The sequence below is a fragment of the uncultured Thiothrix sp. genome (genome assembly GCF_937873765.1).
In the GTDB taxonomy this organism is placed as follows: Bacteria; Pseudomonadota; Gammaproteobacteria; order Thiotrichales; family Thiotrichaceae; genus Thiolinea.
Map to the genome: position 1 here is coordinate 1 of NZ_CALMZC010000052.1, position 92,730 is coordinate 92,730.

A 92,730-nucleotide genomic window follows, 5' to 3' on the forward strand; every position below is an offset into this window, starting at 1 on the left:
TTGATTTTAATGGGTTATGAGGTCATTAGCTTTGTGCAGGTGCTACATAATACCGTGAATTCACGTTCATTAGATAGAATGGTTCCGTAGAAAGAGTTTCGTCCGTTCTTTACAAGGAATGGCGTCGACTTTAAGGCATTGATTTCCGGGTCCGTGAACGGCACATCTTTGACGTTCAATAGGCTTGTGCTTCTTGATCCATCGCGAATCGCCTTGCACGCGAGGATCACGTATCTACAAGGCACTATCCAGTGCGCAGTGTCCACATGCAGAGGAAAGGCTCCCGTCGAATACCTTGCGGTCAACGAATTTGGAAATCCATGACCGGCCGCGACGGGTGTTATTTCATGGACCATAGCCTGCGATTTCCGATGCTTCACTGGATGACCTATCGATTCCGCAAGCTCTAGAACGTGCGCATCAAACCTATCATCTACCTCAATATGCGTTTTCACCCATCCATGTGCGGAAAGCGCCCTATTCATACGCGATCCCTCAATGCACTCTCCTCGGCGTATAACGAAAATAGCTGAGCAGAACTGGCATAGCCAGTTTCTGACTCAGCGACTTGTTGGTTGCTTGCGAGATAGTTATAAGAACTCCGTTTATTGAATTCTACACCGACAAATCGGAATTAAAGGAGTCTGCTGCAAAAGCATCATGAATTCAGTTAAGACTAGAAATTTCTGTCAATAACTACGTTTTGAAGAATTTCTAGTCTTAACTGAATAGCATGTTTTTTTGCTTTTTTCAGCTTCTTCTTATAATCTGAGATTTGTCTTTCAAATCAATAAATTGGTCTTGCTATCGCAACCAACAGTTTATTAGGCGGCGTTCTGGAATATCAGAATAGCCAGCCTTCGCTTGAATTCTGCGCACAGGCTGGCTAATAGAATAGGCGGAAATTATGAAGCTACCATAAGCCCTTGTTGCCATAGCATATTTCACCAATTGCGGTTTAATGAATCAGAATTATACAGCCAGTGAATGAAAACTTGCCAGTGATTCACAGGAAAGACTCAGTGGCTCAAGAAAGAGCTTCCGCTTAGCCCATGCGCGCTCATAGCAAACGCAAACGTGCTCATTGGGTTAGTTGATTTTAAGCCATGAAACATGGGTGCACAGTAAATCGACGGTTCAGGCTAGTCAGGTTATCTTTGTCAATAATAAAAAAATAAGGGGGCTTTACTTATGTGGGACATGGTCATTAATTTTATTATAGGGCTAATTGTTATTGGTATTCCCTGCTATGTCTTTTATCGCGTAGGAATTGATGCAGGCATTGAACGCGGCGTGCGGCGTCAACTGCTACGTGAATTGACCTTAAGTGGTATTGTTGAAATGGCTGAATCTAAACCACGTCACCGCCAACCACATTCTCCAGCCTAAACTATTCAGGCTGACAATAGGGGCAATACCAAGTCGAACGTTGCCCCTGACGAATCTGCTCAATCAAACTGCCACAAGCATGACAAGCCTGCTTAGTCCGGCCGTACACTTGCAGCTCAATTTGAAAATACCCCATTTGCCCGTCTTCACGTACAAAGTCTCTGAGAGTCGTACCGCCTTGTTCAATAGCACACTTCAAAACTGCTTTAATCGCCAGCACTAATTTCTGCAATTCTACTAGGCTTACCCGTCCTGCCACACGCCGTGGATTAACCCCAGCCAAAAATAAAGCTTCATTCGCATAGATATTGCCAACCCCAACCACGATATGAGAGTTCATAATGAACTCTTTAATACTCACTTGCCGCCCCTTAGCACGTCCTAATAAGTATTCTGCTGTCAATTCATCGGTGAGTGGCTCAACGCCTAAGTTCGCTAATAAGGGATGCAGTTCCCCGCAACTTGCCCATAGGACTGCACCAAATCGACGGGGATCGCGTAAACGCAAGGCTTTTCCATTGTCGAACACTAAATCCACGTGGTCGTGCTTTTCAACGCCTACATCTGCAACACAAATACGCAAGCTGCCCGACATGCCTAAATGCATCAAGATCGTGCCCTGCACCGTTTCTATCAATAAATACTTACCACGACGCTGTACAGCATCAATCTTTGCACCACTTAATTGCGCTAACTCTGGAGAAACAGGCCAGCGCAATTTAGGCTGGCGTACAATAAAGCGCTTAATCCGTTGACCTAGCAGATGTGGCTCTATGCCACGCCGCGTCGTTTCAACCTCGGGTAATTCTGGCATCTATGACTGAACTTTAAGCTTTAAAATCAATTCTAGTTTCGCTGACACCGACTGCCTCTTGTGCAAGCTGTTTCAAGCGCTTTTCACAGGGTTTCTTACAGCCACATTGTTTATCCTCTTCACCGAGTAAATTAGCCAAGCCACCACAGCTCCCCTTAATGGTTTCCCGGTTAAAAAACCAAGTAATAGAAAGCGCCGCAAAAGCAAACAGAAACACGGCAAAGGCAATCACGAATACCAGCATGGTTAGCCTCCGAAATCGTCAAACATAATATTCTCTGGTTCAACGCCTAGATCAAGCAGCATCTTAGTCACCGATGAATTCATCATAGGTGGCCCGCAGAGGTAATACTCACAATCTTCGGGCGCGGGATGGTCTTTCAAGTAATTTTCGTATAAAACATTGTGAATAAAACCGGTATACCCCGTCCAGTTATCCTCTGGCAAAGGATCAGACAAGCCCATAAACCAAGTGAAATTAGGATTTTCAGCCGCTAACTGATCGAACTCGTCCACATAGAAAGCCTCACGTAAACTCCGTGCTCCATACCAGAAGGTCATTTTGCGCTTGCTTTTCAGACGGCGTAATTGATCATAGATATGTGAACGCATCGGCGCCATGCCTGCACCACCACCGATAAAGACCATTTCTTTATTCGTTTCACGTGCAAAAAACTCACCGAAAGGGCCGGAGACAGTCACTGGGTCACCGGGCTTCAAATTGAAGATATACGAAGACATTTTCCCTGCTGGCACATTCTTGCCCGGCGGTGGTGAAGCAATCCGCACATTCAGCATAATAATTTCGTCTTCTTCAGGATAATTAGCCATCGAATAAGCACGCATTACTGGTTCAGTCACTTGGGCGGTGATGTCCCACATTTTGAACTTATCCCAGTCACCGCGATATTCTTCAGGAATATCAAATTCTGAATACTTCAAGCTATAAGGTGGGCACTCAATTTGGATATAGCCCCCTGCTCTAAAATTAATTTTCTCACCTAGCGGTAATTCTAAAACCAGCTCTTTAATGAAAGTGGCACAGTTTTCGTTAGAACGCACTGTACAAATCCATTTTTTTACGCCAAATACATCATCGGGGACTTCAATCTTCATGTTTTGCTTGACCGCGACTTGGCAAGCCAAGCGCTCACAAGCTGCAGCTTCACGCCGATTGATATGGCCTTCTTCAGTCGGCAATAAAGTACCGCCACCCTCTAATACTTTTACGCGGCATTGCCCACAAGTACCACCACCACCACAAGCAGAGGAGACAAATAAACCTTTATCCGCTAAGGCTCCCAACAATTTACCCCCCGGATTAACGACTAAATCCTTTTCACCATTAACCAGAATGTGCACATCACCTTGGGGCACTAAGCGTTGGCGCGCCATTAAAATCGCGTATACCAAGCCGATGATCATGATGATAAACAGAGCTACGCCTAATAAAATGGTTGTCATGCTCAGCTCCTATAACTGAATGCCAGAGAAGGACATAAAGCCAAGTGACATCAGGCCAACGGTGATAAAAATAATCCCTAAACCCTGCAAGCCTCCCGGTACATCACTATATTTCAAGCGTTCGCGCACCCCTGCAAGGATAACAATAGCTAGCATCCAACTGAAGCCACTGCCAAAGCCATAGACTAGGCTCTCTGCAAAAGAGTAATCACGTTCAGCCATGAACAAAGTACCACCCAAAATCGCACAATTCACAGTAATCAGGGGTAGGAAAATCCCTAACGCTTGATGTAGGGCGGGTGCAAATTTATCCATCGCCATCTCAAGCACTTGCACAATCGCCGCAATCACCGCAATGTAAGTGATTAGCCCTAAAAAACGCAAATCAACTCCTTGAATTAGCGCATTTTCCTTCAGAAAGACATTCAGAATAATATTGTTCACCGGCAAGGTAATCGCTTGCACAATCACCACGGCAATGCCTAAACCAATCGCTGTTTCAATCTTTTTCGAGATCGCAATAAAGGTACACATCCCTAAGAAGAAGGTCAGTGCCATGTTCTCAATGAAAACTGATTTAACAAATAAACTCAGTAAGCCTTCCATGATTAGTGATACTCCCCTTTAGCGGGTTCGTGAATCCTAAACTCGGGTACTTCCCGCTGCTCTGGTTTTTTAGTACGCAAAATCCAAATCAAGATCCCAATCAGGAAAAACGCACTCGGTGGCAAAAGCAGTAAACCATTAGGTACATACCAGCCACCATCTTTTAGCAGAGGAATCAGTTGGAAGCCAAATAAAGACCCCGCTCCAAACAACTCCCGCACAAAAGCGACTGACATCAAAATCAAGCTATAACCTAAACCATTACCGATTCCATCAAGAAAGCTAATCCCCGGTGGATTTTGCATAGCAAAAGCTTCAGCGCGCCCCATAACGATACAATTAGTGATAATCAAACCGACGAAAACAGATAAGCGTTTAGACGTATCAAAGGCGTAGGCTCGCAAAATTTGATCCACCACAATAACCAAGGATGCAATAATCGTCATCTGCACGATAATCCGAATGCTACTTGGCGTATGATTGCGCACCGTACTGATAAACATATTCGAGAAAGCTGTCACCAAAGTCAGACTAAGTGACATGAGGAGTGCAGTATTCATCGAGCTAGTCACTGCTAGCGCCGAACAAATACCCAAAATCTGTAAAGTAATCGGATTATTGTCAAATAAAGGCCCTAGCAGAACCTTACGCGTTTCGGTAGTCATGCTCCACCTCCTTGACGTATTTTTTGTATATAAGAGCCGAAACCGTCTGGGCCTAACCAGAAATGCACTAGATTATTTACACCATTACTGGTTAAGGTCGCACCTGACAAAGCATCAATATCATAGACGGCACGGGGATCACTATCGGCAACAGGCGCTTTAGTCACCCTAAGCGCAATCTTGCCTTGCTCATCAAAGACTTTTTTACCAATCCATTGCGCTTTCCAATTAGGATTATCGACTTCACCACCTAAACCTGGAGTCTCAGCATGCTCATAAAACCCCAAACCTACGATAGTATTTGCGTCACCTTGTAGAGCTAAGAAGCCATGCAAAGTCGACCATAAGCCATAGCCAGAAATCGGCAGAATGATTTTCTGGAGTTTGCCTTGCTCATCTTTCACTAAATACACTGTAGCGTATTTAGCACGGCGTTTGATCGAGGCAATATCTTGCTCTTTACTCAACACTACATTTTGTTTAGGGTCGACTGCTGCCGCACGGGCATCAAAAATTTTAGGGTCAAGATCCACATATTCACCGGTTTGTAGATCAACCACTTTTGCTTCAACTTGCTTAAAAGCTTCACTGACGGAAACGCCATCTTGAGCCAGACCGGCAATAGCGACTATATTGCGCTGCTTATCAAACTGCTTATTTTTATCCTGTACCGGCTTCAGCAAAACTGCGGCACTCGACACTGCAATTGAGCAGATTAAGCACAGCACGAAAGCCACAATATAAGTCTTTTTCCGACTATCATTGGGTAAAGCTAAAACATCACTAATGACACTCATGCTTTCACCTCTCCTGTCGCTGCTTTTTGCCGCTTCAGGCGACGTTGGATATTCACTTTCATCACCACATAATCCATCAGTGGCGCGATCATATTGGCAAAGAGAATGGCTAACATCATACCTTCAGGGAAAGCTGGATTAACTACCCGAATTAAAATCACCATAAAGCCAATCAAAACACCAAACCACCAACGCCCAGCATTCGTATGAGCCGCCGTCACAGGATCGGTGGCCATAAACATCATACCGAAGGCAAAGCCACCTAAGACTAAATGCCACCACCAAGGCATGGCGAACATCGGATTAGTCTCGCTACCAATGGTGTTTAGTAAAATAGTAGTCATGATCATGCCAAACAGCACACCGGACACAATCCGCCAATTGGCAATACCGGTATATAAGAGGAAAGCACCCCCGATAAAAATCGCTAAAGCGGAAGTTTCCCCTAAAGAACCCGGCTCTAGACCAATGAAAGCATCCCACCATGTCAGGCCACTCGCATAAATCCCATCCATCCCACTAGCAGCACCAGTGGATAAAGCTGTAGCTCCCGAATAACCATCAACAGCCACCCAAACGGTATCGCCAGACATATACGAAGGATAAGCAAAGAATAGGAACGCACGCCCCGCTAGGGCTGGATTGATAAAGTTTTTCCCAGTCCCACCGAAGACCTCTTTACCAATCACGACCCCGAATAAAATCCCTAACGCCACCATCCACAGCGGTGTTCCAGGTGGTAAGGTTAGCGTGTACAAAATCGAGGTCACAAAAAAGCCTTCATTCACTTCATGTCCACGCACCATTGCAAAAATCACTTCAGCAATCCCACCTACAATAAAGGTGGTCATGTAAATGGGTACAAAGTACAACAGGCCATGAAAGAAATTATCGAAAAAGCTGTTCGGATCAAAGCCAAAAAGACTTTGAATTGAGCCACGCCAACCTGTAGCTTGTTCTAAGCCCAAGGATTGAAGGGCTAAGTTCGCCTGTAAACCAGTGTTATAGCAGGCCATAAACATGACAGGAAAAGTCGCTAACCAAACGTAGCCCATGACACGCTTTAAATCTAAGGCATCACGCACATGCGGAGAACTCGTAGTACGATTGGGTGGGCTGTATAAAAGCGTGTCCACCATTTCATACAGACTAAAATATTTTTCGTATTTACCGCCCGGCAGAAAATCCGGTTCGCGTTGATCCAACCACTTACGCAAAATTTTCAGCATCGTTTATTCCCCTCTTTCCAACATGCGCAAGCAATCGCGTAACGCGGAACCGTATTCGTACTTACTATGGCAAACGAAAGTACACAGCGCTAAATCCTCTTCATCTAACTCTAAAGCGCCAAGCTGTTGCGCCATCACCGTATCGCGGATCAATAACGAGCGCAGCAATTGGGTGGCTAAAATGTCGAGTGGCATCACTTGCTCGTAGTTACCTAAAGGCACCATCGCCCGATGACTACCGTTTTGAGTGCTGGTCATCGCAAACTTGAGTTTATCTAAACCCGGTTTCAGGAAGACCCGCATCATGGAGTATTGTGATAGCCACGGGTTCAACCAGTGCAAAAAGACTCGTTCTTGCTCTTCAGAAATAGCAGACACTTGTAAGTCGTAACGCCCTAAATAAGCACCAGTATCCTTTGCGGTATATCCACCTAGCACTGAACCAGAAATGACACGATAGCGACCAGGTGTTAATTCGTCACTAACAAGGCTATCAGTATTCGCGCCCAATCGAGTACGAATCAGCCGTGGTTGCTTGACCGCAGGTCCTGCTAATGCAATGACACGATCCACAAATAACTTACCCGTCGTAAACAACTTACCAATGGCAATCACGTCTTGATAATTTAGATGCCAAACAAAACGATGTTCACTAGCAGGTTCAAGGAAATGAATATGTGTACCGGGCAAACCGGCTGGATGCACACCTGAAAATGCTTTATACAAGACATTTGAGCTAGCTACTTTCGGTGGCTCATAGCCCGTTTCGTGACAGACATAAACAATCGGCGCTAAACGACCTAATACCGTCAAACCGTGTTGAAAAGCCTCAGTATATTCAGCTATCACAAGTTTAGGATCAGCCGCTAACGGACGTGTATCCATCGCTGTGACAAAAATGGCAGTCGCTTTAGCATTAGCTTCAGGAATATGACTATACGGGCGGGTGCGGAAACTCACCCACTGCCCTGAGTCTTGCAATTTTTGGCGAATAAGTGCCTCATCTAACTGAACCAGTTCTTCGGGGCAATGTGCGCCAAAATCAATGAACTCTTCCTCGGCGGCTGCCTGCAGAACTACAGAGATCAGCACGCGCTTTTCGCCCCGATTAATAGCTTTTACCGTACCTGCACAAGGTGCGGTAAAATGTACACCTTCATGTTTGCGATGCGAGAATAGAATTTGCCCAGCTTTAACCGTATCCCCTTCTTTTACTTGCAAAGCTGGCTTCAACTCATGGAAATCACGTCCTAAGACAGCAAGCATAGTCGGTTTAGGATGATCATAGATTTTTTGCTCTGGTTTACCAGCAATAGGTATATCTAGACCTTTGGTGATTTTCATTTGGACTACCTTATTATTGCAGCTGTGGTAGTTTAGGCTAGTACAACCGCGTAGGGTTTACCAACTCAAAGCGGTTCGGACAAAGTGCAAGCGTCTTTTTTTCTGAAAATCCAATCACTAGCTAAACTTACCCATCACTATCGTTAAACTGGGTATGGTGCAGACTCACTCCGAATCTTACGGATTATTAATCACACTTACAATCCAAGCCTTATGCCTGTATAGCTATTTAGGCGTAAGTTCTAGGCTGGTTTTCGCAGGAAACAATTGTGCTGCTTGTGAGATGGGCAGTACATAAGCCAACTGTTTAGCGGGGTCAGCTAGAACTATTTCATCTTTTAAACTCACAATTACCAGCTCTCGAGTTTCAGCAGGACTTTGTAAAACTAGTTTCTGCATTTCAGGCGTCAGCTTTTGCGGATCAAACGTCTCCACACGAATCGCCTCCGCATTTTTCCAGTGACTGACTAATTGCGGTAACTCAGCAAAACTCTCAGGCAGTTGCACTGCAGTTAAATTGAAGGGGGCAGGTATTACTGTAAGCGATACAAAGTTGACCCAAGCTTCTTGCAACAAACTATAAACTGCCTCATTGACTAACTGAATCTGCCCTGCATTGAGAATATAGCGATTGTTTGAAACGGGATTCGTATTGCCCAACACCAGCTTATACCCATTAATACTCAGACTAAGCTCAGCCGGGTCTAGGCCATAAGCACTTAAATCTTTACCGGCGCTGGGATAACTGGACTCAACTTTTTCATCAAGCAGGGTCAATAATTGCCGTACCTTAACAGGGTTGGCCGCAATCTGCTGTGGCTGCACTAATCGCCATTGATCACCCTCGCGCTTGAACTCTAGTTTAGCCTCAAGTCCATCCTGCTTGCGCTCCACTACGACCGAATTCACTTCTGCCAAGCTCAGCGGCAATAGACGCGAGTTTTGTGTTACCTGCTCTTTTTGCTGCAATTGCCACCCAACTAGGCTCGCTAAACCCACTACCAAAATCAGTAGCAGAAAATTCACTCCTAAACGACGCATTGATATACGATTCATCCTTAACGTCTCCGCCGTTTAAACCAAATCAATGTCCCTAAAGCAATGAGACTCAAAGGCAGAAAAATCAGGAAGAAACTAGCCAACACAAAACTGGCTGTCTCGCCCAGCGCAAAATGGGTATCTGGGGCATTATTTACTTGAATATTCAGCAAATTATCGTCAGCACTCAACCAATTGAAAAGATTGGTCGCCAGATCCAAATTCACACCCTGCCCAATAAAGCTATTGATCAAGAAATCACTATCGCCAATCACGACCACGCGTTGTTGACGCTCTTGTTGCGGATTCGCAGCAACCGTGGTCGCCGAATTAGTTTCTGGTTGCTCCAATAAGCGCGTCAAGGTAAAGCCAATTGAAATCGGCCCTAAGACATCACCTTTATCCTCTTCATAAGTGACTGCACCATCCACCGCGCCCGTTTCCAGCCAACTATTCGGCAAAGTCGTTAATAGCTCTTGGGCATCCCAAAGCAAAGCATTTTTATCTTCAACTGGACTCCGTTCGACCATGGTTGCAAAGGGAAATAGGCTTTGAGACCCAGTGAATTTTTCTGCTATAGGCGAACGCCCATAATCAACCACTGGCACGATGGCAGGGTGAGTCACTCCAAGAACTGCATGCAACTGTTCATTCGCATCTAAAACCGTGCCTTCGCTAATTTTTAAGCCTAATAAATCAGCTAGCGGTTTTAAACCATACAAACCACCTGGATCTTGTAACCAGAGTAAATTCCCCCCTTGCTCCACATATTTTTGAACTACCTCCACTTCACCCGGTAGCAAATCCTTTTGTGGTGAGGCAATCACTAAAAAGCGAGCATTTTGTGGAATCGATTGGGTACGGACGAGATTATGCGGCTGCACTTTAAAACCACTACGCTCTAAAGTGCTTAAGAATTGCGTCAGACCATTAGAATTAGCCGATAGTGGATCACGCTCCTCATGCCCCTCTAAAAATACCACTAAGCGCTCAGCCCCTCGACTCATCCGCTGAATAGCATTCGCAATCACTGGCTCAGTAGTTTGCTCAACCACTTCACTACGTTCAGCTAAATGAATTGCCATTTGCCCCGCATATTGGATTCCATCCTGCTTAGCGCGCACAGGATCTAGATCAGGGTTTACAAATTCTAATTTGATGTCAGGCTTGATGCGCTGATACTTAGCCACCAGTTTACGTAGTTGCTCTTGCAAAGCCGCATCTTCTGGTACATAAGCAATAAACTTTAAAGGCTGATCCGTTTTTTCTAACAAAGCCCGCGTTGCTACAGTCAAGCTATTGCGATTCCCATACGTCCAATCCGCTTGGAAATGAAATTCACGGCTCAAAAAAGCTAATAAACCCATCACTGCAAACAACAGTAAATAAAAAATCGCGTTTTGCACCCCGATAGAGCGATGCATCCCTTTCGTCATTTTCATGTCAATTATCTCTGCAAGCGCTCATTATCTAATTTGCGAATCGTCAGCAGTAGGAAACTGATGATAAACAACAGGTAATACACTAAGTCGCTGCTATCAAACAACCCTTCTAAAAAAGAGAGAAAGTGCCCAAAATGCGAGAGATAGATAAATAGTTGGCTGCCTGAACCTTGTGAATTCCCAGAGATATACAAGACCAGCAAAAACAGTAGCAAGCCGAACGTGCTAACAGCAGCAATAATCGGCTGGCGCGTGAGGGAAGACAGAAATAAGCCTGCCGCTGCAAAAGACGCTAAAAGCAAGAACAAACCTAATATCGCTGCTGCTAACTTACCCCAATCTAAATCAGTGCCTAAGGAAAGCGAGGCAGGCATCAAACTAAGCATACCAATCATGGTAATAATCAGCAGCAATAAGCCTAAATACTTGCCTACAACAATCTGGCTAATCGAAATCGGTGCGGTCGTCAGTAAGGATAAGGTTTGGTTCATGCGCTCCTCCGCAAATAAGCGCATGGTCAAGATCGGCATAACAGCCAGCATAATCACACCTGCCCACAGATATAGTGCGGATACCACTAAATCACTTAAACCAGGTACATTCTCGCGCCCAGCCATCGCTGGTTGAATCTGCGTAACATATTCATTTAACCCGAGCAAAAACACCCAAGCTAAAATAAACTGTACGACTGCTAAAATGCTCCAAGCTAAGGGTGAGTTGAACATACGCCGGAACTCAGTAGTCGCTATAGTCCAAATCATCTTCATGTAAGGCGCTCCGGTGCAGTATCTGCTAATGCGGGGTCTTCTTGGTAGACTAATTCAAAGAATATCTTCTCCAAAGATTCACCCCCTGCTAGTGAGTCATTAAAGACCGTTCGTCCGCGATTCAGAATCTGCACCCGATCACAAACTGCTTGTACCTCAGGCAAAATGTGCGTTGATAGAATCACACTATGTTCCTGACCCAACTCACGGATGAGCTTGCGAATCTCACGAATTTGTAAAGGATCTAAACCCACTGTAGGTTCATCTAAAATAACAACCGCCGGATTATGCAAAATCGCTTGGGCAATACCAACGCGCTGCTTATAACCTTTTGAGAGATTGGCAATCAGGCGATTTTTTACTTCATTTAAGCTGCAGCGTTCACATGCCAAGTTAATAGCTTGAGTACGCGCAGTACCACGTAAACCATGTAATTTTGCACAATAGTCCAAATATTCATTCACCATGAGATCTCGATAAACCGGTGGCTGCTCAGGCAAATAGCCAATATGCCGCTTTGCACGGCGCGGTTCTTCTAGAAGATCGAGGCCATTAATTTGAATGGAACCCGTAGTAGGCGCGAGATTACCCGTCAGCATCTGCATGGTAGTCGATTTGCCAGCACCATTCGGTCCAAGTAGCCCTAGCACTTCGCCTTTTTGAAGTTGTATATTCAAATTTTCCACAGCGCAGTACTCGCCATAATAGCGCGATAGCCCTTCCGCTGCGAGCAAGATGCTTGATTCCATTAAGCTTATTACTCCTGATTTAAGCACTGATCCTAGACAGTGCTTACTAAAGTTATGGGTATAACACTTGCTATTTAGCTAGTGCGCACTTTGTAACCTAATTACAAAAAAAGCAATTGACTACACAGCTTTATCAACCTACCCTAAAAAAACGTTAATCTTCCGGTAAGCTTTGAATATGCCTCTTACTAGCGTCCCTGAACGTCAATGGTATCTATTGACAAGTAAACCCTTTAAAGATGAGCTAGCTGAACTTGAACTAGGCAAGCAAGGTTATGAAGTCTATCGTCCCCTCGCTCAACGTTTGCGGAAGCAACGTGGCAAAATGGTCAAGAAAACTGAATCTCTATTCCCACGTTATCTGTTCATCGCATTAAATCAATTTACTGACAACTGGGCACCTATCCGCTCCACTAAAGGGGTAAACCAATTTGTGCGTTTTGGCACACAGCCAGCGTTAGTGCCTAGCGAATTGATTATAAATCTGAAAAGCCAAGAATTGGCTTTGGGGGAACGTGCAATTGACTTAGATCGTTTCCATCAAGGCGATTTAGTTACTTTGACAGAAGGCCCCTTTCGCGGGCTAAATGGCGTTTTCATGAGTTATGATGGTGAAGAAAGGGCTATCATTTTGTTGGAAATTCTCCACAAACAGACTAAATTGACCATTTCTCCAGCCAAGCTACTCGCTGCTTAACAGTTAGCATGTTGCAGAATAGCTACTAAAGTTGATCTTTAATAGACCCATAACCTATACTCCTATCACCTAAAACAAATATTGATGCCCTAACTACACAATGACATCCCGAAAATTTCTTTTCTTACAGGGTGTCGCTACTCCTTTTTTTCGTAAATTAGGAGAAGCGATTCAAGAAAATGGATACGAAGTATTTCGGGTCAACTTTTGTGGTGGTGATAGTTGGTTTAGTCACACTAAAAATAGCTGGCGCTTTACTGCTAACCTAGATCAGCTGCCCTCTTGGCTGGAAAAAAAATATCAAGAACACCACTTTACTGATGTTATCCTCTTTGGCGATACCCGTCCTGTCCATCTGCATGCCCTACCGTTACTGAAACGCTTAGGTTTAAAAATTCATGTGTACGAGGAAGGCTACTTCCGTCCTGATTGGATTACCTTAGAACAAAATGGTGTCAATGGTCACTCGCGGTTACTCAATAAAGATCCCGATTTTTGGCTCAATCAGGGAGACGAAGATTTAAAAATAGCGAGTAAGCTTGGTAAAAATTTTCTGCCACGCGCTTGGCATGATGTTTGTTATCGCCTTGCCACTGCTACTTTTACCCCTGTTTATCCCCATTATAAAACGCATCGCCCCTTCCAAGCTTATCGAGAATACCTTGGCTGGGCACAGCGCTTACCCAATAATAAATTGTGGCGTGAGCGCTGGGAACAGAAGAAGATTCAACAACTTGTTAACTCAGGACAAGATTACTATCTGCTGCCCCTACAATTAGATTCTGATGCCCAGATTCGTGTGCATTCTTCTTTCACCAGCATACAGCAAGTGATTGTTAAGGTGATGGCCTCCTTTGCTAAACATGCACCTGCTGAAAGCCTGTTAGTGATCAAGAATCATCCTTTAGATACTGGCCTACTCAAGCATGCTGAAAAGGTTAAACAAGTTGCTCAAACTTTAGGAATGAGTGAACGTGTTTTGTTTTTGGAGACAGGGCATTTACCTACTCTACTCCACCATACCAAAGGCACAGTCCTAGTAAATAGCACAACCGGTACTTCAGCTTTACATCACGGCTCGCCCACTATTGCTTTAGGTACGGCTCTATTTGATATTCCTGGTTTAACTTTCCAAGATGGGCTGGATCGTTTCTGGACTGAGGGACAGGCGGCTGATCCTCATCTCTTCAGTCAGTTTCGCCAACGCGTCATTCAAGAAACACAAATTAATGGTGACTTTTATTCCCGTAAGGGCATTAGGCTCGCCATTGCAGGCAGCTTAGCGGCTATGCAAATTACACCAGTGACCAAACCAACTCCTAACCTTACGCCTGTACCCAATTTGTCGCCTGCACCTGTCAAACTTATCTATGGCGGTAAACTCCCTGAAGCTAGTTATCTGTACAAAGAGCGTTAAGCAACTATGGCGCGTACAATTCTCATTACAGGTGCAAGTAATGGCTTAGGAGCGGCTCTTGCCAGATATTATGCAACTCCTGAAGTACACTTGGCTTTAATTGGTAGAGATTTAGGACGCCTAGAGCAGATTTGTGAAACCTGTAAAAACCTAGGTGCTCAGGTGACGACGGCCAGTATTGACATCACAGATCAAGCAACACTCAAACAATGGTTGGATGATTTCGATCAGCGTTATCCGATTGATTTAGCGATTGCCAATGCCGGGGTTACGAGTATGCTGAGTAAGCAAGGTTCTGGTGAGGAGCTAGCCGCGATTGAGCAAGTCTTAGATATAAATTTATATGGGGTTATTTACACTTTACACCCTTTGATTGAGCGTATGCGCAGTCGTAAAACTGGGCAACTTGCAATGATTAGTTCGTTAGCCGCATGGCGTGGCATGCCTATCACCCCTGCCTATTGTGCCAGTAAAGCTGCGATTAAAGCTTGGGGTGAAGCACTACGTGGCTGGTTGGCTCCAGAAGGTATTAAGGTTAATGTGGTCTGCCCGGGCTTTGTGAAAACCGATCTGAGCGATCAATTCCCCGGCACTCGACCAACGATGATTTCTGCTGAACAAGCAGCGCGGGTGATTGCTAAAGGTTTAGCACACAACCAAGCTGTGATTGCTTTCCCTTTTCCTCTCACTTGGGGTATGTGGTTGGTTTCGGTGCTACCTTTCCCCCTAGCTTCTTATTTTTTAGGGTTGTTTGGGTATAATCGCCCACGTTCACCTCGAAAAACCCATTAATTGCTATGCTCAGTCTTTTGGTAGCCTATGTACTCACTGGGGTGTTAGTACAACAAACGCAGGTCTATTTTGTCGCAAAAGACTTACGCCCCAACCATAGATCACCCAAACTGCTCTTCTTGCAAACGAGCCTAGTCAGTGTGGTTTTTATTCTTGCCTTAGTGCTTAGCCACCGACCTTTTTTATCTTGCATCATTACCTTGGCTGTTTTTGCAGTTTTTTTAGTCGTGAATCAAGCTAAATTCAAAGCTTTAAAAGAACCACTAGTATTCTCAGACATTTATCTTTATTTACAGGTCTTTACACATCCTAGACTATTTCTACCTTTTTTAAATATTCCGCTCACTTTAATAGCAATCGCTCTTGGCTTATCACTCTTTTACCTAGCTGCAATTTTAGAGTCCTCTTTAAAAGCTTATAATATAATAATTAATCTGATAGCACTTGGAATACTGTTAGCGCTACTTGATTTCATGATAAAAACAGCCTTGAAGGTAAAGCTAAATTTTCAACCAGTTAAGGATATTAAAGAACTTGGCTTTTTCAATAGCTTAGCTATTTATTTGATCCAAGCTCTGCAAAAGCCCAATCTAGATAATTTTAAAGCTTATCTGGATAAGCAGTCGCCCTATAAGCTAGCCATTCAATCGCCTGCTGAACGTCCGAACATTGTGGTGATTCAAAGTGAATCCTTTTTTGACCCACGCCCACTCAGTGCAAGCATTACACCTGAAGTGCTTCAGTTTTTTGATCAGATCAAAACGATCTCTATGCAACATGGTAAATTAAACGTACCCGCTTGGGGTGCTAATACTTTGCGCTCTGAATACGCTTTTTTGAGTGGCATTAATAATCAAGAACTGAGTTACTACCAATTCAACCCTTATCAATTTTTACAAAAAACCCCCTCTATAAGTATAGTAAGTTATCTCAAGAGCTTAGGGTATCGCTGTATTTGTATTCATCCTAATCATGCGGCATTTTTTAAACGTGACAAAGTATTTCCCCTGATTGGCTTTGATGAGTTTATTGATATTCATGGATTTGACTCTAGCCAAACTGCTGGTCCTTATATTAGTGACCAAGCTGTTTCTGAAAAAATCCAAACCCTACTTAAGCAAAAAACTGAGCAGCAACCCTTATTCATTTTTGCTATTACCATGGAAAATCATGGGCCTTTACATCTAGAAAACTATACGGCAACTGATGTGGAAAAACTCTATTGCAATAAGCCACCGAAGCAGCATCATGATTTAACTATTTATTTAAAGCATTTAAGCAATGCAGATCGTATGGTATTAAATCTAACTGCTAGCCTTAAAAATCAAGCAGAAAAGACTTGGTTGTGTTGGTATGGTGATCATCTTCCGAGTATGCCTGCAGTTTATCAAGCACTTAATTGGCAAGATGGGCGTAGTGATTATTTAATTTGGCATAATCAAGTAAATCATAATCCTACTATACAAAAAAACTTATCTATTGAGCAATTAGGGCTTGATTTACTGATTGGAGCTGGTCTGGCTGTAGCGAATAAAAGCTAAATATTCGCGCCAGCGAAAATATCGACGCTGCTGACGAAACTGCTTAGTATCTAAAGGATTTGGCCAAGAATCATAGCGCCCGACAGATGCTTGTGGTATAGCGACTGTATCCGCAGTCAAATGAGCAATCTGCCTAACCGCTGCTAAAGCCCCTAGTTTAAATAGCTTTAAATTCAGGCTAAACAAGGTATCGGCTGGGCGAACCCTTAACTTACTTTGCTCTAAAATAGCCCCCTGATCAAACTGCTCATTTTGTAAATGTACGGTCGCACCCGTTTCACGGGCTTGCCTAAGTAAAGCATAAAAGGACGGATCTACGCCTTTAAATGCTGGCAGTAAGGAGGGGTGAATATTCAGACAGGCTAAACTTGGTAAGTTTAAAACTTCAGGCTTAATTAGTTGATTAAAATGCGCTGATAACAAAACATCCGGCTGCAGATTATTCAGGAACGCAATGCTCTCAGTTGAGTTAATATCAGCCGTTTCTAAACAAATAATATGTCTTGCTGCCAACTGCTGCTTGAAGCTTGGTTTATGGAATAACCAACGCAAGCCTGTATATAAACTGGTGATAGCAAACAAATAAGCAGCATAGCGAATACCAGAGAGTTTTATCTGTCGAATACTAGCACGCAGCCTTGAATCGGATTTATTCAGCACTCGCGTAGAACTCAGTACAGCCACTAGCTCAATGTCAGGCGCTTTTAAGAGCTCATGCAACACGACTTCTGAGTAAACGCTTGGATAAGTACACAAAACCACTCGGCGGCGTAGGCTCACTATTTTTTAGCCATTACTTCAGCCAAGGTTTCGACTGTGTATTGAATTTGTTCTGCTGTATGACTGGAACTAATGAAGAAACGTAGCCGAGCCATACCTTCCTCCACGGCTGGATAGAAAATCGGCTGCACATTAATACCACGATCAAACATCCGATTCGCGACTAAACCAGCACGGGCAGAGCTACCTAAAATTGCAGGGACTACCGCTAAACCTGCACTATAACCCGTATCGATTTGATGTTTTTTACACAGCTCTAAAAAAAAGCGTCCATTGTTTTGAAGCTGCTGCACACGCTCTGGCTCAGCCAACATAACTTTAAGTGAAGCGCTTGAAGCCGCGGCTAAAGGGGGCGACATGCCAACACTATATAAAAAACCGGGTGCAGAAATTCTTAAATGATGCACGAGTGCTTTTTCACCTGCAATATAACCTCCACAACCGGATAAGGTTTTACTGAGCGTCCCCATCCAGATATCAACCTCTTTACCCACCACGCCAAAATGTTCACGAATACCACGTCCGGTTGCGCCCATGATGCCTAAAGAATGCGCCTCATCCACCATTAAGAAGGCTTTGTGGCGGCGTTTGATCTCAATAAAGCGTGGCAAATCAGGGAAGTCACCATCCATACTGTAGATGCCCTCGACCACAATCAACACCCGCTCAAAATCTTTGCGCTGCTGGCTAAGAATATCATCAACGGCTTGCCAATCATTATGTGGGAAAGGAATACGCTTAGCCCCCGACAGTTGTGCACCCTGCAAGGCGCTATTATGAATCAGTGAATCATGCAGAATGAGATCGCGCGGCCCAAATAAATAGCCAATAGTCGTGACATTCGTCGCATGACCGCTGACAAAAACCATACAATCATCGACTTCGTATAGCTTGGCTAAACCCTGTTCTAATTCTTGTTGCACCGCACGCTCGCCCGATACCATGCGACTCGCAGAAGCCGAGGTACCATAACGCTGAATCGCCTCCATCGCTGCTTGATTCACACTAGGATGACCACAGAGATCCAAATAATTGTAACTGGCAAAGTTGATATATTCCTTGCCTTCGATAAATGTTGTGGAACGTGCAACTTGATCATGGGTTTTAAAGAAAGGACTATCAATACCAAGCTGCTTACCACCTTGCTCAATGACGCGAATCTGTTGGTAACCGGGCATTTGATCAAACCGATAAAAGGCTTCAGGAATTTCGTCGCGGCGGAATAATTTCTTTTTGTTCGGATAGCCGTCTTGAGCGATTTTGTCGAGTTTCTTCCGATGTCGCTCTAGCATTTCATTGGCTAGCCGTTCTTTAATCTGATCGCTCAGACCAAATAAATTCCGACCTGTCATGGCTTAATTCCTCGCCTCTTCTGCCGATAAATGGGCAGCTAATTGTGCTAGCTCAGCATCTGTCATATCCGAGCCATGTTTTTTTACAACGGCTGCAATCGATTGTTTTTGCAGTTCTTGCTCAGTCGGTGCAGCTACCGACTCCTGTGGATGTAAGTGGGCGACGATTTTCTCCGCAATCCGACTAACAGTTGCACCCTCAGTCAACGCCATTACCGGTAAGCGTACTTTAAAACGCTCCTCAATCGCGAGCACTAATTCCATGCCCATCAAAGAATCCATACCTAAATCAAAAACTGACTTATCGGCTGAGAGCTTATCAGCCGGTAGGCGTAGAATATGCCCAACCTCTGCCAGTAGCATCTCCGTCACTAATTGCTGGGTTGCCTCAGGGCTTAAACCAGTAATCAGCTCATGGATGTCCTTGGCTTGCTCACCCTCATCATGGGTCGCTACTGAACGTTGTAACTCAGTAAACTTAGCCGCGCGAGCATTCGACATAACACGCTGTAAGGCACTCCAATCCCAATTTACGACTGCCACGCCTGCTTGCTCACTTTGCAGTAGTTGCTCTAAAACACTTAAGGCTTGAGCAGTGGTAATCGCAGCGCCCCCTAAACGACTTTGCAAAGCATCTTTCACCGCTTCATTGCGGGTCAGATAACCCGCATCCGCAATCGGCCCCCAAGCAGCGAAACTAGCTGCTAATCCCTGTTTACGTCGGTATTCAGCTAAAGACTCTAAGAAGAGATTGGCTGCTACATAATTGGCTTGCCCTGGATTACCCAAATAAGTGGTAATCGATGAATATAAAACAAAGAAATCTAAGGCTAAGTCTTGAGTGAGTTCATGCAAATTCCAAGCACCCAACATCTTCGGCGCAATCACTTGACGGAAACTATCTGCACTCATATGACGCACGATCCCATCATCCAAGACCATCGCTGCGTGAACAATCCCACGCAGCGGCGGTAGCTTCGCTTGAATATCAGTGAATACCTCTGCTAAAGCAGACTTATCGGTCACATTACAGGCATAAGTCACCAGTTCAATCCCTGCAGCCTCTAACTGTTTTAGAGTCTCTTGATCTTCTACAGCAGCTTGACCACTACGGCTCAAGAGAATCAGCGTCTTTGCACCCTTGTCAGCTAGCCAAGCCGCTGTTTTGAGACCAAAACCACTTAAACCACCGGTAACTAGATAACTAGCCTCTGCTGCTAATTCTAAGCTGCCCTCTGCTTTAGCTGGGAAGCTTGGCTGCAATTGCTCGCCTTCAAAGGACACAATCACTTTGCCAATTTGCCGTGACTGCTGCATATACCGGAAAGCTTCTTGGATGCGTTGTGCAGGAAAGACGCGATGCGGCAAAGGTCGCAGTACACCCGCTTGGAATAAACCCATCATTTCTTGGAATAAGCCTCCTGCTAATTGCGGCCGCTCTATTAATAATTGATCCGCATCAATCCCAAAATAAGCAATATTATTGCGGAAAGGACGTAAACCAATCTTGCTGTTTTCATAGAAATCGCGTTTACCCAACTCCAAGAAACGACCGAAGGGACGCAAGATACTCAAGTTACGGTTGATAGCCTCACCCGAAATCGAGTTCAGCACAACATCCACGCCCTGCCCTTGGCTCAAACACATGACATCTTCAGCGAATTTAAGGCTACGCGAATCCAAGACATGATCTGCACCCATTAGGCGCACAAAATCACGTTTTTCATCCGTACCTGCTGTTGCAAATACCTCAGCACCCTTGTAGCGTGCATATTGAATCGCCGCTAAGCCAACCCCACCTGACGCACCATGAATCAGAATACGCTCGCCCGGCTCTAACTGTGCCAAATGTTGCAAAGCGTAGTAAACGGTGAAGAAGGTGGTCGGAACAGTAGCGGCCTCTTCATCAGTCCAAGTAACGGGTTTATGTGCCACTGCTGTCGTGCGCGTAATCACACGGGTACTAAAACAGGCAGGTGCAAAACCAATCACTGCGTCGCCCACTTTGAAATCGGTGACACTAGCACCTACACGCTGTACGATCCCAGACAACTCCATGCCTAAAGATGCACCTGCAAAGCCATTCTCTACGGCTTCATCCGAGAGTAAACCCATCGCGTACATGACATCACGGAAGTTCAAACCCGTGGCTTTAGGTAGAATCTCGATTTCATCCGCTTGCAACACTTGTTCTGGCAAAGCTCGCCAATACAAATGCTTTAATAAGCCGGGGGAAGTGAAATCCAAAGCCACTGCTGGCGTTGTTTGCTTATCGAGCAGTAAGTTGGTTGGATGTAACCGTAAGGCTTGACGCTGTGTCGTTGAGACTAAAATCTCATCTTCTGCATCAGGGAAGAGATACTCTTGAACTAGTAACTTAGCAGCTTCAAGCGGGCTTGGACTCTTTTGTAAATCAATGAGTTTGACTTTGAGATCAGGATGTTCATTCATCAACACTCGACCCAAGCCCCACAGCGGTGCTTGTGCAGGCTGGGTAGCTTCCATCGCGCCCGCCGTCACTAACCATAGTTGCGGCGCACTCGCTACTTTATCCAAAGCTTGAACCAAACCCAAACTGCTAATACAGCGCTGTTCTTGCAAAGCCAATAAATCGGCAGGCTCGTTGAAACATAAGCCTTGTAAATGAATGATATGGTCAAAATGGTTGGTTAGAGTGAACTCCGTCTGCACCGTCACCTGCTGCGCATAACTCAAAAGGGTATCTTGTAGTGCGCTGGCTAAATCGGCTGAATAACCTAATTCATCCGCTAAAATTAACCAAGACTGGCTAACCATAGTAGGCTTATGCGCAGCAAGCTCTGCATTGAGTTGAGCAGCCACGATAAAAGCGCCAGACTCATCATCTTGGTCACTCGGCTCGAAACTAATCCGAGTTTGATCAAAACGATGCTTGGCTAGCAAAGCTTGCCATTCTTGAGCGGTATGTAAACGGGCTACAAAATGCTGTCCCGTTTCATCTGCGCTGGGCAACCACCAACTAGGCTCTAAGCCTTGAGTCAAATCGAGGAAACGGCTGGATTGTGCTTGGGCAAACAAGACTAAGGCGTTAGGCTTAGCTAGCTGCGCTAACCGTGGTAAGAATTGATCAAGATCCCCCCAATTTTCCAAGGCTTGGGCACATACTACGACATCGAACTTCCCATGCTGAACTAAATTGGCTGCTTGCTCACTGTTAAACTCAGGGCTTAGTAGGCTCGCCGTGAAACCTGAAAACCGCCTAAACTCTTCACTCGCTTGAGCCACTTTACTCACATCAGCATCCGTAAAGAAATAGTCGACCTGTGCTCTCGGTAATATCGGCAAGACCATCTGTGTTAAAGCAGCACGATCACCGGATAGCTCTAGTATTCTTAAACGCTGTGCGGTTGGCCAATCATGAGCCAATTGCTTTAGCATAGACGCTAAGATTAAATTGCTAGCCCGGAAACTGGGCGAGCTATCCAGCCAATGCTCATAGCTACTGCTTTTTGCGGGCTGTAATAAACTCGCAGGCTCAACTTTACCTTGCAGAACCTCCAATAAATGTTCACCACAACGCCCTAACAGAACTAACTCAGGAACATGTGCGGGTGAATCACCTAAAATGGCTAGCCAAATATCTTGTGCGGCGGGTAGCTCAGCTTCATCCACCAACTGCCAAGTATCTGTGATGTGCTCCGCTAAACCATCTTCCTCTAATAAACTTAATAACCTTTGCAACAAAGGCAGTTGCTCAGCAACAATAGCATGATCAACTTGCAGAGCTTGTATCGAAACTGGTTCAGCATAAGCCGCAAACAAGGGCTGTAAAGCCTCCCAAACAAAAGCGGTTGCTAAAACCTCAAATAGCGGTGCGATCTGTGCGAAATGCTTATGCCGCTGCAAATTAGTTTCTTGAGCCTCTAAAGCTTGTTCAGCCGCTTGAACTAGTGGCTTAATGTTAATAGCAGGCGCTAGATCACTACGAGTAACTAAGGGCTTAGGAATTTTAATAAACTCATAGAGTTCAGGCTCAGTTTGACGTGACCGCGCAAACTGTACAGCACGAAAGCGACAGTTAATTAACTCAGCAACGACTTTGCCTTGCTCATCCCAGAGCACAAAATCAGCAAGTACTGAGCGGGGGCTTTGCTTTTTAAGCTTAATTTGCAGCGCGTTTACACGAGCCGAAGCCTGAAACAAATTGAGCTTAGCAATTTGAATCGGAATGAGTGCCACAAACTGGCCTTGCTGAATCGCTTGGCGAAAAATATCCACCAAGACTTGGAAGCCCGCATCCAATAACGCAGGATGCAATAAATGTTTAGCAAAAGTCGCTTCAATACGCTCAGGAATCTGTAGTTCCGCTAACGCAGTATGATCTTTAACCCAAACTTGCTTGACACCTTGGAAAGCCTCCCGATAGCTTAAACCAACCGCTTCGGTTAATTGATAATGCTCTTGCGCTGTAATCGCAGTCTGCGCCTTTAAACTCCAATCTAAAGGAGTGAGTTCACTAGCCTCTTTTAACACAGGCCCCGTTAAACGCCCAACTACATTCACCGTCCACGGGTTATCACTGAGGCGATCACGACTCGTAATCGTGAAACTGCCGTCAGCCGTCTGTAGCGTCAAACGCAAATGCTTCATCATGCCTTCTTCCAGCATAATGGGTGCGTGGATTTCAAAATTCTCTAGCGTGTGGCTCAGATGTTGTTGCCATTGTGCGGAAGCAGCTAAAGCCATTTCTACATAAGCGGCGGCAGGAACAATCACCGCACCATCCACTATATGATCCGCCAAATAAGGTAATTTAGCGGTATCGAGTTGATTCTCCCACGTAGCCTCCGCATCTTTTAAGCGATACCCCAAAAGCGGATGAATACGTTGTCGATTTACTAAGTTCGGCCCTTCGTTCGTTAGTGGATACCAATAACGCTCGCGTTGCCACGGATAATTAGGCAATTGAATAAAGCGCCCAGCCTCAGGGAAGATTTTAGCTAAATCTAACTCAGCACCTGCTAACCAAGCACTATAAGCAGCTTTTTTAGCGGTGGAAGCTTGTTCAGCATGGCGCTGATCACTGCCTAAACTCACCCCTTCGACTGATTTAGCAGACATACATTCTTTAATGTAAGAACGTAAGATCGGATGAGGACCTACTTCAAGGAAAGCTTTGACACCACTGTCAAGCAGGACATTCATACCCGCTTCAAACACCACAGGCTGGCGAATATTATGCCACCAATAATTTGCTGTCAGTTCCGAACCGGCCATCACACGCCCGTAAACCGTCGAGATAAACTGAACACCAGTCTCAGCATTGAGTGGCTGCAAACCCTCTAAAGCAGCCAATAAATCCGCTTGCGTACTATCCATCCAATGACTATGGAAGGCATAATCTAGATCAAGAATGCGGAAGAAAACCTTATCCTGCTCAAATACAGCTTTGAGTGTCTCAAGATCCGCTAAGCGCGCGGATAAAGTCACTGCATGTGGGCTATTCACGCCCGCAATTTCCACTTTATCTTGCAACCCTAAAACTTTAAGTTTGGCCTGCATCGCTGTTAAGCCTAAACTCGCCGCTGCCATCCGGCCTTGACCACGTGTTTTGCCTTGAGCAAGACTACGCTCATAAATCACGCGTACCGCCTGCTCTAAAGATAAAGCACCAGCTGCCCAAGCAGCGGCTACTTCACCTACACTATGGCCTAGAGTTGCATCAATCTTAACGCCTGCAGCTTGGATTACACGCACTAAACCCACTTGTAGGGCGAAAAGTAAAGGCTGAGCAATTTCAGTCAGATGTAAACGTGAGTGTTCTGGACTCGCCTTAAATTCCGCAATCAGTGAATAATCCACATAAGGCGCTAATAGCTGCTCAACCTCTTCAATCGCTGCACGAAACACAACATCCTGCTCAAATAAGACAGCCCCCATACCTTGCCATTGTGAGCCATTACCGGAAAAAACTAAGGCTAAAGGGGTATCTTTGGCTAATAAGCGTCCTTCAATGAGATGCTCTAAGTTTTTCTTACCCTCGGCATACTGCTGCAATGTCTGAATCGCATCAGCACGAGTAGGGGGAGCAAGGACTAAACCCTGTGGCAGATGCGCCCGATGTTTGGCCAAACTCCAAGCTAGATCCTGATAAGAGATCGACGCATCGGCTAACAACTCTGCATACTGTGTCGCCATCGCTCTTAAAGCTGGATCACCCCGAGCAGATAAGAATAAAGGTGAAAGCTGAGGAGCAAGAGTCTGTGTGTTAGTAAGGCTTGAGTCCAACTTAGGTTTATACGACTCGATCAAAACATGCGCATTAGCTCCACCAAAACCAAACGAGTTAATACCCACTAATTGACGGCGCTCAGTGGCTTTTAAAGGCGTAAGCTCAGTCACCACCTTTAGATTTAAGCGCTCAAAATCGATTTTGGGATTAAAGGTTTCAACATGAATCGACGGCGGCAAAGCCTGCTTTTCTAAGGTCAGCACGGCTTTAAGTAAACCAGCCATTCCGGAAGCTGTTTCTAAATGACCCAGATTACTTTTTGCAGAACCAATTAATAAAGGATTATTCGGATGACGCGCCTGCCCAAGCACCTCACCAATCGCCCGCGTCTCAATCGGATCACCGACAGACGTGCCTGTACCATGTGCTTCTAAATACACAAGGTCGTTGACATCCACCCCAGAAGCGCTATAGACCTTACGTAATAATTTACCTTGTTGGTTATAGCTGGGTACGGTAATACCATTGGTTTTACCATCTGCATTAATCCCTGAATTGATGATCACCGCATGAATTGGATCGCCATCGGCTTCAGCTCGTGCTAGGGGCTTTAAGAATAAAACCGCAGCACCTTCTGCACGCACATAACCATCACCACTTGCATCAAAGGTTCGGCAACGACCCCGGGTTGAGAGCATTGATGCTTGTGAAAAGCCCACAAACGCAAAGGGGTGCAATAGCATATTCACACCACCCGCAATCGCCATGCTTGCTTCACCACTACGAATCGCTTGGCAAGCTTGATGGACTGCAACGAGAGAAGAGGAGCAAGCGGTATCTACTGAAACGCTAGGACCATGTAAATCCAAAATATAAGAAATACGGTTGGATGCAATGCTAGCGGTATTGCCGGTCATAGTATAAGCATCCATCGAGGCCGGATCATCGACCCGCCGATTCAAATAATCGGTACTCGCAATCCCCACATAGACAGCACAATCGGAACCAGCTAACTTATCAGGAATTTGCCCACCGTTTTCTAAAGCCTCCCAAGCTAACTCCAACAACAAACGTTGCTGGGGATCCATTTGCTCAGCTTCACGCGGTGAAATGCCAAAAAACGCCGCATCAAAATGCTCTACATCCTCTAACACTCCAGCAGAAAAAGTAACACTTTTACCAGCTTCTTTACGGTTAGGATGCTGGAAGAACTCAGTACCAAAGCGTTCAGTGCTAATTTCTGTGACAACATCTTGTCCTTGACTTAAAACTTGCCAATAGTCATCTAAAGATGCAATGCCCCCCGGTAAGCGGCAAGCTATACCTACAATCGCTATTTTTTCATGCATGCAGGCTTGAGAAGTCGTTTTTTTATTGCTCACAATTGTCACAGTCTAAAAAATCAGGAGGATAGGCCAAGGGCGCATTCTACAGGGTTAATACCTGAACTTGAAAACCCCACGATAAACATGCACCACTTTTTGCGCTTGGCGATATAACCAATTCACTTTATTTTTCTGTTGACCGCCCTGCTCCTGCAATTGGCGATGTAAGAGTTCAACTGCATACTCAGGCGTGGTGAAAGCCCCAGTTTGCCAATTGATGTAGCGTGGATACAAAATTAAGGTCGCAGCAACGAGTTGATCGAGGGTTAAGTGCCGAGTACGCCGCGTCACTCGATGTCTATCAGTAGTAAGTCCCCAACCGGCATAAAAGGGTAAACCGTAACAAGCTACGTGCCTGCCACGCAACAACCCTTCAAAACCAACCAAAGAGGTCATCGTGTGTACTTCGTCTACTGCATCTAAACAATCAGGAATACTTGCATCCTCAAGTACTAAGTCGCTGTATTGTTTAAGAATAATTGGCTCAACTTTACCTTTACGATTTCCACTTACAACATCAGGATGAGGCTTATAAATAATATAAGCATCTGGCTTTGCAGCTCTCACCGCTTTTAATAAAGCGGCATTATCCGCAATATCCACACAACCTTTACGAATCGAAACATCATCTTCAACTTGACCTGGTACTAAGATAACTCGCTGACCTTGAGCTGCCTTAATTGCATCCACCACTGACTCTGCTCCAAGATTGTACTTGCTGAGTCGATTTTGCAACAGTCTGTTGCGCAAAAGGGACGCACGTTCCAGCAATTTAGGGGAAAACTCACTATTTTCAAGGTAATTTTCTAAATCACTGGGGTGATGTGGGTCGTAATAGACGCCACGTTGGTCAACTACTAAAGACAAAGGTGGCGTATAATCTGAACCCAAGCCTACCGAGCGAATGAATCCGTCTTCAACGCGCCAAACCGGAACCCCTGTTTCCACGGATAGCTCATTGACTTCATTAGCAACACGTTCTCCCCAAACGACTAAGCGAGAATTGTTATTAAAGCCGCCCTCTAGAGCCTTTGATTTTTTCCAAACAAACTTCAGTTGATTACGTGGCGCATATAAAAAGCGCTTAATATAATTACGCTTCCAAAACGTAAAGCCAAATCCATATAAAGCCCCAGCATTGAGCAAAGAATAATGATTTTGTAGAGCGATATACTCCACCACTCGCTCTAGCTCACACCGGATACCACGTTCTGGATCAAGATAACGGGAATACAACAAATAAGCTGCTGCGAATACCTCAATAACTGAACGGCTGCGCTTACGCCGTTGAAACACAGGCAAACTAGGATCAGCCCGATCATCCGTCAGACCCCAACCTGCATAAAACGGCACACCAAAACAAGTGACAGACTTACCCAGCATCAAGGCTTCAAAGCCAAGCTGTGAAGTTAAAACATACACCTGCTCCACTTCAGCTAATAAACTCAGCGGGTTAATCGGCTGACTAATACAATGCACGCGTGGATGCTGAAAGTCTTTGGGGAAACACCCTCGTTTCTTACCTGCCAGTACATCGGGATGAATTTTTAATAAAATATGTGCATCAGGGTATTCAGCCAAAGCAGCCGCTAACATTTGCTCAGCGCTATCAGCCTGAACTAGTCCATATTTAAGCGACATGTCACCAGCGGTTTGATCAACCACTAGCACTTTTTTACCCGTTGGCAAATTCAGTGATGAGATATCTAGCGGTGCATTATTGTACTTAGAGACTCGATGGCTAGTGATAGCTTGAATTAACTGCTCAGCTCTTGTTAATAACTCGCTATTAAGTAGCTGTTGCTGGGGATCATAAGCGAGCAAATCCTCTAGATCAGAAGCTTGCGTGGCATCGTAATAAATACCTTTTTTATCAACAACTAAGGAATATGAATTAGCCCCAAGTACACCTTGTCCTAGTGAATGAATAAAACCATCCTCTAAACGCCAGACGGGTAAACTCAAGCCTTGAGCTAATTGCTCAGCTTTAGCAGCACTGGGTTTGCGTCCCCAGGCAAGAACGGCTTGGGCTTGAGACTCAAAACTCATTTCAGAGCTATACACAATTGACATATCCACAAAAGCGGACAAGCCAAAATGCAGATAAATTTTTTTTGAACAGACCAGAACTGGCTGTGACATCCTAACTAAGCCCCTGTCAATTGTGTAAGGAGGTTAACCCTTCTCTCAACCAACGCCTTAGTATGCGTTTTTCACCTTCCCAATTATGCCTCTGAGACGCTTTATTTTTAGCACTCATATAGTGATAATTAGTTTCAATTTCGCTTAACGCCCCGAATCCTGCTACAGAAACTCCTATCCATGAGTCCAGTAACCAGTAGAAAAATGCCAATACACTAAGACCTGCACTAGGTGGTGCTTGTAACTCACTAACCAATTGACGCCATACCTCCAACGGTATGGTTAAAATCGGGACTTGTGCCTTACAAAAAGGATAAAAAGCACTCCAATCTACCAATTGATATTGCATTTCTGGACCCGTTACGAGTAGCCAATCCAGAGTATGAAGAACGCTAGGTTTAAAACTCGGAGTAACACACCACAGATTGCATTGTTTACCCAAATCTATTATAAATTCACCGCCAGACTTAAACGCATTAAAACGTACAATAAAACCAGCAGCATCAATGGCATGGCCTAAGGCAGAGCAACTCATATTACCTGCGTTACCAACAATGCAAATCCCTTTTCCTCGCGCATGTTGCTGCAGGGCCTTTGCTAATTGAAACCGCCAAAGGTTTTGCTGATTATAAATACTGAGCAAGTATTGCTGTTGCTGAGATAGAGATAAACTATTCTTAAAGGTTAAAGCCGCAGGTATTTGATTAATGGCATCATATGCGAAATCACTTGGAACCAAGTGCTTAGCATGATTTTCTAACAAAAGAGCAGATATAAACATTTGCTCCTTTTTATTAAATTGACTCCAAAAAAAAATAATCTCCTCGACTAATTCAATATTAATTAAAAGCCCCAAATCACGCTGGTACTTAAGGTAACCAAGTAAATAGTTTTTGTTTTTTTCCAACTCAAAAGCTCGAAAAAATAATTTGAGCACTAAATAACTATAACAGCCTTTTTTCCTAAGATACTTAGCTTTAATATAATAATACACTGCCATTATATTATTGAGAATCATATTGAAAGCGAACACTATTAATCTTACTAAAAGTATTAGATCCTATATTAGTACTAGATATTGCATTACCAATTTTTGCCCTAACTCGTGAACCTACATCAATATCATAGCCATCTATTCTAGAAAATGTATTACCCTCAATAACCGAGTTATTATCCATAACCTTTATTGCAGTTTGATTAAGATCAAATTTATTTTTTATAACTGACGTAGCATTAGCATAGTCAATATAAAATTTCTTTGAACCCTCTTGTAAAGCTAAAGGATCTCCACAATTAAAACTAGCTAAATCACGATCAGCACGCTCGGCAATCCAAACACCCACTGTTTCATTAAAAAAACTATTTTTGGCTATGATATTATCGTTAGAGCCATTTAGTCGCGGCCATTCTTTAGTATTTGTATAATTTTCCCAGCAATTTTTATATAAATAAATACCACCATCCGCATTATCTTTGAAAGAGTTACTCTCTATAGTGTTTTGCGTTGATCCATCAATAGCGATACCCTCTCGCTTAGCCTCATCACTTCTGCGTGCTGATCGAATCCTTGTAGTTTCGTCATAAGTAGAGAAACCATTACCCTCAATGATACTGTAATTAATGTTAGCTAACTCAGTGCCTGCATCTAAATATATACCTGAGCCACCTGAACCCTTTAAACTTGAATTTTCAAGTTGAAAATTACTAACATATCTGTAAATATAAATACCTGTACCATGCGAGTTAATAATTTTTGAGTTGATAACTTTAACATTAGTAGGTGCTTGGCGACGCAACACATCTTCAGACACCAAACCTTGCCTTAAACCAGCAATAGTTGTTGTCTTTAACTCATATTTAACATCAACACCGTGTATATAATTAATGATTTGGCAATTGCGTATAGAGACATTCTGTACGCGTGTACTACTAGCTTCTGCTGAGGAAATTTGGAAAGCAATCGCACGCGGCGCTTCACTAGCTGAGTAAGTATCACCAAATCTATGTCGACCTATCTGTTTTAGGCCATTCAAGACACTACCATTACAATCAAATTCTATATTTGGTTTAGTAATCTTAAAAGTGACTTGATTATACGTACAGTTACTTGGCAAAACAATTGAAGCACTGACGTTGACTGTTTCACCTGCCTTCCATATGGGGCAATTACTATTTTGGCTAGATGGCCAATTAATATCTGCAGAATAATTTTTATCTTCAAAAAGATTATCGATACCTTGATCAATTTCCTCTTTACAAGCACTTAATAAAAAAGTCACCATGAACAAACACAAAATATTTTTTTTTAACTCAGCTCGCATTGGAAACACCCCAAATTCAATGTACTGCAATTAAAGCTAAACTAGCCCATTAAAAAACTAATTACTTTCGATCAATTCTAAAAAACTTGCTGTTACTTGTGCAATATTGCTTACCTTTAGAACTTCACTCTGCAAATTTTGAGCATGTTCAAGATAGTCGTCTGGCTTTAACAATAAGTTGAGTTTAGTACAAAGATCCTCTGGAGTCTCTAGACAGAGTGCTCCAGCATTTGTATAACGTAAAACATCTGGGATAACAGAACAAACCGTCGGCTTACCCCAGAAACCTGCCTCAAGCACTTTAAGTGCTGATTTACACCGATTGAACGGTGTATCTTCTAATGGCGCTAAATTAAGCCATGTAGACTCAAAGCGCTCATGAAACTTTGAAAATTTAAGCTTGTCATAATGCCTAACCTGCCTTGCTACATCTTCAGCTAACTGAAAACTGAGTGGGCCAGTGATTTCTAGGCTTACTTTTTTATTTGAACGAAGAAAAGTGGTTAGCTGATCTGCAACTAATTTGAAATCCTTATCATGGCTGCGAGTGCCGGGTAGATAGGTAAGTACTGGAGCCGAAAAATCTAGCTTTGTAGTACGGAACGCGGCTAGATTATGTTCCCATGAGAAGTGTGGTGCATTGGGCAACACCTTTATTGGTTTGTTAATTTGCAAATTTAATAAGTGGGCTTTAAGCGGCTTTGTTGAAACTGTGAATCCATCGAACAGACTTAAAGTGTTTGCATGAGATTGATAAGTTTTTATAGTTTTTCCTAGAGTATTAATTTGGTTGACGACTCCCGGGCTAAACTCAGCAAAACTTGTATCAAAGATCAAATCATCAAAATCAGCCCAGATTTTTACTCCACGTAAACGCAAAGAAACTACTAAAAAATGTATACGCCATAAGTTTCTTGGGCGATGAAAAACCACGAAATCAAATTTATTTAAGAATAAAGAATCAGTTATATGACAAAAGCTAACTTGATGACCTTGTCTAGTAAGCTCCAGACCTAAATTTTCACAACGATAGATATAAGAAGGATCTGTCCTAAAGAGCTTTGCATTACGATTACATGCAATAAAGGCAATTTTCACTGTCACCTCTTAGTTTAATATTAATCAAGACTAATCAAACAAAGGGATTAAATAGCTCCTGCCCATTATCCACCACTATACACTCTACGATACTGTCACGAGTTAATGGCACTTCAAAGCCTAACTCAAAGCCAATATAAGCTTGCCGCCCTACATTCCAGGCCTTTAGTTCAGGACGATACTGATTAGCAATCACTTGCCCCACTTCTTTACCATCAACATAAATAACTAGCTCTACAGGTAACTCACTATTCTGATTGATCGCCCAACCTGCAATTTTGTATTTAGTCTTTTCGATAATAGCACCATGTACATATTTTCTATCTGTTACATAGATTTCATAACGCTGTAAAAACATTTTTTTAATTTTTTTATACAAAAGTAAATCTTTTTGATTATGCCCTCTAATAAGCCCCATTAACTCGTCATCTAACTTATACTTTTCCGCAGCGCGTTGTTTATTAATATTTAAGAACGACTCTTTAATTTGTAGACCATTTTGTGAACCTAACAACTGTAAAGATTCTCGATAGTACTCCTGTAGGCCGACAAAGCCAATTAAATTAAACGGTACTCGCCCAAGACTCCTAGACTGAAGATTCATATATAAAGGATTACAACAAAAGGACTCTAAAGACTCAGTGATACCATCGACCCTACGCATATGCTCATAGTTCGAAATAACTCGCTGAACAGGATTACGTAGAAACAGCATAATATTTTTGATATAGAAAAAAGGAGCATATTTTTTTACAGAATAATGTCCAGATAAACAAACCGGTTTATACTGCTCTGAAAGAAAACTACCAAACTCATAGAAGGCTTGACGGTTTTGAATATAATCACTAACTATAGGACTAGTCGCTATATCAGAGCCATAGTCACAATACAAACCATCTCCAAAAATTTCCTCCAAGGAGTCTCGAAAACTGGTACCGGCTGTTTTAGGGATATGTACAAAAAGATAACCATTTTCAATAGGGAAACGAGCCACTCAATCCAACTCCAAAATAAGTCAGTTCAGTAATAATTAGACAAATTCGCGTAATGAGAAATCTTCACGCAGTCTAGATAGATTGAGATTGTAGTAAGGATCATTATCAAGCTCTTTACCCCAAGTAGCACGCATATAAGCGACTTCCTTATCAAAGCGTGCTTTCTTTTCAGGTGTATCATCCTCGCCACGACTCACCGATTCGTGATGATATAACTCCGCGTGCGGTGTCCACAAATTCCTATAACCAACTGCCCGCACCCTCAAACAAAAATCCACATCATTATAAGCCACAGGCAGATCTTGTTCATTCAAACCACCAACTTGCTCATAAATCTCACGGCGTACCAAGAGGCAAGCCCCAGTCACAGCGGAATAACCCTGCAACAGCTTAAGACGGTTGAAATAGCCTGTCGAGTCACGAATCGCAAAACGATGAGCATGCCCAGCTACATGGCCTAACCCTAAGATCACCCCAGCATGCTGAATCTGGCCATTTGAATAATACAGTTTAGCCCCCACGCAACCGACTTCTGCGCGGCAAGCATGTGCGACCATTTCAGTCAACCAATTTGCAGAAATTACCTCCACATCATTGTTAATTAGACCAATAATCGAGCCTTGCGCATGCTGCACACCAAAATTATTGATGGCTGAGTAATTGAATGGATAATCATACTGCAAGACTTTAACACGTGGATCACTTTGGATGGTTTTAAGCCAAGTTAACGTCTCAGATTTTTGACTTTGATTATCTAAAATAAGAATCTCGAAATTTTCGTAAGTGGTCTTTTCCAAAATACTTTCCACACAAGGCTGAAGAATACTCAAACCATCGCGAGTAGGGATGAGTAAACTTACTAGAGGTCTTGGCTCAGGAATCTTAAATGCAAAGATCAAAGAGTCATTCTCCCAACTATACTCGCTGATACTAGGCAATACTGATTTTAAAATCTCAGCCCTTAGTAATGCTGCTGCCTTTTCTAGTTGTTCTGCTTTCTTGTGAACTTCTGTATGTTTATAGGCTAACACTAAAGGCAAGTGAATAATTTGCTGGGTTCCAAGAGATGGTAGTAATTTTGCTAAAGCTTGCTGAGCACCTAAATTATCAAAAAACTTTATATTTTCTTCATACCAAGTTTTTCTACAGATAAAGCACTTAGAAATATAGTCTTGATTCAAAAACAACTCAGGATTCCAATCTGTTTTAAACCAAGGTTTAGAGCGATTACCATATTCATCTAACTGGTCTTCATCTGGATATACTAGAATAGCTTCTGGATATTTATTTAAATATTTAATCAATAGATCTTTTGCACTATTATATAAAGTATACTCAGGATCAACTACACAGATATAATCGTTTGGATCAACTTTGACAGAGTTATCCTCTAAATTAAACTTACGAATTAACTCAAACTCAATATCCTCAATCCAAGTATGATAGTCATTTTCGTCAAGGCTGTAAAATAAGCGATTATAAGCTGAAAAAACGAATTGGTTAAAGTCAATTTTTTTAGCATGTGCACGTTCATATAATTTCTTAGTTAATTGATCTTTATTAACGGCAGCACTAACTACCAAACGCTTTAACATGCGATCTTGCGCAAAGCTTTCTTTGATAGGTATTAGCCTAAATAACTTTATCACTCCTTCACCATAAAGTCTTAGAGTGAAATGAGCTTGGCTAGCATTTCTAGGTAAATAAACAATCCGCTTCATTAGATTTTTAGGCCGGACTGCTAAGGGCATGTTATGCGAGGTATCAAAACGCAGGTCTAAATTAGCACTAAAAAAGACTCCCTTAACTTGTAGCTCCAGCATATACCAGCCCGGTTTAAAAGCATGTTTTATAGTGAAGGTTTGCGTTGAATAGTAATCATCCTCTACAAGTACTCCGCCAAGCATTTTTCTCGCGAGATTAGGATAAATATAGGGTTTAGCGGCTTTGTAAACGAGCTTGAGCATTTAGATTCTTAAATAGCAGTAAAAGAGTTAAATGAAAAAACAGGAAAAATCGGTTTTTCATTATGGAGGAGGCTTTTGCTCAGCATTCAGTGAGCTAAAATCTATATCAGTTTGTTTGATGCCAAAATACACTATTTTAGTGATTAGACCTAAATTCTCATGCTCTAGCTTAACTTGAAAATATGCAGGCCAAGGAGTAGTGGTAGTAGTCGCAGCTTGATCTAAAGCAGCTATTTCCAGTGCCTTTACTTTAGTTAATAAAGCGGAACTATCATCAGGTGAAGTGGTGAGTTCTTTATTATCTCTCCAAGTTTCTCTGATAAGTGAATGATTTTTTAGGCTATAGCGAATATGCTTTAAACTTTGCTTATTAGTTCCCGATGAATGAGCCAGTAAAGTGAGATCAAGTTGGGTCTTATCTGGCGTTAGTTCCACTGCTGTGCTTTCCGTACTAGCTAGCACTTGTACTGACTTTTGGCGCAAATCGCGCTCCAGCGTTTGCATAGCCCGTTGCACACGAGTTAACTCCACCATTTCTAGCTCAATCGCATCCCCTGTTTTCACGAGGGTATTTACCGCACGATAAGCAAACGCAGAAATTAAGGAAAAGACAAACAAGGCCACTAATAGCTCAACTAGAGTAAAGCCTTGTGACTTTTGCTGCCTCTTAACCTTAGAATTCACGACAAAACTATCTCCGACTTTATCATTTAAAATTGTATGCTAGCCACCAAGGACGTTAGCAAGCTAGGATGCTGCATAGTATAGAGTTTATTGAGTTTTCGCAGGAATATTTCATGTTGGCTTTTCTTGGTATTGGCGCACAAAAAGCAGGTACAACTTGGCTACATAGTATGCTGAGTCAGCATCCGCAACTCTACTTGCCTGAAGCTAAAGAATTACACTATTGGGATAAACAATACCCACACGCTCCAGTACAAGCTTATTTAGATTTCTTTCACCGTGTGGGTTATTTAGAGGGAGAAATAACGCCTTCTTACGCTCTCTTACCCATCACAACTATTCAGGTTATTTATCAACATCTACCCGAACTCAAACTCATCTACAGCTTACGCAATCCCATTGAGCGTGCTTGGTCAGCTGCTTGTATGTTTTTGACTAAAGCACAGATGGAACTGGATGAAGCCAGTGACCAATGGTTCTTAGATCATTTTCACTCTAAGAACTCGCGTTTACGGGGCGACTATGAACACTCTATTCGACAGTGGACCTCTATTTATCCTAAAGAAAATTTGTTGTTAGTGGATTACGATTTAATTAAATCTGAGCCTAAGCAAGTTTTAACCTCGTGTTGTAAGCATTTAGGTGTCGCTGATTTCACTCCAGATCAGCTAGCAAGCCTGTGGGTATCCGCAAAAGTGTTTGCTGGGCAAGGCTATCAGCTTAGACCTAGCTTGAAACAAGCACTCATCGATCTTTATACTCCACCTATTCAATCACTTAGCCAGTACCTTAACAGAGACTTCAGTCATTGGATTCAACACTAAAACTTATGTCAACCAACTCAGCAAAACCTTGTATCTTAATTTTAGGCATGCACCGCAGTGGAACCAGTTGTCTTGCAGGTAGCTTGCAACAGCAAGGTGTATATCTAGGGCAAGTACACGAATGGAACCCGCATAATCTAAAGGGTAATCGTGAAAACCCCAAGATTATGGAGTTGAACGAAAGCCTGTTTGCAGCTAATCACGGTAGTTGGGATCAGCCACCTGTATCACCTGTGCAATGGACTTCATCTCAAGCGCAACAACGTGATGGAATCATTCATGAACTGAACTCCAATACTGCACAGGCTTGGGGCTTTAAAGATCCACGCACTCTAATAAACATGGATTTTTGGCTGGCAGGTTTAAGGGAGCATTATCCTATTTATTATGTCGGCACCTTTCGTCACCCCATAGCTGTTGCTCAATCACTAAACAAACGCAATGGCACACCGATTGAGACCGGGGTCGCTTTATGGTACAGCTACAATCAACGACTACTGGCCCATTGGGAGCAGTCACCTTTTCCTCTACTCTGCTTTGATGTAGACCCAAACACCTATCGAAACAACTTCCAACAAGCTTGTGAAGTCTTAGATTTACAGCCTAACTTGGTTGAACAACCTTTTTTTGAGAGTCAGCTACGCTCCACAACAGAGATGTTGAAAAGCGCTAATTTTACAATCAAAGAGCAACAATATTTAGATTGCTATGCTCGCTTACAAAACATCTATTTTGATTGGGTCTTATGAGACTATTCAAACATCGCCCCAAGCTCTCAGTAATCGTTAACTTTTATAACATGCCACGTGAAGCGGAGCGTACCCTCTACTCCCTATCTACCGCTTACCAACAAAATATTAAGGCCTGCGATTACGAAGTCCTAGCTATTGATAATGGTTCTACTCAAGCTCTACAAGCTGAGAGCGTGCGCTCTTTTGGTGAGAACTTCCATTATCACTATTTACAAACGAACTCAGTGTCGCCCTGCAAAGCACTTAATCAAGCCACTAAAATGGCTAGAGGTGAATTAGTCATTTGCTGCATTGATGGTGCGCGCATCTTATCACCGAATATTTTGAGCTTAAGCTTACAAGCCGCCAAATTGCATGAGCACCCCTTCATCTACACGATGAGCATGCATCTTGGCAGCAAGCCACAAAATATCAGTATGACCGAAGGCTATAACCAACAGGTTGAAGATCAGTTGTTGAATACCATAGGTTGGCGAGCTAATGGGTATCAGTTGTTCACTATTTCTAGCACTGCACTATCAAGTGGTAACGGTTTTTTTTCTAAATTTGCAGAAAGTAATTGTTTTTGTATGAAAAAAAGTGATTATCTACGACTAGGTGGCTTTGATGAGGCTTTCACTAGTAAAGGTGGCGGCCTAGTTAACTTGGATTTTTTCAATCGTATTCATGAGGATGAACACTTTTATCCTATTTTGTTATTGGGTGAGGCAACTTTTCATCAATTTCACGGGGGGGTTGCGACGAATGTTGTGATGAAAAATCATCCTTGGGCTGAGATGGCAGCGGAGTATCAAGGTATACGCCACAAAGTATTCGATAGTAGCTTCCAGCACCCTCACTATTTTGGCAAACTTAATGAATTCGCCCAAACTTTCATTTAATCAAAACATCACCTATTATGCCGCTTAACTTCTACTTACCTTAGTACCTAGTTTTATCATGCATAATATAAAATCTTTGCTCCTAATAGCCCTTTCACTCTGGCCTATTACTACCTTGGCCGCTGATAGTGACTCGGTTTCCAGTGATGGTTCTATACCCACTCCAGCTGTTTTAGGCAGCAATTTGATAGATAGTGGTTATGTAGGTACTGGTAGTACTAGCAATTTGAACATATTAGGCGTTGACACGACGCTATCAGAGCTAACTGAAATCCAACGTATAGCTGAGTCATTACCTGTAGCCAATACTGTCGAACCTAACTTTACTAGCACACGGACAGTCATTGGCTTAGATACCAAGGTACAATTAAAACCAGCAACTTATCCTTATCGTGCTACGGCTTTGATTACTATCGGTCAGGCACGCTGTACAGGTTGGATGGCTGGCTCAGATACCGTCATCACTGCAGGACATTGTGTGCATCGCGGAATTGGGCAGACTTGGTATCCCTTAAGCGATTATACAGTTTATCCAGCGCATGATGGTACAACAGCTCCTTATGGTAAATGTAGCGCTAAAAGGTTATATACGACTGAGGGCTGGGCTTTATCCAGCAAAACTGAATATGACTATGGTGCAATCAAGTTGAATTGCCAAGTAGGTAATGCCACAGGTTGGCTAGGTTTTGCAGTACTTGCTAGTACTCAAGGTTTACCTGCAATTATTAGTGGCTATCCTGGGGATAAACCTTTAGGGCAATGGGGCAGTTTCGATAGTATCCGTAAGGAAGCCGTTAATTGGATTTTTTATAAAAATGATACGTATGCAGGGATGAGTGGTGCACCCGTTTGGTACGATGCAGGCAATCGAGTTTTAGCCTTTGCAATTCATAATTACGCTGTACCTCCAAATTTTAATCGTGGCGCTAGAATTACTAAATCCACTTTTAAAAATATACAAACTTGGAAAAATGCACAATAAACTGTATGAATAAAACACTCAAAACTAGCTTCAAGCAAATGGTATTAACTTTAATTACTGTTGGCTTATGCAGCTTTTCTACTGTACAAGCAGCTAAGAATGCAAAACCTATAGTTGATGCAGGGATGGATCAAACCGTCTATGCAGGCGATTTAGTGAGCTTAGCTGGTAAAGCGAGTGACCCAGAAAACCAAACTCTCCTTTACTCATGGATCTACCCAAGCAAGAAAATTTCTAGTGTAAATATTACTAATGCCAATACATTAAATCCAAGCTTTACTGCACCGGATACAACCAGACTTATACAAATCCAACTTGCATTCACTGCATTTGATCCCAAACAGGCGAAAGCCACTGATCGAGTGATTATTACGGTGAAACCTAAGCCAATTGTTCCACCGCCAGAAAGTATTACCAAAATTAATGATACTGGTGTTACCAGTTGTGGTGACTACTCCAGAGGTCATAGTGGTATTAGCAATAATGATGTTGTTTGCCAACTATTAACCGATAGCAATGGTGATCCGGTACCGACTAATCAAGATGGCGTATCAGGTCGAGATATTAATTTTCCTAATGATGAAGACGGACGCAAAGGCTTTAGCTTTACCAAACTAGATGCGGCAGGCTTAGCTTTATCTAGCTCCGTTAGTCAGTGGAGTTGTGTCAAAGACAATGTTACAGGTTTAGTTTGGGAGTTGAAAACTGATGATGGTGGTTTACATGATAAAGACGATACCTATGTTTGGTATGAATCTGACCCACGCCTAGGTAACGGTGGCTTACCAGGCTATGAAAAAGCTACTGACTACGATACATCCCGCAATGATCAAACCTGCTCGGGCTTTTCTATGGGTAATAATGCTAGCTACTGCAACACCAAAGCTTTTGTTAATCGAGTGAATCAAGCAACCTATTGTGGTGCCAATAATTGGCGCCTACCTACTCGTGAAGAATTGAACTCACTAGTTGATTATCAAGCATCACCAAGGATTGATATTAACTTTTTCCCTAATACAATAGATAGCTATTATTGGACATCTGTGCCATATGCTTACAGAAACCAACATGTTTGGGTAATTAGCTTTCATCACGGAGGAGGAAGCCCATCATACAAACATATGAATCATTTAGTCCGATTGGTACATGATTAAATTAATTTGAGTAATACAATGAAAATTTTTAGCTACATTCTTTTCTCTTTGATTTTAACTTTATCTGCATATACATTAGCTGCTGAATCTAACCAAACTTGCAATGGAGCTTTGCAGACAACACCAATAGCAAATTTTCAAGATAATTTAAATGGAACTATAACTGACTTGAAAACAAAATTAACATGGAAGAAATGTACCGAAGGACAAATATGGTTCAATAATAACACTTGTAAGTATGAGACAGATACTACCCCTATGTTTACTTGGAGAGAAGCACTAGAACTTGCTAATAGAATAAATTCTAGTGGTGGCTTTGCTGGTGTAACTAACTGGCGAATACCAAATATTAAAGAGTTATCATCTATTATTGAAAACACATGTTATGCTCCCGCAATTAATATAACTATATTTCCATCATCTTTGGCTGGCATTTACTGGTCATCTACTCCCTACATAGATGCTAATGATTATGCTTGGACTGTTAGTTTCACATATGGAGAAAACAGAATGAGTTACAAACATGATTATTACCTAGTCCGATTAGTACATGATCCCAACTCATAATACTGTCAATAGCAAAGTAGATTCTCTCGTATAAAAACTCCAAAAAGCTCCTTTAGTTTTACTCAGAAGTTTTTCTAGTAGTATTTTTTTTAAATCATTATTATATAATTGATTATTGTTTTTTGAATGCAATACTTCTACTATTTCATTAGCCAATGGATTAATGGCTGCCAAGGACTTTCCTGCTGTTTGAATTATAGACTCATAAAATATGATCTGCTTAGCCGGTAAATAAGTTAAGTACTGTTGAAAAAACCAATCTAATAGAAAAATCTGCCGGTCATATACATCGGGTATATAATCTAGCTGCTGCTTCAATTCAGGCGAAAAAGCTTCGGCTGCTGGGACTCTACCCTGCGAAACTGGCATATCAACACTATTCCAAGATAACAAAACAGCTAACGGGTTTCTTACCACAGCAAAACAATTGAATAAGCCTGATGCTACTAAATCTTTTAGGATAGCCGTAAAAAAAGCGGGTTGTTTGATCGCCAAATAAAAATCATTTGATAGTTTTTTATTAGTCTGTACCAGTCGTCCATCTAAAACTCGAATACGCTTGCCAGTATTGGGATCTACGCCAGCCATGGGGTTATCAGGTACTTGCCCACCAAAACTTTTGCTGACTGCAGTACCTGTTTGCAAAATCTGCAAGCGCTGAGCAGTGAAATAATCAGCAATCACTGAGATTAAATCGCCCTGTTTATAAGCAATCAGATCCAAGGGAACCAAAGGCTCATGCAAGGCCACGCAATCAGATAATTTATTAAGCAAATGACATGTCAAAGTGGTACCAGAACGTGGAAGTCCGGTTAGAATTACCTGTTGTTGAGCGGTAACAAACTGCATAAACCTACCAAAGTGAAGGAAGATCACGCATTATAGCAAGAAATTGCTGCGCCTCCTGCTCTAAGCTGTGTATCTGTATTTGCTGCTTAGCATTTTTTATGATCATCTGCCGCTGCTGCTCAGTCAAAGCATTAGCTCTATTCACAGTCTGCAAAATATCCGTAGTTTCATAATTCGGAAGCAAACAAGTATGCTGATCTAAGCAAAAAGAGCGATTCCCTATACAATCGGGGCAAATGACTATTGCACCTAAAGCCATCGCTTCCAAGGCGGGTAAATAGAAACCTTCAGCTATATGAGGGAGACATAGAACCTGCTTAGCTCGATTCAACAGGCTCAGAAACTCAGCCCTAGGTATTAAGTTGCTAATAGTTTTAATCGTAACATACTTATTTTTAAGTTGCTGCTCTAAATCTAAACCTAATTGAGGCTTTTTAATGGCTACAATTAATAGATCTATATTTTTTTTAGCATCATCGAGTACTTGAGGCAATGAACTTAAATCAATGCCATTCGGAATCGTAAACACTGGCCCATTAACTTGCCCAGTCGCTTGAATAGCATCAGCTACTTGCTGGCTGACACAAATCCGAATAGCCTTTTCTCTTAAGAAATTGAATTTAAGATCCTTAGGATCAGCATGGCTTAAACCTTGAATTAAGTTAATCACTGGAATTTTATCTTTCTTTGCAAGATAAGCAGAGCGATTTAATACTGCCCCCCAATCTAAACCAGCAAGAAATAAAATATCCGCAGTTTCTGGTCGCCAAGCGTCTAGCGACTTAATCTTTTGCCATGGATTGCTGTTATTCCGAACAGACGATGTGGTAAAATAAATTTTTGCTTGATAAATATCTGTTGCTTGTAGATGCGAAAAATAATGAAAAACTTTTAAATGCCCACCTTGAAAACGCAGATAGTCACGGTGAAATAATACTATTTTTTTCTTTAGGCTTTTTCTGAGAAAATTAAAAGACATGGTAACTAGCAAAAAAGAAGGGAGCAAAGCTCCCTCAGTATGATTAATATTCTAAATGATTACCAAAGATAATATCCGGCATAAAATACCAGTCATCGTAGAACCAACCCCACTTCATCTCAACTTTTTGTTGATTAGGTGGAGCACTTTCTAGCAAACCCTCTTTACTAACTTGCTGGTTAACACTGACTTCAACATTTGCATCCAGTACAGCAAAATTACTCTTTATATCAATGGTAGACTCATCAACTACCGCTTTTGAAAAGCTTAGTTTACCTTGTTGAGCTAACCATTGAGCTTTATCAAAGCGCTCACGATAGACTGGCTCCATATAATTCCAAGTTTCCTCCCATTTACGCTCTTCGCGCAACGCCCAGAACTTATTTACCCGCTCAATCAAACGAGCTTTAAGCTTATCAGGATCAGGCAACTTTGACTTAATCTCCGGTAAAAGAAATTGCTCATTAGAATCCTTAATTAACTCTTGATAAACTCGAGTACCACTTGGGTTTTTACCATTTAGCTCCACCATAAAATAAGTCAGCCATAGTTTATCTTTACCTAGGTATAACTTTGGATCTTTTGCCACTGATAAACCAGGAGTAGTCAAAGGAAAAGAGGTGGGTAGCCAAGTCTGCCCATGATCTTTGCTCACACTTGCGTACAAACTAGGAACAATTGAACGATAATCCTCCCATACCAATAGAAGTTCTTTACCAGTATTTATTATACTTGGATAGGTTGACTTACTTAAATCATGCCCTTTATCTGCATCTAATAATTTAATAGCTCCTAACCACTGATGTGTTTTTGTAGATAAAGTAGCAGTAGCTGCATGCGGCTTTCCGCTTCCACCCTCATTAGGCTCAGAAATAAAAGCTAAAACCAGATTATCGCCACTAAACGTTCCTTTAATCCAACTAAATAATTGTTTTGAGAAATCTACCCCTAAGATTGCAGGATTGACTTCAATCCATTGATCAGCCGAGGACGTAGTATTATAAAAACCAAAAAATCCTTTTTTATCCTGCCCAGTGAGCATAGCGAATACATATATTTCATTTGCATCACTGAATGTCGTTAACTCTACTGGTTGCATATTAGGTGCAGTGAAAAGATTACTTTCTGTTCCCCATGTCTTACCATAATCACTCGATGATTTCGAGGCAATGCGCAACATACTTTGCCCCATCTCTGTCATATCAAGTTGTTGCCATATTACAATTAGTTTACCTCCTAGGTAGCTTAACTTAGGAGAGTTAGCAAATGTTGCAGGCTCTTGGTTATTTTGGACTTTCATTGCCTCAGTAACTATAGGAGTATCTATACGTGAATCTTGTGACGCCCAAGTTTTACCGCTATCTGTTGAATAATTAAGATACACTCCATAACCTGGACGACGTTCATCTGTATAAGCAATTGCTATCGCTCCTTTACCATTAGAAGCAAAAGAAATATCAGCGAGTACGCCTGCTTCGGTATTAATAGTAGATGCTGGTGAAAAAGTTACACCACCATCGTTTGATGTTCTAACTTTTAGGGTTTTAGATTTTTGTGCATCAACAGCCCACCAAATAGCATATAAAGTCTTGCCATCATAATGTAACCATTGTTTGCTAGACTGATCTTCAGAAAGGATTTGTTCCTTGCCAACCTCATAGAAGACGACACCACGTTTTTCACCTAACAATAAAACTAACTTATTATCTATTACTGTAGCAGTAGGGTTCATTAAAAAGCCTGCTTGTGGCAATAATAACTGAACCTTTTCAATTGGCTGCTTTTCATTTGTACTATCTTGGCAAGCACTTATTAATATACTGCAAAACAGTACTAAAAGTAACAACACGTTTTTCATGAAATTTATTACTCTATCGAAACCGTATCTACATAAAAGCAAAAAGGTGGGAAACCCACCTTTTTGTTAACTTACCTACTAATCTTTTAAGGATTAATAAGGACGATTTGGATGTGGCTCTGGAGTACTGCTCAAATGACCACTGGTTTCAACTTGGAATGAAACTACACCACGATTATTAATAGGAGAAGGCGCAGATACATCAAACCCATTGTCACTAATACTTCTCTCAATTAAACCATCAAGAGCTGCAGCAGTATTCACACCAAACACACCACCCGGTGCAGCAAAAGCACCTGATACTAACTGTTCAGGAACGACAGCACCACCGCGGGTAGTTGGAGCGAAGTCAACTAACTCAGCTTTGTAAGTAATTGCACCACTGGCTACATAACGTGTTGTTGCACCACTACCTGTGGTTGAGGCATTTTGAATGCTCATACGCTTCCAACCACCGTTAACTGTATCGGAAGCCTGCAGACCATTCAAGAATGTACCACGGCCATAAGCCCCCATACAAGTCACTTTAAATACTTTGGTACCGCTAGTTACAACTTCATCATTATTGTAAACACCCGACTGTCCAAATGGATCTCGCGGAGACACACTACCTGCTACTTGGTCTTGAGAAATATATACTGTTGCATCATAGACGCCAGCACCAGACTCTTGCTTAGTCATAGATTCTGATGTCACAACTGATAACCACTCAGTAGTTGCAATATTTACAGGCATCCAAGAATAATCAATGGATTTTTTAGAGATAAAACCAGCGCTAAAATCAGTTTCAACTTTTGAGCGGTGATTATTTAATAATTTGTAATCAAGCACAAAACTATTAGCTGCATCTACTACATAGCCAAAGCCGGAAATTTCGCCTTCATTAGCTAAATTTTTAACCGCTGGATCTGTGTTTGCATTTGCACTATCACCAATAATAGCGAAACCAACGAAGTTACTATTTGTATAACCGTTCGGTATGCTTTTATCAGAGCTAAGCAAATTTAAAGCATTTTTGTCATTGTCTACTGCACGTTGGAATACCATATCCCATGGAGATACAGTACCTTTGTTATCAGAAATTTCACAAGTTTTATTTAAATCATATAAATCGGCAACTGATGTACCTTTTTGATACCAGTTATAATGCAGATCTGAGCTAGTGCCCCAACGAGCATCTGCTTTACCTGAGCCGCGTACTTTAATAGAGAAATAAGTCTGAGCCCCATCTTGAACACCAATAACCAATGGCGCTAAAACAGAATCAGCACTCGCTACACTAGAAATCATCAGCGAACCAGCAACTGCCGTTGCGACTGCGCTTTTTTTCAACAGATTTTTCATTGCAACCTCACTTAATCAGTTAAGTTTATCTAAGTTTATCACAAGCTGGAACACCAACCCCCTGACCGGTGGCAAGCATTAAACCATCTTACAGCACTCAAGCATAGCGCAAATAAATTTAGTTTACCAAGCATTGTTTACTTTTTACTTATCACCAGCCCTAGTGGAGAACCAGCCGAGGCCAACTACACTGGCTGACCATCCAATAAGTACAGCGCGATTGTATAGCTGCTGTCGTAAGTTTGCAATGCCTAGTGTCGTAAATCTACCACTAGTACTTTTTGTTGTTAATTTCTATCCGTATCTAAGAAGATAGTAGCTTTAAGCTTACAACACTAGCTTTTGGCTGAATATAGCTCAGAACAAACTAGTAAATTTTTACTATACATAAAGAAGAAAAGATAACAATCAACTGATAAGTATGTTTGCGAGACCCTACATTACATGATTTTTTTAACTAAAAAATTTTTACCCTTATTAATAGTACTTTGTTGCTCTACTAACCTTTATGCAGCTCCGAACCCATCACCTGCCTGTAATGGCAATGCAATAAAGACCCATTTTAGTTCTGGTATTGCTTGGTCTATGTGCCTTGATCTAGACCGACAAGCTGGCTTAGTACTTAAGCAACTGAAACTTACTACCCTCCACTCAGAGCGCCGCGTGTTGGGTCAAGCTAACCTTGCACAACTGGAAACAGTTTTTGATGACAACAAAAGTCCATCAGCCTTCATGGTTACTAGAGAGGGATTAGGTGCTGATAAACTTTTAAGCCTTACTGATAAAGACTGTCCCAATGGGCAACTTTATCCTGACTCAAATGGAAGGAATGTTATCTGCACGCGCAGTCAAGCAGGTGAATTGCTCTATAAATACGCATACCAAGCTTATCGCCAAGCTAGTTTCTTTGAAGTCTTTAGTATCAGCCAAGCGACATCCTTGCAGACCTATACCCAACGTTGGCGTTTCTATGAAAATGGAATTATTGAACCAGCTTTAGGTTTTAGTGGCAAGCTGCCACGCTTCAGTGAAGCTCATTTGGGTTTTGGGCGGGTTATTAATGAGAGCAATCAGTCAGCTATAGGTTTTAGTAGCTACTTAGGTTGGCGGCTTGACTTTGATTTAGGTAGAAGCCCCAACAACGATATAGCAGAGGAAATTACGAGTACACCGAGTCAAAGTAGGCGTCACAAGTCTTTGAAAACAGAAATCTTACAACAAGAAACCTCACGCAATCTAAATCCTGAGCTAAAAACAAGTTGGCGCATCAAGGATGGGGACGAAACGAATGACTCTGGGCAAACAATCTCTTACGAAATAATACCCTCTAACTATTACCAAAGTCTTGGCGGTTTTCGAGGCCGTCCCTGGTTAAAAAGTGATATGTACTTCACTCGCTATAAAGCTTGTGAACAGTATGCCTCTGATAATAAAACAACCAATAACTGTGCAAGGAACGTACTTCAATATATTGAAAATAAAGAAAATATTGATAAGTCGGACTTAGTTGTTTGGTATAAACAAGGTTACCATTACTTACCTCGCAGTGATGACAGTGATTATATGAGTACCGATTGGGTCAGTTTTCAATTAGTGCCCCGTGATTGGACAGCACACAATCCTTTGTAAGGTAATTATTGAATAGTTATGCAATCCCTAAGATCAAAAAAATTACTAGCTAGTTTACTTATGTGCTCAGCAGTTTATGTAAGCAATTCTGTTATTGCCGATGAAGCTTGCAGTGCTGCCTATACTATTGATACCTCATTACCTAATGGAGGACGCTGGACTTTATGTTGGGAGCATAGCTTGCAAAATGGTATTAGCTTTCACCACATTGCTTACCAAGCTAAAAACGGAACTACGCAGGATATTCTTTATCGGGCAGAACTCGCTCAAGTTCATGTACCTTACGACGATAATGGCGCTCGTTACCATGATATTAGTGATTACGGTTTTGGTGACGGAAACTTATTGGGGTTGAATGAAAAAGAGTGCCCTAATGGCCAGTTAATTAGTTATGCCGGCAAGCCGGTTATCTGTCAGCAAGTTCTTTCACGTGGTGAAGCATTCAGATATCAAGAGAAAAGTGCACAAGGCTACAAACTTAGCTTATTTAGCATCTCCCAAATAGGCTCATATAATTATGTACCACGCTGGGAGTTCTTTGATAATGGCACTATAGAACTTTCGGTAGGTGCAACAGGGGCTTTACAACGCTTCACCACAGGTAGTCAAAGCACTCAAGGGTGGCCGATTGCTCCTGATAAAATTGGTGTATCGCACTTACACAATTTCTTTTGGCGCTTAGACTTTGATTTAGCCGGCAACGGTGCCAATGATGTGATTGAAGAAATTAACTTTGTCCGTGATGACGGTGGTTTAAAGACTAAATATGAACCTATTCTGTTAGAAGCTGGTAGGGATGTAAATCCACAGACTATGCGTACTTGGATAGTGACCGATAAAAACTTACGCAATAAAGCCAACTCACCCATTGCTTATGAAATTCAGTTGTATCAAGCGGGACAACGTGACGTTGGTCCAGATGAAGAGGCTTTCACTAAATATGATATTTATTTTACTAAAGCTAAAGACTGTGAGCGTTTTGCTTCGCACAATGGAGGCGCTGACTATTGTGCAAAAGACTTATCGACTTATATCAATGATGAGTCATTGGAAGACGATATAATAGTCTGGCCTACTACAACTTTTTATCATATTCCTCGGGCGGAAGACGCCCCCAACATGAATGTTCATTGGAGTGGTATTCGTCTTAAACCTTTTGATTGGCACAATAGCAATCCCTTAGCGAGTGCAATACGATGATCTGTAGATATAAATTAATGCGTTGGTGGAAAGCAAAACTAGTTTTTATAAGCGTCTTAGTCCTTACAGCTAATACCTACGCAGGCAGTCAAGACCCTCTAAGCCTGAATGAACAAGCGAACACCACAGCGCTCATCGAATCCTCTTTACCTGCCTTAAAAAGGCAAGCCGAAGGTGTCAATGGCACTAATTCTTATGAATTACTATTAATTGAGCGAGATCGCTCTGAAGACAAAAAATCAGGTGTGCGTCGTGCTAATGCTTTCGTTTACGATTACAAAACGGACGAAACTATTATTTACCGCATTGATCCCATTACTAACAAAATTCTCTCTTCAGTGCGCCGAAAAAACCTGCAGCTCCCTTTAACAGCTAACGAAATTGAGCGTACTGTTAAGCTTATTTTTGCAGATAAAGAAACCTTTGAGCTGATTAGCAATGAATATCAGCGTATTACCGAGAAAGTTCTCAGCTCCCCTAAAGACTTAGAGGCCAAAGCTTTTGTCTTTACTGCGGATACGCTTCCTGAGCAACTGAATAAAGCCTCACAACAATGTGGCTTACATCGTTGTGCACAAATTTTGCTATACACGCATGATTCAGTCGTATTTGAAATTAGCCCAATTGTCAATTTATCTGCTAACCTCATCACTCAAGTTGCTGGATTTTAAAGTGTTTTTTAAACAATTCTTATTAATGATTGGTTTAGCGCTAGCTACTATGCAAACCGCTCTTGCAGCACCCGAACCAACTCAACATTGCCCAACCGCTAACATCATTACTAAGACTTTTGGTTCAGGTGCTCTATGGAAAATGTGTGCTGAGATGCGCCCTGCTGAGGGTTTAGTACTTTCTCAAGTCTACTATGCAGCTCCTAATAAAACGCTGAGACGCATTTTGGGTGAAGCCAGCCTGTCTCAACTTGAAATTCTTACTGATACAATCACTACGCCTAGCTACGTGGTAACCCAGCAGGGCTTAGGAAAAAATAGCATAAGCTTGAATTCAACGGATTGCCCACACGGAAATCTTAAGCACCTAGCCAGTGACACTATTTGTCGTAGCACTCAAGAATATGGTTATCAGTATAAATTCGATAATCAACGGCAGGGCAGCTTTTTTGAACTAGTCACTAGTTATAACCTACCTCCGCATACCTACTTTTTGCGCTGGCGTTTTTATGAAAACGGCATCATTGAGCCTGCATTAGGTATTAGCGGACAGCTTACTAAAGCTGCTGATAAAAGCTTAGAAAATTTTACTGCACAGGCAGGCTGGCGTTTAGATTTCGACCTAGGTGCTACAGGCAGTGATGATGAAGTGCTCCAAGTTACTAGCACTCCTTCTGAGGATCGCCTAACTAAAGTAGTAAGTATTGGAAGTCAGACTAAGGAATTTGGGGCTAGTGAAGATCCCGAAATCAAGCGTCTATGGGTAATTCGTGATGGTAATACTCCACTGGAAGGCATTAGTATTCCTTCTTATGACCTTGTACCTAATAATTATAACTACAGCCGGATTAATCCTTTGAACGAACCTTGGCTGAAAAAAGATATTTACGTGAGTCGTTATAATGCCTGTGAACGTTATGCAACGGATAACCGTCTTAGTGATTGTCCCGCTAACAATAATAGCCTTGCAAAATATGTAGCTAACGCAGAAATCATCGGCAGCGCTGATAGCGTAATTTGGTATCGACAAACTTACCACCATCTAGCCCGTAGTGATGACAATGGAAAACTGGGGACTATTTGGAGTAGTTTCCAACTAGTCCCGCGAGACTGGCATAGTCAAAATCAATTCTAAGTGTAAAAATTTTATGTCTAAAGCTAAAAGCTTCGCAAAAATACTCACATTAGGCTTATGTTTATGCCCATGTCTCGCGGAAGCAGCAGAATTTTGCGATGACAATTATTACATCAATGTAACCCTAGACAACCAAACACGTTGGGATATGTGTTGGGAGCATCGTGGTTTAACTGGCATTTCCCTGCACCATGTGTTTTATACACCACCTAGAGGCCCAAGACTGCTGGTCTTGTATCGGGCTGAGCTCGCTCAAGTACATGTTCCCTATGATGATAATGGCATTCGTTATCATGACATCACTGATTATGGATTTGGCCGCAGCTCCATGCTGCCTTTAGCGACCGCAGACTGCCCTAAAGGCCAATTACTCAATTTTTATGATAAAACTGTCATTTGCCAAACTACCCAAAGCCGTGGCGAAGCTTATCGGTTTGGCTCAGAAACTAAACAAGGTCAAGCTTTAAGCTTATTTAGTGTTTCGCAGATTGGTTCATATAGCTACATCCCTCGCTGGACTTTTGCAGATGATGGCAGTATGGAGTTCGCAGTAGGGGCAACCGGTGCTCTACAACGTATTTTACCTGATGATCAGATGCAAAGACCGGGTTGGAATATTGGCTACGACAGGGTAGGTGTTTCCCACTTACATAATTTTTTTTGGCGGCTCGATTTTGACCTAGGTGGTCAAGGTAATAAAGACTATGTAGAGCAAATTGATTTTGTGCCGCAAGCAGCCAAGCTGACACGTCAAACCACTGTTTTCACTAAAGAAGCCGCTAGTAACGTATCTCCAGAACTGGCACGCACTTGGCTTGTCACATCGAGTGCTTTAAAAAATGCTAAGCAGCAAGCAATGGGTTATGAAATTCAGCTTAATCAATCTGGGCAACGTGATGAAGGACCCGATCTTGAGCCATTTACCAAGCATGATTTCTATGTTACCAAGGAAAAAAGTTGTGAGTTGTATGCTTCACACAATATCAGCACTCTAGACGAAGGTGACGAGTGTGCGGATAATTTAGCTGAATTTGTGAATGACGAAGTTATTACTGGCGAAGACATAGTAGTTTGGCCGACCGTCAGCTTTTACCATATGCCGCGTGCAGAGGACATGCCCAATATGGATGCCCACTGGAGTAGTATTCGTTTAGTACCGATGAATTGGCATACTCAAAACCCCTTAACGCGTTAACTTACGCGCTAAAAGCAACGGCTAAATAGCCTTTTAAACGCGCCTCATTTAAAGCTAACTGCCGTTTAAGCTCTGCTGGATGAATGGCATTTAAGTCAGCATACCAAGTATCCTGCTTGTTCAAAGCGCTTAGTGTTTTCATATAAGCTGCTTTACCAGCCAACAAAACGTAACCAAATTGCTGATAGAAGAAAGTCGCTTCGACTTGGCTACGCTCAAAGGTCTCCTGCTCATTGTAGTCATGTGAGTGGTAAACTAGAGCATTTAAGGCATAGGCCTTTTTAAAGCCAGCTTTAATGATCTGATCTGCCCAAACTTGATCCTCGCCATAGTCAATTACCGGATAAGGTATCTGTTTCCAAACTGAACGACGCAAGCAAGAATTATTATCTGAATAGAAATGCAAAACTTGCCGCCAAGTCGCTTCACCGGTTGCAAAGCGCTCTGGATCAGTGTGTTTATCTAAATAGATCGGTTGTTTAGCCAGTTGATCAAAATGGGCTGTCAAATCACGCTTTACAAAAGGTGAAGCTTCAGGATAAGGCAAATGTTTCCCAAAAGCGCCAGCCGCTGCAGGCTCATGCTCAAGCACGGAAACCAGATTGAATAGCCAAAACTGATCCACAGGCAAAGCATCCTGTGTCAGGAAAGCCACATATTCCCCACTTGTTAGCTCCACGCCTAAATTACGCGTCCCCCCATGACTAAACTGCGTCTTGGGGATAGAGTGAAGACGTACTTGCTTAGTACGTACTAGCTCAAGCGAACCATCTGTAGACCCGCTATCAATAATTAATAACTCAAACGGCCAAGGCACTTGCTGCTCAAGTACGCGCTCTACCACCTTCAATAATAGCTCGCCACCATTGAGGGTCGGTATCACGATCGAAACCTTTATAGATAGTGCTGCAGGTGGCTTGGCTTGATAAGTAAGCTCTTGCAAGCGTTGCTGAATAGAGCGACTGACCTCCTGCGCTGTAGCTTGCCAAGTAAATTGCCTAGCCCATGCCCCGCCCAATTTTGCAGTTTTCGCTCTTAACTCCACATCTTCCAATAACCCTTGGAGGCGTTCAGCAATAATACGTGGATGAGGAGCCGCTAAAACCACGGTACCTACTGGAAAGACTGTGCGTGTATTATCTCCATCTAATTCTACAACGGGCAAATCACAGGCCATCATTTCTTGCGGAACTAGTGAGTAATTAGTGGCTGAAAACACCATGCCTAGATCGCAAGAACGATAGAGATAGCCTAAAGCTTCAGCGGGTAGCACACCATGATCGGTATACTCAAAGCTAACTTGCTCTAGCCATACTTTGTTATTGTCAGCGCCATACACCTCAACATGGAAAGCTAAACCTAAATCGGCTAAATGATTCAGGGCAAGCACACCCAACTCTACGGCGCGGCGTGAGGTGCTGGTACGGGCATAAAACGCGATCCGTGGCACGGTATTAGTAAACCGCCCTGCGGGTGGATAATAAACCTGCTGATCTGCAGCTAACCAGAAATGCGTCGCCCAACGCCCATAACGCTCACGCATCAACTTTTCTAGCCAAGGCCCTGCACAAATACAGTCTAAGTCTTCATGATAAGTCAGCTCAGCGGCTAAACTATTGCTACCTGCAGCGAAGAAAGATGGCTCATGATCCTGCACGAAATAAAAGCGCCGCTTAAAGTTAGAAGCAGATAATACCGGCCAGACCGACTCCCAATCAGTGGCAATAATGATGTCCCCATTCGCTTGCTGGAAAGACTCATCCATAAAATGGATTTGAGCACTCAACTGTTGGTAGTGACGAATCAGATCTTCATAAGCGTCGTCCGTGGTTTTATGTACCACTTGATTGTGCAGCCAAATATGTTGTTGATGCCCCAATAACTCAAACCAGCGCATAAAGCGAAAAATGGTCATATTGCCACCGCCACCTTGCTGAGCAAAATCACAAGTCACCCAATGAATGACTAACTGGTCTTGCGCAAAACTGAAGTTAGGCGGGCTTAAAGGCTGGTCTTCAAACTTTAACATGCTTTGCAAAGCAGGACTGACGAGACTGGCTGATTTAGCTGGCTTTACTGTAGTAGGTGCTACTAACTCAATACCTACTTTTCTGAATTTTAACTTATATTGATTGATGAACTCTTTTTCACCCGCTTTAGGATGTGGCTTACGTCCATCCTTCTGGCCATGCTTTAGATAATGAACCAAAGGATTCAATTCTGAAAAATAAACATCAGGGTATTCAGCTAAATACCAAGCACTATCGAAACAAGCACTAGGGGCAAAACGCCAATGATGCGGGTCAGTTAAATAGTGTTCTAGGGCTGAAATACCCTCTGGTAAATCTGCGCCAATTTGCCTTAAATAATAACGACTATCAAACAGCGGATGCGGATCCATGTGCCATTGATCGCCATATTTAAGATAATAAACCAGAGGATTTAACTCTGACTCGACAATCTCTGGATATTCAGCCACATAGTAAGCAGCTAAAAACAACGGATTGGGATTTCTTAATTCTTTCCCCCCCTGATACAGATAATGCCAGAGTGGATTAAGTTCTTGTCTATCGACCAGTTGGCGAAGATCGGGATACTGGCCTAAATACCAAGCAATATCTAACAAGGGATGAGGTTGACGATTCTCAATGACACCCTTCGTCAGATAATGGACTAAAGGATTTTCACCAGACTCCTGCAATTCTGGGTTTTGCTTGATATACCAAGTACTGTGGAAAAGCGCATTGGGCTGGTAACCCAGTTTCGCTCCAGTCAGATAATAATGTTCTGCCAAAGACTCCGTGACGTCATCGCTCTCCGGGTAGCTCAGATAAAAAGGCCGATCTAAAAGCCCACTCCTCTCGATTAACTCAATATCAGGGTTTATTGGCGTTGGTTCAGGTTCAGGTTCAGGTTCAGGTTCAGGTTCAGGTTCAGGTTCAGGTTTTGGGCGACCTAAGTTGAAAAACCATTTAGGTTTAGGTTGTTCAGTCTGTATAACTTGTTTAGGTTCAGGCTGAACCTCCAGCAGCTCTTGTTTAGCTTCAGGTTCAGGACTGGCTACAACCAAAGGCTTGGGTTTAAGCTGTAGAGACTCAGTTAAATTTAAGACCTTGCTCCTTAACGCAGTTCGATCCTTAGCAAGCATAGCCAATTCAGTACTAAGTGCATTCTTAGCCAACTGCAACTCATGCATGCGCTCAGCCTGTAGAACTAGTTGATTAGATTGAAACTCCATCTCCTGCTTATGCTGCTCTTTCAGTTGGCTAGCTAGTTGTTCATAATGCTTATCACGTTTAATTAACAGATAATCTTTATGCTCTAAAGAATCTTTGTTGCGTGCCTCCATTTTTTGACGCTCTTTAAGCTGCCATTGCTGCTCAGATAACAAAACCTTCGCGTAAACCTTAGATTCCTGATTAAACTTCGCACGTAAAGCTAATAAGCCCTGTAAAGCCTCGGTTCGCCTCTCTCCCGCTACTAATAACAGTAACCATTCATAAGCTTGGACGATTTGCTCTGAAAATTCCGTAGACTGCTTAAGGTCCTCTAAACCTACTGAATTATGTTTTTGATCTTCTTCTAGATAATTTTCAATTTCTAGTTGAGATAAGACCGACTGGCGTGGAAAAGCTAAGTCAATTTGCCGTTGCAAAGACTGAACAAAACCCTGCCAATCTTGCATCAGCTGCTCATAACTTAAAAAAGCGATGGGGTAATTTTGCGCATAATAAACAGCATCTAACACATGACGTAACCAGAGCAATCCTCCTTTAGCTAGCGGAAAACCATTACGTTTTTTTAAAGACTGCGCTACTTCCAGCGGATTACGTACTGGAATCATAATGCAGGGTTTAATTTCTTGTGCTTGCAGTAACTCTAGCCAAAACGGTAAAAAGCGACAAATTCGCGGATCTTTAATAACAAATAGAGAGGAATCAGCAAAATCAGCTTGGACAATATCGCCAATAATTTTTTTATACTTAGTGGCGGCGGTTGAGGCATACCAGTCTGGATTAAACTCCGTCCAATCGCTCCAGAAGGAACCCGCTGATTCTAAGAGAGCGTCATGCTCAATCATTAAATCAACCGACTCCCAAAAGCCTGTTTCATTATTATTGGGTAAGGCTGAGGCTAGACGCTTGGGCAGATCAGCACCTAATAGAGAGAAAACACGTGTTAAAGCTGAAGTACCACTGCGATGCATGCCTGCAACTAAGATGGCATGCTTAGGCGACATAGACATATGAATCTTCTACCCCAAGTAACTAAACCGACTAAAACCTAACAGTATACTGTTTTTACAAGCACAAAATAAAAGGGAAGCCGAAGCCTCCCTTGAGCAGCAACGTCAAGGCGAGAATTAAAACTTACAAGCCCACTGCTTTTGCCGCGACTGCAATTTGATAAACAATCTGTACTAGGTCTTTAGTGAACTGCATATCTTTAGTATCTAAGCGTGGATAAACCATAATTTGATCACCGGCTGCCACAGGCGGATTACGACCCATAATGACTTTACCATTAGGCTTTACTACCATTAGGCTTTCCTCATTAGCTCGCTCCGTAAAGCCACCTGCTTGAGCAATATAGTCTTTCAAACTAGCATTCGTAGCGAAAACCACCGATTGCGGAACCTGTACTTCTCCACTAATCATCACCACATCACTTTTCGGTGGAATCACGATAATGTCACCGTCTTCCATGCGAATATTCGCAACTTTACCTCGATCAGAGACTACCACTTTGCCTTCAGGCCGAACCGTACTAGCACGCTCCACAAACTTCAAAATCAATTCAGCTTCTTTGGCACGAATCGCGGCTTCTCCATCAGAACTAGCCGGCGCTGTCAGAACACTGCGTTCTAAACGTCGCAAAGCTTCATCAATATTTTTCTTTTGCTCAATTGCTACACTTTTGCGTTTAATATAAATATTGCCAATATCAGCTTCATTCGGATCGACGGAGACATAATCCAATACTTCTTGCAAACGACTGCCACGCTTAATCGCTAAGTAAGAATTCCCTAAATGACTCCCCTCTAAACTAATATCCATCACCGGTGTAGGAGCATCGCTGACAAAACGCACACTATCCCCATCATAGAGACGATTGTTCATAAATTGCTCATAGGTAATGTAGGAAGAATTCGGCAAGCCATCGCGAGTACCTGAGACGGCAATATTAGTCACACTACTATCGGGTCGCGCGTATTTAATGAGCTGTGCACCGCTAATGCTATTGCCTAAAAACTCAAAGCGGTAATTATTACGAATATCACCTTCGACACTAATCATGCTACCTTGGGGACGAACCACAATAGTGTCACCATCACGAAATAAGACTTTCGGTAAGCTGCCATTATTCACGAAATCATATAAGTCCATACTAGCAACTCGCTGCTGACCACGCTTAACTAGCACTTGCCGATAACTGCCTCGTCGAGGGTCTACTCCACCTGCCTGATGTAAAAAAGCTAAGATACTGTCGTCCGGCAAGCCAGAATACTGCCCCGGACGTATCACACTACCGGTCACAAAGACCGTCACTTCTTTGGTGGAGGCAGTCAATAAATTTGCATAAACATCGACGCCATCTTTGTAGACTTTACCCACCGCAGCTTTGATTTTGCTTGAAACTTCAGAGGCACGTGTTCCCACCATCTGAATCTCACCAACATCAGGAATGAAGACATTACCATTTGCATCCACAGGCAAAATCTCATTAGCAGTCGCCTCACCCCACATGCGTAAAGCAATTTTATCACCCGCTATCACTTGATAGTTCGGGTCTAAGGAACTAGGCCGCCGGCTTACGTAATTGCCTGCAAATAGATTAGCCCCGAAGGGCTGTAAACTCTGCCCTGAACGCGAAGTTTTGGGCAAGCCCTCATCAAAAATGCGCGGTTTGTCTTCAGCCGTGATTAAATCACTACTATTGGTGATGACTGGACTTGGATCTGCAGCGGCATTCACATTAGTGCCTTGGTCTTCAGCATAGCTAGGACTAAGAATTAGAAAGCTCAGCAGAAAACTAAATACAATCTTTTTAAAAAACTTCATATACCTATACCCAACCCACATGATCGCGGATCGCTGCTACTGATAGAGAGCCGATACCCCAAAAAAGAAAACTTAGTAGTAGCACAGTTAAAATGCCAGGAATCTTTTCTGGTTTAATCGCTTCATCTGGCAGATTTGGCTGCACGGTGACTGTTAAATAACGTTGTTTGCGCTCTAGTTCTAGACGTGCCTGCTCTAAAGTCGTTTGCTTGGCTGTATACAGTTGCTCAGCAAAACCCAAGCGACTTTGTAATTCTGCATATTGAGCTAATTGACTCGCAGCTTGTGTATTTTGTCCTTTAGATTGAGCGACTGAAACAGATTGCTCTTTAGCAACTTGCTGACGTAAAGAATTGACTCTACTTTGCAAAGTTTTTACTTTCATGGCTTCTGGCTGCATAAAACTACTAATTTGTGTTAATTCAGCTTCGGCTTGAGAAAGTTGGGTCTGTAGCTCAGATAAGCGAGTTAAACGAGCCGTTTCTTCACGCTCAATCCGTGCATTAGTTTGTGAACCAGGATCGAGTATATCTTGCTGCTTACGGAAAGCGGTCAGTTGCTCACGTAAAGTATTTACCTCTTGTTGAGCCGCTATCGCCTCTTTCTCCGCCAACTGTAAACTATCAGTCCGTAAACTAGATGAGAGTTTATTAACCAAGACTTCACTTTGTTTTAAAGCTAAAGCGACTAACTTCTTACTAGTTTCAGCATCAAATGCGGTAATTTTTAGAGTACTAATACCAGAAGTGAGATCATGCTCAACCTCTATCATTTTCTGCCAGTACTCCACTAAATCCTCTTGGCTAGCTTTTACGTCTAAACGCGCATATTCATCAATGGATGGATTAGAATAATGAGTACGCAAATCCAGCTCAGGCTTAATATCCTTGATAAAATCAGCCGACCACAAGTAATCACTAATGATCATGGAGTCAGAAGTACCGCCCGTAGCACCTGGTAAACCAGTTAAAGCGCCTAATACATCCACCTTAGCACCTGAGGTATTTTGAATAATAAAATGTGCCTCAGAAACATATTGGTTACTGGCATAACGATAGTAATAAACCGTAGCTAAAAGGGTTGGTACCACAACCAATAACAAAAACAACCATGGAAACGGCGTGCGTTTCTTAGGCCTACTCATGGTTTAACCCCCGCTAAGCTCTGATAAAACTTGATACCAGACTCCACATTATCAAAAATACTAAGTTCATGGTCGTTTAAAATAATAATGACATCAGCATAGTCACGGATCGTGCGCATATCATGGGATACCAAGATTAAATTAGCGGTTTGACGACGTGCTTCAAAAGCAGCCTTACTTTTTTTCTTAAAAATAGGGTCACCCACTGCCATCACTTCGTCAATTAAATAAACATCGAAATCAATAGCTAAACTTAAACCGAAAGCTAAACGAGCTTTCATACCATTCGAGTAGGTACGCATTGGCTCAGTTAGAGCATCACCTAGCTCAGAAAACTCGCGCACATAGTCTAACACTTGATGGAGATCAGCATTATAAATCCTACATACAAAGCGCAGATTTTCCTCACCGGATAAATTTTGATTAAATCCGCCACTGAAGCCGAGCGGCCAAGAAAAACGCCCAGTACGAATAATTTTTCCAGAATCTGGTGGCTCAGAGCCGGCTATTAAACGCAGAATGGTTGATTTACCCGCACCATTCATGCCCAAAACCCCAATATTTTTGTGCTCAGGAAATTTAAAAGACACTTCATCTAAAATAGTGCGATAGCCATGGCTCAGCTTATAGTGCTTACTGACCTTGATAAACTCAATCATACGCCTAACTGCCTGAGCTTACTGCGGGTGACACGCTCACCTGCGAGGCCAAGAAAACCGAAGCACAGCATCCACAGTATAGGGTACATAGGATCGTAAAAGCGGCTTTCAAAACCATAGAAAAAAGCCGAACGTGCCCACTCCACCAGATGTAATACTGGGTTATACCAAAGTGCATCTCTAATGGGTTGAGGCATACTATCTGCTACAAAGAAGGCACCAGACACAAAGAACAACACACGCAATAAGAGGCCTTGGAAACTACTATAGCCTGGTAAGTATAATTTGATGACCGCCCCCACTAAGCCAAACGCAGAGCCAAAGATAAGACAGATCATCAGCACCGTAATCGACAGCAGTAAGTTTTCAATGCGGTCGAAAATATCCCAGAAGTACAAAACCGTTAGATAGAGAATACAAACGATAAAAATCGTTGCAAACTCTAGAACAACACGGGCAATGACTACATCAATCACTTTGACTTGTGGATAAGTTAGCAAACTCACACTGCCTTCAATCACATTACTCATCATGGATACCCCGCGTGAAAACAAGGTCCATGGAATAATGCCCGTGAAAAAGAATAAGTGGATATCCACATTAATCGGGGAACCACGGTCTATCACGCTAAACACTAAAGCTAAGGCTAGAATCCCTGTTAATGGCTCAAACACTGCCCAAAAATAGCCTAAACGACTACGACCAAAGCGCGTGCGCATATCCCGTAGGATAAATGCATAAACAACACGTGCCTGAACGACTAGGGCTTTGAAAATCTCAGACATTTAGAATTTGGCCGGCTCCGTATTCACAACTGGTGCGGCTAAAACCCAACGACCATTGATCCAGCAAGCAGACTTTGGTCTAGGGTCATTACGTCCACGGCCTTGGGTAAAGTATTGGCAAATATAACCATTTCCTGAGTAATAGCGAACCCCATCTAAAATCACCTCACCTTTTTGTGGAGGAGGTGCACCAATAAGACGCTTTTCTTCTGCCGTCAACTCTTCACGGGCTGGCGCTTGAAATTGAAACTTAGGTTGAAAAGTTGCAGAGCGCTGTTGATATTCATCAACACTTTGTGCTTGTAAACGCTCGATATACTTCATAATACCTGTGCACCCCGTCAATAGTGGAAACAGCATGCCAAGACACAGGATTCGTAGATACATTAACATGGTCGGATTGAAACCAAAGTCAGTTTAATAGCTTATTTATGCACTCATTAGCAGTGCGTCATTCTTACCACACGCGCACCATACAATACCCTATCCGTGGGTGCAAACCTATTCCTTAGGAAACACCTCACAGCTCGTTTAATGGTTTAATAAACGCCCACCATCGACAGCAATCACTTGCCCTGTAATATAAGGCGCATCTCGCACCAGAAATAAAACAGTTTTAGCGATGTCCTCAGGCCTCCCCATACGCTCCAAAGCGGTTTTTGCTAAGATTTCTGTCCCTTGAGCTGTGCTAACCGCCTGTTCAGGCCAAAGAATCGCGCCGGGCGCTATACCATTGACTCGAATCTGCGGCCCGAGTTCGCGGGCTAAAACTTGAGTTAACATGATTAAGCCTGCTTTTGCAGCGCAGTATACCGAAAATTCAGCAAGAGGACGCAAACCATGCACGTCCGTCATATTAATAATCACCCCGTGGTGCTGCTGCAGATAGGGCAAAGCGGCTTGGCTGAGAAACAGAGGCGCTTTTAAATTGACTCCCATCAAATCATCCCATTGCTGGGCATTGATACTTGCCAAGGGCGTGGGATAAAAATTTGAAGCATTATTGATTAAAATATCAAGGCGTTGAGTTTGCTCTATAAGACTGTGCACTAATGCGCTTAAGTCGCTCGTCTTTAATAAATCAGCTTGTAGCAACAGACACGAGTTAGCACGCTTCGCATTCAAGTCTAGTTGTAGCTGCTCAGCCTCAACCACAGACTCACGGTAATGAATCGCCACGGTTGCCCCTTCAGCATGTAAACACCGTGCTAACTCAGCACCAATGCGGCGTGCAGCGCCGGTAATTAAAACGACTTTTCCTGTCAGCGAATTCTCTATCATGTCGTCATTAGATTCAGGTTATTATCAGGTCTTCCCAACATCATACCTTGTCATGCGCTTTACAGATACTTTACCTATCCCATCAGCAGAAGCTCTAGCTCATAGCGAGCAACTCAAAGCTATTATTGGTCAGGAAATTCAGGCTCAAGGGGGACAGATCAGCTTTCATCATTTCATGCAAATGGCTTTATACGAACCGGGCTTGGGTTATTATGTGGCGGGCTTACACAAAATTGGTGCGACCGGCGATTTTGTCACTGCCCCAGAGATTTCTGCCTTATTTTCACAATGTATTGCCCATCAATGTGCACAAATTTTAAGCGAGTTACCCAATAGCTCCATTTTAGAATTAGGTGCAGGTAGCGGACGAATGGCCGCAGAAATTTTACTAGGTTTAGAACAACAAGAATGCTTACCTGAGCACTATTTTATTTTAGACCTCAGCCCTGACTTACAAACTCGTCAGTGGACCACTATAAACCAATATGCCCCGCATTTACTGCACAAAGTCCAATGGCTAACTAGTTTGCCTACAGAGCCTTTGCGGGGCGTCATGCTAGGCAATGAAGTGCTTGATGCGATGCCAGTCGAGTTATTTACTGTCAACAAACAAGGTATTGTAAGTGTTCAAGTCAGTGTAGCAGACGATCAGTTTGCTTTTACAGACGGTCAGACAAAAGCTGCTGAGTACATTCAAACACTCCTGCCTACTGACTTAGCTCTACCCTACACCTCTGAATTCAATCCAGCCTTAGCAGCTTGGATACATAGCTTGGCCGAGCATTTGGAAACTGGCGCTATATTACTCATTGACTATGGTTATGAACGTTCTGACTATTATCATCCAGAACGTAGCCAAGGCACGCTACTCTGTCATTATCAACATCGCGTTCATAACCATCCCTTGATCTATCCGGGCTTACAAGATTTAACGGCCAGTGTCGACTTCACAGCAGTGGCTGAAGCGGGCGTGGATGCAGGTTTACAACTGGCGGGTTACACGACGCAAGCGGCTTTTTTGGCTGGTTGCGGTTTAGAAGATTTGTTCCTAGCAGCGCTTAATCAGCAGCCTCAAGCAAGCTATCAACTGGCTCAGCAAATTCGTACTTTAAGCTTACCCTCAGAAATGGGGGAACGCTTTAAAGTCATTGCACTCACAAAAGAGTTTACCACTCCCCTACTCGGCTTTAGACTGGGCGACCGCCAACATCGGCTATAGTCGGTTATAGATTTTGCACTTATTACTTTAAACCAAGAATTTTAAACAAAGGATCGTATGGATATTCTCTTACTGGTCAAAGCTGCCATCATGGGACTGGTGGAAGGCGCGACTGAATTTTTACCAGTTTCTAGCACAGGTCATCTCATTCTTGCGGGCGATTTGCTTAATTTCATGGATCATAGCAAGCGTAGTGTCTTTGAAATTTCGATCCAATTGGGCGCTATCCTAGCCATCGTTTGGGAATATCGGCAGCGCTTTGTACGTACTTTTACCGGATTAGGTCGCGACCCAATAGCCAATCGCCTGTTTATCAATATTGCGATTGCCTTTTTGCCCTTAGCTATTTTAGGGCTACTCTTTGGCGATATTATTAAAGCGCATTTGTTTAAACCCGTGCCCGTAGCGATTGCTTTTATTGTGGGTGGTTTTATTATCTTTTGGGCAGAAAAGCGACAAAAACAAGTCACGATTCAAACCGTTGATGATATTCGCCCGTTGGATGCGCTGAAACTTGGTTTAGCTCAAGCGGTGGCTTTAATCCCCGGCACATCGCGTTCGGGGGCAACTATTATTGGCGGGATTTTATTTGGTTTATCCCGTACTGCAGCCGCCGAATTCTCCTTCTTCCTAGCCGTTCCAACCCTAGGTATTGCGTCTATTTATTCGATGTATAAAGCGCGTGATCTGTTAAGTGTGGATGATTTAGCCCCTTGGGCTGTAGGCTTTATTTTCTCTTTCGTCAGTGCCTTATTTGTGGTGCGGGCGCTGATTCGCTATGTCAGCAACCATGATTTCACTATTTTTGCTTGGTATCGGATTGCTTTCGGCGTGATTGTGTTAATCACTGCTTATACGGGTTGGGTCAACTGGACTGTGCATTAAAATTCGCTCAACTAAAGCCTCGCCTGCTGTGCTTAAAGCATGAATTTGCACAGCAGAGCGGCTCGCACTAGCAGTGTCCTTGCGATACCCGATACGCGCTAACACAAAGCCCGCATCTTGCCAAAAACGCAATAATTCGGGGCTGAGTGCATAACTCACTGCTAAATAATCGACTTTTTGTCGGCTTGCATAAGTTTTCAAGGCTTGTACTAGTCTACGCCCCAAGCCCTGCCCTTGAAGGCTAGGATGCACCGCAATCCGCATAATGCGCTCACAGCTTAGCTCGGCTGCTCCTACGATCTTTGCATGAAAGGTTAAAGTCTGTGGTACTAAATGCCCATGAGGGCGGCGTTGACCGGCATAAATCGCCGCACTCAATTCAGCATCAAAACCACCTTCACGTGATAACAAGGCCACTGCTAAAATTTGCTGATTTTGCTCTAAGATATGAATGGAAAGATTGGGTGCATCTAGGATTTGCTGTAAATCGGAGGGACGAGTTTGATAATGAGCCGCTACTAATAAACCAAAAACTTGCTGTAATAAAGCCTCATCTACTAGCAACTGCTCTTGTGGTAATAGTTTATATTCAACTGATATTTTAGGATTAAACTGAACCTCTGCAGCTTCTACATCTAAGAGCAACAAGCGATACATCAAGGTCTCTAAGGGATCGTTTTGTGGCCAACGCATCGGCTGCTCTAAACGTAAACCTTGCCACTTGGGTACTAGCTCATTTAAAGCTTGTTGAAAGCGCAAAACAAAACCACGCCCACTGCCCTCATAACCGTGCAAAGTCGTTGCAAACACCACTCTCGGATAAGCCTTGACTAGGCTTAGCAACAAATTCAAGGGTATCGCTGCAGCTTCATCCACTAATAGAACGTCAGCTTTAGGCCGATTCAGTAATAAATCATCAGGCGCATAAAATACAGGCGCTAACTCAGCGTGTTTAAACACCGACTCAACTGCTGCGCGCGAAGGAGCCGTTAAGAGCACTTTATTACCTTGAGCGATTAATCGGTTGGCGGCTAAACCTAAAGCAGCGGATTTGCCACGCCCCCGATCAGCGGTTAAGACTAGAACAGTACTTGAGTAAATAATTTGTTCTACTATTTTAGCTTGGCTTGAGCTTAGACTTGGAGCTAATTCAACAGTCTTAGCTGGCTCCTGCAAAACTCGTAGTAAACGTTTTAAGAACAAGCCCCTAACACTCGCTACGGTATAAGGATAAGGTAAGAAGCGTTGATAAGCGGGATCAGGAAAATTAGGCCAAATCTCTATCGTTGGGCTAATTAAAATGAATAAGCCACCACCCCTTAAAGTACCACTGACTGCGGCTAAAGCGTTCACCTCTAAACCACTAAAGGCATCAAACACAATAGCATCAAACTCTTGGCCTAAGACCGAATGTGCTTTCTTAGCAGGTAAAGCCTCAGGAACTTGAGAAGCAGTGGAAATCCAAAGAGTCGCCGTGTACTGAATTAACTTAGAGCGCGCAACTCGCAAGCAGTCCTCTTGCGAGCCAGTGAGATGCAAAAACTGTCGGGGTTGATCCGCACTCAAACAGCGTCATTACCTTCTTCGCCAGTACGAATACGAATGGCTTGTTCCACATCAAGCACAAAAATTTTGCCATCGCCGATTTTGCCAGTTTGAGCGGCTTTCGTCACCGCCTCAATCACGGCTTCAACTTTTTCGTCATTAATGACAATTTCTAACTTAATTTTTGGCAGGAAATCAACTACATACTCTGCGCCCCGATACAGCTCCGTATGACCTTTTTGCCGACCAAAGCCTTTAACCTCAGTGGCAGTCATGCCGTTTACACCAATTTCAGTTAAAGCTTCACGAACATCATCCAACTTGAAGGGTTTAATGATGGCTTGAACCATTTTCATTGCGTAATCTCCTAGTCCTAATTCAGGGGTAATTGCTTACGCCACGCTGACGTCATTGGATAACGCCAATCTTTGCCAAACCCACGCCGCGTAATTCTTACACCGGGCGCTGCTTGGCGGCGCTTGTATTCATTTAATAGTACCAGATTTACCACGCGGCGCACGGTTGCTAGCTCAAATCCTGCATCAACCATCGTTTCGAGCATTTCATCTTGTTCTATAAAGCGCTCTAAAATGCCATCTAAAACTTCATACGGTGGCAAAGAATCTTGATCCACTTGCCCCGGTGCTAGTTCTGCCGAGGGAGGGCGAGTAATGACACGCTCAGGAATCACTAAACCTAGAGTATTACGATAGGCTGCTAAGCGATAGACTAAGGTTTTATAAACATCCTTCAACGGCCCAAACGCCCCAGCCATATCACCATATAAAGTGGCATAACCTACGGCTGTTTCACTCTTATTACTGGTGGTGAGCAGTAACTTGCCAAATTTATTCGACATGGACATCAGCAACATGCCGCGAATCCGCGCCTGTAGATTTTCTTCAGTGACATCTGCTTTGAAACCAACAAATTCCGGCGCAAGCGCCTGCACAAAGCTTTCATAGATGGGTTCAATCGGAATTTGCCGATATTTCACGCCCATGATCTGCGCTTGCTTAGCGGCATCTTCCACACTCATGGCGGCGGTATAGCGAAAGGGCATCATAATCGCTTCGACATTTTCCGCCCCCAAAGCATCAACGGCGATGGCTAAGGTCAATGAAGAATCAATTCCACCAGATAAGCCGAGTAATACTCCTTTGAAGCCATTTTTACGCACATAATCGCGCACACCCGTCACTAACGCTTTGTAGACATGTGCCTCTAAAGCTTCATGCTGATAAGTGGCAGCAGCAGGAGCTTCAATATTATCGATGGGCAACTCACCGACAAATACGCCTGACTCAAATAGTGGTGCTCTTAAAGTGCGTACCCCCTCACGGCTAAACAGCATCGAATCGCCATCAAAGACTAATTCATCCTGCCCACCAACGAGATTCACATAAGCCATCGGCACTTGATGCTTTAATACTTGGCGCAACACCACCTGCTCACGCTTTTCGGGTTTATCGTGGCTATAGGGAGAGGCATTTAAGACTAAAATCGCTTCTGCACCCAAAGCCATCACCGAATCCATCGGCTGATCATGCCAAATATCCTCACAAATTAAGATACCCGCGCGCACACCCTTGATGTTGACAATTAAGCTACCCGCACCCGGCTCAAACCAACGCTTTTCATCAAAGACCCGATAATTCGGCAAGTCCTGCTTATGATATTCACCAATAATTTCGCCATCTTGCAGGACATAGGCCGAATTATGAATTAGATAGTCCCGCAACATCGGCATGCCGACTAAAGCGGTAATATCTTTAGTATGAGGTTTAACTAATTCAATCGCTTGTTCGCACTGCTGCAAAAAATCTTCGCGATATACTAAATCCTCCGGTGGATAGGAAGATAAAGTCAGCTCCGGAAACACAATCACATCGACCTGCTTGGCCTTAGCTTCCTCAATAGCCTTGATAACTAACTGGGTATTTCCAGCGATATCGCCCACACACAGGTTTAATTGGGCGAGCGCTACGCTTAAGCTTCGATTATTCTTTTGCACGGTAATTTAGAACAGTAAGATGATGATCTAGAAACTATACCTGAAAAATTTGGATGTCAGCATGTTCCGCATAATTTTTATTCTTGTTCTGCTCATAGTTGGTTATCTCCTGTTAAAATCATGGCAGCGTAGAAAACAATTAAACAATCAACGCCGCGACGCGCCAAGTTCGGGACAAATAAAAAACCAACAGCCCATTGTGAGTTGCCAACAATGTGGCCTGCATGTTCCCAAGAGCGAAGCCGTCCAGCACGGGGGTAAGTTCTTTTGCAGTCTGGATCACGCGCAGCAAGCGCAAATCACACACCAATCAATGCCCAAGGACAAACGGTAGCGCCCTTTTTCTTACATGAGGATCCTTGGAATCTTTTAAGGCTCTATCATGTTTACCGCTTAGCGCTCGCGGGCGCATTCTTGCTAGCGATGGTCGGCCAATCCAAATTCGTGCAACTGGGGGCGCAAAATAAAGAGCTCTTCGGCTGGATGACGGCGACTTATCTCATGATTGCGATCATTAGCAATCTATCTTCTTATTTTCAGTGGCCTGATCTGGCGATCCAAGGTGTAGGCTACTCGATCATCGATATTATTGTTCTCTTTGTGATTCTCTATACCAGCGGTGGAGTTAGTGTTGGAATTGGCATTTTGCTCGTCGTCCCCGTGCTTATTCCTTATATTTGTGCTCCCGGGCAAGTCTCGATAGCAATGGCTGCACTCACCGGTATTTGCTTGATTAGCTTAGAAGTATGGCTAGGGTTTAGTGAAGGTCAAAGTAATACGACGAGTTTAACCCATAGCGGCATTTTGACTGCTTTCATTATGCTCGCGAGTTGGCTGGGTGACCGCTGGATTCGCAAAGCGGATGAAATGGCTAAACTGGCGAATCGCCGTGGGATTGATTTAGCGAATCTCTCACAACTCAATCAATCCATTTTAGATCGCTTAGAATCCGGCATTGTGGTGGTCGAAACTTCTGGGGCGATTCGGCATATGAATGCAGCCGCTTGGCATTTATTGGGCAACCCGGGTAATTGGCGTAGCAAGCCTTTAGCCGTGTTCGCCCCCGAGTTGGATAAGCATTATCAGCAATGGATTAATGAAGTCAGCCCACGTACTGCCAGCTATGATCTCAAACATCAACAAGCTACTGAATTACGCGTGCGTTTCACTCAATTAGGCACCCAATCACGCCGCAATACGCTCATTAACCTTGAAGATACCAGCGAACAGCGCGAAAAAGTGCAAGGGGTGAAACTCGCCTCCCTAGGCCAACTCACCGCTAGTATCGCACATGAAATTCGTAATCCATTAGGTGCGATTAGCCATGCTGCGCAACTGATGAGCGAATCACAAAACTTAGATAAAGCGGACACACGCTTGCTACAAATTATCCAAGCCAATGCCAAGCGTATGAACTTAACGATTGAAAGTGTGCTTAATCTGTCTCGCAAGAAAGAACCAAAGCGAGAGCGCTTGCCCTTGAAAGGCTGGTTACATAGCTTCTTACGCGATTTCATGCTGCAACATAACTTGAAAGAAAAGCAAGTCACACTCTTCATCGAACCTGCCGATTTGATGATTGAATTTGACCCTGCGCATTTACACCAAATTATGTGGAATCTCTGCCGGAATGCCTTTAAGTATGCCCATGAAAATCCACAAAAATTGCAACTGGATATTCAAGGGGGTACACCCGCACATAGTCGTGATGTATTGTTGAACATTATTGACAATGGCCGTGGTATCCCTGAGGATTTGCGCCAACGCCTATTTGAACCTTTTTTCACCACCAGTACTCAAGGGACTGGTCTAGGTTTATTTATGGCTAGAGAACTATGCCTAAGTAATGGCTCAGCTTTAGAATATATCTCGTTACCAACGGGTGGCAGTTGTTTTCGGATTGCCTTTTCGCGCTCAACACATTAATCAATAATAATAAGAAGCTCTGATCATCATGACTGAACAACGTGTACTCATTATCGACGATGAACCTGATATTCGTGAGCTTTTAGAAATCACGTTATTACGTATGGGTTTGGACACACTGACGGCTGGTAATGTTGAAGAAGCACTCGCGCAAATTCAAGCCCATGAACCAAATCTGTGCCTAACCGATATGCGCCTGCCCGACGGCAGTGGAATTGATATTGTGCGTTTCTTGCAAAAAAATTATCCACAAATTCCTGTCGCAGTGATCACTGCTTATGGCAGTATGGATGCCGCTGTGGAAGCTTTAAAAGCTGGTGCTTATGATTTCGTATCAAAGCCCGTTGATCTGCCTAAATTACGTGATCTGATTCAAACAGCGTTGAAACTAACCAGTAGCGAGAAACATCAGCGCTCGAAAGCACCAGAAGACTATGATAGCCAAGGGCGGATTTTAGGCTCGTCGCCTGCAATGCAAACCCTAAAAAGCACCATCGGTAAACTCGCCCGCAGCCAAGCACCCGTTTATATTCATGGTGAATCGGGGAGTGGTAAAGAACTAGTGGCTCACGAAATTCACTTGCAAAGCCCGCGACAAAAAGCGCCCTTTATTCCAGTCAACTGTGGCGCGATCCCAGAAAACTTGATGGAAAGTGAGTTTTTCGGTCATAAAAAAGGCAGCTTCACTGGCGCAGTCAGTGACAAACAAGGTCTATTTCAAGCCGCTCACAAAGGTACTTTGTTTTTAGATGAGGTTGCAGACTTACCGCTCACTATGCAAGTCAAACTTCTGCGCGCGATTCAAGAGCGCGCTATTAAACCGGTCGGTGGTTTGGAGGAAATTTCGGTTGATGTGCGGATTTTAAGTGCGACGCATAAAAGCCTTGAGCATGAAGTCGCTGCTGGCAACTTTCGCCAAGATTTATATTACCGCTTGAATGTCATTAAATTAAAAGTGCCACCTTTGCGTGAGCGCCAAGATGATATTGAATTATTAGCTGACTTTTTCTTGAAAAAAATTGCCGAACGCTGGCAGATGCCCGCTATTAAATTATCGCTCCAAGCGCGGCAAATACTCCTAAGCTATTCATTTCCCGGTAATGTTCGTGAGCTAGAAAATATTCTCGAGCGCGCGAGTACGCTTTGTGAAGACAACACCATTCAAGCCGATGATTTGCAGCTTCCACAAGTAATTCAGTCAAGTACAACTAATTCTCATCAACACTCTTCATCACGGTCTGTTCTATTATCAGTTCCACCAGATTTAGTCAGTCCCTATGCTCCACAGACACCCGTTTCCAATGCGACGAATGCTGCTGCAGAACAACTCTGGACACCACATACTGATGAAGAAGCCGAACGTACTATGATTATGGAGGCTTTAGATCAAACCCGTTGGAATCGCACAAAAGCTGCGGAACTACTCGGCATGAGCTTCCGGCAACTACGTTATCGTATTCAAAAATATGAATTAGATACCCACTAGTCTGCTGACAGCAAAGATCAGCTCAACGGGTAAATTTTATCTGCGACCACGCTAAACATTAATCATTAATTTTGCAAAAAATAGAAAAACTGACAAAACTCATTAATTTTTGGCAAAAAAATTGACAGATTTAATTAAATTGTCAGTTTGTGACACAAAAAATTGTCAACTACTATTTGCACTCGATTAGAAAAAGTATAAAAATTAAATAAATCAAATACTTATTTTTATAAAATTGAATTGGCACAATCCCTGCAACGCAGTTGATGCCTAAGGCAAATAAAGATTCTTAATAAAAATTGATTTAAGACCAACAATAAGGAACTTAAAAATGTCCATGAAGAAAAAAGTACAAGCAGGCTTCACTTTAATAGAATTAATGATCGTCGTTGCAATCATCGGTATTTTAGCGGCCGTGGCACTACCTGCGTATCAAGACTACACCAAACGCTCCCATGTTTCTGAAGGTTTAACCTTAGCCGCCTCTTTAAAGCAAGCAGTTGCTGAATACCGTGCAGATAAGGGCGTATGGCCAGCTAGCAACTCTGAAGCAGGTGCTGCAATGCTTGCATCCATTACCGGTAACGCAGTTAAGTCTGTAGGTATTACTGCTGGTGGTGGTACTACAGCTCCAACTATCACGATAGTATTCAACACTAAAGTTGAAAACAATAATACGATAACGATGGCTCCTACCAATTCTGTAGGTGGTATGAAATGGAACTGCCATACAGGGACTGTCGCAAATAAATACCGTCCTGCAGCTTGTCGTACAGCTAACTTCTAATAAAAGCAATCGACTACGTAAATCAGGAGGAGTATTGACCTCCTGATTTTACATTTATAATAGGTGCACTGTATGGGGCTTAAAGGTTTTACGCTTGTTGAACTACTCATTGTTATTGCCATTATCGGGGTATTAAGTGTTATCGCGCTAACATCTTATCGCCTCTACACAGTTAGGGCACATGTAGCTGAGGGTATTTCAATAGTTACTAGTGCAAAATTTGCGATTTACGAATATAGATACCACTTTGGTCAATGGCCTGCCAACAACTCTTCCGCCCAATTGCCTCTTGCTACCTCTATTACAGGGAATGCTGTCCGTTCAGTCGCTATCAATAACGGTATTATTACAATTACCTATCGAACACAAGTTGGTAGTGGTCAAACTATTGTTTTCTCACCAACGATAGATAATATCGGTTCTGTTGAATGGCAATGTAACACCGGCAGTACGGTACCGGCGAAATATCGCCCGCAAAATTGTCGATAACAATAAAAACATGACAACAAGAATACATCAAATATTACTTCTAATCCTTTTTCCACTTGGCCTTTTCATAACTAGCTATTGTTATTGGATTGGTTTGGAAAGTGCTTTTTTATTTGATGATATTCCAAATATGAATACCATTGGTCGGTATGGATATTTAGAGGGTTGGCGCGACTTTGCTCTCTATATATTAGAAGGTAGTAGTGGACTATTAGGACGACCATTAAGCCTTGCAAGCTTTTATATAAATGATCAAGTATGGGAGGGTATGGATAAGGGTGACTTTAAATATACTAACCTAATGATACATCTTTTAAATGGCGTGTTGATTTTTTGGTTATTAGAACATTTACGACCCTATCTACAGTTAGCGAACGAGTGGAGTAGATGGCTACCCTTACTAGCCAGTTTCACTTGGTTAATTCATCCTCTGCATACTAATACAGTCCTTTATGCTGTACAGCGTATGACTGAGCTGAGTGCACTTTTTTCTTTATTAGGGTTAATTTGTTATGTGCATGCACGTGAGCTATTCAATAGCAAGCCCGTGCATGCTTGGTTGTGGTTAGTACTGGGTGGTGGTTTAAGTATTCTGCTGGCTCTTTTAAGTAAAGAAAACGGTGTTCTCACCATTGTTTATGTTTTAGTAATAGAATTTACTCTCATTAGAGCTCATACGCCGATTACTCCCAAACACCTGCCCAAGGCATTATTAATCTGCGCATGGTTTCCTACTTTTTTAATTTTTTTAATGTTATTAAAATCGGGATGGATTGATCAAACTGGACGTGCATTTAATACTATCGAACGCCTCATGAGCGAAGCTCGTATTTTATGGATCTATATAGATCATATCATGATTCCCAAGTATAGCGGTACCAGCTTACTGTATGACGATATTCAAATATCACGCAACCTGCTCTCACCTATAACAACCTTACCAGCAGTAGTAGGGATTCTTGCATTAGGAGTTTTCGCAGGATGGGCAAGAAAAACTGCACCCGTGTTATCTTTTGCAATTACATGGTTTTTTGCAGGTCACTTACTTGAGTCCACAACCGTTGCTTTAGAATTATATTTTGAACATCGTAACTATTTACCTCTACTGGGCTTTGTGTTCGCAGGTGTTTACTACACTTTATATGCTATACAGCATTCAACAAAACTTCGACTGATATTACCGGCCATTCTATTTACATATCTTGGCTTGATTGCTATTTCTACTCATCATATTGCTAAACGCTGGACAGATCCTGTTGAATTATTGACAGGCTGGTTAGAGCAACATCCTTACTCGCAACGCACTTTAGAGGGTTTAGATGCCGTTATCGGGGAACATATTCCTCTTGCTACCCGTCAACGATTATTAGCTGAACTTGAGCGTGTCGCCACTCAACAAACTAGTGCTTCCTATTTAGTATTTCGCAATCTGCGAATTGCCTGCCAGAATGGCTCAATAAGCTCTGCGCACTTACCACAAGCCTTAGCTAATTTAAATAAGCTCAGCTTTCTTGCACCACTGCCTAATGTCTTAGCCGAGTTTGTTCATACTTGGACTACTAATCACTGTGGCTCTATTAGTGCAGAACAAATGCTAACATTCTTAAATGAGTTTCGTCATATTGCCAATTTACAAAAAGGCGAAATGCCGCAAATCCTTCACTATTGGCAAGCAGAGGTTCATGTTCAGCAGGGTAATCTTGCCGAAGCCATGCAGCATTTTGATCAGGCGTATGCATTAGATAAAAACATTGACCTATTGTTGCTGCAAGCTTCTTACCTCATGTCAGCCGGGCTATATACAGAAGCAGATAGCAAACTTGCCAATGCGAAACAAGATTTCTGCACTCATTGGCGCAGTTGCCTAACGCTCAAATTGCGCCAACCTGACTTGGATAACCTGCGTAGTGCGTTGCAAGATAAATTAAAACAAGAAAAGGCAAACGATCATGCACAAACTGTCCATTATTCTGCCCGCCAAGAATGAAGCTGAAGGCTTAAAAAGTTTCCTGCCACGTTTGCGCAAACAGCAACCTCACGCAGAAATCATCGTGGTGAATGATGGGTCTACCGATAATACTGCAGAAATTTGCCTTGCTAACGGTGTGTTTATCGTCACTCATCCCTATAGCATGGGTAATGGTGCTGCCATCAAAAGTGGGGTACGTCATGCTACCGGCGATGTCTTAGTATTCATGGATGCCGACGGACAACATCAGCCCGAAGATATTCCCCGCCTGTTGGCACATATCGACAATGGCTATGACATGGCAGTGGGTGCGAGGGATGGCGATTCACAAGCCTCGAAAGCACGTGGTTTTGGTAACGCACTCTACAACCGCCTTGCAAGCTACATGACAGGGCATGAAATCAAGGATTTAACTTCTGGCTTTCGTGCTGCCAAAACACATAAATTCCGTGAATTTCTGCATCTGTTACCAAACGGCTTTTCTTACCCAACCACTTGTACTATGGCGTTTTTCCGTTCGGGTTACAGCGTGATTTACGAACCAATTACTGCCCCGAAACGTATCGGCAACAGCCATTTAAATGTAATGAAAGACGGTTTTCGTTTCCTGCTGATCATTTTTAAAATCGGTACCTTACACTCACCGTTGAAGTTGTTCCTGCCGATTAGTTTGAGCTTTTTCTTCACTGGCTTGGCGTATTACTTGTATACCTTAACCAGTGTCGGACGGTTTACTAACATGAGTGCCTTGCTGTTTAGCACTTCCACCATCATTTTCTTGATTGGTTTAGTATCGGAACAAATTACCAGTTTGATTTACAACCAAGCACATGAAGTCCAGCCATTGACGGGCGGCTCTGCCTTCGCACCAGAATTTTCCAACCACATTAACCCGACAGCATTAAGCAAACAGGTGGCATAAATGTTGGATGTAAACAAACCAACCTTACTTGTTACCACCTCCACCTTCCCGCGCTGGGAGGGGGATAGCGAGCCACGCTTTGTTTACGACCTCAGCCAACGTTTAACCACTGCATTTAATGTCGTCGTACTTGCCCCGCATGCAGCGGGGGCTGCTGACAAAGAAATTTGGCACGGAATGCATATTTATCGTTACCGTTACGCACCCTCAAAGCTAGAAACGCTTGCCTACGCGGGTGGAATCAGCGCAAATCTCAAGCAACACCGCTGGAAAGTGGCATTATTACCGCTGTTTTTCCTTGGGCAATGGTTGGCTTTACGTAAGCTGTTGAAACAGTACCCGATTACTAGCATTCACGCCCACTGGTTGATTCCACAAGGTTTAGTTGCCGCAGTAGCATTATGGGGTAAAACACAAGCCCCCAGCCTCGTTTGCACTTCGCATGGTGGTGATTTATTTGGCTTACGCGGCAGAATCAGCACCACCTTAAAGCGCTGGGTTGTTAGCCGTTGCCAAGCTTTAACGGTAGTAAGTCATGCCATGTTACCCGCGATGCACGCACTTACTGATACTAATCCGCCACCAATCAGTGTAATCCCCATGGGGACGGATTTAACTCATACCTTTATCCCCAACCCATACATCACACGTTTACCCAATTGCTTACTGTTTGTGGGTAGATTAGTGGAAAAAAAAGGGCTGACGTATTTGTTGCAAGCCTTCACCCAATTACTGCCAAACCAACCCGATTTGGAATTAGTTATTGTAGGTTCAGGGACATTGCAAGCCGAATTAATGGCGCAAGCAAAACAACTTGGCATTGCGCAACGCGTTGATTTCAAAGGAAGACTAACCCATCACGAATTAGTCGGATTATACCAAAGTGTAACCCTAGCCGTATTCCCCTTTATACAAGCCAAAGACGGCGATATGGAAGGTTTAGGCTTAGTCATGGTGGAAGCAATGGGTTGCGGCTGCCCAGTGATTGCCAGTGATTTGCCTGCGGTGCGTGATGTGATCCGGCACGGAGAAACAGGGTGGCTAGTTGAACCAGCGAATAGCTCCTGCCTCGGTTATGCCGTCCAGACCTTGCTCACGCAAACAGCAACCCGCCAACAGCTCAGCGTGCAAGCTCTGCAAACCGTGCAAAACACATTTGATTGGAAAACGATTAGCCAAAATTACCAGCATCTACTGAACAAACAAGCAAAGACCGCTACTGGAATGGAGGTTGCTCATGCCAACTAAAGCGCGGGTTTGTGGTCTGATGCTAGCTTATTTTAAAGCCGACATGACCTACCAATGCTTACAGACACTAGTAAATCAAGGCATTGAACGCATCATCTTGGTAGATAACTCAGCCAATGCAATCGAAAATCAGCGCACTCTAGCATTGGTAGAACACTTTCCTGCTGACTGGCTAAACGTCATTGCCTCACCAGAAAATCTAGGCTTTGCCAATGGCATCAATCTAGCTATCAAACATGCCCACAACCTCGGTGAGTGGGATTATTTTCTCGTATTAAATAATGATATTAAGGCACAAACGTATTTGGTCGCACAATTAACCGAGTATATGCAGCTAGACCCAGAAATAACCTTATTAGGTGTCAAGGCAAAGACAGGTAAGGGTACTCAAAGTGGACTATATTATCAACGCTTAACTGGATTAATGTTTGAAAAACCTACTATCGGAAGTTTTCAGGTGATTCCGGGGTATTGTTTAATGTTACGCGCTAATTTAATATCAAACACTCTATTTGACCCACGTTTTTTTATGTACGGTGAAGATGTAGAATTAAGCTGGCGTTTACAAAAACAAGGTATTCACATTTTAGATAAAGCTCTATTAACACACACACCATCTCAAAGCAGTCAGGAAGGCAGCTTCTTCTACGAATACCATATTAACCGTGGACATTGGTTATTAGTAAAAAATTTAGGAAGAAATGCTTTTGAACGCACATTGATGTATACCTTGCGCCTACCCTTATTAACCTTACGTGCCATATTAAGAAGTTGGCGCTTTCGCTGTTTTGTACCGTTGAAAGCCTTGCTATTGGTCAGTATAGCTTTACCAATTCGACCACCAATTAAGCATTAAGGGGACGAATTATGCAAACAAAAACTTACGTTACCCAGCCTTATTTACCACCGCTGGAAGAGTTTATTCCTTATCTACAACAGATTTGGGACAGTCATCAATTAACGAATGCAGGACCTTTTCATCAACAATTTGAGCAGGCATTAGCACAATACTTAGGTGTGCCATATGTTGCACTGTTTAGCAATGGCACGCTGGCATTATTAACCGCCCTACAAAGTCTACGTATTACGGGTGAAGTAATTACTACGCCATACTCGTTTGTAGCAACCTCGCATTCTTTACTCTGGAATGGTATTAAACCTGTTTTTGTGGATATTGAACCACACAGCTTTGGACTTGATCCTGATAAAATTGAAGCGGCTATTACCCCACAAACTACTGCCATCTTAGCAGTACATGTTTATGGTTTCCCAGCACAAGTAGAACGCATCCAGAAGATCGCCGACACTTACGGTTTAAAAGTCATTTATGATGCCGCTCATGCATTTGGAGTTAAACATCAAGGTGTACCGCTGGTGGGGAATGGTGATTTATCGGTATTAAGTTTTCATGCGACTAAAGTGTTTAATACTTTTGAAGGTGGTGCGATTATTTGCCCCGATGCAAAAACCAAGCAACGTATTGATTACCTGAAAAACTTTGGTTTCGCTGATGAAACTGTTGTCGTAGCAACAGGCATTAACGGTAAAATGAATGAATTTCAAGCAGCTCTAGGTATGTTGCAACTGAAACATATACAGCAATGTATTCAGCAACGTGAAATGGTGGATAAACTCTATCGTGAACAACTAGATATGATTCATGGTATTGAAATACCACCTATTTTACCAGAAACAACACACAACTACTCCTACTTCCCTATTCTAGTTAACAAGGACTATCCTTTATCACGAGATGAACTGTATTGGAAATTTCGTAAGAATGCTATTTTAGCGAGGCGTTATTTCTATCCCTTGATTAGCGAATTTCCCATGTATCGTGGTTTGCCTAGTGCGACTATGGCATATTTACCTATTGCCTTACATATTTCACGTCAAATTTTATGCTTACCCATTTATCCAGACTTGAGCAGAGAAAAACAACTAGAAGTTATCAATATTATTAGGCACCATGCCTATGATGCATCTAAAACCGAATCTACTAAAGATGCAAAAGACTATGCTATTGCCTAAACACACAGTTGCAATTATGCAACCATACTTACTACCGTATATTGGTTATTTCCAGCTAATTGCAGCAGTAGATACTTTTGTTATTTACGATAATATTAAATACACTAAAAAAGGTTGGATTAATCGTAATCGCTTCTTGCAAAACAATATAGATGTATTGTTTTCTTTGCCGTTAAAAAATGATTCCGATCAATTGCAGATATGTGAACGGGAGGTTGCAGACAATTTTCTAGCACATAAACTATTAAGACAGTTTGCAATGGCCTATCAGCGTGCCCCTTATTTCAATAAAGTCTATGCTTTATTGGAAATGATTTTTACGTATACAGAAAAAAACCTATTTAGCTTTTTATATCATTCAGTGATGCTAACCTGCCAATTTTTAGAAATTACAACACCCATACGGGTTTCGTCCTCTATAGCGATTGATCACACATTAAAATCACAAGACAAAGTGCTTGCATTATGTACAGCACTGAATGCTTCCCATTACATTAATGCAATTGGCGGGCAAACATTGTATACCAAAGAAGTCTTTGCGCAAAAAAACATTGCTCTATATTTTCTACAAACGAAACCTTTTGAATACTCACAATTTAATAATGCTTTTGTACCTTGGTTATCCATTATTGATGTATTAATGTTTAACTCGCCGGAAGTTATTCATAATACCTTCTTACCCCATTATGAGTTAGTGTGAACCATGTTTAGATGGAAAAAGTTGGGGTTGGTTTTTTCCCCACATATAATAAAGAATAGAGCATGGTTAACAGCATTTGCCCAAGCACCTGCAACGCTTGTTTTCGCTGATTATGTGCGCGTCTATTTTTCCTGCCGCCCACCCGCTGATGAAAAAGGGCAATACGTTAGCTATTCTGCCTATGTCGATTTAGATCGTGCCGATTTGCGCCAAGTGTTGCGTGTCAGCGAACAACCGATTTTAAGTTTAGGTGGGTTAGGCGAATTTGATGAATTCGGCACTTATCCTGTTTCAGTGATACGCAATGGCGATGAAATCCGTGCTTATTATGCAGGCTGGACACGCTGCGAATCCGTACCCTTTAACGTTGGTATTGGTTACGCCACTAGCCACGACAATGGCCTAACCTTCCAGAAATACGGGAATGGCCCCATCTTACCTTATAGCCTTGACGAGCCGTTTGTATTGAGTGGTCCCAAAATCCGCCGTTTCAACAACACGTGGTATCTGTTTTACATTGCAGGGCGGAGCTGGAAAAACGTTGAGGGACGACCTGAACCTGTCTACAAAATCCGCATGGCGACTTCCCAAGATGGCATAACTTGGCATAAGCATAACCAAGACCTGATTGAAAGCCGGATTGAAAAAGACGAAGCCCAAGCCAGCCCTGACGTGACTTACGCTAATGGCGAATACCATATGTTCTTTTCCTACCGTTACAGCGCAAATTACCGAGGGAAAACTTATGGCTACCGCATCGGCTACGCCTCCAGCACCAATCTCACCGATTGGGTGCGTGATGACAGCAAGGCAGGCATTGACGTTGCCACCGAAGGTTGGGATAGCGAAATGATCAGTTACCCTCACGTTTTGCACTTAGATGGCAAAACTTATTTGTTCTATCTGGGCAACCAAGTGGGGCGTGATGGTTTTGGGCTGGCAGAACTGGAAGGGGAACTGCGATGAAATGGCACAAACTAGGCAAAATCTTTGATCCCACTGCACACACCTTACCGAATGGCTGTGAGCAATTCGCACAGTCACCGCAAACCTTAGTTTTTGATGACTTTGTGCGCATTTACTTTTCCACCCGTGCCCGCGATAACAACGGCAAGTTTCTGAGCCATATCGCCTTTGTCGATTTTGCCCCTAATTTGCAGGACATTTTACGGGTATCCGAGCAAACAGTGATCCCGCTGGGGGAACTGGGTTGCTTCGATGAGCACGGCATTTTCCCGATGAATGTTTTACGCCATGACGGGAAAGTATACGGCTACACCTGTGGCTGGAACAGGCGGGTATCAGTGTCGGTCGATACCGCCATTGGTTTGGCGGTCAGCGATGATGACGGTTTGACCTTCCAACGCCTAGGAAAGGGTCCTGTGTTATCCGCTTCTGCCCATGAACCGTGTCTGGTGGGCGATGGCTTTGTGAAAGTCATCAATGGCATATTCCATATGTGGTATATCTTTGGCACAGGTTGGAAATGTTACGCACCGGATGCCGCCCCCGACCGGACTTACAAGATCGGGCACGCCATTTCCCACAACGGTATTGATTGGCAAAAAGAAGAAGCCAAACAAATCATTCCTGACAAACTCGGTATTGCCGAAAGCCAAGCCCTTCCCACTGTCATTGGCATCGCTGGCTGTTACCATATGTTCTTCTGCTACCGTGAATCGTTTGATTTCCGCAACAATACCAGCCGGGGCTACCGCATTGGCCACGCTTGGTCAGATGACCTCAAACACTGGGAACGTGACGATGAAAACCCACAGTTAATAACCAACGACGGGGACTGGGATTCTGCCATGCAATGTTACCCACACGTGTTTGAGTTCCAAGGCAAGGTTTACCTACTTTACAACGGCAATGAATTTGGGCGATACGGCTTTGGTTTGGCAGTACTGGAACAATAAGGCAACGGCAGCGGAACTGCTTGCCCACCTGCAACAATGTGATGCTGCATTTGTGGCGACATTAGTGCGACGCACCGATTTGCCTGCTTACGCTGATAAGCTGATGCGCTACGCCGAACGCTTTGAGGCGTGGACAGGCGGGCAACTAGCAGGCGTTGTTGCACTGTATTGCAACTCTACCCAAACCAGGCAAGCCTACATCAGCCATGTCAGCACCTTGCCCACATGGCAAGGGCAAGGCATGGCCAAGGCATTACTCCAGCGTGCTTACACTCATGCCCGCATGGTTGGTATGACCCACATCCAACTGGAAGTGGCAACGGACAACTTTGTAGCACTCCGACTTTACCAACAACAAGGGTTTGCCGCTACCGGACAAACTACCCATACCGGGCAGCACTTGCGCCTGACACTGTGAAGGGAGGGAAAACATGCAAAACCAACGTGATTACAACCTTGAGGGTCAAGACGCCCGTGAACACAAGTACGCTTACGGCTTCGACTTTGATGTCATGCACCCATATATGTTGCGTTCTTTCGAGCCGTTTTTTCGTCAGGGTAGTTTACTGGAATTGGGCAGTTACCAAGGGGATTTCACCGGCCGTTTCTTGCCCTATTTTGACGACATTACCTGTGTAGAAGCCTCTGACGAAGCCATTGGCATTGCCCAGAACCGTTTGGGCACGCAGGTGCAATTCATTAACGCTACCTTTGAAAAGGTCACATTACCCAAACGTTATGACAACATTGTACTAACCCACGTACTGGAACATCTGGATGACCCGGTACAGGTGCTCAAACGCATCAATGCGGAATGGCTGACGGAAAAGGGGAGGTTTTTCCTCGTTTGCCCCAATGCCAACGCTCCTTCACGCCAGATTGCAGTGAAAATGGGGTTGATTTCGCATAACACCGCCGTCACCCCTGCGGAAGCAGAACACGGGCATCGCTGCACTTATGCTTTAGACACATTGGAACGCGATGCCATTGCCGCAGGACTGAAAGTGATTCACCGTTCCGGCATTTTTTTCAAAGCCCTCGCCAATTTCCAATGGGATCGGTTATTGCAGACCGACATTATATCCCCCGCGTATCTGGAAGGGTGCTACCACTTGGGGCAACAGTACCCGGAATTGTGTTCCAGCATTTTTCTGCTGTGTGAAGCAGGTAAGCCACGCTAAACCACCATGTCACTGAAAGCCAACATCATAGCCTCGTACTTGAGCCAAACATACATCACGCTGGCAAGTGTAATGGTGTTGCCCTTGTATATCCGTTACATGGGTGCAGAAGCCTACGGTTTGGTGGGCTTTTTCACCCTGTTGCAAGTCTGGTTTGGTTTGTTGGATATGGGTCTAACACCAATGCTGGCACGGGAAACCGCTCGCTTTCACGGTGGGGGCATGGATATATTGGCTTATCGCCAATTGGTCAGGGCGTTGGAAGGGGTGTTTATCCTGTCTGCAGTGGGTGGTGGTTTACTCCTGTTCGTTGGAGCTGGTTACATTGCACAACATTGGTTGCAAACCAACGCCTTACCCTTACAACAAGTGGAAACCGCCATCCAACTGATGGCTATCACTATTGCAGTGCGTTGGCTGGGTGGGGTTTACCGCAGCACCTTGAGTGGCGCGGAACGACTCGTGGAACTCAGTCTGTTTAACGCAATCATTGCCACCTTGCGTACCGTTGGAGTATTGCCCATGCTGCTATGGGTGGATGCCAGTCCATTAGCGTTTTTCCTATTTCAATTAGTTGTCACTGCACTGGAAACGATAGGGTTGTGGCTTTACGCCTACCGTTGTTTGCCACGCATTGCCCCACTGCAACACTTGGGTTGGAGATTTTCCCCACTGAAAAACGTGTATCGCTTTTCGCTAGGCATTGCCTTTGCCTCACTGGTTTGGGTGCTCATCACCCAAGTGGACAAATTGCTTTTGTCACACCTGCTTCCACTAGCAGATTACGGCTATTTCACCTTGGCAGTTTTGGTTGCCAGCAGCGTAACTTTACTCAGCACCCCCATTAGTACTGCTCTATTACCGCGCTTGGCAAAACTGGACGCTGAAGGTAACGGCAACACATTACTCCAGCTTTACCGCCAAACCACGCAATGGGTGACACTGTTGGCAAGCAGTGCGGCAGTGACATTGGCATTGTGTGCCGAACCCTTACTCGAACTTTGGACAGGGAATACCCAATTAGCACAACAAGCCGCACCGATCTTGCGTTTGTACGCAGTAGGCAACAGCATTTTAGCAGTATGTGCCTTCCCCTATTACCTGCAATACGCCAAAGGCGATTTGCGGCTGCACCTGATTGGTAATGCCTTGTTCATTGTGTTGCTTGTGCCTGCCACCGTGTTGTCAACATTGCACTTTGGGGCTATTGGGGCGGGGTATGCGTGGCTGGCAAGCAATCTCATCAGCTTTTTACTGTGGTTGCCTTTTATTCATCGTCGGTTTGCCCCCGGTTTGCACTGGGGTTGGGTGGGGCAAGACATTTTCCCTATTCTATCTGCGGCTGCCTTAGCGGGTTATGGGATGCAATGGCTATTACCGCACAACAGCACAGCATGGGTTCAGCTTGCAGAAACCTTGCTCATCGGATTATCCGCGCTATTGGCAGGCATAACCGCATCCACTGACCTGCGCACACGCATAACAACGAAGTATAAACTCTATGGCGCAACCACTGATTTCTGTTTGCATCGTCACTTATAACCACCAAGCCTACATTGCCGATTGCCTGATGGGGGTATTGGGGCAATGGGGTGATTTCCGACTGGACATTATTGTGGGCGACGATGCATCCAGCGATGCCACTACCGCCATTGTGCAAGCCATTGCAGAACAATATCCCGGTATTATCCGTTTATTTACCCATCCCCAAAATGTGGGGCCTTCACAAAACCTGCACTTCACCATCGCCCAAGCCCACGGCGATTTCATTGCCCATCTGGATGGGGACGATTTTTGGTTGCCGGGTAAGCTACAGGCACAATTGGCATTCCTGCAAACTCATTTGGACTGCCCCGCGTGTTATACCAATGCCATGGCAATTACCCATGAAAAAATCGCAGTGGGCTATTTTAACCCGCACTTACCGGAACGGATAGATTTAGCCCATCTATTGCAAGCTGGTAATTTCTTGAACAACAGTTCCATGTTGTACCGAGCAACCTACCGTATGCCACTACTTGCCCTCGCTGACCAATTGATTGATTACCGCATCCATCTGAGTTTTGCCCAACATGGGGCAATCGGCTTCCTCAACGCCGTTTTAACAGCATACCGCACCAATAGCACTGCTTCACAAATGACCACAATGCGTAGCCAAGTGTTAAAGCTTTACGTCGATGCTTTACTGGCAATGGAAACCCATACCGATCCTGCTATGTTCAAAGCTGCAATTCAAGCCTTTTATCGTGTGTACTTTCTCAACTTGTACCTCAACTACGATGCCGTTACCCGAACCCACGTATTGACGCAATTGCAGGCACATTATCCACTACACTGGACAGAGGTTGTGTTTGGAGTTCTACCCTTCACGTTTTGGTCGGAACTCAAGGGTTGGCTTTATAAAAAAACTATCGGTCGTCAATTGCGTTTTTTACAACGCAACGGCACGAACTGATTACCTAGAGGCATCACCATGAAGCTATCTGCCCAAAAAATTATCCGCCTCAGCAAGCGCTATGCTATGTTGGCTTCACCCTTAAAAACCAAGCAATGTTGCCTGTGTGGGCATAAGGTTGCAGGTTTCCTCGCCCATGCCGGTGGCTGGAAAAAAGCCCCCCAACTGATGACCGCACTCAAAATGGTGGGCAGTGACATTGACCATTTCGCCTGTCCAGTGTGTTATTCCCATGACCGCGAACGACACCAATGGCTTTACTGGCAGGCAGCAGGTTTGCTGCCACGGATGCACGGGGCGCATATCCTGCATTTCGCTCCGGAACAACACTTGGCACAACGTGTTGCCGCACAACAACCAGCAACTTATATCAAGGCAGATTTATACCCTAACGCTGCCGATATCCAGAAAGTGGATCTGCTCCAGATGCCATTTACAGATGACCAGTTTAACTTCCTGATTGCCAACCACGTCATGGAACATGTGGCTAATGTCAGCCAAGCTCTTGCTGAAATCTGGCGGGTCTTGAAACCGGGTGGTTGGGCAATCCTGCAAACACCGTATTGCGCCACCTTGCAACACACATGGGAAGATGCAGGCATCCAGTCTACTACACAACGGCTTGCCGCTTACGGGCAAGAAGATCATGTACGTTTATTTGGACAAGACATTTTTACCCGTATTGAGGCTATCGGTTTTTCATCCTTGGTAACGACACATAATGAACTATTACCTAACACATCCTCTAAAAAATACGGTGTAAACCTAAATGAACCCTTCATGTTATTTAGAAAATGACGGAATAAAATAGCTTTGATGGTTTACGATTAATTAGTACACTTTTAGTTTTATAATAGGCCATCAACTTGCACTGTTCGGCAGGTTTGAAATAGGTGCAATTGCTGATCATTCTTTTGGCAAAGCTGGCTTATATATTTTTCTATTAATGCATATCTTTCTAACCTAAGCTAGGAGCATAATCTAAACCTATTTTTTTATTCAGACGTTTTTTGATAATAATTCCTATAATTAATAAACTAGGTATTTTAGTGCTCTTTCTTATGGAGCTTACCTCTATATGTGGTCAACACAACAACTTTACATATATTATTTAGGCATAATGATTAACTATAGTTTAATACTGATACTATCAATAATTATAACACTAATGATAGTATCATATTCGGGACAGCTCATTGAAAAGAAGTACATTCAGTTAAAATCTCGCACCTTTAAATCATACAACTTAAAAACAAGTGATGATATTTTGAAATCATTCGTGCTAAAGTAAAATTTTCTTCAACACTTGTACGATTAAACTCTCCCATTTGCTGGCATAATTGCGGATTATCCGCCAATGTTTGCACTGCATTGGCAAATGCCTCTACATCACCTAAAGGACACAACAAACCGCCTTGCCCATGCGTTACCACTTCTGGCAACGCCGAACTGTCAGTTGCTACCACAGGTAAACCACATGCCATTGCCTCGACTGCGGCTAACCCAAAACCTTCACGCACGGTCGGAAAAAGTAAAATATCCATGTCGCGATACAAATCAGGCATATTTTCATGCGTAATACGACCTAATGGACGCAAGCGGGGATGTGCAAGCAATTCTCCTTTCTCACGTAAACCAGAGGTATAATAAATAACAACGCGCTCATCCAAACGTTGAATAATCGGTAAAAGCCAATGCGCTCCTTTACGTCGTGTTAAATTCCCGCTAAATAAAACTTTAATTTCCTTACCTACATGACGTTTTTTAGGGATAAAGCGCTGCTCATCTACGCCATTGTAAATTATTTTAATTTGCTTTTTTATTTTCAAATCTCGTTGAGCTAAATCAGCCGTAAATTGACTTACTGCAGTAATAACTGTGGCCTTTTTTACTGCTGCTTCATATAACCAACGCAGATCAGTACATCCATGAATTTTTTGTAAGCCACTACTGTAAGGATGCAATGCTTTATCAATGGCATAACCATGAAATGTCACCACTAGTGGAGTATCTTTACGTGTATGAAAGATGGCTGAGTCTGGCAGCGCATGTATTAATTTTGCTGGAAAACTTCGCCCTAATGGATAAAACGCAGGTGGGAAAAAACTACGTTTCGGTGAGCATGCTACTACATGGTAGTTAGGTAAATGCCTTGCTAAAGTTGAATGCACAACAAAGGCTCCGCTACCATAAGGTATTGGGCTAACAATCATTTCTCTAAAACCATAAAGTAACCCAAAGGAAAGTTTTTAGCTGTTATATTTCTTATTTTTTGACCCCATTTTGTTCTACCAAATCCAATAGCTATTTTTTGAAACAAAGTCGCAAAAAATACTCCACCGAACGGAATAAATTGCAAGTGTTTAGAAGTTATATCTACTAGAACATCAATAGACCCACCAGATCTATCAAGTTGAATAATGTTTAAATTAGCTTGCTCAGCAAAGCGACGTAATGCAAACTCCGTATAACGATAATAATCATGTGGGGATTCATGTAAACAATAGAAAAAAGGTACATTCAGTATAATTCGCCCACCTTTACTTAAAACCCTACTCATTTCATGAAATAGTTTGAGGGGTTCAGGAATATGTTCTAAAACATCAGAGAGCAGAATAGTATCGAATTTTTCATCTGGAAATGGTAAGGTCTTAGTTAAATCGTGAGCAATATCCAAATAAGTAGACCCATGCAATGACCCTCCCCAATCTACACAAGTATTATCCACAATATATGTTTGGTACATACCGAAAAAGGGCACATTACCACACCCCAAATCCAGTAACTGCCCTTTTGCATAAACAACCAAGTGATTGGCATACCACATTGCTGTTAGGTCAGCAACTAAACGCGACCCGATAGCCAGTTGTTGAGGATTTCTCGAAGCTCGCCATTGCCCATGATGGAATTCGAACTTAGTGGGTATCCAGTTATTTTTATTCTTCAATTTATAGACCGCTTATCAGTTCAAGCTTTGATAGACAGACAATAAGCTTGTCGCCCTAGTGTGCTTATTGATACTATTTATATGGGCATAGTATAACATCAAAAAATAATTTTGTGGAATAACAAAAATGAAGCCACTCAACCACTTTGTAATTGCTGTTCTTGGACTTGGCTATGTAGGTTTGCCTTTAGCAGCCGAGTTTGGTAAGTACTATCCGACCATTGGTTTTGATATCAATGCTTAACGTATTGGTGAGCTTCAATCTGGACGGGATCTTAGCTGTTTTTTTCTTAATCACTAACTTAGTATTCCCTATTAATGACTTTTAATTAAAATAATAACAAATCACCATATCTCATGAGCGCACCCAATATCCAACTTCCGGGCTATGTCAAGCAACTGGTCAATGCAGGCAAGTTGGAGATAGGTGTTGCTGAAAAGACCGTGAAAAAAGCTCATGCTGATAAAATTTCCGTGATGGAGTGGTTATTTCATCAGCAGCTCGTCTCGGCCAAAGATCTAGCACGCGCTGCGAGTAATGAGTATGGCATCAGTGTCGTTGACCTTGATGCGATCGATATCCGACCTACAGTGATTGACCTCATTTCTGATGAGCAAAAGCAAAGATTACATTTGCTGCCAATTTATCGCTATGGCAACCACCTAATCGTCGCTTTAGCCGATCCTATTTATCTTCCAAACCTAGATGATGTTAAGTTTGCAACTAATCTCAGGCCAGAACCGGTATTCGTTGAGTTTGATAAACTACAGATTTATCTAGCCAATGGTGGGGGATTTAACGGTAGTGCATCCCCTATGCAATCCGGCATGGCAGTATCGAGTGAAGCAATTACTCAAAATATTGCTTTAGACACTCGTGACATCAAAAAGCAGGAGGCTGAAGGCGAAGAAGTTGAGATTATCTCGTTTGTGGATAAATTATTAGCACATGCGATCAACTCTAAAGTTTCCGACATCCATATCGAGCCTTATGAGAAAAATCTGCGAATACGTTATCGAGTGGATGGCATTTTAAAAGTTATTGCGACACCACCAATTGGTATTGCCTCACAGCTTACCTCGCGCTTAAAAGTCTTAGCGCGGATGAATATTTCTGAGCGGCGTGTGCCCCAAGATGGACGGATTCGCTTTGCCTTAAATGAAAAAAAGAACATCGACTTCCGTGTGAATACTTTGCCGACGATTTATGGCGAAAAGGTCGTTATGCGGATCCTCGATTCGGATAGTGCCACGATAGGGGTTGAGAAATTAGGTTTCGATCCAAAACAGCAAGCCGACTTCGTGAATGCTTTGAATAAACCGGATGGAATGGTGCTAGTCACAGGCCCCACCGGTAGTGGTAAAACGGTTACACTCTACACAGGTCTTGGGATGTTAAATACGCCAGAGACGAATATTTCAACAGCAGAAGACCCCGCTGAGATTAATATGCCGGGGGTGAACCAAGTTAATGTGAATCCCAAAGTCGGCCTCACCTTCGCAGAAGCCTTGCGTGCATTCTTGCGGCAAGACCCTGACATCATCATGGTGGGGGAGATTCGTGACCTTGAAACTGCAGAAATCTCCATTAAAGCCGCACAGACAGGACACTTGGTTTTATCCACTTTGCATACGAATAGTGCTCCAGAAACACTAACTCGTTTGCTGAATATGGGCGTACCACCCTTTAATATTGCGTCCTCCGTGCATCTCATTATTGCCCAACGCCTAGCCCGGCGCTTATGTGAAAAATGCAAACAACCATCTAATGTCCCTGTAGATATTTTGCGCAGCTTTGGCTTTAAAGAAGAAGAGATAGGTAAATTTATCGTCTATGAAGCCATCGGTTGCTCGGCTTGCTCACAAGGTTATAAAGGTCGCGTTGGTATTTATCAAGTCATGCCCATTTCACCTGCCATGGGACGGATGGTCATGGATGGTTGTAATTCGATGGATTTAGCCGATCAGGCTCAAAAAGAAAATATTCTTGATTTACGCCAGTCAGGTTTAACTAAAGTTAAACAAGGGATTACCTCTCTGGCTGAAATCGAACGTGTCACTAAAGATTAGTCATTCCGCTCATCCGGCTGTTCCAAAGTACAGGCATGAATACTGCTATAGTTGGGTTCAACGATTATAACAATAAATGAGATGACGAAAGCTTATGGCTAGCCCACGTAATCCAACTGCTGCTAAAACACCCAGTGCTGTAGACGGCATGCAAACCTTTAAATGGGAGGGTGTCAATCGTAATGGCGTTAAAATCAAAGGCGAAACTCAAGCGACCAATGCTAACTGGTTAAGAGCTACTCTACGCCGTCAAGGGATTAACCCAGGGCGTATCGTTAAAAAACCGAAACCCTTATTTAAACCCAGTATTAAACCCGCTGATATTGCCCATTTTGCGCGCCAGATGACGACTATGATGAAATCGGGTGTGCCAATGGTGCAATCCTTACAAATGGTAGGCGGCGGTGGCGATAATGCGGCGATGCATGATTTAATTAAAAAAATTATTCAGGATATTGAGTCTGGCTCTAGTTTCGGTACAGCCTTGAGTAAACAGCCACAATATTTTGACCGCTTATTTGTGAACTTGGTTAAAGCGGGTGAGCAGGCTGGTACTTTAGAAACCATGCTGGATAAGGTGGCTACCTATAAAGAAAAAACTGAGGCACTAAAAGGCAAAATTAAAAAGGCGGTCATGTACCCAGTTATCGTCATTGTGGCGGCAGTGATAGTGTCATCCATCATGTTAATTTGGGTTATTCCACAGTTCAAAGAAGTCTTCAGTAGCTTTGGAGCCGATTTGCCCGCGTTTACTTTAATGGTGATTGCCATGTCCGAGTGGCTACAAGCCTATTGGTGGATACCGTTAGTCACTATGGCAATTGCAGGTTATGCGTTTACGACTGCACTAAAACGCTCAACCAAATTTCAACGAATGATCGATAGGCTGATTCTAAAAATCCCTATTATTGGCAATATTATTAACTTATCTTCCATTGCACGCTTCTGTCGCACTTTATCTACGATGTTTTCGGCTGGTGTACCTTTAGTTGAGTCGATGGATTCAGTAGCCGGCAGTACAGGCAATAGCTTATATTACGATGCCACTATGCGCATGAAAGCCGACACAGCTCAGGGTCTACAATTGAACGTTGCAATGCAAACCACGCAAATTTTCCCAAATATGGTGGTACAGATGACCCGCATCGGCGAAGAATCAGGACGTTTAGAAGAAATGCTAGGCAAAGCGGCTGATTATTATGAAGAACAAGTCGATGATTTAGTCGATACACTTTCAAAACAGATTGAACCACTGATCATGGCTGTGTTAGGTGTTGTGGTTGGCGGCTTGGTAGTAGCCATGTATCTGCCAATTTTCAAACTAGGGGCGGTGGTCTAAGCAATATTATGGAATTAATTCACTTGCTAGCAACCAGTAGTACTTGGCTACTGGTCTGTGTAGGACTGATTTCACTGCTAATTGGTAGTTTTCTGAATGTGGTGATTTACCGTCTACCTGTCATGATGGAGCGGGAATGGAAACAAGAATGTGCGGAGTATTTAGGGGGTGATCAAGCGGTAGTCAGTACCGATACGGGCTCCTTTAATTTAGTAGTGCCCCGCTCTCAATGCCCCGTATGTGGGCATAAAATTACTTCTTGGGAAAATATTCCAGTCATTAGCTATTTAATGTTAGGTGGAAAATGCGCAGGTTGTCGCACACCGATTTCTATGCAGTATCCACTGGTGGAAATAGCCACTGCACTTTTGTCACTGCTCGTTGCCTATCAATATGGATTTAGTTGGCAGACCTTAGGTTTATTATTTTTTACTTGGACTCTAGTTGCGCTCTTTATGATTGATGCGCAAACCATGCTGTTGCCAGACGCCCTCACTTACCCCCTGCTTTGGGCTGGTATTTTATTGAATATGAATGGCTGGTTTGTACCACTCACGGATAGTGTGTTGGGCGCTGTATTTGGCTATTTGTCCTTATGGAGTATTTATCATTTTTTTAAACTCCTGACTGGTAAAGAAGGTATGGGCTATGGTGACTTCAAGTTATTAGCTGCTTTAGGGGCTTGGGGTGGTTGGCAGATTTTACCTTTTGTAGTGTTCGCCTCTTCTGCATTCGGCGCACTTTTCGGGATTGCTTGGATGATCATCAAACGCAATGGCCAAAGCCTACCAATGCCTTTTGGCCCTTGGCTAGCAATGGCCGGTTTTGTGGCCATGATATGGTATGAAGAGCTCCTGCGCTTTACGAGTCAGTTTTTAGCTCCACATTGATCAATCTACTATGTATCAATTGATTTTTTATGTCCCGGAAACGCATAAGGAATTAGTGAAGGCCGCTGTGTTTGCTGCAGGTGCAGGCCAGATTGGCAATTATGACCAATGCGCTTGGGAATGCTTAGGCACGGGTCAATTTAGGCCTTTAGCAGGCAGCAACCCGTTTTTAGGGCAGGAAAATCATTTGCATTTAGTCGATGAATATCGTGTTGAACTTATCTGCGCTGATGAATACATTCACTCTGCTCTACAAGCACTGCGGCATAGCCATCCTTATGAAGAACCTGCCTACACTGTCTTTCCGATTAATACTATTTAGGCTTTAAATCTGGCCAAAAAGGCAAGGCTCTCCCTTGAGTGCTCTGTGAGACATGGTAAGGAAGTTGAAGTGATACTTGAGACAAGCTGCGTTGTTTAAGCCAAGCCCACTGTTTCAAGACTCGATGCTTGGCAAAATTCTGTTGCTGTAGTTTAGACTGATAATAAGGTTCTAAAATAGCGCGGCTATCGGCAGGACTTGTGAGCCTTTGATTATAATACCATTGATCAGTAGCAGCATATGCCTGTGCACAAAAGAAGAGAACTAACAGCAGACTGCCTACATAAGCAGTCTGCTTGCTGTAAATTGTAGTCATCATTAGACTTTCTCAAATATTGAATCTAGTCTGTTGATAACACAGTTTAGCAAACTTGGCTAGAATTTAGCACGCTTGACATGCTGGGTACTAACACAGGAGCTGGCTTGCCAACCACTACAGTTTCCTTGGACTTTAATCATATGACCAAAACTACCCTGGACACCTTGTAAGCCTTTGCTGCCATAAGCACCTTTACCGCCACTATGACCATCATGTCCTTCATGATCACCATCATGGCTATTCCCATCATTGCCCTTGTCACCACCCTGTCCACCGTGATCGCCAGCGCCGTGGCCTCCTCCATACCCTCCATGTCCATCCATCCCCTTGTCACCTCCGTGACCACCGCCTCCGTGACCACCGCCTCCGTGACCACCTCCGTGACCACCTCCGTGACCACCTCCGTGACCACCTCCGTGACCACCTCCGT

At 43.2% G+C, this 92,730-nt stretch carries 80 protein-coding genes; 40 read left to right on the forward strand and 40 right to left on the reverse strand.

Annotated features, from left to right (window positions below; translation table 11 throughout):
• Window positions 1-1,191: 1,191 nt before the first annotated feature.
• A complete protein-coding gene (locus Q0307_RS15030; protein WP_298661638.1) occupies window positions 1,192-1,389 on the forward strand; it encodes a hypothetical protein in 198 nt (65 codons plus the stop codon).
• 1 nt (window position 1,390) lies between these two features.
• On the opposite strand, the gene mutM is transcribed toward Q0307_RS15030, so the two are convergent.
• The 12 genes from mutM to Q0307_RS15090 all read right to left on the reverse strand — a co-directional run bounded on the left by mutM (window position 1,391) and on the right by Q0307_RS15090 (window position 12,304).
• Window positions 1,391-2,203: a bifunctional DNA-formamidopyrimidine glycosylase/DNA-(apurinic or apyrimidinic site) lyase gene (gene mutM / locus Q0307_RS15035; protein WP_298661639.1), complete on the reverse strand. Its 813-nt coding sequence runs from the start codon at window positions 2,201-2,203 to the stop codon at window positions 1,391-1,393.
• A 13-nt stretch (window positions 2,204-2,216) separates the two neighbouring features.
• A complete protein-coding gene (nqrM, locus tag Q0307_RS15040; RefSeq protein ID WP_298661640.1) occupies window positions 2,217-2,447 on the reverse strand; it encodes a (Na+)-NQR maturation NqrM in 231 nt (76 codons plus the stop codon).
• Between the two features lie 2 nt (window positions 2,448-2,449).
• Window positions 2,450-3,667, reverse strand: coding sequence for an NADH:ubiquinone reductase (Na(+)-transporting) subunit F (nqrF, locus tag Q0307_RS15045; RefSeq protein WP_298661641.1), 1,218 nt, complete (start codon window positions 3,665-3,667; stop codon window positions 2,450-2,452).
• 9 nt (window positions 3,668-3,676) lie between these two features.
• Window positions 3,677-4,273, reverse strand: coding sequence for an NADH:ubiquinone reductase (Na(+)-transporting) subunit E (gene nqrE / locus Q0307_RS15050; protein ID WP_298661642.1), 597 nt, complete (start codon window positions 4,271-4,273; stop codon window positions 3,677-3,679).
• A 2-nt stretch (window positions 4,274-4,275) separates the two neighbouring features.
• The gene (locus tag Q0307_RS15055; protein ID WP_298661643.1) at window positions 4,276-4,938 is read right to left on the reverse strand and encodes an NADH:ubiquinone reductase (Na(+)-transporting) subunit D; all 663 of its coding nucleotides are present in this window, start codon (window positions 4,936-4,938) and stop codon (window positions 4,276-4,278) included.
• Window positions 4,935-5,735 carry a Na(+)-translocating NADH-quinone reductase subunit C gene (locus tag Q0307_RS15060; protein WP_298661644.1) on the reverse strand — a complete coding sequence of 267 codons (801 nt, stop codon included), beginning with the start codon at window positions 5,733-5,735 and terminating at the stop codon, window positions 4,935-4,937. Before Q0307_RS15060 ends, Q0307_RS15055 begins: the two co-directional genes overlap by 4 nt.
• Entirely contained in the window at window positions 5,732-6,961 is a 1,230-nt protein-coding gene (locus tag Q0307_RS15065; protein WP_298661724.1) for an NADH:ubiquinone reductase (Na(+)-transporting) subunit B, read from the reverse strand. Before Q0307_RS15065 ends, Q0307_RS15060 begins: the two co-directional genes overlap by 4 nt.
• Before the next feature lie 6 nt (window positions 6,962-6,967).
• Complete coding sequence (locus tag Q0307_RS15070) at window positions 6,968-8,308, reverse strand: Na(+)-translocating NADH-quinone reductase subunit A (RefSeq protein ID WP_298661645.1); 1,341 nt, start codon at window positions 8,306-8,308, stop codon at window positions 6,968-6,970.
• A 225-nt stretch (window positions 8,309-8,533) separates the two neighbouring features.
• Window positions 8,534-9,364, reverse strand: a complete 831-nt coding sequence (locus Q0307_RS15075) for a DUF4340 domain-containing protein (RefSeq protein WP_298661646.1) — start codon at window positions 9,362-9,364, stop codon at window positions 8,534-8,536.
• Window positions 9,365-9,366: 2 nt separating this feature from the next.
• A complete protein-coding gene (locus tag Q0307_RS15080; protein ID WP_298661647.1) occupies window positions 9,367-10,788 on the reverse strand; it encodes a DUF4350 domain-containing protein in 1,422 nt (473 codons plus the stop codon).
• Between the two features lie 5 nt (window positions 10,789-10,793).
• Window positions 10,794-11,555, reverse strand: a complete 762-nt coding sequence (locus Q0307_RS15085; RefSeq protein WP_298661648.1) for an ABC transporter permease subunit — start codon at window positions 11,553-11,555, stop codon at window positions 10,794-10,796.
• The gene (locus tag Q0307_RS15090; RefSeq protein WP_298661649.1) at window positions 11,552-12,304 is read right to left on the reverse strand and encodes an ABC transporter ATP-binding protein; all 753 of its coding nucleotides are present in this window, start codon (window positions 12,302-12,304) and stop codon (window positions 11,552-11,554) included. Before Q0307_RS15090 ends, Q0307_RS15085 begins: the two co-directional genes overlap by 4 nt.
• Window positions 12,305-12,482: 178 nt before the next feature.
• On the opposite strand from Q0307_RS15090, the gene rfaH reads away from it, so the two are divergent.
• The 4 genes from rfaH (at window position 12,483) to Q0307_RS15110 (ending at window position 16,751) form a co-directional block, all read left to right on the forward strand.
• On the forward strand, window positions 12,483-13,001 hold the full coding sequence (rfaH, locus tag Q0307_RS15095) for a transcription/translation regulatory transformer protein RfaH (RefSeq protein WP_298661650.1): 519 nt from the start codon (window positions 12,483-12,485) through the stop codon (window positions 12,999-13,001).
• 100 nt (window positions 13,002-13,101) lie between these two features.
• The gene (locus tag Q0307_RS15100; protein WP_298661651.1) at window positions 13,102-14,418 is read left to right on the forward strand and encodes a capsular biosynthesis protein; all 1,317 of its coding nucleotides are present in this window, start codon (window positions 13,102-13,104) and stop codon (window positions 14,416-14,418) included.
• 6 nt (window positions 14,419-14,424) lie between these two features.
• Complete coding sequence (locus tag Q0307_RS15105) at window positions 14,425-15,210, forward strand: SDR family NAD(P)-dependent oxidoreductase (protein WP_298661652.1); 786 nt, start codon at window positions 14,425-14,427, stop codon at window positions 15,208-15,210.
• Between the two features lie 5 nt (window positions 15,211-15,215).
• Window positions 15,216-16,751 carry an LTA synthase family protein gene (locus Q0307_RS15110; RefSeq protein WP_298661653.1) on the forward strand — a complete coding sequence of 512 codons (1,536 nt, stop codon included), beginning with the start codon at window positions 15,216-15,218 and terminating at the stop codon, window positions 16,749-16,751.
• Here Q0307_RS15110 and Q0307_RS15115 read toward each other — a convergent pair.
• The 10 genes from Q0307_RS15115 to Q0307_RS15160 are packed head-to-tail and all read right to left on the reverse strand — an operon-like array spanning window position 16,710 to window position 35,686.
• Window positions 16,710-17,531, reverse strand: coding sequence for a formyltransferase family protein (locus Q0307_RS15115; protein WP_298661654.1), 822 nt, complete (start codon window positions 17,529-17,531; stop codon window positions 16,710-16,712). The genes Q0307_RS15110 and Q0307_RS15115 overlap by 42 nt on opposite strands.
• Complete coding sequence (locus Q0307_RS15120) at window positions 17,531-18,883, reverse strand: aminotransferase class I/II-fold pyridoxal phosphate-dependent enzyme (protein ID WP_298661655.1); 1,353 nt, start codon at window positions 18,881-18,883, stop codon at window positions 17,531-17,533. Before Q0307_RS15120 ends, Q0307_RS15115 begins: the two co-directional genes overlap by 1 nt.
• A gap of 3 nt (window positions 18,884-18,886) precedes the next feature.
• Window positions 18,887-26,476 carry a type I polyketide synthase gene (locus Q0307_RS15125; RefSeq protein WP_298661656.1) on the reverse strand — a complete coding sequence of 2,530 codons (7,590 nt, stop codon included), beginning with the start codon at window positions 26,474-26,476 and terminating at the stop codon, window positions 18,887-18,889.
• Between the two features lie 54 nt (window positions 26,477-26,530).
• Window positions 26,531-28,621, reverse strand: coding sequence for a capsular polysaccharide biosynthesis protein (locus Q0307_RS15130; RefSeq protein WP_298661657.1), 2,091 nt, complete (start codon window positions 28,619-28,621; stop codon window positions 26,531-26,533).
• A gap of 16 nt (window positions 28,622-28,637) precedes the next feature.
• Complete coding sequence (locus Q0307_RS15135; RefSeq protein WP_298661658.1) at window positions 28,638-29,654, reverse strand: glycosyltransferase family 29 protein; 1,017 nt, start codon at window positions 29,652-29,654, stop codon at window positions 28,638-28,640.
• Window positions 29,626-30,942 carry a right-handed parallel beta-helix repeat-containing protein gene (locus tag Q0307_RS15140; RefSeq protein ID WP_298661659.1) on the reverse strand — a complete coding sequence of 439 codons (1,317 nt, stop codon included), beginning with the start codon at window positions 30,940-30,942 and terminating at the stop codon, window positions 29,626-29,628. Before Q0307_RS15140 ends, Q0307_RS15135 begins: the two co-directional genes overlap by 29 nt.
• A gap of 57 nt (window positions 30,943-30,999) precedes the next feature.
• Window positions 31,000-32,040 carry a glycosyltransferase gene (locus Q0307_RS15145; RefSeq protein WP_298661660.1) on the reverse strand — a complete coding sequence of 347 codons (1,041 nt, stop codon included), beginning with the start codon at window positions 32,038-32,040 and terminating at the stop codon, window positions 31,000-31,002.
• A gap of 34 nt (window positions 32,041-32,074) precedes the next feature.
• Window positions 32,075-33,034, reverse strand: coding sequence for a sulfotransferase family 2 domain-containing protein (locus Q0307_RS15150; protein ID WP_298661661.1), 960 nt, complete (start codon window positions 33,032-33,034; stop codon window positions 32,075-32,077).
• Between the two features lie 36 nt (window positions 33,035-33,070).
• Complete coding sequence (locus tag Q0307_RS15155) at window positions 33,071-35,002, reverse strand: glycosyltransferase family 2 protein (protein ID WP_298661662.1); 1,932 nt, start codon at window positions 35,000-35,002, stop codon at window positions 33,071-33,073.
• Between the two features lie 60 nt (window positions 35,003-35,062).
• A complete protein-coding gene (locus Q0307_RS15160; RefSeq protein ID WP_298661663.1) occupies window positions 35,063-35,686 on the reverse strand; it encodes a type II secretion system protein J in 624 nt (207 codons plus the stop codon).
• Between the two features lie 113 nt (window positions 35,687-35,799).
• Between Q0307_RS15160 and Q0307_RS15165 the strand changes: the two genes are divergently transcribed.
• From Q0307_RS15165 to Q0307_RS15190, 6 genes are read left to right on the forward strand one after another with little or no spacing between them, the layout of a single operon-like run.
• The gene (locus Q0307_RS15165) at window positions 35,800-36,510 is read left to right on the forward strand and encodes a sulfotransferase (RefSeq protein ID WP_298661664.1); all 711 of its coding nucleotides are present in this window, start codon (window positions 35,800-35,802) and stop codon (window positions 36,508-36,510) included.
• Between the two features lie 5 nt (window positions 36,511-36,515).
• Complete coding sequence (locus tag Q0307_RS15170) at window positions 36,516-37,259, forward strand: hypothetical protein (protein WP_298661665.1); 744 nt, start codon at window positions 36,516-36,518, stop codon at window positions 37,257-37,259.
• The gene (locus tag Q0307_RS15175; RefSeq protein WP_298661666.1) at window positions 37,256-38,143 is read left to right on the forward strand and encodes a glycosyltransferase family 2 protein; all 888 of its coding nucleotides are present in this window, start codon (window positions 37,256-37,258) and stop codon (window positions 38,141-38,143) included. The genes Q0307_RS15170 and Q0307_RS15175 overlap by 4 nt, the downstream gene beginning before the upstream one ends.
• A 58-nt stretch (window positions 38,144-38,201) precedes the next feature.
• Entirely contained in the window at window positions 38,202-39,125 is a 924-nt protein-coding gene (locus Q0307_RS15180; RefSeq protein WP_298661667.1) for a trypsin-like peptidase domain-containing protein, read from the forward strand.
• A gap of 5 nt (window positions 39,126-39,130) precedes the next feature.
• Window positions 39,131-40,279: a DUF1566 domain-containing protein gene (locus Q0307_RS15185; RefSeq protein WP_298661668.1), complete on the forward strand. Its 1,149-nt coding sequence runs from the start codon at window positions 39,131-39,133 to the stop codon at window positions 40,277-40,279.
• 18 nt (window positions 40,280-40,297) lie between these two features.
• Window positions 40,298-40,846 (forward strand): DUF1566 domain-containing protein, encoded by a 549-nt coding sequence (locus Q0307_RS15190; protein WP_298661669.1) that lies wholly within the window; start codon window positions 40,298-40,300, stop codon window positions 40,844-40,846.
• Here Q0307_RS15190 and Q0307_RS15195 read toward each other — a convergent pair.
• The 4 genes from Q0307_RS15195 to Q0307_RS15210 all read right to left on the reverse strand — a co-directional run bounded on the left by Q0307_RS15195 (window position 40,841) and on the right by Q0307_RS15210 (window position 45,876).
• Window positions 40,841-41,695, reverse strand: a complete 855-nt coding sequence (locus tag Q0307_RS15195; protein WP_298661670.1) for a hypothetical protein — start codon at window positions 41,693-41,695, stop codon at window positions 40,841-40,843. The two genes, Q0307_RS15190 and Q0307_RS15195, sit on opposite strands and share 6 nt — an antisense overlap.
• A 4-nt stretch (window positions 41,696-41,699) precedes the next feature.
• The gene (locus Q0307_RS15200; protein ID WP_298661672.1) at window positions 41,700-42,674 is read right to left on the reverse strand and encodes a glycosyltransferase family 4 protein; all 975 of its coding nucleotides are present in this window, start codon (window positions 42,672-42,674) and stop codon (window positions 41,700-41,702) included.
• A gap of 43 nt (window positions 42,675-42,717) precedes the next feature.
• Entirely contained in the window at window positions 42,718-44,532 is a 1,815-nt protein-coding gene (locus Q0307_RS15205; protein ID WP_298661673.1) for a sialidase family protein, read from the reverse strand.
• A gap of 93 nt (window positions 44,533-44,625) precedes the next feature.
• Window positions 44,626-45,876, reverse strand: coding sequence for a hypothetical protein (locus Q0307_RS15210; RefSeq protein ID WP_298661674.1), 1,251 nt, complete (start codon window positions 45,874-45,876; stop codon window positions 44,626-44,628).
• Between the two features lie 444 nt (window positions 45,877-46,320).
• Here Q0307_RS15210 and Q0307_RS15215 point away from each other — a divergent pair, with 444 nt between their 5' ends.
• From Q0307_RS15215 to Q0307_RS15235, 5 genes are read left to right on the forward strand one after another with little or no spacing between them, the layout of a single operon-like run.
• The gene (locus tag Q0307_RS15215) at window positions 46,321-47,505 is read left to right on the forward strand and encodes a hypothetical protein (RefSeq protein ID WP_298661675.1); all 1,185 of its coding nucleotides are present in this window, start codon (window positions 46,321-46,323) and stop codon (window positions 47,503-47,505) included.
• Window positions 47,506-47,565: 60 nt separating this feature from the next.
• Complete coding sequence (locus Q0307_RS15220) at window positions 47,566-48,705, forward strand: hypothetical protein (protein WP_298661676.1); 1,140 nt, start codon at window positions 47,566-47,568, stop codon at window positions 48,703-48,705.
• A gap of 17 nt (window positions 48,706-48,722) precedes the next feature.
• Window positions 48,723-49,376: a hypothetical protein gene (locus Q0307_RS15225; RefSeq protein WP_298661677.1), complete on the forward strand. Its 654-nt coding sequence runs from the start codon at window positions 48,723-48,725 to the stop codon at window positions 49,374-49,376.
• 1 nt (window position 49,377) lies between these two features.
• Window positions 49,378-50,511 (forward strand): hypothetical protein, encoded by a 1,134-nt coding sequence (locus tag Q0307_RS15230; RefSeq protein ID WP_298661678.1) that lies wholly within the window; start codon window positions 49,378-49,380, stop codon window positions 50,509-50,511.
• A 13-nt stretch (window positions 50,512-50,524) separates the two neighbouring features.
• Window positions 50,525-51,706, forward strand: coding sequence for a hypothetical protein (locus Q0307_RS15235; protein ID WP_298661680.1), 1,182 nt, complete (start codon window positions 50,525-50,527; stop codon window positions 51,704-51,706).
• Window position 51,707: 1 nt separating this feature from the next.
• On the opposite strand, the gene Q0307_RS15240 is transcribed toward Q0307_RS15235, so the two are convergent.
• The 7 genes from Q0307_RS15240 to Q0307_RS15270 form a co-directional block, all read right to left on the reverse strand.
• A complete protein-coding gene (locus Q0307_RS15240) occupies window positions 51,708-55,952 on the reverse strand; it encodes a glycosyltransferase (protein ID WP_298661682.1) in 4,245 nt (1,414 codons plus the stop codon).
• 124 nt (window positions 55,953-56,076) lie between these two features.
• Window positions 56,077-57,768 (reverse strand): polysaccharide biosynthesis/export family protein, encoded by a 1,692-nt coding sequence (locus Q0307_RS15245; RefSeq protein ID WP_298661683.1) that lies wholly within the window; start codon window positions 57,766-57,768, stop codon window positions 56,077-56,079.
• A 4-nt stretch (window positions 57,769-57,772) separates the two neighbouring features.
• On the reverse strand, window positions 57,773-58,912 hold the full coding sequence (locus Q0307_RS15250) for a hypothetical protein (RefSeq protein ID WP_298661684.1): 1,140 nt from the start codon (window positions 58,910-58,912) through the stop codon (window positions 57,773-57,775).
• Window positions 58,909-59,571 carry an ABC transporter ATP-binding protein gene (locus Q0307_RS15255; protein ID WP_298661685.1) on the reverse strand — a complete coding sequence of 221 codons (663 nt, stop codon included), beginning with the start codon at window positions 59,569-59,571 and terminating at the stop codon, window positions 58,909-58,911. Before Q0307_RS15255 ends, Q0307_RS15250 begins: the two co-directional genes overlap by 4 nt.
• Window positions 59,568-60,356, reverse strand: coding sequence for an ABC transporter permease (locus tag Q0307_RS15260; RefSeq protein WP_298661686.1), 789 nt, complete (start codon window positions 60,354-60,356; stop codon window positions 59,568-59,570). Before Q0307_RS15260 ends, Q0307_RS15255 begins: the two co-directional genes overlap by 4 nt.
• Window positions 60,357-60,680 (reverse strand): hypothetical protein, encoded by a 324-nt coding sequence (locus Q0307_RS15265; protein WP_298661687.1) that lies wholly within the window; start codon window positions 60,678-60,680, stop codon window positions 60,357-60,359.
• Between the two features lie 207 nt (window positions 60,681-60,887).
• Window positions 60,888-61,637, reverse strand: coding sequence for a pteridine reductase (locus Q0307_RS15270; RefSeq protein ID WP_298661688.1), 750 nt, complete (start codon window positions 61,635-61,637; stop codon window positions 60,888-60,890).
• On the opposite strand from Q0307_RS15270, the gene Q0307_RS15275 reads away from it, so the two are divergent.
• Both Q0307_RS15275 and Q0307_RS15280 read left to right on the forward strand, forming a co-directional pair.
• Window positions 61,636-62,856: an SAM-dependent methyltransferase gene (locus Q0307_RS15275; RefSeq protein WP_298661689.1), complete on the forward strand. Its 1,221-nt coding sequence runs from the start codon at window positions 61,636-61,638 to the stop codon at window positions 62,854-62,856. The genes Q0307_RS15270 and Q0307_RS15275 overlap by 2 nt on opposite strands.
• A gap of 57 nt (window positions 62,857-62,913) precedes the next feature.
• Window positions 62,914-63,741: an undecaprenyl-diphosphate phosphatase gene (locus Q0307_RS15280; RefSeq protein ID WP_298661690.1), complete on the forward strand. Its 828-nt coding sequence runs from the start codon at window positions 62,914-62,916 to the stop codon at window positions 63,739-63,741.
• Here Q0307_RS15280 and Q0307_RS15285 read toward each other — a convergent pair.
• From Q0307_RS15285 to Q0307_RS15295, 3 genes are read right to left on the reverse strand one after another with little or no spacing between them, the layout of a single operon-like run.
• Window positions 63,697-65,307 (reverse strand): GNAT family N-acetyltransferase, encoded by a 1,611-nt coding sequence (locus tag Q0307_RS15285; protein WP_298661691.1) that lies wholly within the window; start codon window positions 65,305-65,307, stop codon window positions 63,697-63,699. The two genes, Q0307_RS15280 and Q0307_RS15285, sit on opposite strands and share 45 nt — an antisense overlap.
• Complete coding sequence (locus tag Q0307_RS15290; protein ID WP_298661693.1) at window positions 65,304-65,642, reverse strand: P-II family nitrogen regulator; 339 nt, start codon at window positions 65,640-65,642, stop codon at window positions 65,304-65,306. The genes Q0307_RS15285 and Q0307_RS15290 overlap by 4 nt, the downstream gene beginning before the upstream one ends.
• Before the next feature lie 17 nt (window positions 65,643-65,659).
• Window positions 65,660-67,300, reverse strand: a complete 1,641-nt coding sequence (locus tag Q0307_RS15295) for an NAD+ synthase (protein ID WP_298661694.1) — start codon at window positions 67,298-67,300, stop codon at window positions 65,660-65,662.
• A gap of 61 nt (window positions 67,301-67,361) precedes the next feature.
• Between Q0307_RS15295 and Q0307_RS19090 the strand changes: the two genes are divergently transcribed.
• The 18 genes from Q0307_RS19090 to Q0307_RS15380 all read left to right on the forward strand — a co-directional run bounded on the left by Q0307_RS19090 (window position 67,362) and on the right by Q0307_RS15380 (window position 85,211).
• Complete coding sequence (locus Q0307_RS19090; protein ID WP_366936782.1) at window positions 67,362-67,634, forward strand: PP0621 family protein; 273 nt, start codon at window positions 67,362-67,364, stop codon at window positions 67,632-67,634.
• On the forward strand, window positions 67,568-69,226 hold the full coding sequence (locus tag Q0307_RS15300; protein ID WP_298661695.1) for an ATP-binding protein: 1,659 nt from the start codon (window positions 67,568-67,570) through the stop codon (window positions 69,224-69,226). Before Q0307_RS19090 ends, Q0307_RS15300 begins: the two co-directional genes overlap by 67 nt.
• Window positions 69,227-69,254: 28 nt before the next feature.
• Window positions 69,255-70,712: a sigma-54 dependent transcriptional regulator gene (locus Q0307_RS15305; RefSeq protein WP_298661696.1), complete on the forward strand. Its 1,458-nt coding sequence runs from the start codon at window positions 69,255-69,257 to the stop codon at window positions 70,710-70,712.
• 331 nt (window positions 70,713-71,043) lie between these two features.
• On the forward strand, window positions 71,044-71,499 hold the full coding sequence (locus Q0307_RS15310; protein ID WP_298661697.1) for a pilin: 456 nt from the start codon (window positions 71,044-71,046) through the stop codon (window positions 71,497-71,499).
• A 72-nt stretch (window positions 71,500-71,571) separates the two neighbouring features.
• The gene (locus tag Q0307_RS15315; protein ID WP_298661698.1) at window positions 71,572-71,988 is read left to right on the forward strand and encodes a pilin; all 417 of its coding nucleotides are present in this window, start codon (window positions 71,572-71,574) and stop codon (window positions 71,986-71,988) included.
• Window positions 71,989-71,998: 10 nt separating this feature from the next.
• Window positions 71,999-73,975 carry a hypothetical protein gene (locus Q0307_RS15320; RefSeq protein ID WP_298661699.1) on the forward strand — a complete coding sequence of 659 codons (1,977 nt, stop codon included), beginning with the start codon at window positions 71,999-72,001 and terminating at the stop codon, window positions 73,973-73,975.
• A complete protein-coding gene (locus Q0307_RS15325) occupies window positions 73,938-74,879 on the forward strand; it encodes a glycosyltransferase family 2 protein (protein WP_298661700.1) in 942 nt (313 codons plus the stop codon). The genes Q0307_RS15320 and Q0307_RS15325 overlap by 38 nt, the downstream gene beginning before the upstream one ends.
• Entirely contained in the window at window positions 74,880-76,127 is a 1,248-nt protein-coding gene (locus tag Q0307_RS15330) for a glycosyltransferase family 4 protein (RefSeq protein ID WP_298661701.1), read from the forward strand.
• On the forward strand, window positions 76,117-76,983 hold the full coding sequence (locus Q0307_RS15335) for a glycosyltransferase family 2 protein (RefSeq protein WP_298661703.1): 867 nt from the start codon (window positions 76,117-76,119) through the stop codon (window positions 76,981-76,983). Before Q0307_RS15330 ends, Q0307_RS15335 begins: the two co-directional genes overlap by 11 nt.
• Window positions 76,984-76,994: 11 nt before the next feature.
• Entirely contained in the window at window positions 76,995-78,158 is a 1,164-nt protein-coding gene (locus tag Q0307_RS15340) for a DegT/DnrJ/EryC1/StrS aminotransferase family protein (protein ID WP_298661704.1), read from the forward strand.
• Window positions 78,145-78,858, forward strand: coding sequence for a WbqC family protein (locus Q0307_RS15345; protein ID WP_298661706.1), 714 nt, complete (start codon window positions 78,145-78,147; stop codon window positions 78,856-78,858). The genes Q0307_RS15340 and Q0307_RS15345 overlap by 14 nt, the downstream gene beginning before the upstream one ends.
• A gap of 3 nt (window positions 78,859-78,861) precedes the next feature.
• Complete coding sequence (locus Q0307_RS15350) at window positions 78,862-79,824, forward strand: hypothetical protein (protein WP_298661707.1); 963 nt, start codon at window positions 78,862-78,864, stop codon at window positions 79,822-79,824.
• Window positions 79,821-80,777, forward strand: coding sequence for a hypothetical protein (locus tag Q0307_RS15355; protein WP_298661708.1), 957 nt, complete (start codon window positions 79,821-79,823; stop codon window positions 80,775-80,777). The genes Q0307_RS15350 and Q0307_RS15355 overlap by 4 nt, the downstream gene beginning before the upstream one ends.
• A complete protein-coding gene (locus Q0307_RS15360; protein WP_298661709.1) occupies window positions 80,737-81,195 on the forward strand; it encodes a GNAT family N-acetyltransferase in 459 nt (152 codons plus the stop codon). Before Q0307_RS15355 ends, Q0307_RS15360 begins: the two co-directional genes overlap by 41 nt.
• Window positions 81,196-81,208: 13 nt before the next feature.
• Complete coding sequence (locus Q0307_RS15365) at window positions 81,209-81,958, forward strand: class I SAM-dependent methyltransferase (RefSeq protein WP_298661710.1); 750 nt, start codon at window positions 81,209-81,211, stop codon at window positions 81,956-81,958.
• A 6-nt stretch (window positions 81,959-81,964) separates the two neighbouring features.
• Window positions 81,965-83,500, forward strand: a complete 1,536-nt coding sequence (locus tag Q0307_RS15370; RefSeq protein ID WP_298661711.1) for an oligosaccharide flippase family protein — start codon at window positions 81,965-81,967, stop codon at window positions 83,498-83,500.
• Complete coding sequence (locus tag Q0307_RS15375) at window positions 83,460-84,413, forward strand: glycosyltransferase family 2 protein (protein ID WP_298661712.1); 954 nt, start codon at window positions 83,460-83,462, stop codon at window positions 84,411-84,413. Before Q0307_RS15370 ends, Q0307_RS15375 begins: the two co-directional genes overlap by 41 nt.
• Window positions 84,414-84,431: 18 nt before the next feature.
• Window positions 84,432-85,211 carry a methyltransferase domain-containing protein gene (locus Q0307_RS15380; RefSeq protein WP_298661713.1) on the forward strand — a complete coding sequence of 260 codons (780 nt, stop codon included), beginning with the start codon at window positions 84,432-84,434 and terminating at the stop codon, window positions 85,209-85,211.
• Between the two features lie 434 nt (window positions 85,212-85,645).
• Here Q0307_RS15380 and Q0307_RS15385 read toward each other — a convergent pair whose 3' ends face one another.
• Window positions 85,646-86,626, reverse strand: a complete 981-nt coding sequence (locus tag Q0307_RS15385; RefSeq protein ID WP_298661714.1) for a glycosyltransferase family 4 protein — start codon at window positions 86,624-86,626, stop codon at window positions 85,646-85,648.
• On the reverse strand, window positions 86,623-87,360 hold the full coding sequence (locus tag Q0307_RS15390; protein ID WP_298661715.1) for a class I SAM-dependent methyltransferase: 738 nt from the start codon (window positions 87,358-87,360) through the stop codon (window positions 86,623-86,625). The genes Q0307_RS15385 and Q0307_RS15390 overlap by 4 nt, the downstream gene beginning before the upstream one ends.
• Window positions 87,361-87,717: 357 nt before the next feature.
• Between Q0307_RS15390 and pilB the strand changes: the two genes are divergently transcribed.
• The 4 genes from pilB to Q0307_RS15410 all read left to right on the forward strand — a co-directional run bounded on the left by pilB (window position 87,718) and on the right by Q0307_RS15410 (window position 91,981).
• The gene (pilB, locus tag Q0307_RS15395; RefSeq protein WP_298661716.1) at window positions 87,718-89,430 is read left to right on the forward strand and encodes a type IV-A pilus assembly ATPase PilB; all 1,713 of its coding nucleotides are present in this window, start codon (window positions 87,718-87,720) and stop codon (window positions 89,428-89,430) included.
• Between the two features lie 148 nt (window positions 89,431-89,578).
• Window positions 89,579-90,769, forward strand: coding sequence for a type II secretion system F family protein (locus tag Q0307_RS15400; RefSeq protein ID WP_366936783.1), 1,191 nt, complete (start codon window positions 89,579-89,581; stop codon window positions 90,767-90,769).
• 8 nt (window positions 90,770-90,777) lie between these two features.
• Window positions 90,778-91,659 (forward strand): A24 family peptidase, encoded by an 882-nt coding sequence (locus tag Q0307_RS15405; protein WP_298661718.1) that lies wholly within the window; start codon window positions 90,778-90,780, stop codon window positions 91,657-91,659.
• Between the two features lie 10 nt (window positions 91,660-91,669).
• Window positions 91,670-91,981, forward strand: coding sequence for an NGG1p interacting factor NIF3 (locus Q0307_RS15410; RefSeq protein WP_298661719.1), 312 nt, complete (start codon window positions 91,670-91,672; stop codon window positions 91,979-91,981).
• On the opposite strand, the gene Q0307_RS15415 is transcribed toward Q0307_RS15410, so the two are convergent.
• Window positions 91,974-92,300: a hypothetical protein gene (locus tag Q0307_RS15415; RefSeq protein WP_298661720.1), complete on the reverse strand. Its 327-nt coding sequence runs from the start codon at window positions 92,298-92,300 to the stop codon at window positions 91,974-91,976. The genes Q0307_RS15410 and Q0307_RS15415 overlap by 8 nt on opposite strands.
• Window positions 92,301-92,436: 136 nt before the next feature.
• Window positions 92,437-92,730, reverse strand: a 294-nt coding sequence (locus Q0307_RS15420; RefSeq protein WP_298661722.1) for a hypothetical protein, incomplete at its 5' end; no start/stop codon positions are given.

What these genes read in the sequence shown, in the direction of transcription:
- Q0307_RS15190 (WP_298661669.1), top strand. Translation starts at nt 40,298, where the DNA reads ATGAAAATTTTTAGCTACATTCTTTTCTCTTTGATTTTAACTTTATCT.
- Q0307_RS15250 (WP_298661684.1), bottom strand. Translation starts at nt 58,912, where the DNA reads ATGAGTAGGCCTAAGAAACGCACGCCGTTTCCATGGTTGTTTTTGTTA.
- Q0307_RS15155 (WP_298661662.1), bottom strand. Translation starts at nt 35,002, where the DNA reads ATGCTCAAGCTCGTTTACAAAGCCGCTAAACCCTATATTTATCCTAAT.
- Q0307_RS15090 (WP_298661649.1), bottom strand. Translation starts at nt 12,304, where the DNA reads ATGGAATCAAGCATCTTGCTCGCAGCGGAAGGGCTATCGCGCTATTAT.
- Q0307_RS15055 (WP_298661643.1), bottom strand. Translation starts at nt 4,938, where the DNA reads ATGACTACCGAAACGCGTAAGGTTCTGCTAGGGCCTTTATTTGACAAT.
- Q0307_RS15075 (WP_298661646.1), bottom strand. Translation starts at nt 9,364, where the DNA reads ATGAATCGTATATCAATGCGTCGTTTAGGAGTGAATTTTCTGCTACTG.
- Q0307_RS15325 (WP_298661700.1), top strand. Translation starts at nt 73,938, where the DNA reads ATGCACAAACTGTCCATTATTCTGCCCGCCAAGAATGAAGCTGAAGGC.
- Q0307_RS19090 (WP_366936782.1), top strand. Translation starts at nt 67,362, where the DNA reads ATGTTCCGCATAATTTTTATTCTTGTTCTGCTCATAGTTGGTTATCTC.
- Q0307_RS15200 (WP_298661672.1), bottom strand. Translation starts at nt 42,674, where the DNA reads ATGTCTTTTAATTTTCTCAGAAAAAGCCTAAAGAAAAAAATAGTATTA.
- Q0307_RS15355 (WP_298661708.1), top strand. Translation starts at nt 79,821, where the DNA reads ATGAAATGGCACAAACTAGGCAAAATCTTTGATCCCACTGCACACACC.
- Q0307_RS15105 (WP_298661652.1), top strand. Translation starts at nt 14,425, where the DNA reads ATGGCGCGTACAATTCTCATTACAGGTGCAAGTAATGGCTTAGGAGCG.
- Q0307_RS15165 (WP_298661664.1), top strand. Translation starts at nt 35,800, where the DNA reads ATGTTGGCTTTTCTTGGTATTGGCGCACAAAAAGCAGGTACAACTTGG.
- Q0307_RS15335 (WP_298661703.1), top strand. Translation starts at nt 76,117, where the DNA reads ATGCCAACTAAAGCGCGGGTTTGTGGTCTGATGCTAGCTTATTTTAAA.
- nqrE (WP_298661642.1), bottom strand. Translation starts at nt 4,273, where the DNA reads ATGGAAGGCTTACTGAGTTTATTTGTTAAATCAGTTTTCATTGAGAAC.
- Q0307_RS15340 (WP_298661704.1), top strand. Translation starts at nt 76,995, where the DNA reads ATGCAAACAAAAACTTACGTTACCCAGCCTTATTTACCACCGCTGGAA.
- Q0307_RS15240 (WP_298661682.1), bottom strand. Translation starts at nt 55,952, where the DNA reads ATGTCTATGTCGCCTAAGCATGCCATCTTAGTTGCAGGCATGCATCGC.
- Q0307_RS15290 (WP_298661693.1), bottom strand. Translation starts at nt 65,642, where the DNA reads ATGAAAATGGTTCAAGCCATCATTAAACCCTTCAAGTTGGATGATGTT.
- Q0307_RS15225 (WP_298661677.1), top strand. Translation starts at nt 48,723, where the DNA reads ATGCGTTGGTGGAAAGCAAAACTAGTTTTTATAAGCGTCTTAGTCCTT.
- Q0307_RS15350 (WP_298661707.1), top strand. Translation starts at nt 78,862, where the DNA reads ATGTTTAGATGGAAAAAGTTGGGGTTGGTTTTTTCCCCACATATAATA.
- Q0307_RS15130 (WP_298661657.1), bottom strand. Translation starts at nt 28,621, where the DNA reads ATGTCACAGCCAGTTCTGGTCTGTTCAAAAAAAATTTATCTGCATTTT.
- Q0307_RS15170 (WP_298661665.1), top strand. Translation starts at nt 36,516, where the DNA reads ATGTCAACCAACTCAGCAAAACCTTGTATCTTAATTTTAGGCATGCAC.
- Q0307_RS15220 (WP_298661676.1), top strand. Translation starts at nt 47,566, where the DNA reads ATGTGCTCAGCAGTTTATGTAAGCAATTCTGTTATTGCCGATGAAGCT.
- Q0307_RS15380 (WP_298661713.1), top strand. Translation starts at nt 84,432, where the DNA reads ATGAAGCTATCTGCCCAAAAAATTATCCGCCTCAGCAAGCGCTATGCT.
- Q0307_RS15365 (WP_298661710.1), top strand. Translation starts at nt 81,209, where the DNA reads ATGCAAAACCAACGTGATTACAACCTTGAGGGTCAAGACGCCCGTGAA.
- Q0307_RS15330 (WP_298661701.1), top strand. Translation starts at nt 74,880, where the DNA reads ATGTTGGATGTAAACAAACCAACCTTACTTGTTACCACCTCCACCTTC.
- mutM (WP_298661639.1), bottom strand. Translation starts at nt 2,203, where the DNA reads ATGCCAGAATTACCCGAGGTTGAAACGACGCGGCGTGGCATAGAGCCA.
- Q0307_RS15245 (WP_298661683.1), bottom strand. Translation starts at nt 57,768, where the DNA reads ATGAAGTTTTTTAAAAAGATTGTATTTAGTTTTCTGCTGAGCTTTCTA.
- Q0307_RS15310 (WP_298661697.1), top strand. Translation starts at nt 71,044, where the DNA reads ATGTCCATGAAGAAAAAAGTACAAGCAGGCTTCACTTTAATAGAATTA.
- Q0307_RS15255 (WP_298661685.1), bottom strand. Translation starts at nt 59,571, where the DNA reads ATGATTGAGTTTATCAAGGTCAGTAAGCACTATAAGCTGAGCCATGGC.
- Q0307_RS15185 (WP_298661668.1), top strand. Translation starts at nt 39,131, where the DNA reads ATGAATAAAACACTCAAAACTAGCTTCAAGCAAATGGTATTAACTTTA.
- rfaH (WP_298661650.1), top strand. Translation starts at nt 12,483, where the DNA reads ATGCCTCTTACTAGCGTCCCTGAACGTCAATGGTATCTATTGACAAGT.
- Q0307_RS15175 (WP_298661666.1), top strand. Translation starts at nt 37,256, where the DNA reads ATGAGACTATTCAAACATCGCCCCAAGCTCTCAGTAATCGTTAACTTT.
- Q0307_RS15210 (WP_298661674.1), bottom strand. Translation starts at nt 45,876, where the DNA reads ATGAAAAATCTGTTGAAAAAAAGCGCAGTCGCAACGGCAGTTGCTGGT.
- Q0307_RS15070 (WP_298661645.1), bottom strand. Translation starts at nt 8,308, where the DNA reads ATGAAAATCACCAAAGGTCTAGATATACCTATTGCTGGTAAACCAGAG.
- Q0307_RS15320 (WP_298661699.1), top strand. Translation starts at nt 71,999, where the DNA reads ATGACAACAAGAATACATCAAATATTACTTCTAATCCTTTTTCCACTT.
- pilB (WP_298661716.1), top strand. Translation starts at nt 87,718, where the DNA reads ATGAGCGCACCCAATATCCAACTTCCGGGCTATGTCAAGCAACTGGTC.
- Q0307_RS15110 (WP_298661653.1), top strand. Translation starts at nt 15,216, where the DNA reads ATGCTCAGTCTTTTGGTAGCCTATGTACTCACTGGGGTGTTAGTACAA.
- Q0307_RS15080 (WP_298661647.1), bottom strand. Translation starts at nt 10,788, where the DNA reads ATGAAAATGACGAAAGGGATGCATCGCTCTATCGGGGTGCAAAACGCG.
- Q0307_RS15400 (WP_366936783.1), top strand. Translation starts at nt 89,579, where the DNA reads ATGCAAACCTTTAAATGGGAGGGTGTCAATCGTAATGGCGTTAAAATC.
- Q0307_RS15305 (WP_298661696.1), top strand. Translation starts at nt 69,255, where the DNA reads ATGACTGAACAACGTGTACTCATTATCGACGATGAACCTGATATTCGT.
- Q0307_RS15215 (WP_298661675.1), top strand. Translation starts at nt 46,321, where the DNA reads ATGATTTTTTTAACTAAAAAATTTTTACCCTTATTAATAGTACTTTGT.
- nqrF (WP_298661641.1), bottom strand. Translation starts at nt 3,667, where the DNA reads ATGACAACCATTTTATTAGGCGTAGCTCTGTTTATCATCATGATCATC.
- Q0307_RS15405 (WP_298661718.1), top strand. Translation starts at nt 90,778, where the DNA reads ATGGAATTAATTCACTTGCTAGCAACCAGTAGTACTTGGCTACTGGTC.
- Q0307_RS15410 (WP_298661719.1), top strand. Translation starts at nt 91,670, where the DNA reads ATGTATCAATTGATTTTTTATGTCCCGGAAACGCATAAGGAATTAGTG.
- Q0307_RS15060 (WP_298661644.1), bottom strand. Translation starts at nt 5,735, where the DNA reads ATGAGTGTCATTAGTGATGTTTTAGCTTTACCCAATGATAGTCGGAAA.
- Q0307_RS15415 (WP_298661720.1), bottom strand. Translation starts at nt 92,300, where the DNA reads ATGATGACTACAATTTACAGCAAGCAGACTGCTTATGTAGGCAGTCTG.
- Q0307_RS15345 (WP_298661706.1), top strand. Translation starts at nt 78,145, where the DNA reads ATGCTATTGCCTAAACACACAGTTGCAATTATGCAACCATACTTACTA.
- Q0307_RS15180 (WP_298661667.1), top strand. Translation starts at nt 38,202, where the DNA reads ATGCATAATATAAAATCTTTGCTCCTAATAGCCCTTTCACTCTGGCCT.
- Q0307_RS15280 (WP_298661690.1), top strand. Translation starts at nt 62,914, where the DNA reads ATGGATATTCTCTTACTGGTCAAAGCTGCCATCATGGGACTGGTGGAA.
- Q0307_RS15030 (WP_298661638.1), top strand. Translation starts at nt 1,192, where the DNA reads ATGTGGGACATGGTCATTAATTTTATTATAGGGCTAATTGTTATTGGT.
- Q0307_RS15140 (WP_298661659.1), bottom strand. Translation starts at nt 30,942, where the DNA reads ATGCGAGCTGAGTTAAAAAAAAATATTTTGTGTTTGTTCATGGTGACT.
- nqrM (WP_298661640.1), bottom strand. Translation starts at nt 2,447, where the DNA reads ATGCTGGTATTCGTGATTGCCTTTGCCGTGTTTCTGTTTGCTTTTGCG.
- Q0307_RS15275 (WP_298661689.1), top strand. Translation starts at nt 61,636, where the DNA reads ATGTCGTCATTAGATTCAGGTTATTATCAGGTCTTCCCAACATCATAC.
- Q0307_RS15120 (WP_298661655.1), bottom strand. Translation starts at nt 18,883, where the DNA reads ATGACAGGTCGGAATTTATTTGGTCTGAGCGATCAGATTAAAGAACGG.
- Q0307_RS15270 (WP_298661688.1), bottom strand. Translation starts at nt 61,637, where the DNA reads ATGATAGAGAATTCGCTGACAGGAAAAGTCGTTTTAATTACCGGCGCT.
- Q0307_RS15375 (WP_298661712.1), top strand. Translation starts at nt 83,460, where the DNA reads ATGGCGCAACCACTGATTTCTGTTTGCATCGTCACTTATAACCACCAA.
- Q0307_RS15265 (WP_298661687.1), bottom strand. Translation starts at nt 60,680, where the DNA reads ATGAAGTATATCGAGCGTTTACAAGCACAAAGTGTTGATGAATATCAA.
- Q0307_RS15100 (WP_298661651.1), top strand. Translation starts at nt 13,102, where the DNA reads ATGACATCCCGAAAATTTCTTTTCTTACAGGGTGTCGCTACTCCTTTT.
- Q0307_RS15235 (WP_298661680.1), top strand. Translation starts at nt 50,525, where the DNA reads ATGTCTAAAGCTAAAAGCTTCGCAAAAATACTCACATTAGGCTTATGT.
- Q0307_RS15195 (WP_298661670.1), bottom strand. Translation starts at nt 41,695, where the DNA reads ATGCAGTTTGTTACCGCTCAACAACAGGTAATTCTAACCGGACTTCCA.
- Q0307_RS15205 (WP_298661673.1), bottom strand. Translation starts at nt 44,532, where the DNA reads ATGAAAAACGTGTTGTTACTTTTAGTACTGTTTTGCAGTATATTAATA.
- Q0307_RS15085 (WP_298661648.1), bottom strand. Translation starts at nt 11,555, where the DNA reads ATGAAGATGATTTGGACTATAGCGACTACTGAGTTCCGGCGTATGTTC.
- Q0307_RS15370 (WP_298661711.1), top strand. Translation starts at nt 81,965, where the DNA reads ATGTCACTGAAAGCCAACATCATAGCCTCGTACTTGAGCCAAACATAC.
- Q0307_RS15385 (WP_298661714.1), bottom strand. Translation starts at nt 86,626, where the DNA reads ATGATTGTTAGCCCAATACCTTATGGTAGCGGAGCCTTTGTTGTGCAT.
- Q0307_RS15260 (WP_298661686.1), bottom strand. Translation starts at nt 60,356, where the DNA reads ATGTCTGAGATTTTCAAAGCCCTAGTCGTTCAGGCACGTGTTGTTTAT.
- Q0307_RS15315 (WP_298661698.1), top strand. Translation starts at nt 71,572, where the DNA reads ATGGGGCTTAAAGGTTTTACGCTTGTTGAACTACTCATTGTTATTGCC.